The organism is Burkholderia sp. A9, assembly GCF_000801975.1.
Genome location: NZ_JSZN01000038.1, coordinates 1 through 83,964 on the forward strand (window position 1 = coordinate 1; position 83,964 = coordinate 83,964).

At 64.1% G+C, this 83,964-nt stretch carries 86 protein-coding genes, 1 tRNA gene and 2 pseudogenes; 32 read left to right on the plus strand and 57 right to left on the minus strand.

The window, feature by feature from the left end; genetic code table 11:
* Positions 1–438 (plus strand): SPFH domain-containing protein (locus PI86_RS14275; protein WP_039323637.1); only part of this gene is annotated, 438 nt, incomplete at its 5' end.
* Positions 439–525: 87 nt separating this feature from the next.
* Here the strand turns inward: PI86_RS14275 and PI86_RS14280 are convergent.
* Positions 526–1,803: an HAD family hydrolase gene (locus tag PI86_RS14280; protein ID WP_039323653.1), complete on the minus strand. Its 1,278-nt coding sequence runs from the start codon at positions 1,801–1,803 to the stop codon at positions 526–528.
* 428 nt (positions 1,804–2,231) lie between these two features.
* Here PI86_RS14280 and PI86_RS14285 point away from each other — a divergent pair, with 428 nt between their 5' ends.
* The 5 genes from PI86_RS14285 to PI86_RS14305 all read left to right on the plus strand — a co-directional run bounded on the left by PI86_RS14285 (position 2,232) and on the right by PI86_RS14305 (position 6,918).
* A complete protein-coding gene (locus PI86_RS14285) occupies positions 2,232–3,131 on the plus strand; it encodes a M24 family metallopeptidase (RefSeq protein ID WP_039323656.1) in 900 nt (299 codons plus the stop codon).
* A 42-nt stretch (positions 3,132–3,173) separates the two neighbouring features.
* Positions 3,174–4,961 carry an SDR family oxidoreductase gene (locus PI86_RS14290; protein WP_039323658.1) on the plus strand — a complete coding sequence of 596 codons (1,788 nt, stop codon included), beginning with the start codon at positions 3,174–3,176 and terminating at the stop codon, positions 4,959–4,961.
* Between the two features lie 29 nt (positions 4,962–4,990).
* Positions 4,991–5,896 carry a metal-dependent hydrolase gene (locus PI86_RS14295; protein ID WP_039323667.1) on the plus strand — a complete coding sequence of 302 codons (906 nt, stop codon included), beginning with the start codon at positions 4,991–4,993 and terminating at the stop codon, positions 5,894–5,896.
* A gap of 102 nt (positions 5,897–5,998) precedes the next feature.
* A complete protein-coding gene (locus tag PI86_RS14300; protein WP_014898626.1) occupies positions 5,999–6,286 on the plus strand; it encodes a hypothetical protein in 288 nt (95 codons plus the stop codon).
* 257 nt (positions 6,287–6,543) lie between these two features.
* Positions 6,544–6,918 carry a DUF2917 domain-containing protein gene (locus PI86_RS14305; protein ID WP_039323670.1) on the plus strand — a complete coding sequence of 125 codons (375 nt, stop codon included), beginning with the start codon at positions 6,544–6,546 and terminating at the stop codon, positions 6,916–6,918.
* A gap of 172 nt (positions 6,919–7,090) precedes the next feature.
* Here PI86_RS14305 and PI86_RS14310 read toward each other — a convergent pair whose 3' ends face one another.
* On the minus strand, positions 7,091–7,369 hold the full coding sequence (locus PI86_RS14310; RefSeq protein WP_014898624.1) for a hypothetical protein: 279 nt from the start codon (positions 7,367–7,369) through the stop codon (positions 7,091–7,093).
* 775 nt (positions 7,370–8,144) lie between these two features.
* Between PI86_RS14310 and PI86_RS14315 the strand changes: the two genes are divergently transcribed.
* Positions 8,145–9,446: an NCS2 family permease gene (locus PI86_RS14315; RefSeq protein ID WP_039323672.1), complete on the plus strand. Its 1,302-nt coding sequence runs from the start codon at positions 8,145–8,147 to the stop codon at positions 9,444–9,446.
* A gap of 91 nt (positions 9,447–9,537) precedes the next feature.
* On the opposite strand, the gene PI86_RS14320 is transcribed toward PI86_RS14315, so the two are convergent.
* Positions 9,538–10,389, minus strand: coding sequence for a LysR substrate-binding domain-containing protein (locus PI86_RS14320; RefSeq protein WP_039323675.1), 852 nt, complete (start codon positions 10,387–10,389; stop codon positions 9,538–9,540).
* A gap of 201 nt (positions 10,390–10,590) precedes the next feature.
* Between PI86_RS14320 and PI86_RS14325 the strand changes: the two genes are divergently transcribed.
* The 3 genes from PI86_RS14325 to PI86_RS14335 are packed head-to-tail and all read left to right on the plus strand — an operon-like array spanning position 10,591 to position 12,337.
* A complete protein-coding gene (locus PI86_RS14325) occupies positions 10,591–11,130 on the plus strand; it encodes a hypothetical protein (protein ID WP_039323678.1) in 540 nt (179 codons plus the stop codon).
* A gap of 13 nt (positions 11,131–11,143) precedes the next feature.
* Positions 11,144–11,470: a hypothetical protein gene (locus PI86_RS14330; RefSeq protein ID WP_039323681.1), complete on the plus strand. Its 327-nt coding sequence runs from the start codon at positions 11,144–11,146 to the stop codon at positions 11,468–11,470.
* Between the two features lie 3 nt (positions 11,471–11,473).
* Positions 11,474–12,337, plus strand: coding sequence for an MBL fold metallo-hydrolase (locus PI86_RS14335; protein ID WP_039323683.1), 864 nt, complete (start codon positions 11,474–11,476; stop codon positions 12,335–12,337).
* Between the two features lie 152 nt (positions 12,338–12,489).
* Here PI86_RS14335 and PI86_RS14340 read toward each other — a convergent pair whose 3' ends face one another.
* Both PI86_RS14340 and PI86_RS14345 read right to left on the minus strand, forming a co-directional pair.
* Positions 12,490–12,777 carry a DUF1488 domain-containing protein gene (locus PI86_RS14340; protein ID WP_014898618.1) on the minus strand — a complete coding sequence of 96 codons (288 nt, stop codon included), beginning with the start codon at positions 12,775–12,777 and terminating at the stop codon, positions 12,490–12,492.
* 245 nt (positions 12,778–13,022) lie between these two features.
* Positions 13,023–13,214 carry a DUF2964 family protein gene (locus tag PI86_RS14345; RefSeq protein WP_014898617.1) on the minus strand — a complete coding sequence of 64 codons (192 nt, stop codon included), beginning with the start codon at positions 13,212–13,214 and terminating at the stop codon, positions 13,023–13,025.
* A 379-nt stretch (positions 13,215–13,593) separates the two neighbouring features.
* Here PI86_RS14345 and PI86_RS14350 point away from each other — a divergent pair, with 379 nt between their 5' ends.
* The 8 genes from PI86_RS14350 (at position 13,594) to PI86_RS14380 (ending at position 18,898) form a co-directional block, all read left to right on the plus strand.
* A complete protein-coding gene (locus PI86_RS14350; RefSeq protein ID WP_039323684.1) occupies positions 13,594–15,483 on the plus strand; it encodes a sigma-54-dependent Fis family transcriptional regulator in 1,890 nt (629 codons plus the stop codon).
* Between the two features lie 77 nt (positions 15,484–15,560).
* Positions 15,561–15,863 (plus strand): 2Fe-2S iron-sulfur cluster-binding protein, encoded by a 303-nt coding sequence (locus PI86_RS14355; protein WP_039323687.1) that lies wholly within the window; start codon positions 15,561–15,563, stop codon positions 15,861–15,863.
* A gap of 56 nt (positions 15,864–15,919) precedes the next feature.
* Complete coding sequence (locus PI86_RS14360) at positions 15,920–16,414, plus strand: SRPBCC family protein (RefSeq protein ID WP_039323689.1); 495 nt, start codon at positions 15,920–15,922, stop codon at positions 16,412–16,414.
* Between the two features lie 111 nt (positions 16,415–16,525).
* Positions 16,526–16,903, plus strand: a complete 378-nt coding sequence (locus tag PI86_RS14365; RefSeq protein ID WP_039323698.1) for a DUF2946 domain-containing protein — start codon at positions 16,526–16,528, stop codon at positions 16,901–16,903.
* Positions 16,904–17,110: 207 nt separating this feature from the next.
* Positions 17,111–17,476 carry a copper homeostasis periplasmic binding protein CopC gene (copC, locus tag PI86_RS14370; RefSeq protein WP_039323700.1) on the plus strand — a complete coding sequence of 122 codons (366 nt, stop codon included), beginning with the start codon at positions 17,111–17,113 and terminating at the stop codon, positions 17,474–17,476.
* A gap of 52 nt (positions 17,477–17,528) precedes the next feature.
* Positions 17,529–17,975 carry a copper chaperone PCu(A)C gene (locus PI86_RS14375; protein ID WP_014898611.1) on the plus strand — a complete coding sequence of 149 codons (447 nt, stop codon included), beginning with the start codon at positions 17,529–17,531 and terminating at the stop codon, positions 17,973–17,975.
* Positions 17,976–18,007: 32 nt separating this feature from the next.
* Positions 18,008–18,184: a hypothetical protein gene (locus tag PI86_RS17500; RefSeq protein WP_162835541.1), complete on the plus strand. Its 177-nt coding sequence runs from the start codon at positions 18,008–18,010 to the stop codon at positions 18,182–18,184.
* Positions 18,185–18,268: 84 nt separating this feature from the next.
* Entirely contained in the window at positions 18,269–18,898 is a 630-nt protein-coding gene (locus tag PI86_RS14380) for a LysE family translocator (RefSeq protein ID WP_039323702.1), read from the plus strand.
* A gap of 50 nt (positions 18,899–18,948) precedes the next feature.
* On the opposite strand, the gene PI86_RS14385 is transcribed toward PI86_RS14380, so the two are convergent.
* Positions 18,949–20,274 carry a leucine-rich repeat-containing protein kinase family protein gene (locus PI86_RS14385; protein WP_039323705.1) on the minus strand — a complete coding sequence of 442 codons (1,326 nt, stop codon included), beginning with the start codon at positions 20,272–20,274 and terminating at the stop codon, positions 18,949–18,951.
* Between the two features lie 140 nt (positions 20,275–20,414).
* Here PI86_RS14385 and PI86_RS14390 point away from each other — a divergent pair.
* From PI86_RS14390 to PI86_RS14395, 3 genes are all read left to right on the plus strand, one after another.
* Positions 20,415–20,499: transfer RNA gene (locus PI86_RS14390), tRNA-Leu, on the plus strand.
* A 91-nt stretch (positions 20,500–20,590) separates the two neighbouring features.
* On the plus strand, positions 20,591–20,923 hold the full coding sequence (locus PI86_RS17400) for a hypothetical protein (RefSeq protein ID WP_235362791.1): 333 nt from the start codon (positions 20,591–20,593) through the stop codon (positions 20,921–20,923).
* Positions 20,905–22,026 carry a porin gene (locus tag PI86_RS14395; protein WP_200885204.1) on the plus strand — a complete coding sequence of 374 codons (1,122 nt, stop codon included), beginning with the start codon at positions 20,905–20,907 and terminating at the stop codon, positions 22,024–22,026. Before PI86_RS17400 ends, PI86_RS14395 begins: the two co-directional genes overlap by 19 nt.
* A gap of 276 nt (positions 22,027–22,302) precedes the next feature.
* On the opposite strand, the gene PI86_RS17970 is transcribed toward PI86_RS14395, so the two are convergent.
* From PI86_RS17970 to PI86_RS14410, 3 genes are all read right to left on the minus strand, one after another.
* Positions 22,303–22,743 carry an HU family DNA-binding protein gene (locus PI86_RS17970; protein WP_442854577.1) on the minus strand — a complete coding sequence of 147 codons (441 nt, stop codon included), beginning with the start codon at positions 22,741–22,743 and terminating at the stop codon, positions 22,303–22,305.
* 133 nt (positions 22,744–22,876) lie between these two features.
* Positions 22,877–24,037, minus strand: a complete 1,161-nt coding sequence (locus PI86_RS14405; RefSeq protein WP_039323710.1) for an L-talarate/galactarate dehydratase — start codon at positions 24,035–24,037, stop codon at positions 22,877–22,879.
* A 42-nt stretch (positions 24,038–24,079) separates the two neighbouring features.
* A complete protein-coding gene (locus PI86_RS14410; RefSeq protein WP_014898604.1) occupies positions 24,080–25,444 on the minus strand; it encodes an MFS transporter in 1,365 nt (454 codons plus the stop codon).
* A 240-nt stretch (positions 25,445–25,684) separates the two neighbouring features.
* Here PI86_RS14410 and PI86_RS14415 point away from each other — a divergent pair, with 240 nt between their 5' ends.
* Positions 25,685–26,731 carry a LacI family DNA-binding transcriptional regulator gene (locus PI86_RS14415; RefSeq protein ID WP_039323847.1) on the plus strand — a complete coding sequence of 349 codons (1,047 nt, stop codon included), beginning with the start codon at positions 25,685–25,687 and terminating at the stop codon, positions 26,729–26,731.
* 135 nt (positions 26,732–26,866) lie between these two features.
* A complete protein-coding gene (locus PI86_RS14420; protein WP_039323714.1) occupies positions 26,867–27,289 on the plus strand; it encodes a VOC family protein in 423 nt (140 codons plus the stop codon).
* A gap of 54 nt (positions 27,290–27,343) precedes the next feature.
* Here PI86_RS14420 and PI86_RS14425 read toward each other — a convergent pair whose 3' ends face one another.
* Positions 27,344–28,228 (minus strand): LysR family transcriptional regulator, encoded by an 885-nt coding sequence (locus tag PI86_RS14425; protein WP_052319460.1) that lies wholly within the window; start codon positions 28,226–28,228, stop codon positions 27,344–27,346.
* 77 nt (positions 28,229–28,305) lie between these two features.
* Between PI86_RS14425 and PI86_RS14430 the strand changes: the two genes are divergently transcribed.
* Positions 28,306–29,607 (plus strand): aspartate aminotransferase family protein, encoded by a 1,302-nt coding sequence (locus tag PI86_RS14430; RefSeq protein ID WP_039323717.1) that lies wholly within the window; start codon positions 28,306–28,308, stop codon positions 29,605–29,607.
* Between the two features lie 86 nt (positions 29,608–29,693).
* Here PI86_RS14430 and PI86_RS14435 read toward each other — a convergent pair whose 3' ends face one another.
* Positions 29,694–30,776, minus strand: a complete 1,083-nt coding sequence (locus tag PI86_RS14435) for a helix-turn-helix transcriptional regulator (RefSeq protein ID WP_039323720.1) — start codon at positions 30,774–30,776, stop codon at positions 29,694–29,696.
* 327 nt (positions 30,777–31,103) lie between these two features.
* On the opposite strand from PI86_RS14435, the gene PI86_RS14440 reads away from it, so the two are divergent.
* Positions 31,104–31,376, plus strand: coding sequence for a hypothetical protein (locus tag PI86_RS14440; protein WP_014898598.1), 273 nt, complete (start codon positions 31,104–31,106; stop codon positions 31,374–31,376).
* Between the two features lie 97 nt (positions 31,377–31,473).
* Positions 31,474–31,626 (plus strand): annotated as a pseudogene (locus PI86_RS14445) (DUF2000 family protein); the annotation flags it as partial.
* 58 nt (positions 31,627–31,684) lie between these two features.
* On the opposite strand, the pseudogene PI86_RS16635 reads toward PI86_RS14445, so the two are convergent.
* From PI86_RS16635 to PI86_RS14470, 6 genes and pseudogenes are all read right to left on the minus strand, one after another.
* A pseudogene (locus PI86_RS16635) lies at positions 31,685–31,780 on the minus strand (glyoxalase); the annotation flags it as partial.
* Positions 31,781–32,028: 248 nt separating this feature from the next.
* Positions 32,029–32,730 (minus strand): ABC transporter ATP-binding protein, encoded by a 702-nt coding sequence (locus tag PI86_RS14450; protein ID WP_039323724.1) that lies wholly within the window; start codon positions 32,728–32,730, stop codon positions 32,029–32,031.
* Positions 32,730–33,503, minus strand: coding sequence for a high-affinity branched-chain amino acid ABC transporter ATP-binding protein LivG (gene livG, locus PI86_RS14455; protein ID WP_039323731.1), 774 nt, complete (start codon positions 33,501–33,503; stop codon positions 32,730–32,732). The genes PI86_RS14450 and livG overlap by 1 nt, the downstream gene beginning before the upstream one ends.
* Positions 33,500–34,771, minus strand: a complete 1,272-nt coding sequence (locus tag PI86_RS14460; RefSeq protein ID WP_014898593.1) for a high-affinity branched-chain amino acid ABC transporter permease LivM — start codon at positions 34,769–34,771, stop codon at positions 33,500–33,502. The genes livG and PI86_RS14460 overlap by 4 nt, the downstream gene beginning before the upstream one ends.
* A gap of 11 nt (positions 34,772–34,782) precedes the next feature.
* A complete protein-coding gene (livH, locus tag PI86_RS14465) occupies positions 34,783–35,709 on the minus strand; it encodes a high-affinity branched-chain amino acid ABC transporter permease LivH (protein ID WP_039323735.1) in 927 nt (308 codons plus the stop codon).
* A 187-nt stretch (positions 35,710–35,896) separates the two neighbouring features.
* Positions 35,897–37,015, minus strand: a complete 1,119-nt coding sequence (locus tag PI86_RS14470) for a branched-chain amino acid ABC transporter substrate-binding protein (RefSeq protein ID WP_039323738.1) — start codon at positions 37,013–37,015, stop codon at positions 35,897–35,899.
* Between the two features lie 811 nt (positions 37,016–37,826).
* Here PI86_RS14470 and PI86_RS17790 point away from each other — a divergent pair.
* Positions 37,827–38,447 (plus strand): hypothetical protein, encoded by a 621-nt coding sequence (locus PI86_RS17790; RefSeq protein WP_235362793.1) that lies wholly within the window; start codon positions 37,827–37,829, stop codon positions 38,445–38,447.
* A gap of 250 nt (positions 38,448–38,697) precedes the next feature.
* Here the strand turns inward: PI86_RS17790 and PI86_RS14475 are convergent, their stop codons facing one another.
* The gene (locus PI86_RS14475; RefSeq protein ID WP_039323741.1) at positions 38,698–38,919 is read right to left on the minus strand and encodes a type I addiction module toxin, SymE family; all 222 of its coding nucleotides are present in this window, start codon (positions 38,917–38,919) and stop codon (positions 38,698–38,700) included.
* A 415-nt stretch (positions 38,920–39,334) separates the two neighbouring features.
* A complete protein-coding gene (locus tag PI86_RS14480; RefSeq protein WP_326929238.1) occupies positions 39,335–39,772 on the minus strand; it encodes a hypothetical protein in 438 nt (145 codons plus the stop codon).
* Positions 39,773–39,793: 21 nt separating this feature from the next.
* Between PI86_RS14480 and PI86_RS14485 the strand changes: the two genes are divergently transcribed.
* Positions 39,794–39,988, plus strand: a complete 195-nt coding sequence (locus PI86_RS14485) for a helix-turn-helix transcriptional regulator (protein WP_039323753.1) — start codon at positions 39,794–39,796, stop codon at positions 39,986–39,988.
* Between the two features lie 176 nt (positions 39,989–40,164).
* Here the strand turns inward: PI86_RS14485 and PI86_RS16645 are convergent, their stop codons facing one another.
* From PI86_RS16645 to PI86_RS14545, 20 genes are all read right to left on the minus strand, one after another.
* Positions 40,165–40,566, minus strand: coding sequence for a barstar family protein (locus PI86_RS16645; RefSeq protein ID WP_235362795.1), 402 nt, complete (start codon positions 40,564–40,566; stop codon positions 40,165–40,167).
* A gap of 315 nt (positions 40,567–40,881) precedes the next feature.
* The gene (locus tag PI86_RS17205) at positions 40,882–41,247 is read right to left on the minus strand and encodes a hypothetical protein (RefSeq protein ID WP_152608117.1); all 366 of its coding nucleotides are present in this window, start codon (positions 41,245–41,247) and stop codon (positions 40,882–40,884) included.
* Entirely contained in the window at positions 41,232–41,444 is a 213-nt protein-coding gene (locus PI86_RS14490) for a hypothetical protein (protein WP_039323756.1), read from the minus strand. Before PI86_RS14490 ends, PI86_RS17205 begins: the two co-directional genes overlap by 16 nt.
* Positions 41,445–41,842: 398 nt before the next feature.
* Positions 41,843–42,187 carry a hypothetical protein gene (locus PI86_RS14495; protein ID WP_039323759.1) on the minus strand — a complete coding sequence of 115 codons (345 nt, stop codon included), beginning with the start codon at positions 42,185–42,187 and terminating at the stop codon, positions 41,843–41,845.
* A 198-nt stretch (positions 42,188–42,385) separates the two neighbouring features.
* Positions 42,386–42,619, minus strand: a complete 234-nt coding sequence (locus PI86_RS14500) for a hypothetical protein (RefSeq protein ID WP_200885205.1) — start codon at positions 42,617–42,619, stop codon at positions 42,386–42,388.
* Between the two features lie 69 nt (positions 42,620–42,688).
* Positions 42,689–43,282, minus strand: coding sequence for a hypothetical protein (locus tag PI86_RS17210; protein ID WP_152608118.1), 594 nt, complete (start codon positions 43,280–43,282; stop codon positions 42,689–42,691).
* Positions 43,283–43,503: 221 nt separating this feature from the next.
* The gene (locus tag PI86_RS17215) at positions 43,504–43,935 is read right to left on the minus strand and encodes a hypothetical protein (protein WP_039323762.1); all 432 of its coding nucleotides are present in this window, start codon (positions 43,933–43,935) and stop codon (positions 43,504–43,506) included.
* Positions 43,936–44,180: 245 nt separating this feature from the next.
* Positions 44,181–44,834, minus strand: coding sequence for a competence protein ComJ (gene comJ, locus PI86_RS16650; RefSeq protein ID WP_235362797.1), 654 nt, complete (start codon positions 44,832–44,834; stop codon positions 44,181–44,183).
* A 26-nt stretch (positions 44,835–44,860) separates the two neighbouring features.
* Complete coding sequence (locus PI86_RS16655; protein WP_161792371.1) at positions 44,861–45,379, minus strand: pentapeptide repeat-containing protein; 519 nt, start codon at positions 45,377–45,379, stop codon at positions 44,861–44,863.
* 377 nt (positions 45,380–45,756) lie between these two features.
* Positions 45,757–46,134: a hypothetical protein gene (locus tag PI86_RS16660; RefSeq protein WP_082012248.1), complete on the minus strand. Its 378-nt coding sequence runs from the start codon at positions 46,132–46,134 to the stop codon at positions 45,757–45,759.
* Between the two features lie 153 nt (positions 46,135–46,287).
* Positions 46,288–46,743 (minus strand): hypothetical protein, encoded by a 456-nt coding sequence (locus tag PI86_RS17220; protein WP_152608119.1) that lies wholly within the window; start codon positions 46,741–46,743, stop codon positions 46,288–46,290.
* 40 nt (positions 46,744–46,783) lie between these two features.
* On the minus strand, positions 46,784–46,999 hold the full coding sequence (locus PI86_RS16665; RefSeq protein ID WP_200885206.1) for a hypothetical protein: 216 nt from the start codon (positions 46,997–46,999) through the stop codon (positions 46,784–46,786).
* Between the two features lie 97 nt (positions 47,000–47,096).
* Positions 47,097–51,230: an RHS repeat-associated core domain-containing protein gene (locus tag PI86_RS14510; RefSeq protein WP_442854578.1), complete on the minus strand. Its 4,134-nt coding sequence runs from the start codon at positions 51,228–51,230 to the stop codon at positions 47,097–47,099.
* A gap of 128 nt (positions 51,231–51,358) precedes the next feature.
* Complete coding sequence (locus tag PI86_RS14515; protein ID WP_039323783.1) at positions 51,359–51,817, minus strand: DcrB-related protein; 459 nt, start codon at positions 51,815–51,817, stop codon at positions 51,359–51,361.
* A gap of 17 nt (positions 51,818–51,834) precedes the next feature.
* Positions 51,835–53,973, minus strand: coding sequence for a type VI secretion system Vgr family protein (locus PI86_RS14520; protein WP_039323784.1), 2,139 nt, complete (start codon positions 53,971–53,973; stop codon positions 51,835–51,837).
* A gap of 134 nt (positions 53,974–54,107) precedes the next feature.
* Positions 54,108–55,997, minus strand: coding sequence for a type VI secretion system baseplate subunit TssF (tssF, locus tag PI86_RS14525; protein WP_039323785.1), 1,890 nt, complete (start codon positions 55,995–55,997; stop codon positions 54,108–54,110).
* 344 nt (positions 55,998–56,341) lie between these two features.
* Positions 56,342–56,851, minus strand: coding sequence for an OmpA family protein (locus PI86_RS14530; protein WP_039323857.1), 510 nt, complete (start codon positions 56,849–56,851; stop codon positions 56,342–56,344).
* An 85-nt stretch (positions 56,852–56,936) separates the two neighbouring features.
* Positions 56,937–58,205, minus strand: a complete 1,269-nt coding sequence (locus PI86_RS14535) for a diguanylate cyclase domain-containing protein (RefSeq protein WP_039323786.1) — start codon at positions 58,203–58,205, stop codon at positions 56,937–56,939.
* Positions 58,202–58,927: a YfiR family protein gene (locus PI86_RS14540; RefSeq protein ID WP_039323789.1), complete on the minus strand. Its 726-nt coding sequence runs from the start codon at positions 58,925–58,927 to the stop codon at positions 58,202–58,204. The genes PI86_RS14535 and PI86_RS14540 overlap by 4 nt, the downstream gene beginning before the upstream one ends.
* Positions 58,928–59,344: 417 nt before the next feature.
* On the minus strand, positions 59,345–60,430 hold the full coding sequence (locus tag PI86_RS14545; protein ID WP_152608120.1) for a hypothetical protein: 1,086 nt from the start codon (positions 60,428–60,430) through the stop codon (positions 59,345–59,347).
* Between the two features lie 313 nt (positions 60,431–60,743).
* Between PI86_RS14545 and PI86_RS14550 the strand changes: the two genes are divergently transcribed.
* Positions 60,744–61,985, plus strand: a complete 1,242-nt coding sequence (locus tag PI86_RS14550; RefSeq protein ID WP_039323793.1) for an NAD(P)/FAD-dependent oxidoreductase — start codon at positions 60,744–60,746, stop codon at positions 61,983–61,985.
* Between the two features lie 16 nt (positions 61,986–62,001).
* On the opposite strand, the gene PI86_RS14555 is transcribed toward PI86_RS14550, so the two are convergent.
* From PI86_RS14555 to PI86_RS14595, 9 genes are all read right to left on the minus strand, one after another.
* Positions 62,002–62,763, minus strand: coding sequence for a FadR/GntR family transcriptional regulator (locus PI86_RS14555; protein WP_039323795.1), 762 nt, complete (start codon positions 62,761–62,763; stop codon positions 62,002–62,004).
* 71 nt (positions 62,764–62,834) lie between these two features.
* A complete protein-coding gene (locus PI86_RS14560) occupies positions 62,835–63,725 on the minus strand; it encodes an amidohydrolase family protein (RefSeq protein WP_039323802.1) in 891 nt (296 codons plus the stop codon).
* Positions 63,726–63,763: 38 nt separating this feature from the next.
* Positions 63,764–64,705, minus strand: a complete 942-nt coding sequence (locus PI86_RS14565; RefSeq protein WP_039323804.1) for an ABC transporter substrate-binding protein — start codon at positions 64,703–64,705, stop codon at positions 63,764–63,766.
* A gap of 85 nt (positions 64,706–64,790) precedes the next feature.
* A complete protein-coding gene (locus tag PI86_RS14570; RefSeq protein WP_039323806.1) occupies positions 64,791–65,828 on the minus strand; it encodes an ABC transporter permease in 1,038 nt (345 codons plus the stop codon).
* Positions 65,829–65,846: 18 nt separating this feature from the next.
* Positions 65,847–67,385, minus strand: coding sequence for a sugar ABC transporter ATP-binding protein (locus PI86_RS14575; protein ID WP_039323809.1), 1,539 nt, complete (start codon positions 67,383–67,385; stop codon positions 65,847–65,849).
* 12 nt (positions 67,386–67,397) lie between these two features.
* Complete coding sequence (locus tag PI86_RS14580) at positions 67,398–68,174, minus strand: SDR family oxidoreductase (protein WP_039323812.1); 777 nt, start codon at positions 68,172–68,174, stop codon at positions 67,398–67,400.
* Between the two features lie 94 nt (positions 68,175–68,268).
* The gene (locus tag PI86_RS14585) at positions 68,269–69,546 is read right to left on the minus strand and encodes an L-fuconate dehydratase (RefSeq protein WP_039323815.1); all 1,278 of its coding nucleotides are present in this window, start codon (positions 69,544–69,546) and stop codon (positions 68,269–68,271) included.
* A 23-nt stretch (positions 69,547–69,569) separates the two neighbouring features.
* Positions 69,570–70,412: an ureidoglycolate lyase gene (locus tag PI86_RS14590; RefSeq protein WP_039323818.1), complete on the minus strand. Its 843-nt coding sequence runs from the start codon at positions 70,410–70,412 to the stop codon at positions 69,570–69,572.
* 68 nt (positions 70,413–70,480) lie between these two features.
* Positions 70,481–71,245 (minus strand): SDR family oxidoreductase, encoded by a 765-nt coding sequence (locus PI86_RS14595; protein WP_039323821.1) that lies wholly within the window; start codon positions 71,243–71,245, stop codon positions 70,481–70,483.
* A gap of 677 nt (positions 71,246–71,922) precedes the next feature.
* Between PI86_RS14595 and PI86_RS14600 the strand changes: the two genes are divergently transcribed.
* From PI86_RS14600 to PI86_RS14610, 3 genes are all read left to right on the plus strand, one after another.
* Complete coding sequence (locus PI86_RS14600; RefSeq protein WP_014898573.1) at positions 71,923–72,213, plus strand: DUF3331 domain-containing protein; 291 nt, start codon at positions 71,923–71,925, stop codon at positions 72,211–72,213.
* A gap of 169 nt (positions 72,214–72,382) precedes the next feature.
* Complete coding sequence (locus PI86_RS14605) at positions 72,383–73,369, plus strand: oxidoreductase (protein ID WP_039323825.1); 987 nt, start codon at positions 72,383–72,385, stop codon at positions 73,367–73,369.
* A 213-nt stretch (positions 73,370–73,582) separates the two neighbouring features.
* Positions 73,583–73,885, plus strand: coding sequence for a DUF4148 domain-containing protein (locus tag PI86_RS14610; RefSeq protein WP_014898571.1), 303 nt, complete (start codon positions 73,583–73,585; stop codon positions 73,883–73,885).
* 194 nt (positions 73,886–74,079) lie between these two features.
* Here the strand turns inward: PI86_RS14610 and PI86_RS14615 are convergent, their stop codons facing one another.
* From PI86_RS14615 to PI86_RS14655, 9 genes are all read right to left on the minus strand, one after another.
* Positions 74,080–75,276, minus strand: a complete 1,197-nt coding sequence (locus PI86_RS14615; RefSeq protein WP_014898570.1) for a TauD/TfdA family dioxygenase — start codon at positions 75,274–75,276, stop codon at positions 74,080–74,082.
* Between the two features lie 22 nt (positions 75,277–75,298).
* The gene (locus PI86_RS14620; RefSeq protein WP_039323829.1) at positions 75,299–76,252 is read right to left on the minus strand and encodes an alpha/beta hydrolase; all 954 of its coding nucleotides are present in this window, start codon (positions 76,250–76,252) and stop codon (positions 75,299–75,301) included.
* A 36-nt stretch (positions 76,253–76,288) separates the two neighbouring features.
* Positions 76,289–76,777 carry a thioesterase family protein gene (locus PI86_RS14625; RefSeq protein ID WP_014898568.1) on the minus strand — a complete coding sequence of 163 codons (489 nt, stop codon included), beginning with the start codon at positions 76,775–76,777 and terminating at the stop codon, positions 76,289–76,291.
* Positions 76,778–76,779: 2 nt separating this feature from the next.
* Entirely contained in the window at positions 76,780–77,745 is a 966-nt protein-coding gene (locus PI86_RS14630; protein WP_039323834.1) for an L-carnitine dehydrogenase, read from the minus strand.
* An 87-nt stretch (positions 77,746–77,832) separates the two neighbouring features.
* On the minus strand, positions 77,833–78,762 hold the full coding sequence (locus PI86_RS14635; protein ID WP_014898566.1) for a 3-keto-5-aminohexanoate cleavage protein: 930 nt from the start codon (positions 78,760–78,762) through the stop codon (positions 77,833–77,835).
* A 67-nt stretch (positions 78,763–78,829) separates the two neighbouring features.
* Positions 78,830–79,783, minus strand: coding sequence for a choline ABC transporter substrate-binding protein (locus PI86_RS14640; protein WP_039323838.1), 954 nt, complete (start codon positions 79,781–79,783; stop codon positions 78,830–78,832).
* Positions 79,784–80,122: 339 nt separating this feature from the next.
* Positions 80,123–80,623 (minus strand): DUF3331 domain-containing protein, encoded by a 501-nt coding sequence (locus PI86_RS17890; protein ID WP_039323841.1) that lies wholly within the window; start codon positions 80,621–80,623, stop codon positions 80,123–80,125.
* Between the two features lie 365 nt (positions 80,624–80,988).
* A complete protein-coding gene (locus PI86_RS14650; protein WP_014898563.1) occupies positions 80,989–82,554 on the minus strand; it encodes an outer membrane protein assembly factor BamB family protein in 1,566 nt (521 codons plus the stop codon).
* 351 nt (positions 82,555–82,905) lie between these two features.
* Positions 82,906–83,964, minus strand: a 1,059-nt coding sequence (locus PI86_RS14655) for a porin (protein WP_052319462.1), incomplete at its 5' end; no start/stop codon positions are given.

The window sequence follows — 83,964 nt, forward strand, 5'->3', positions numbered from 1 at the left end:
CAGCTCGCGCAGACGACGCTGCGCGCGGTGCTCGGCAAGCACGAACTCGACGCGCTGCTCGCCGAGCGCGAGCAGCTGAACGCGGATATCCAGAAGACGCTAGACGCGCAGACCGACGCGTGGGGGATCAAGGTATCGACGGTCGAGATCAAGCACGTCGACCTGAACGAGACGATGATCCGCGCGATCGCGCGGCAGGCCGAGGCCGAACGCGAGCGGCGCGCGAAGGTGATTCACGCGGAAGGCGAACTGCAGGCGTCGGAGAAGCTGCTGCAGGCCGCGCAGCGGCTTGCGCTGCAACCGCAGGCGATGCAGCTGCGCTATTTGCAGACGCTGACGACGATCGCGGCGGACAAGAACTCGACGATCGTGTTTCCGCTGCCGGTCGATCTGCTGGGGGCGTTGCTGGAGCGGCTGGGCATGCCGCGCGAGCGCTGACACGCGCGTGTTCCGGCCTGCGCGGAGCTGCCGTCGCCCCGCCGGATGCCGGGTCGCAACGGCCCCGCATCCGGCATCCGGCACACGTCACGCAAGCAGCTTGCGCTCGGTCTTGCCGTATTTGATCGACTTCTCGTCCGGGATCATCAGGCCCGTGTGCTCGTCGCGGCCCTGCAGCAGGAAACGAGCGTCCGATTTGCCGATCTGCTCGGCCGCGAGCTTGCTGTCCGCGCCGATCTCGCCCTTCTTCATCCGGTTGACGATCACGCCGGCTGCCGTGTCCTTGAAGTCGCGCAGCATCCACGCGTCGCCGTCGCTGTCGCCGAACACCAGCAGCGGGCCGTAGCCCTTCTTCGATTCGAGCACGTTGCGGATGCCCACCGTCTTGCCGGGCCCCCAGTTGAAATGCCAGCCGGCCGGATAGGTGCTCGTGTACTTGCCGTCCTGCATGTCGAGGCGCAGGCCGATCACGTTCTCCGGCGGCACGCCGTAGCCATAGTTCGGATTGCCGGCAAACACGCGCACGACATCGTCGAGCGACGCGGTGCTCACGTACACGTCGATGCCGTTCGCGCGCAGCGTGTGCATCACCGTGCGGATTTCCTCATGAATGCGAATGCCGTGGAAATGCGTGTCGGCCACCACGCCGGCCTTGCCCGGCAGCGTCTTCGGGCTTTCGTAGCGGACCTTGCGCAGCGCGTCGCCGATCCCGTAGTTGTCCGACGCTACCGCCATCGCCTGCAGCTCGGCCGTCGTCATGTTCTTGTAGAAGTAGATGATCCACTTGTAGCCGACTTCGAGCGGGTGCGTGTCGCAGATCGCGTCGTACATGAAGTACAGCTTCGCGCGAAAATCCTTGAACTGGTCGGTCTCGCGAATCTCGTCGAGGCTCTTCTCGCCGCCGAAACCTTTGTAGTTCGCATAGAGCCAGCGGTAGTCGGATTCGACGTCGGCGGCGAGATCCTCCATCGTCACCGGCTTGCCGTCGACGGTCGTGTAGTCCTTCATGAACGCGCCCTTCGGCACGTCCTTCCACATCACGGCGACGAATTCGTCCGGCGTCAGCTTGTACTGCAGATGATTGATCTGGTACATCAGCAACGCCTCTTCGCAGTCGTTCATGATGCACGTGTTGTCCCAGTCGAACACCGCGTACGGGCGACGCTTTGCGTCGTACCGTGCGCTCGCGACGCCATGCTGGTCGAGCACCGCCTGCAGGCGCGCGGCGTTGAACGGCGACCAGCGGCCCGGGTCCAGCGCGTCCGGCGCGGTCGCGCTCTTTGCGTCGGCGGTGCCGGCCTTGAGCATCAGCGACGTCGCAGCGGTCGCAGCGGCAAGGGTGTTCATGAACTGGCGGCGTTGCATGGTCTCTCTCCGTGGAAATGTCGAATCGGCTTCGGTCACTGCCCCGTGCAGCGCACCGGCGGCTCATCGCCGCAGCGAAGCCGGGGCAGCTTCGAATTGGGGGCGAATGATGTGACGAAATTATTTCGGCAATTTGACAGCGTCACGCCGTGGCGCGACGGTGAGTTGATCCGGCGCGACATGCCGGGCGCCGCAAGATGACCGGACACGGCGATCCGGGCCGGCAACGAGCCCGCTCCCGACATCGTCCGGAAACCTAGAGGCTCCCCTCCATTTCCCCCTTCCATTGGGACAAATCCTCACTTCCCCACGCGCGGAACCGTCTATTATCGTTACATCGATCAATGACACATTAAATGCTGACTGAATAACCCGCGACGGCGACGCCGGCGGGCGCGTTCCGGATCAGCGCCCAACGGAGACGCCCCATGGCCGACCATCACCCGCTGCCGGAAGTCCACCTCGACGAGCTGCCGCAATTCCGCGCGGTCCAGCAGCTTGCCTACCGCTGTGTCGAAACCGTCGGCGCGATGCTCTACCCCGGCATCACCGAGAAGGAAGCCGCGCGCCTCCTGACCGAATGGCTGCAGGACAACGGCGTGCACGACTGGCTGCACAAGCCGTTCGCATGGTTCGGCGACCGCACCGCGTTCGAAGGCTTCTCCGGCCTGAAGCACCTGGGCGGCTTCAACCTCGCGTTCTTCCCGAGCAACCGCCAGCTCGAAACCGACATGCCGGTGATCCTCGACGTCGCACCGGTGCTCGACGGCATCGTCGCCGACGTCGGCTACGCGCACTGCCTCGGCGAGAACCCGATCCTCGAACAGCTGCAGGACGACCTGATGGACCATCGCGACCTGATCGTGCGACTCGTGAAGGCGCGCCGGCCGATGGCAGAGGTCGCGCAGGAAGTCGACGCGCTGTGCCGCCGCCAGGGCGTCGAGCCGCGCCACAAGGCCTATCCGTTCAAGGTGCTCGCGCATCGCGTCGCGAAGATCCACAAGCTGTCGAAGCCGCGCTTCGTCGCGCGCTTCGGGCTGAACGCGACGCGCAACCTGCTGCTCGACCAGGGCCGCGCGGCGAAGCAGCAAGGCTGGTCGCCGCTGTGGTCGATCGATCGCCGCTCCGAGCATGCGCCCGTGCCGGGCCTGTGGGCCGTCGAGCCGCATCTCGGCTTCGCCGGCGTCGGCGCGAAATTCGAGGAGCTGCTCGTGATCACCGAAGACGACGCGTACTGGCTCGACGAAGATCTGCCGCACGTGCGCCGCTGGCAGCGCCGCCAGGCCGAGCGTGCGCAGGCCGTCGCGACCGTGCCGGCCGCCGCCTGACGCGCGCGCCTTCCTTCCGAATCCCTGAACGACGGACTCACGATGCAGCCTCTTTCCGACGAAGCGCCGCTGGCCCTGTTCGAATCGGTTCATAGCGAAACGGCGGTCACCTCCGGCGACCTGACGCTCGCGGTCAAGACCTGGGGCGACCCGGCCCGTTCGCCGGTCGTGCTCGTGCACGGCTATCCCGACGACAGCAGCGTCTGGCAGCAGGTCGCGCCGCTGCTTGCGCGCAAGCACTACGTGATCGCCTACGACGTGCGCGGCGCGGGCCTGTCCGGCGTGCCGAAGCGCACGGCCGACTATCACCTCGCGAAGCTGACCGACGATTTCGTCGCGGTGATCGACGCGCTCTGCCCCGGCCGCGCCGTGCATCTGATCGCGCACGACTGGGGCTCGATCCAGGGCTGGGAATTCGTCACCGACCCGCGCCTCGCGGGCCGCATCGCGTCGTACACGTCGTGCTCGGGGCCGTGCCTCGACCACGTCGGCTTCTGGCTGCGCGAACGCGTGCTGCGCCCGACACCCGCATCGCTCGCCAAGCTCGGCGGCCAGCTCGTGCGGTCGTGGTACGTGTACCTGTTCCACCTGCCGTTCATCCCCGAGCTCGGCTGGCGGCTGTGGCTCGGCCGCGCATGGCCGCGCCTGCTGCGCCGGCTCGAGAAGACACCGGTCACGCCGCGCCCGACACAGGCCGACGACGGCGCGCGCGGCGTGCGCCTCTATCGCGCGAACTTCATCCGCTGCCTGTTCGCGCCGCGCGAGCGCTACGCGCATGCTCCGGTGCAGACGATCGTGCCGCTCGGCGACAAATACGTGAGCCCCGCGCTGTCCGAGAACCTGTCGCGCTGGGTGCCGCAGTACTACCGCCGCGAAGTCGCGGCCGGCCACTGGCTGCCGCTCGCCGATCCCGCGCGCTTCGCGGGCCTCGCCGAACAGTTGATCGACGCGGTCGAATCGGGCGACGAGCCGCCCGCGCTCGCCAACGCACGCCGGCGCGCCACCAGCGGCCGCTTCAGCGGCAAGGTCGCGGTCGTCACCGGCGCGGGCAGCGGCATCGGCCGCTGCGCGGCCCTCGCGTTCGCCCGCGAAGGCGCGACGGTCGTCGCGTGCGACATCGATCTCGCAAGCGCCGAACGCACCGCGCTGCTGCTCGGGCTGACCGGTGCGCAAGCGCACGCGAAACGCGTGGACGTCGGCTCCGCCGACGAGATGGAAGCCCTCGCGACGTGGGTCGGCAGCGAACTCGGCGGCGCGGACGTCGTGATCAACAACGCGGGCATCGGCATGGCCGGCGGCATCCTCGACACGAGCGCGCGGCACTGGGAGCGCATCCTGCACGTGAACCTGTGGGGCGTGATCCACGGCTCGCGGCTGTTCGCGCAGCAGATGGCCGCGCGCGGCACGGGCGGGCACATCGTCAACACGGCCTCGGCTGCCGCGTTCGGACCGTCGCGCGACCTGCCTGCGTATGCAACGACCAAGGCCGCCGTGCTGATGCTCAGCGAATGCATGCGCGCGGAACTGGCGGAGAAAGGCATCGGCGTGACGGCCGTATGCCCGGGTTTCGCGGAGACCGGAATCATGGCGTCGACGCAATACGCGGGCGCCAACGCACAGGACGAAGCGCGGCTGCGCAAGCGCGCGACAAAGCTGTACCAGATGCGCGGCCTGAAGCCCGAAACCGTCGCGCAGGCGATGGTCGACGGCGTGCTGCGCAACCGCCCCGTCGTCGCGGTCGGCGGCGAGGCGCACGCGATGCGCTTCGTCGGCCGCTTCATGCCGTGGCTCGGCCGGATGATCGCCCGCGTCAGCATGGCATCGCATTGACGGCGCATGACGCCGCACAGGGAGACAACATGACCGATACCGCCGATTACCACAAGATCAAGGCCCGCCACGTGAAGTTCGACTTCAGCGACACGCCGATCACATGGGTACCGAACGACCCGGGCAGCACCCACATCATCAACACGCTGAACCTGCTGTTCCCGGAAGGCGAGCTGTGGTTCTGCCGCGTGTACAACAAGGCGCTGCCGCACATCACCGATGCGCGCCTGCGCGACGAAGCCGAAGGCTTCCTGCGCCAGGAAGCCGTGCATTCGCGCTCGCACGGCGGCGTGCTCAAGCATTACTACGACCGGCACGGGATCGACACGAAACCGTTCACGCAGAAGCTGAACTGGCTGTTCACGCGCGTGCTGGGCGAAGCGCCGTTCGGGCTGAAGATCGGCCACACGCGCTTCTGGCTGCGGCAGCAGCTCGCGGTGATCGCGTCGCTCGAGCATTTCTTCGGCTATCTCGGCAACTGGGTGCTCAACGCGCACGGGCTCGACGAAGGCCATGCCGACCCGACGATGGTCGACCTGCTGCGCTGGCACGGCGCGGAGGAAGTCGAGCACCGGACCGTCGCATTCGACATCTACAACCACATGGGCGGCAACTACCCGGAGCGCTGCATGCACATGGCGTTCGTGATCGTGCTGCTGCTCTACTTCATCACGACGGGCGCGAAGTTCATGTACCGGCGCGATCCGGCCGCCGGCCGCTATCCGGGTTTCGTGCGCGCGTGGTGGAAGGGTTCGCGGCGCGGGCACCTGCCGTCGTTCTGGAAAGTGATCGGCGCGGCGCTCCGCTACTTCAAGCCGGGCTATACGCCGCACCATGAAGGCTCGACCGAGCAGGCGCTCGCCTATCTGGAACGCTCGCCGGCCGCGCAGGCGGCCGCACACGGCGGCAACTGGGGCACGACGAAGGGTGCGTGAGCGGGTCCGTTCGCGGGTCCGCGAGCAGGTTCGTGACGGTCTCGGCGAGCGGCGCCCGCCGAAATGCGTACAATCGCGGCTTCATTTCCCGGAGGTGCCGCGATGGCCATGAAGAAAACCGATCTAGAAAAGAACAAGGCGCTCAAGTTGACGCACGCGCTGAAGCAGTCGAGCTCCGCGCGCTTCGGCAAGGGTGCCGAGGACGCAGCGAAGCTCGATCGCCGCGCGCAGCGCAAGCTTGACCAGGAACAGGGCCTCGTGCCGTTCGCCTGCAAGCTCAACGCCGATCTCGTCGAACAGCTGAAGGCGCGCGCCGCCACGCATCCGGACGGCATGACGGGCCTGCTGTCCGAACTGCTCGTCAACGGGCTCGCGCAACGCGATGCGTGATCGCCGTCTCCGTCTGTCTCGAAAATAGTCGTTGACAACGCCGTACGACATCGACAAACTCGTTCGCATGCCTACGTTCAAGCTCATCGCCATCGCGAATCATTGCCCGATGAACATTCGAAAGAATGGATCACGGGAGGCGCTTGTGCGTTAGCATCCGAGCAGTACCGCATGTCACACAAGGCCTCACCGGAAACGGATGAGGCCTTTTTGTTCTGGTGCGCGTCATCCGTCCGGCTCAACGAATGGAGCAGACGATGGACCAGGCAAGCCCGTTGTTCGACCGTCCCGATGCGCGCCGCGCCGGCGCAATCGCGTTACCGACCGTCGTGATCCGTTTCGCGGTCGCGCCGCGCACGACGCTGACCTGGCGTGCGCCGAGCGATGCGGAGATTCGCGCGCACGGCGCGCCGCTGTGGATCACGCGCCCGCCGAGCGTCGACGATTACTGGGTGCAGCCCGGCGACGTGCTGCGCATCGCGCGCGGCGATCGCATCTGGCTCGGCACCGATGACGACCGATCGGCCGAAGCGTCGATCACGACCGCGTACGTACGGCGCGGCGAACGGCTAAGACGCACGCTCGCGCGCATGCAACGTTTGCTCGCCGGACGATGGCGAAGAAGGGAATGACGATGCGCGCTCACCCGCGCAACGGGAAACCGGGACGCGCGGGGTCAGCGCATCCGCAAATGGACGCACCCGCGGCGCATCGCGTCGCAGGTGCGCATCGAATGACGCGGCACGACCGTGCGTGCCGCGCGCGATCGCTCGCCGTGCGCAACCATCCGGTGCATCGAATGCATCAGGTGCTGGCGGCGAGACGCGGGCCCGTGCTGCGTGGAGTGGAATCAAGGTCGGGGCGTTGCGCCGCCTGCGAGGTCACCCACGGGTCGATGCCTTGCTTCTGCACCTCCTCGAGAAATGACACACGTGCGCGCCAGTAATCCGCCTGTAATTTCGCATCGATGACGCGCTGCTCGGCGGAGAACAACTCCATGCGTGCAGTCACGAGCATCGACGCAGCGGTTTTTTCCGGCGTGGGGGCGTGCCGCATTGCCCAACGGCTGATCCAGTTCAACATGCTGACCTCCGTGATTACGGACGAACCCGCATCGGGCAATCGCAATCGGTCGCGCCTGCCCGAATGCGCAACGACCGTCACCGCACTTCACCGCCTGGCCTGCACGGACTGCGACTCCCCCGCGTCGGCAACAACTGGCCGGCGTGTGTGCGCGGTGTATCTATCCTAGAAAGACTTGCCGGTTTACGCGATGACGTCTTGCAATCTTTTACACAGAAACCACAGTCGGGCCCACATCTCAAAATGACAGTTGCGGACGGGACGGCTTCGGCGCAGGATAGCCCGATATCTGAAACCGCCCCGACCGACGCATGGCCGTTGCACGCCGCTGCGCATCCGCGCCGGCGATGCTTGCGCGTTCGCGCGTGCGTTGCGCCCATAGCGACCGTACCGCATACATCCAGCATGCAGGTGCTCCGTTTCAGTCACATGTCATCGTGGCGCGGCCGCGCCCTGCGCGTGCGTCATGCCGTTGCGCCCGCATCGGCCCGCACGGCCGCCCGTGCCCGCATCGTTTTCAGCGTTTCCATCGCTTCCGCCTGCCCGCTCCGTCCGAACCGGTAAAATGCGCGCCTTCCTCGCGCGGCCGGGTTGCCCGACCGTTCGCGCGAGCGCGGCCGATCGTGCCCCGCAACTATATCGTCGGAGCTATCTGCGCTATTACAATCCGCCGATAGCCTGGCAATAGTGGCTGGTTACAGTAGGCCGGCCGCGCTGCCCTTACAACAATTCGGCACAACAAGCAACACGACAACCCGACCGGAGAAACGCCTTCATGGAATCCATCAAGCGGTATTTCGGCTTCGCTGAAGCCGGCACCGACTTCCGCACCGAAATACTCGCGGGCGTCACCACGTTCCTGACGATGGCCTACATCATCTTCGTCAACCCCGCGATCCTCGGCGACGCCGGCATGCCGAAGGAATCGGTATTCGTCGCGACCTGCCTCGTCGCGGCGCTGGCGTCGATCATCATGGGGCTGTATGCAAACTACCCGATCGCCTGCGCGCCCGGCATGGGCCTGAACGCGTATTTCGCGTACACGGTCGTCAAGGGGATGGGCTTCACGTGGCAGGCCGCGCTCGGCGCGGTGTTCATCTCCGGCTGCCTGTTCCTGATCGTCACGCTGTTCCGCGTGCGCGAGGCGATCGTCAACGGCATTCCGAAATCGCTGCGGATCTCGATCACCGCCGGCATCGGCCTGTTCCTCGGCATCATCTCGCTGAAGACCTCGGGCGTGATCGTCGGCAGCCCGGCCACGCTCGTCACGCTCGGCGACCTGCACAAGCCCACGACGATCCTCGCGATCATCGGCTTCTTCACGATCGTCACGCTCGACCACCTCCGCGTGCGCGGCGCGATCCTGATCGGCATCATCGGTGTCACCGTCCTGTCGTTCTTCTTCGGCGGCAACCAGTTCCACGGCGTGTTCTCCGCGCCGCCGTCGATCGACGCGACGCTGTTCAAGCTCGACATCGGCGCCGCGCTGTCGACCGGCATCATCAACGTGATCCTCGTGTTCTTCCTCGTCGAGCTGTTCGATGCGACCGGCACGCTGATGGGCGTCGCGAACCGCGCGGGCCTGCTCGTCGAAGGCAAGATGAACCGCCTCAACAAGGCGCTGCTCGCCGACAGCACCGCGATCGTCGCGGGCTCGGTGCTCGGCACGTCGTCGACCACCGCGTATATCGAAAGCGCGTCGGGCGTGCAGGCAGGCGGCCGCACCGGCGTGACGGCGATCACCGTCGCGGTGCTGTTCCTCGCGTGCCTGTTCATCGCGCCGCTCGCCGGCGTCGTGCCGGGCTACGCAACGGCACCGGCACTGCTGTACGTGTCGTGCCTGATGCTGCGCGAGATGGTCGACGTGCCGTGGGACGACGCGACCGAAGCCGTGCCGGCCGCGCTGACCGCGCTGCTGATGCCGTTCACGTACTCGATCGCGAACGGCGTCGCGTTCGGCTTCATCGCGTACGGCGGCCTGAAGCTGCTGACGGGCCAGGGCCGCACGGTCAAGCCGATCGTGTGGATCATCGCGGCCGTGTTCCTGTTCCGCTTCTTCTATCTAGGCAGCGAGTGACGCACGCGCGTCGGTACGATACACGCTGAAAACACGCCACCTTCGGGTGGCGTTCTTGTCTGGATATGCAGCGCGCGCGGACGACGTCACGTCACGCGGCGGCCTCCGCGAGCACCCAGCGGGCAAACGTCTGCAGCGGCCCGTCGCCGAGCTCCAGCGATTCCGGCAGCACGAGACAGAAGCGCTTGACCACATCCTGACCGTCCGGCCAGGGCGCCGCGAGCAACCCTTGCGCAATCTCGGTGCCGACGTACAGTCGCGGCACCAGCGCGACGCCGAGCCCGGCCTGGGCCGCCGCGATCAGCATCGAGTAAAGGTCGTAGCGCGCGCCGGCGGCCGGATTGTTCACCGGCAACCCCGTCTCCTGCACGTACGCCGACCACGCATCGGGCGTCTGGCGCTTGTGCAGGCGCGGCAGCCTGCCCAGCAACGCGTCCGGATCCCCGCCGGCGAGCAGCGACGGATGGCAGACCGGCACCAGCACCTCCTCGCACAGCCGGTACGTATGCATGCCGGCCCAGGCCGGATGCTCGAAGTGAATCGCCGCATCGAAGCCACTGCCGGCCAGCACGAACGGCTCGGCGCGATCGGCGAAATGCACCGTGATGTTCGGATGCTGCGTCTGGAACCCCTTGAGCCGTGGAATCAGCCAGCGCGTCGCAAACGTCGGCGTCACAGCGATATCGACGCTGCCGCCGTCGCCGGGCTGCCCCATCATGTACTGGCTGTCGCGCTCGAGACGGTCCAGCACTTCGCGAACCTGCGCCGCGTAGCGTGCGCCGTTCGGCGCAACCCGAACGCGGTTGCCGACCCGCTCGAACAGCGCCACACCCAGGAAGGTCTCCAGCCGGCCGATCTGCCTGCTGATCGCGCCTTCCGTCAACGCCAGTTCGTCGGCGGCGCGCGCGAAGCTCCCATGCCGCGCCGCGGCCTCGAATGCCATCAATGCCGAATTACTCGGAATCCTGCGTCGCGTCACGATTGCTCCCAGTCCGACCGTCGTCGGTCACAGCTTGATTAAATGTCAATGAACGGTGACGAATCATCGTTTTTCGCCCGTTCATCAGCTAATTATCATGATAAAAACTCAACCAGTCGAGCGGTGATCCATCCCGAAAGCCGCTTGCTATCCCGTGGAGGTGTGATGATCTATGCCGTTGAATGCAGCTTCGCCGAGCCCGCCGCCGAGGCCGAGTGGAACGACTTCTACAGCCGGGTCAAACTGCCGGCGCTGATCTCCGTATCCGGCTTCCGCACGTCGCAACGCTTTCGCGCCCTCGGCGGCGACGGCCCCGTCTACCTCGCGCTTCATACGATCGACGGCCCCGACGTGCTGACGTCGGCCGAGTATCGCGACAAGGGCGGCGGCAATTTCGCGCGCTGGCAGCCGCACATCGTCGCGTGGCGCCGCAACGTGTACGACGGCGCGGCACCCGCGCCGGCCGTCTCCGGCCATCAGCGGCTGGCCATTTGCGACGACGCTGCGCCGTTCGCGCGGGCGGGCATCGCAGCCACCGCCATGCATGCGATCGCGCTGGACCGCCAGCCAGCCATTCGCTGGCTGGCCGCCCTGGATCACGATCAGGCGCGGCTCGCGTCCGGTGCGTCCGGTGCCGCGCTCAGGCTCTATGCGCCGATGGGCGACCGGCTCGTCAGCACGCCGGCGTCGGCTGCCACACGCTGACGGGCGCCCGGCCATGCCCAGCATCACGATTTTCATCCCAGAGGCGAGCCTGCCGTCGAACGCGGCGCTCGACGCGCTGTCGTCGGCCTGCGAGACGCTCTGCACCGAGGTGTTGAGCGCCGCACCCGACACGATCCACGTCGCGTACGTTCCGATCCGGCACGGCTGCGGACATCCGGTCAGCGCGGAGATTCGCTTTCGTACCACATCAGTTCGCACGACTGAATTGATGGAGCAGTTCATGGCAGAACTGGATCGCGAGATTCTCCGCCACACCGGATTCATCGCGCGGATCCGCTGCTTCGGCTACGACGCCGCACACCTTCACGCCCGACACTGACCCATGAGCGAACCCATTCCCCGTCCTGCGTTTCCGCGCCGTCGAATCGGCGATTTCTCGGTCATCGCGATCAGCGACGGCACGCTGACAGCCGGCCTCGATCTGCTGTCGAACATCGATCTCGACGATGCGACCGGCATCATGCGCCGCGCCGGCATACACGCGCCGTCCGACGTCAACATCAACTGCTATGTGATACGCGGGAACGGCCGCACCGTGCTCGTCGACGCCGGCGCCGGCAGCTTCCGGAACTGGGGCGGCCTTCTGCGTCGGTCGCTGTCGCAAGCCGGCATCGATGCGCGCGACATCGACACGATCCTGCTGACGCACGCGCATCCCGACCACATCGGCGGCCTGCTCGACACGAATGGGCAGCCGGCCTTCCCGCACGCGGAGGTGATCATTCACGAACGGGAGCGTGCGTTCTGGCTGGATGACGACACGTACGCGCACGCGACCGAACGAGCACGCGTCAATTTCCAGATCGCGCGGCGCACGTTCGATGCCTATCACGCGCAGCTACGTACCATCGATGCAGGCGCTGTGCTGCCCGGCATCGTCGCCGTGCCGCTGCCAGGGCACACGCCCGGCCACACGGGTTATCGCGTCGAATCGCGAGGCGAGCGTCTGCTGATCTGGGGTGATCTCGTGCATTTCGCGCCGATTCAGGTCGCTCGCCCCGACGTGTCGATCGTGTTCGATCACGATCCGTCGCAGGCATCCGCGACGCGCGCCGCCACGCTCGCAGAAGTCGCTTCGGATAACCTGTTGATTGCGGGGATGCACCTCGCCGACACGGGCTTCGCACGCATCGCGCGCACGAACGGCGCAACCGACGGCGCGTATGCGCTCATCGGGGCGGATTAAGCGAAACGGGACGCTGGCACGCCCTCGCGCCGCACGATGCCCGAATCGTGCGGCGCATCATCCCGTACCAGCAGGACACCGGATGGGCACGCGCCGATATGACACGGGCGCCGGTATTCGGCGCCCGCTCCGTCGCTGCCCGGTCGACCGGTTCAGCGCCAGTTCGCTTCGTAGAAGCGCACGTAGCCGCTACGCAGCGTCACGCATTGCGCGCGCGTCTCGGACAGCAGCCGCCGTGCGGCCGCCTCGATACGCTCGCGGTGCTGATCGTACGCACCGACCATGTCCTCGAAGCGCGGCGATGCCGCACCGAAATGATCCTCCAGCGCCTCGGCGGTGATCTGACATTGGACGCGCTCGCCATTGACCAGCGCCGTAAATCCAAGCATCAGGTCTCGCCCCGAATATTCGGGCTTCTCATTCGTGAAATGGATCTGCATGGGAGCCGCCTATCGTCCGGTAGAAAGCGAATGACCGCGTCCGTCGTCCGCTACCGGCCGGACGAAAATGTACGCGGGCTCGCCGACAGAGGCACGATCCGCGGGGGGGTGTGGCGCGGACAATGCATGCCGGTTGCATTCCACTTTAGACGGTTTCGCGCAGGAGGCAAAATTTGCGACGTGCGTCGTTCCGACGCGCATTTCATCTGACCAGCGCGACATCCGGCACCGCGTGCCGAACGGCATCAGTGCGGATCGGAGGGCCAGATGTTCAGCGAGATCGCAGCGGTCGTAGCGCCTGCCGCGATCGCGGCCGCCCCGTATTGAACCGCGTCGCTCAGGTCGAACAGCAGACCGTGGATCGCCACGGCGATGCCGCCGAGCATGGTGAAGGTGGCGATGGCCGCCAGCACGACTCTCAGTTCCGTTCGAACCATGATGCGTCTCCCGAACGGATGCATGTCGCGTCGCATGCATGTTGCGATGCGGAACACGGCGCGTGCGTGCTCCATTTCCATCATTGCAGGCGGGCGTTTAAAAGCAAGGGGTTTTTGTTCCCGGTCGCACAACGCGCGCGGCGCTTGTATGATGAAGCGATATCGACGGCGGCGGCCCGGGTGGCGGATGTTGCGGTGCGAAGCGCCAAGGTGGGCCGACCGCGAAGCGTGGGACCAGAGTGAGCGCTAAAGCGCCAACTGGGGCCGACCGCGAAGCATGGGGCCCCAGTAAGCGCTAAAGCGCTAACTGGGGCCGACCGCGAAGCATGGGGCCCCAGTAAGCGCTAAAGCGCTAACTGGGGCCGACAGGAGACAAGACATGCCTCAACCTTTCGTGCTGCCCGCCACCGCGGGCCGCATCGACCTGCTCGCGCAGGCGCATGCCCGTTCGACCGCGGTCGGCCTGCGCGCCAACGAGCGCCCCGATTTCTCGCCGCTGTCGCGACTCGCACTGCGCGAACTGCTCGACACGAACCACGCCCTGTTCGCGCACGCGCGCCCGGTGATGGAAAACCTCCACACGCAGATCGCCGACACGCAAAGCCTCGTGCTGCTCACCGACGCCGACGGCGTGATCCTGCACAGCATCGGAGATGCCGACTTCATCGAGAAAGCAAACCGCGTCGCGCTGTGCACCGGCGTGTCGTGGGCCGAAGGCGCGCGCGGCACCAACGCGATCGGCACCGCGCTCGCGTCGGGCCAGGCGGTCGCCGTGCACGGCGCCGAACATTTCCTGCGCGCAAACCATATCCTCACCTGCTCGTGCGCGCCAATCATCGACCCGTTCGGCCGCTCGCTCGGCGCGCTCGACGTGAGCGGCGACCCGCGCGGCTTCAGCCCCCATACGCTCGCGCTCGTGCGGATGTCCGCGCAGCTGATCGAGAACCACCTGTTCGCGAACCAGTGCGCGGAAGCGCTGCGACTGCGCTTCCACGCGCACGAGGATTGCGTCGACTCGCTGTTCGCCGGGCTCGTCGCGTTCGGCCCCGACGGCGGGCTGATCGCCGCGAACCGCAGCGCGCAATTCCAGCTCGGTGCGACGTTCGATGCATTGCAGCATCAGGGCTGCGATGCGCTGTTCGGGATGCACTTCGGCCAACTCGCCCAGCAAGCGGCCCGCGCACCCGGCGCACCGTTCCGCCTCACGCTGTCGACCGGCGTGCGCGTGCTGGCACGCTGCGAATTCGCGGAAGCGCACAAGACGGCCGTCGCCGTCACGCCGCCCGCCCCCGCCGCGCGCACGCGGGCGCCGGACCCCGACGCCATCACGTTCGCGACGCTCGACACCGGCGATGCGCGGATGGCCGCGGTGCTCGAACGCGTCGCGAAGATTCGCGGCCGCGATCTGCCGTTGCTGATCCTCGGCCAGACCGGCACCGGCAAGGAATGGCTCGCCCGCGCGCTGCACCAGGCATCGCCGCGCTCCGACGGCCCGTTCGTCGCGGTCAACTGCGCGGCACTGCCGGATTCGCTGATCGAGGCCGAACTGTTCGGCTACGAAGACGGCGCCTTCACCGGCGCACGCAAGCGCGGCAGCCCCGGCAAGATCGCGCAGGCGGACGGCGGCACGCTGTTTCTCGACGAGATCGGCGACATGCCGCTCGCGCAGCAGGTCAGGCTGATGCGCGTGCTGCAGGAGCGCGCGGTGATGCCGCTCGGCGGCGCGCGCGCGGTGCCGGTCGACGTGCGCGTGGTCTGCGCGACGCACCGCGACCTGCGCGCGATGATCGCGGAAGGCACGTTCCGCGAAGACCTGTTCTACCGGATCAACGGGCTCGCGGTCACGCTGCCGGCGCTCGCCGCGCGCACCGACCTGCCCGCGCTGGTCGAGCGGATCCTCGCGCGGCTCGCGCGCAGCGAACCGATGCCGACCCGCCTCGCGGCCGACGTGCTCGACGCGTTCATGCGCCACCGCTGGCCCGGCAACCTGCGGCAAATGACCAACGTGCTGCGTACGGCCGGCATGCTCGCCGAAGATGAAGCCGAAATCACGCTCGCGCACCTGCCCGACGATTTCTGGCTCGACTGCGACGACCTGCCCGCGGCGGAGGCCGCACCGGCCGACACGCGCGAAGCGACGACGCTGCAACGCCATCAGGCCGCGGTGATCGATGCGGTGCTGGCGCGGCACGGCGGCAACGTGTCGGCGGCCGCGCGGGAGCTCGGGCTCGCGCGCAATACCGTGTACCGCTACCTGCGCCGGCACTGAGGCCGCGGGCCGGCCGCATGCGGCTTCGGGTATGCTTGGCGCTTGCCTTGCCGCCGATCCGCCGCCCGCCTCGACCCATGACCGATCCAGAACGCCCTCCTCTCGTGCGCATCGAGCCGCTCGGCGCGACGTTCGACGCGCCCGATTCGCTGACGCTGCTCGAGGCCGCCGCGTTCGCGCACGTCTCGTTGCCGCGCTCGTGCCGCAACGGCACGTGCCGTAGCTGCCTGTGCAGGATCGTCAGCGGCAGCGTACGCTATACGATTGAATGGCCGGGGCTGAGCCGCGAGGAAAAGGCCGACGGCTACACGCTGCCGTGCGTGGCCGTCGCGACCTCCGATGTCGTGCTCGACGTGCCCGACGCGGTGCTGATCGACTGAACGCGACGCGCGGCCGCGCGCCGTCCTGCAATGGTGATACCAGCCAGGAGAACGTGATGAACCCGTCAACCGATCCGATCGAGAAACAAGCGCTGCTCGCCGCACCGCTCGCGCGCGTCTGGGAAGCCGTCAGCAATGCCGGGGAATTCGGCATCTGGTTCGGCGTGACGTTCGACGGACCGTTCGTGGCCGGCCAGCCGCTATTCGGCCGCATCACGCCGACCCGCGTCGACGACGACGTCGCCAAGGCGCAGGAGCCGTATGCGGGCGCTGTGTTCGAAATCGTCGTCGACCGCGTCGAGCCGCAGCAACTGTTCTCCTTTCGCTGGCATCCGTTCGCGATCAACCCGAACTTCGATTACACGACCGAGCCGATGACGCTCGTCACCTTCACGCTCGCTGAAAAAGACGGCGGCACACTGCTGACGGTCACCGAAACGGGTTTCGACCAGCTGATCGAAGCGCGTCGCGCGAAGGCGCGCGACATGAACGATCAGGGCTGGGCCGCACAAATGTCGCTGATCACGAAATATCTGGCGAAGCACGCATAAGCGTGCCGCGCAGCCGCGCATCATTCCCGGTATCCGGACGACCGCATGCCAGCGTTGCGGGGTGCGTGGCATAATCCGCTCCATCGCTGTCCACACGCCGCCGCGTATCGCATGCTGAGTCGTCGTCTCCGGAAGATCGGCAGTCTGATCGGGATGCTCGCCATCCTGATGACGGCGCTCGCGCCGACGATCTCGCAGGCGCTGACGACGCAAGGCCGCGTCGACGCGCTGCTGGCCGGTTACTGCACGGCCGGGCCGGCTGCCGGCGATCACGCCGGCGCTTCATCGCAAAAGAGCCTGCAGGCCCATCTGCAGGCTTGCGGCTATTGCAGCCTGCTTGCCCATACGCCCGCGCTACCCGCGCCGGAACTGACATTCGCGGCCAACGTTCACCCCCTCCAGCAGCGCGCAGCAACCCGCTTCGAAAGCCTGCGCCGCGCACTGCCGCTCACGGCCGCGCAACCGCGCGCCCCGCCGTTCGCGTCCTGATCCGTCGTCACAGCGCGTGATGCCGTAGCGCATCGCGCCGTCCGCACGCGTCATGCGCGTGCATGCCGTGCCACGTTTCGAACGACGATCCTGTTTCACCGTATCGCACGCAGCCTCGTGCCGTGCAGGCGCTCGCTCGCGTGCGAACGTGCGGCGTTGCGTCGAACGTGTCGTTCTCCTTGTCATTTCCAACCGGATCACCCAGCCATGAAAGCTATTTCCGTCGCTCGCGGCGCCTTCGTCGCACTCGGCTTCGTCGTCGTACAGGCCGCTCACGCACACGCGCATCCGAAAACCCTGGAACCGGCCGCCGACGCCACGCTGTCGAGCGCGCCGCACGCGGTCACGATCGACTTCAGCGAAACGCTCGAACCCGCATTCAGTACGATCGCCGTCACCGACAGCCACGGCCAGTCGGTCGCCGACGGGAAATCCGCCGTCGATGCCGGCAACCGGAAGCGGATGCATGTCGCACTGGCCAACCTCGCGGCCGGCACGTACACGGTCGCGTGGATCGCGGTGGCGAGCGACGGGCATCGCACGCAGGGCCACTACACGTTCACGCTGAAGTAACGCACCCGATGCCCGCGCGGCAACCTTCGCTACCCGATCAGGACCACACTCAATGAAACGCTCGATTCCGACCAACCTGCTGTTTGCGCTGCTGGCGCTGCAGGCGCCCGCCACGTTCGCCGCACCGACCGTGCAGGCCGAAGCATGCTGGATCCGCACGATGCCGGCGACGGTGCCGTCGTCCGGCTACTTCACGCTGAAGAACGACGGCGACAAGCCCGTCACGCTCACGGGCGTCGATACGCCCGCGTACGGGATGGCGATGATGCACGAGACGCAGACGGCCGGCAGCACCGCGAAGATGGTTCACGTCGAAGCGGTCGACGTGCCCGCGCACGGCACGGTAACGTTCAGGCCGAAGAGCTATCACGTCATGCTGGAGGAACCGCGCAAGCCCGTCGCGCCCGGCGCGAAGATTCCGTTCCGGCTGCATTTCGCCGACGGCTCGGCGATCTCCGTGACCTGCGACGCGAAGGCGCCGTCGTACACCGGCCAGTAATGCTGCATGCGCAACGACCGAGGGAGACGAACATGAGGAAAGAACGCCTGCCGCTGGCCAACCTGATCGTCCGCTACCGGACGCCGCTGAACCTCGCCGTGTTGATCGTCTGCGGGTTATGGGCGGCGTGGATCGCCTGGATGACGCGGCCTGCCGCGATCGATGCGCCGTCGTCGATCGCCGCGTACTGCGTGCGCGACGCGCGCTGACGCCGTGCGTCGGGGTGAGCCGCGCCGTCGTGGCATCATGCACGGATTCACCCCGATCACCGAACCCGCCTCCCGGAGCGCCGCATGTCCATTCAGACCTGGATGCTGTTTGCCGCAGCCTATCTCGCGACGACGCTGTCGCCGGGCCCCAACGTGCTGCTCGTCATCCGCAACACGGTGCGCTACGGTTCGCGCGGCACCGCCGCGACGATCGCGGGCAACCTCGTCGCGCAGGGCGTGGTGGTCATGCTCGTCGCGCTCGGCGTCGGCGCGCTGCTGGCCGCGATGCCGCCGCTGTTCATCGCGATGAAGGTCGTCGGCGCCGCGTATCTGATCTTTCTGGGTATCCGGCAACTGCGCGGCGACCGCAACGGCCCCGCGCCGGACCGCCAGGCGGCGAGCGCCGAGCCCGACCGCGGCAAGCTGTTCCGCGAAGCGCTGTTCGTCTCGGGCAGCAATCCGAAGACGATGATCTTCCTGTCGGCGTTCATGCCGCAGTTCATCACGCACGATCGCCCGCTCGCGATGCAGTTCGTCGCGATGTACGCGACGATCGCATGCACCGTCGTCGTGGTTCACAGCGTCTATTCGTTCGGCGTGCGCCGGCTGCATCGCGGCTTCGGCGTCAGCCCGTGGGTGCGCGCGGTCAAGCGCGCCAGCGGCCTGCTGTTCGTCGGGCTCGGGATCAAGCTGCTGACTGCGCGGCAGGCGTAAACGCAAGCGTCGGCACGGCGACTACCGGCGCGGCGACGCGGCCGGACCCGTCAGTCCCTCGCTGCGGCCAGCGTGGCGGCGATTTCGTCGAAAGACGGGCGCGCGTCGCTCTCCTCGTTCAGACACGCGGCGACCAGCGCGGCGAGTGCGCGCGAACCTTCCCACGCACGCGGCTCGCATCGCTCCAGCAACTCGCCGAGCAGATAGCCGAACGCCCTGACCTCCAACCGTTCGAGCCGTGCGGCGAGCCTGCGGTCGTTCACGTCGTAGACCGACGCCGCGCCGAAATCGCCGAGCAGCGCGCCGCCCGCGCCGTCGTGCAGGATGTTGTGCGCGTACAGGTCGCCATGCATGATGCCGCGCGCGTGCAGATGCGCTGCGACCGACGCGATGCCGTGCGCGATCCGCGCGGCGGCCTGCGGTTCGAATTGCGCATCGGCCGCATACACATCGCGCGTGCAGGACGCGAAGCTCGGCGGCCCGGCGAGGTTCGTCAGCGACGGATCGACCAGTTCCATCACGAGGCCGTGCGTGCCGTCCGGATGACCGCGCACCTTGCCGATCACCGGAATCATGTTCGGGTGGCGACCCGCGTGCAGGCACGCGGCCATCTCGCAGTCGGGCAGGCCGTCGCTCGTCACCGCGCCCTTGAACAGCTTGACCGCGACTGCTCGCGGCGCCTGGCCGTCTGCGCGCCACTGCGCACGGTAGATGACGCCCGATGCGCCTTCGCCGAGCTTCTGCTCGCAGGTGAGCGACGTCCAGTCGATGTCCGTGACGCCCGGCTCGGCCGAAGCCGCGGCCTCCGGCGAGGCGCCGAGCGGATTGCCGGCGGAGGCGAGCCACGCGAGGCGCGGCAGGCGCAACAGCCAGTCCGGCAGCGCGTCGAGCCGGTTCGCCGACAGCCGCACCAGTTCGAGCGCACGGCATGCGGCCATCTCGGGCGGCAGCGCGCGCAGCCGGTTGCCCGCGAGCATCAGCTTCTGCAAGCGCGCACAGTCGCCGATCCCGGCCGGCAGCGCATCGATTTCGTTGTCGGTCAGGATCAGCCAGCGAAGCGCGCGCGGTAGCGAACGGTGCGGCACGGTGCGGATCCGGTTCGCCTTGAAGCCGATCATGTCGAGCTGCGCACACGTGCCGAGCACGTCGGGGAATTCGGTGAAGCGATTGCCGGACGCGAACAGGATGCGCAGACGGTGCAGCCGGGGCAGATCGTCAGGCAGCGCGGACAGCGCATTGCCGGACAGGTCGAGCACTTCGAGCGTGTCCGCCAGATCGAAGATCTCGCGCGGAAATTCGGTCAGCCCGCACGCGAGCTTGAGTTGCCGGGCGCCCGACAGCTGGCCGGCCTGCAGTTGTTCGAGGGTGGTCGTCACGGGGAGAAAACGGGTTGCGGTTGCGAGGGTCGACGGATCGATCCGACGAATTTTACCGGGATCGCTTTCGCCTCCCCCGAAACCGTGTCACATCCCCTTCACAAACGCGCAATGTGACGTTAGAATTGCGCCCCTGCAGTGCCGACGTGGTGAAATTGGTAGACACGCTATCTTGAGGGGGTAGTGGCGAAAGCTGTGCGAGTTCGAGTCTCGCCGTCGGCACCAGACGCGGTTTTTACCGTGTTCGGGCATGTGCAAAAAACCGCGACAGCGCAACGCTTCGCGGTTTTTTTGTTTCCACTCACACTTGTGGGGCGTGAAGCGCACCGCGCTCGACGCCACCACGAGCGCCGCGAAGTGGCACGTCCAGACCGTGCATCACGACTTCTGGGACTACCACGTGCCGATGCAGCCGACGCTGATCGACTTCCCGACGGAAGACGGCAAGCGCGTGCCGGCGCTGATCGTCGACACCAGGATTGGCCAGTTGTTCGAGGCGACTACGTGGTTGCTTACGCATTGCCCGACAACAAGTAAGCGCAGAATTCGACTGGATTGCGCGCGGCGTGGCACGGCGAGGGTTGCTGCTCCACACCGCATTCGACGCGGCGCCCCCCCTGCTGAGGCTGCATGCCACCGTTACCCATGAGTCAGTCCGTTCCCGCTTCCAGCGCCCCACGCCACGACGCCGCGTCAGGGCACGGCCGATCGCGCCTGCCGGCGGCCGGCAGGCGTTTCGCACTTCGCATCGGTGTCGCCGCAACGGCCGTTGCCGCGCACGCGTCTGCGGTCCACGCGCAAAGCAGCGTGACGCTGTACGGTGCGCTCGACACGAGCATCGAGATCACGAATCCCGGCTCGGGTTACGTCGCCCGGATGGATTCCGGTGCGTATCGCGGCTCGCGCATCGGCGTGCACGGCGTCGAGGATATCGGCAACGGCGTGAAGATCCTGTTCGATCTCGAAAACGGTTTCGGCTCGGCGGACGGCACCCTGGCCGTCGCAAACACGTTGTTCAACCGTCAGGCATGGATCGGCGTGAGTTCACGCTACGGCACGGTGCGGGTCGGCCGCCAGTATTCGCCGATCTACATCCCGTTCAAGGGGCAGCTCGATGCGTTCGGTGCCGGCACGATCGCGTCGGGCCTGGACAACCTGTCGAAAATCACGCCGTACGAAAGCAACGCGATCACGTACCTTTCGCCGGAGGTACACGGCTTTTCGACCACGATCATGGCGTCGTTGCGCGATGCAAGCGACGGCGACGGCAACGGACTGGCCGGCCACATCGAAACGTTCTCATGGCATGACGGCCCGCTACGCGTTTCGTACGCTCACCAGCAAACCCACGGCAGCGGCGCACTGCGCGCCAACCTCGGCGGCGTGTCCTATGCATTCGGTCCGGTGACCGGCTTCCTGTCGTATTTCAATGGCGATGGCGGGACGCCCCGATACCACAACGATGGCGTGTCGGCTTCCGCGCGCTATGCCGTAAGCGCGCGTTTCCGCGCGTCGCTGGGTTACACCTGGCTGCGTGACCGATCGGGCGGCGACAACAACGCCGATCAGTTCAGCGCCGCGTGTGAATACGATGTGTCGAAGCGGGTTCTGCTCTATGCGAGTGCCGGCTGGCTTCGTAACCGTAGCCATGCGGCTTTCACGCTGAAAGGCGTGAACGTAACCGGCCTCCCGCCTTCGTGGCCGGGTGCGGCCGTGAGAGGGTTCCAGCTGGGGATGATCGATCGTTTCTAGAAAACGGCGCTCAGGGAGCAAACGGTCCAGTGAAGGCCCGCTTCCCCCTGCTCCGTCGGGTTGGGTTGTCACGATCTATCGCACCGTTCTGCATGTGCGATCGGAAACAACACCGGCCCCGTATCAAAGTCGGCCAAGCTCGCCCGAGTAGCCTCCGTTGCCGCGATGCGCGACACCGTGCGCCGAGCGAATGGCCGACCGGCCAGTCGATTTTGCAGACGTCCGCAAATTATTGCGCAACGCTCACAAAGGCCGCCTGGCCGGCGCCGCCGTTCGTCACGACGCGTTGACTGCGTCCTTGAACGCCTTGCCGGCGCTGAACTTCACCGTTTTCGCCGCCGCGATCGCAATCTCCTCGCCAGTTGCCGGGTTTCTGCCGGTCCGCGCGGCGCGTTCCCCTTGCGAGAACGAGCCAAAACCGACGAGCTGCACGCTATCGCCCGTACTGACCGCTTGCGCGATGACGTCCAGCACGGCCTGGATGGCTTCGCCAGTCGCGGTCTTGCTAAGACCGGTATCGGCAGCGACAGCGTCGATGAGTTCCTGTTTGTTCATGAGTCGACCTCTTTCAGTGATTCGAGCCCACACCCTACAGCATTGAGGGACACCCGGGCAAATCCTGGCCTCACTTGCGATGCACCGCCGCGACGCTCCATTCGCCGTCGGTCGACGCCGACCCGATTCATGCACCTCCATCGCGCGTCCGTACGCCGTCATGAAAACGTTGCCACGCCCGCGTCATTTCACCCGGTTCCGGACTGCCGGCCCAGGCCCGGCACCGCTTTCCGAATCGATTCCGGCGCGGTGGCGGGCCCGAGTACGGCCGCCATTGATCCGGCCCTTCGCGCTGTCAGGCGCGGGCGCCGACTTCCGCTTCTTCAGCCGTCCAGCCCGCGACACGCTCGCTGAGCGTCAATCCGAGCCCCGGACGCGTCGGCACGATCATCCTGCCGTCGCGGGTCTCGAGCCGTTCATTGAACAGCGGTTCGAGCCATTCGAAATGCTCGACCCACGGCTCGCGCGCATAGCACGCGGCAAGATGCACGTGCAGCTCCATCGCGAAGTGCGGGGCCAGCATCAGTCCCGCGTGATCGGCGAGCGTCGCGACTTTCAGGAATGGCGTGATGCCGCCGACGCGCGGCGCGTCCGGCATCAGGTAGTCGGCCGCACGCAGGCGAATGAATTCCCAATGCTCGGACACGCTGGTCAGCATCTCGCCGGTCGCGATCGGCGTATCGAATTGCGCGGCGAGCGCCGCATGGCCTTCGGCGTCGTAGCAGTCGAGCGGCTCCTCGATCCAGACCAGGTTGAACTGCTCGAACGTGCGGCACATGCGCTGCGCAGTGGGCCGGTCCCACTGTTGATTCGCGTCGACCATCAGCGGGAACGCGTCGCCCAGATGCTTGCGCACGGTTTGCACGCGATGGATGTCCAGCGCGCAATCCGGCTGGCCGACCTTGAGCTTGATGCCGCCGATGCCCTTCTCGCGCGACGCGTCGGTATTGGTCAGTAACTGATCGAGCGGCGTATGCAGGAAACCGCCGGACGTGTTGTAGCAACGCACCGAATCGCGGTGTGCGCCGAGCAGTTTGGCCAGCGACAGGTTCGCACGCTTCGCTTTCAGGTCCCACAGCGCGACGTCGAAAGCACCGATCGCCTGGGCCGCCATGCCGCTGCGGCCGACCGACGCGCCGGCCCACGCAAGCTTGTCCCACAGGCGCGCGATGTCGCTCGGGTCCTCGCCGAGCAGCGTCGGCGCGATCTCCTTCGCGTGGGCGAACTGGCCGGGGCCGCCCGCCCGCTTCGAGTAGCTGAAGCCGAGGCCGCGATGACCGTCGGCCGTTTCGATCTCGACGAACAGGATCGCGATTTCCGTCATCGGCTTCTGCCGTCCGGTCAGCACTTTTGCATCGCTGATGGGATTGGCCAGCGGAAGAAACGTCGACGCGACGCGCACCCATTTGATCCGGTCGTTCGACGCGCCGGAGACGAGGGAAGACGAGGTATTCATGAAGAGGACCTTTGGCGAGAGAAATTCGATACGTGGGTTCGTTCAGCTGCTGCGCGTCGGCTTCAGCGAGACTGACGCGGCGCCGCCTGCGGTGGCCGCATCGGACGCAGGGTCCTCGATCCGCTCGAGCTTGCCGACGATGAAGAGATACGCGAACGCGCCCAGCAGGGAGAGCGCCGCGACATACGTGAGCGCGACTTCGAACGTGCCGGTGCGCTTGATCATCCAGCCGATCGCAAGCGGCGTGACGATGCTCGCGAGGTTGCCGCAGAAGTTGAAGATGCCGCCGCTGATGCCCATCGCTTGCTTCGGCGACACATCGCCGACGATGCACCACCCCAGATTGCCGACGCCTTTCGCGAAGAACGCGATGGACATCACCAGAATGACGATCGTGGTCGAGTGAACGTAGTTCGCGGCCACGATCGTGCTGGACAACACGAGGCCACTGATGATCGGCGTCTTGCGCGCGGCGGTGAGGCTGAAGCCGCGCTTGAGCATCCAGTCCGACCACAATCCGCCGATCAGGCCGCCGATGCACCCCGCGATGGCAGGCACCGACGCGACGAGCCCGACCTTGAGGATCGACATCCCCTTCGCTTCGATCAGGTAGGTCGGAAACCAGGTGAGGAAGAACCACGTGATCGACGTGAGGCAGAACTGGCCGATATAGATGCCGATCATCATGCGGTTGGCCGCAATCGCGCCGGCCTCGCGCCATTTGAACGGCCGCGGGCTGTCGCCCATCGTCGGCAGCCCGCCGCCGGATGCAATGTACTCGAGTTCCGCCGCATTCACGCGATGGTCGCGCTGCGGCTCCCGTACCGACTTCAGCCACCAGAGCCCGATCAGCACGCCGACAGCACCCGTCGTGAAGAACACGTAGTGCCAGCCCCAGCGGCTGACCGTATAGGTCATCACCGGCGTGAACACGGCGAGTGCGAAGTACTGCGCCAGCTGGAAGATCGACGTGGCGAGCCCCCGCTCCGCATTCGGAAACCACATCACCGTGAGCCGGCTGTTGCACGGAAACGCCGGCGACTCGGCAACCCCCATCAGGAAACGCAGCGCAAACAATGCGGCGAATGCGGACGCGAACAGATGCACGTAGCCCTGCACGAACGTGAGCGCCGACCAGACGATCAGGCTCACGCCAAGCACGAGTCGTGCGCCGAACCGGTCGAGGATCAGCCCGCCCGGAATCTGCAGTGCGGTGTACGCCCAGCCGAACGCCGAGAACGCGATCCCCATCGTGAGCGCGTCGAAACCCAGCTCGTGACGCATGCTGGGCGCCGCAATGGACAAGGTCGCCCGGTCGACGTAGTTGAACACCGTGACGATGAAGATCATCGCGAGGATGAACCATCGGACATTCGTTCGCCTGCCGGCGCGCTGGTCGGTTGCCACTGTCGTCTCCTTGATGTTCGTTGCATCTCGTGTCGGTGAACAGGATCATACAATGATTGCGCAATCATTCAAGATCGATATGATTGCGCAATCATCATCGTTTACACTGACGCTGCGGATCACGAGTTCCGGCCCCGTCGCCCGGCGACGACCGGCTTCATGCTCTAATGCCGATCTGGTGCCGGGCCCGCCCCGCCGCACCGGACGACATGGGAACAGACCAACGCAGGACGCATGGAGATGGCAAGAAAGAACGAAAGCCGGTCGGCCGCCGCCGCGGACCTGGGCGGCAGCGTGACGCTGATCGACGTGGCGCGAGTGGCGGGCGTCGCGCCGATGACCGTCTCGCGTGCGCTCAATCGTCCGGAACTGGTTCGCAGCGACACGCAGAAGAAGGTACTCGACGCCGTTCGCGCGACCGGTTACGTGCCGAACCTGCTCGCCGGCGGCCTCGCCAGCAATCGCAGCCGGCTCGTGGCCATCCTGCTGCCGACCATCGCGAACTCGATCTTCGCCGACACGGTCCAGGCCATCATGGACGGCCTCGCCACCTCGGGATACCAGACGTTGCTCGGCCTGACGGCCTATTCCAGCGCACGCGAAGAGGCGCTGGTCGAAGCGATTCTCGGACGCCGGCCGGACGGCATCGTGCTGGCCGGCACGAGCCACACGAAGGCGACGATCAAGCGGCTGTCGAAAGCGCACATTCCGGTCGTCGAAATCTGGGACCTGACCAATAAGCCGATCGACATGATGATCGGGTTCTCGCACGAACAGGTCGGCAGCGACGTGGCGCGCCATCTGGTCGGCAAGGGATACAAGCGCTTCGGCATCGTGTCGGTCGACGATCCACGCGGCTTGCGCCGGTGCGAAAGCCTGAAGCTCGAGCTGGCCCGGCAAGGCATCGCGCCGCCTGCGTGCGAAATCCTGCCGGCGCCGGCAACCTTGCAGGCCGGCCGCGAGGGCCTCCGCCGGATGCTGGCGGCGGCAGCGCCGGAGGTGGTCGTCTGCAGTTCGGATACGCTCGCGCAAGGCGTGCTGGCGGAAGCGGCCAGCCGACGGCTCGACGTGCCGCGCGACATGGCCGTGATGGGTTTCGGCGATCTGTCGACCGCCGCGCACGTCTATCCGTCGTTGTCGACGGTTCGCATCGACGGCACGACGATCGGCATGAAGACGGCCGAGGCGTTGCTGGCGCGCTTTGCCGAGGATTCGAAACCTGATGCGCCGAAGAGCAAGGTGAGCATCGATACGGGATTTACGATCATCGATCGGGACAGCGCCTGATACGTTCGGATTCCTGCGCGTTGTGCGGCCATTGCCGCTGCAACCGATGGAGGACATGCACCCGATTCGCCGCGCGGTATTTGAGCCGCGCATGCCAGCTGCCACAGCGTCGCACCACTCTGTCGAGGTTATGCAATGAAAGCCGGAATCAGCGTGCTGACCCTCGGCGTCGACGATCTCGACGCCGCCGTAACGTTCTATCGCGACGGGCTGGGTTTGCCGACGCAAGGCATCGTCGGCACCGAGTTCGAGCACGGCGCGGTCGCCTTTTTCGACCTCCAGAACGGACTCAAGCTCGCGGTGTTCGAGCGCGGCAATCTCGCGCATGACGCCGGACTGCCGATGACGGCGCGCAGCGCGACCGAGTTCTCGATCGGGCACAACGTCGCGAGCGAGCGCGAAGTCGATGACGTGATGCGGCAAGCGCTTGCTGCCGGCGCCCGAATGGTGAAACCGGCCGGAAAGACCTTCTGGGGTGGCTACTCAGGATACTTCCAGGACCCGGACGGGCATCTCTGGGAGATTGTCTTCAATCCCGAGTTGATGCCGGGAGATTGAGGGCGGCTGCCGTCGGTGGACGAACGTAGCGTGGTCCGGCACGACGACGTCTCCTCAAAGCACCGGCAACACCGCACGAATATGGTCCGCAAACGCCGCCGTCAAATGCGACGGCCGCTTCCGGTCGAACCTCAGCGTAATGCCCACCGCCGGCAACGGCGGCAGCCCGCGATCGGCGGCGAGGATCGCCAGATCGGCAGGCACCGCCGTTTGCGTCATCACCGCGAATGCCTGTCCTGAACGCACCAGCGCGGTCAGCCCCGCGAGGCTGCTGCTCGCATACGCGACGCGATAATCGCGCCCGGCGCGCTGCAACGCATCGCAGGCCGCGATGTGATCGAGCGTATCGGGATCGGAAAGCGCGAGCGGCAACGGATTGAACTGCGCGGCATCCTGCCCCGGATAACCGATCCATACCAGCTGCTCGCGGCGGATGAAATCGTCGTTCGAACCATCGTCCGGCAACGAGATCATCGCCAGATCGACGGCCCGCTTGTCGAGCTGTTCGAGCAACCGCGGCGTCGGCCCGCACACGACCTCGACGATCGCCTGCGGATGCTGGCTCGAGAACCGCCGCAGCAGCGACGGCAGGAACACGGCCGCGTAATCGTCCGGGCAGCCGAACCGGATGGTGCCCGACAGGCCCGTGCCGCACAGGTCGGCCAGCGCCTCGTCGTGCTGCCGCAGGATGCGCTGCGCATGCGCCAGAAGGCGCTCGCCGGGATGCGTCAGCACCACGCCGCGGCCGGTGCGCTGGAACAGCGGCTGATCGACGCTTTCCTCGAGCCGCCGCATCTGCTGGCTGAGCGCGGACTGCGTGCGGCCGACCCGCGCCGCCGCGCGACTGAGCGAGCGCACCTCGGCGATGACGACGAACGAGCGCAGCAGGTCGATTTCGAGCGAACGTCCCAAGGTATTAGCTCCTTTTCTACCTTGCATAAGAATTATTCGTTTCCATAAAACCAGACCGGCGCCTAGACTGCAAGCGATCCTTGGCCCTTGTCCGGAGAAGCCCGATGTCCCTGAACGACGACGCCACCTTCTGGCACAACGCCAGGCAGCACCTGATCCGCTACGGCGGCACGTTCGAGCCGATGATCATCGAGCGCGCGCAAGGCAGCTTCGTCTACGACGCCGACGGCCGCGCGATCCTCGATTTCACGTCGGGACAGATGAGCGCGGTGCTCGGGCACAGCCATCCGGAGATCGTCGCCGTCATCAGCGAATACGCGGGCAAGCTCGATCACCTGTTCAGCGGGATGCTGTCGCGTCCGGTCGTCGATCTCGCCACGCGCCTCGCCGACATCACGCCGCCGGGGCTCGATCGCGCGTTGCTGCTGAGCACCGGCGCCGAATCGAATGAAGCCGCGATCCGGATGGCGAAGCTCGTCACCGGCAAGTACGAGATCGTCGGCTTCGCGCAGTCGTGGCACGGGATGACAGGCGCGGCGGCCTCTGCCACGTACAGCGCCGGCCGCAAGGGCGTCGGCCCGGCCGCCGTCGGCTCGTTCGCGATTCCGGCGCCGTTCACGTACCGGCCGCGCTTCGAACGCAACGGCACCTACGACACGCTCGCCGAACTCGACTACGCGTTCGACCTGATCGATCGCCAGTCGAGCGGCAACCTCGCCGCGTTCATCGCGGAGCCGATCCTCAGTTCGGGCGGCATCATCGAACTGCCGGAAGGCTACATGGCGGCACTCAAGCGCAAGTGCGAGGAACGCGGGATGCTGCTGATCCTCGACGAAGCGCAAACCGGCGTCGGGCGCACCGGCACGATGTTCGCGTGCCAGCACGACGGCGTGACGCCCGACATCCTCACGCTGTCGAAGACGCTCGGCGCCGGGCTGCCGCTCGCGGCCGTCGTCACGTCCGCGCAGATCGAGGAACGCGCGCACGAGCTCGGCTACCTGTTCTATACGACACACGTATCGGACCCGCTGCCGGCCGCGGTCGGCCTGCGCGTGCTCGACGTGGTGCAGCGCGAAGGGCTCGTCGCACGCGCGACCGTGATGGGCGACCGCCTCCGGCGCGGCCTGCTCGACCTGATGGAACGCTACGACTGCATCGGCGACGTGCGCGGACGCGGGTTGCTGCTCGGCGTCGAGATCGTCAAGGATCGGCGCACGAAAGAACCGGCGGACGGCCTCGGCGCGAAGATCACGCGCGAGTGTATGAATCTCGGGCTCAGCATGAACATCGTGCAGTTGCCCGGCATGGGCGGCGTGTTCCGGATCGCGCCGCCGCTGACCGTCACCGAAGCGGAAATCGATCTCGGGCTGTCGTTGCTCGAGCAGGCGATCCGGCGCGCGCTGTAACGGAACGCCAGGCGCAACGGCGCCCGCAAACAGCGCGCGGCAAGATTCGGGCACGAGCAAGCGTGCCGCACCGCGCGCGTCGGAACCTAGTCACGCCGCCCGGCCCGGAACACGCTGCACAATTCGTCATGATTGTGTACGTTGAGCCGGCGATAGATCTTGCGAACATGATCGACGACCGTGCTGTCGCGCAGCGCGAAGTCACGCGCAATTTCGCTGTGCGAACGGCCCAGCACGAGCTGCACACAGAGTTCGCGTTGTCGCTCGGTCAGGCCGAACGCAAAACCGAGTCGCTCGACCGTCAGCCTGAGTGGCGGAAAGTGTTCGATATGGATCACGATCGCGGCATCGCGTTGCAACGCGGCCGCGTCGGTACATCGATAGGCCTTGAAGCGGAAACGCCCCGCGTGGTTGCGACGCTCGAGCGTCGCAGGTGGCGCCGGGTAGCCGAGCCAGATCCGGTTGATGTTCGACCGCAACGGTGCGAGCCAGTCCGGCAAGCGTTCGTGACGGTAGAACGCGAGCGGCTCGCCGGTCGCGAGCGACAGCATCCGGATGCTGTCTGCGTTGTACAGCAGCAGCCGGCCATCGTCGTCGACCACCATGATCGCGGACTCGCTGAATTCCGATTCGTGCAGTGTTGGCTGCACGGGCCGCGACAGCGCATGGGCAAGATGCCGTGCCACGGGTTCGATGTCGCGATGGTCCTGTTCCGAGAACGGACGACAGCCTGATGCGCGCGACAGCAGCAGGCTGCCCCAGCCGCGCGTGCCGTCCGTCGCGGTCAGCTCGAGACAGTGGCGCATCGACACCGGCCGCCACAGGTCCGCGTACATCTCGCTCGACAGCAGTGCATCGTCGTAGTGCGCGCTGTTGTCGAAACCGCGTCCGCGGCGCATCGCATCGGAAAACGTGACGCCCAGCACCTCCTGCCGCTCAGTGTTATGGATGTTCGCGAAATACGTCGGCAACAACGAGTAGACCACATCGTTTTCGCTGCACACGTCCGACACGGCATAGTGCTCGTCCGCATAGAAGAACATGCCCCAATCGGCACCGACGATGCGCCGGGTCGCCTCAATCACATGAGGAATGACGAGGTGCGGCTCGACAGCGAGCGAACAGAGCCGACGAATATGACTCGCAAGCGCGACGTGTTTGTCAGACATGAATCCGCTCCTCGAACATGCACCGGCTTCGCTCGCGGGGCGGGGCGAGACGCTCGACATCACACGTTCCGCGATCTCAGTCCAGTGTAGACATTCCACATGACAACGACCGCAATTACCCCCTTTCAAGAGGGCGTCAAAGCGGCATGCGGGTTCTATCATGTCGCCATTCCGGCTGCATTTGCATGACGAACCCGCCGCTGCGTTCGGCATGCGGGATGTGTGCGGCGCGATGCAATTGCGGCGGAATGCCCCGCGATTTGCGATGCGGAATCCGCGTCGGTCGCAGCGTTGTTGTTGCATCGCTAGTTCATGTGAGGTGCCACGATGAAGAGCATGTACAAGGCGGCACTGGCCGTCATCTGTGTGTTGGGTGCGTCGGGTCTCGCCCGGGCGCAGGACGAAGGCGCCGCGGCGACGGCGAGCAAGCCGTCCGACGCGGCGATCAGCGCGACGTCGATGGGCAGCATGCCCAGCGCCGGTTCGCAAGCGGGGGCACCGGCCGGACTCACGCGCGCACAGGTCAAGGAGGAGTACCTGCGTATGCAGAAGTCGGGAGAACTCCGGCGTCTCAACGACTTGTATGGCGGCGGCCAGTAGCACCGAGTGTCCGGCCCGGCCTGGTCGCTCGTGTATCGGGTGGGGAGTAGCGACGGCGCGACCATGCATGGCCGACGAATGGACAGCGAGGAAAGGCGCGCCCGAAGCGCTCGGCGAGCCTGACGAGGATGCGGCCGGGAATCGCTACGGTCGCATGTTCGACCAGCCGATGCTGGTGTTCGCGACCGACCTGGACGGTCTGCAGACCGCGCACCGGCACGCGCTGTCGCGCGAGGTCAGGATCGTGCCGCGCTGCATTTGCGCGACGTGCTGAAGAGCACGTTCAGGATCAGCCAGGGGAAAGAAACCATCAGCAGGTCAAGGCCGAATATCTGCTGATCGAGGCGTTTCGCGTCGTCGATCGACTGCGTGTCGACGTTCGCGACGATTCGTTTGTCCTTCATCGGATTCCGCTGGAGGACGAATGCGATTTGACGAGAAGGAGGTATCCGGAATTCCGTGTGTGAGGCAGGTTAAAACTCAGATTCCGATACTAAAGCGCTCTGGGTAAAGCAGCGCGAACTGGGTCATCGCGCTCTTCCAATCGAGTCGGGAGCCGGTCCACTTGGCAACGACGTTGCGCAGCGCCAGCCAGATCAGTTACAAAATTCCCGTAGACCGCCGGCCCGTTGCAGGCCGGCGGCCTTCTCGATCAACCGCCGAGATACGCCTGCTTGATCCGGTCGTTCGCGAGCAGGTTCACGCCGGTATCAGCGAGCACTACGCGCCCTGTTTCGAGCACGTAGCCGCGATCGGCCACACCCAGCGCCTTGTTCGCGTTCTGCTCGACCAGGAACACCGTGACGCCTTCGTCACGAATCGCCCGGATGATGTCGAAGATCTGCGCGATCACGAGCGGCGCGAGGCCCAGCGTCGGTTCATCGAGCAGCAGCAGGCGCGGCTTGCTCATCAGCGCACGGCCGATCGCCAACATCTGCTGCTCGCCGCCCGACATCGTGCCGGCCCGCTGCGCCGCGCGCTCCTTCAGGCGCGGAAACAGCTTGAACACGTGCTCGATGCCGTCGTCGATTTCATGACGGCTCGCGAAGAACCCGCCCATCTTCAGGTTCTCGAGCACCGTCAGGCTCGGGAACACGCGCCGCCCTTCCGGCGAGATCGCCATCCCCTGCCGCATGATCTGGTGCGTCGACATCGCGGTGATGTCCTTGCCCTCGAACAGCACGCGGCCCGACGACGCGCGCGGCGTGCCGCACACGGTCATCATCAGCGTCGTCTTGCCGGCACCGTTGCTGCCGATCAGCGTGACGATCTCACCCTTGTTCACCTCGATCGACACGCCCGCGAGCGCCTCGACCGCGCCGTAGTGCGTATGGACCTGTTCCAGCTTCAGCATCACTCTTCCCCCAGATACGCCTTGATCACGCGCGGGTCGTTGCGGACCGCTTCCGGCGTGCCGATCACGATCGGCCGGCCGTGCTCCATCACGAGGATGCGGTCGGACACGCCCATCACGAGGCTCATGTCGTGTTCGATCAGCAGCACCGATACGCCGAACTCGTGACGCAGCTTGTCGATCAGGTGCTGCAGCTCGATCTTCTCCTGCGGGTTGAGACCGGCCGCCGGCTCGTCGAGCATCAACAGGCGCGGCTCGGTGATCATGCAGCGCGCGATCTCCAGACGCCGCTGGTGCCCGTACGACAGCGTGCCGGCCTGGCGGTTGGCGACCGACCTCAGCCCCATCCGGTCGAGCCACACCGACGCGCGCTCGAGCGCTTCCTTCTCGGCGCGGCGATACGCGGGCGTCGCGAACAGGCCCGGCAACAGCCCTGCCTTCACCTTGCGATGCTGCGCGACGAGAAGGTTCTCGACGACGGTCAGCGACTTGAACAGGCGGATGTTCTGGAACGTGCGCACCAGGCCCTTCAACGCGATCTGGTGGCTCGGCAGCCCCGCGATCGCGTGGCCGTCGAGCACGACATCGCCGCCGGTCGGCTTGTAGAAGCCGCCGACGCAGTTGAACACCGTGGTCTTGCCCGCGCCGTTCGGCCCGATGATCGCGAACACCTCGTTGCGGCGCACGTCGAAATCGATGCCGTCCACCGCGAGCAACCCGCCGAAGCGCATCTGCAGCCCGGCGACCTTCAACAGTTCTGCATTCGCGCTCATTGCGGCAGCTCCACGTGGGGACGGCTCGCGGGCAGCAGGCCCTGCGGACGCCACATCATCATCAACACCATCACCAGACCGAAGATCAGCATCCGGTATTCGGCGAAGCCGCGCGCGACTTCCGGCAGCACGGTCAGCAGGATCGCCGCGAGAATCACGCCGAGCTGCGAACCCATCCCGCCGAGCACGACGATCGCGAGGATCAGCGCCGATTCGATGAAGGTGAACGATTCCGGATTCACGAGGCCCTGCCGCGCCGCGAAGAACGCGCCGCCGATACCGGCGAACGCCGCGCCGAGCGTGAACGCCGACAGCTTGATGCGGGTCGGGTTCAGGCCCAGCGAACGGCACGCGATCTCGTCGTCGCGCAGCGCTTCCCACGCGCGGCCCATCGGCATGCGGATCAGGCGACTCGTCACGAACAGCGTGAAGCCGACCAGCACCAGCGCAATCAGGTACAGGAAGATCACCATGTGCTCGCCGCTGTATTCCAGCCCGATCAGTTCATGGAAGGTCTTCGCGCCTTCGACGCTCGCCGAGCGCGCCATCTCGAAGCCGAACACCGTCGGCTTCGGAATGCTCGAGATGCCGTCCGGGCCGCCGGTGAGGCTCGTCAGGTTGTTCGCGAGCAGGCGGATGATTTCGCCGAAGCCGAGCGTGACGATCGCGAGATAGTCGCCGCGCAGGCGCAACACCGGGAAGCCGAGCAGGAAGCCGAACGTCGCCGCCGCGATCGCCGCGATCGGCAGGCACTCCCAGAACGACAGCCCGAAGTACTGGTTCAGCATCGCGTACGTATAGCCGCCGACCGCATAGAACCCGACATAGCCGAGATCCAGCAGCCCCGCGAAACCGACCACGATGTTCAGCCCGAGGCCGAGGATCACGTAGATCAGCGCGAGCGTCGCGATGTCCACGGCGCCGCGCGAACCGAAGAACGGCCACACGAACCCGACCGCGAGCATCACCCAGATGACCGCGCGCTGCTGCTGCGCGCCCATCGCAGGCATCGCCGGCAGCTTCACCGCGGATTTCGCGCGCACCAGCCACGGCTTGAACAGCTGGAACAGGAACACGGCCGCGACCGCGATCCACACCGGACGCCAGTGCGGCGTGAGCACGACCTGGTAGCCGTCGAGCTTCAGCTGCAGGCCGAGCACCGGAATCGTGAGGATCGCCGTCAGCAGCGCGGCGGCCGCGGCATTCTTCAGCGCCTGGCCGACCGACGCGTCGGCGGCCGGGCGGCGAACGGAAATGACTTGACTCATCTGCGTCTCCCTCAGACCTTTTCGATGTCCGACTTGCCGAGCAGGCCGGTCGGGCGGAAGAGCAGGATCAGCACGAGCAGGCCGAACGCGACGACGTCCTTGTACTCGGCCGGCATGTAGCCTGCGGCGAAGGTTTCGGCGAGGCCGAGCAGCACGCCGCCGAGCATCGCGCCCGGAATGCTGCCGATCCCGCCGAGCACCGCGGCGGTGAACGCCTTGATGCCCGCGACGAAGCCGATATACGGATTCAGCTTGCCGATCGTCAGCCCGATCAGCACGCCGCCGACGGCCGCCAGCATCGCACCGAGCACGAACGTGAACGAGATCACGCGGTTCGTGTCGATGCCGAGCAGGTTCGCCATCTTCATGTCCTCGGCACACGCGCGGCACGCGCGGCCCATCCGCGAATGCGAGATGAACAGCGTGAGCGCGATCATCAGCACGAGCGTCACGCAGACGATCAACAGACGCGCATACGGAATCGTCACGTCGAAGTCTCCGCCGAGGTGGATGTCGAATGCGCCGGAGATCAGCACCGGCACGGACACGTCGCGCGCGCCCTGGCCGATCTGCACGTAGTTCTGCAGGAAGATCGACATGCCGATCGCGGAGATCAGCGGCACGAGGCGCGGGCCGCCGCGCAGCGGCCGATACGCGACACGTTCGACCGCGAAGCCGTACAGGCCGGTGACGAGCACCGACACGATCAGTGCGGCGCCGAGCACGAGCGGCAGCGGATAGCCGGCGGAGATGCCGATGGCGGTGAGGGTCACGAGGCCCACGTACGCGCCGATCATGTAGATCTCGCCGTGGGCGAAGTTGATCATGCCGATGATGCCGTAGACCATCGAATAGCCGATGGCGATCAACGCATAGATCGCACCCAGCGTCAGGCCGTTGACCAGTTGCTGGGCGAATTGCGGAAAGAAGTCAGTCATGTGCGGGAAGCTCCCGTTGGCGCTGTGTCGCAGGCCGTCGCCGGATCACGGCGTTCGGCCGCGCGCAACGCACGGTGTCGTCTCGGACCGCCCCCTTTGGCCGCGCAAGGGGCAAAAGCGCGGCCAAATGCGCACGCGCCCCGTCCGGGTCTCGGACAGGGCGGGTGCGCGGGCGGGTACTTCGTTGTTACTTGGCGGCGGTCTTCGTCGCGTCCTTGTGCCACGTGTAGACGACGAACTTGAACGCCTTCAGGTCGCCCTGTGCGTCATACGCGACCTTGCCGATCGGCGTGTCGAACGTCGTCTTGTGCATGTACGCGGCGACCTTCGTCGGGTCGGTCGTCTTCGCGCCGGCGATCGCGTCGGCGATGATCTTCACCGCTGCGTACGACGGCATCTGGAACGCGCCGTTCGGGTCGCGCTTCTTGTCCGCGAATGCCTTCACGAGGCCTGCGTTGGCCGGATCGGCCGAGAAGTCCGCCGGCAGCGTGACGAGCATGCCTTCCGAAGCCGGGCCGGCGATCGCCGTCACGTCCTTGTTGCCCACGCCTTCAGGCCCCATGAACGCTGCCTTCACGCCCTGCTCGCGCGCCTGGCGCATCAGCAGGCCCATTTCCGGGTGGTAGCCGCCGAAGTAGACGAAGTCGACGCCTTGCGACTTCAGCTTCGTGATGATCGCCGAGTAGTCCGAATCGCCGGCGTTGATGCCTTCGAACAGCACGACCGGGATCTTCGCGGCTTCGAGGTCCTTCTTCACAGACGACGCGATGCCCTGGCCGTACGACTGCTTGTCGTGCAGGATCGCGACCTTCTTCGGCTTCACGTTGTTGATGATGTAGTGCGCGGCGGCCGGGCCTTGCTGGTCGTCACGGCCGATCGTGCGGAAGATGAAGTGGCGCTTCTTGCCTTCCGTCAGCTGCGGCGCGGTGGCCGACGGCGTGACCATCACGATGCCTTCGTTCTCGTAGATGTCGGAGGCGGGAATCGTCGACCCCGAGCACACGTGGCCGATCACGTACTTGATCTTCTGGCTGACGATCTTGTTGGCGACGGCGACGGCCTGCTTCGGTTCGCATGCGTCGTCCATCTGCACGACTTCGAACTTGTTGCCGCCCGCGCCGCCTGCCGCGTTGATCTGTTCGATCGCGGTCAGCGCGCCGGCCTTCACCATGTCGCCGTATTGGGCGACCGAGCCGCTCATCGGACCAGCGATGGCGATCTTCACGGTTTCCGCTTGCGCGGCGGCGGCGCCGGCGGCGAACAGCACGGCGGCGACGGAAATGGACGTAAGACGGGACAGCGTCATCTGGGAGCTCCTCGATGTTGTTTAGTCATACGGGCAAAGGCGGCATGACTTGCGCAATCGAACAGCACCCGGGGCGAGGACATGGGACACGCCCGAGACACATGAAGACGGACCTGCGGATGAATGTTGCGTAGCGGGGCCCGGCTCTTGCAGTCCCCCAAGGGGGACGTCTGGTTCGGAAAGACATCGTGATGCGTCTTGCATTGCGCAAGCGTTTCGCCTGCCCCGCTTGCCAACTGCTTGTTCGGAGGGATGGTCCGACAGCCGTTGGCAAGGCAGTCGAAATTATATGGGGGTTTTTAAATGGTCTGTCAAAAATGCCGGCGTTATGAGGGAAAACACGGAGAAACTTACCGGGGTGGCGGTGGCGATTTGGGAGCAACTGGCGGGAGGGCTAACGTTTGCCGTGGGTGCTATTGGGTTGCGATTTGTGGTGGGTTGGTGGGGCAGTTCCTTGCACGGTAAGGCTTGTGGCGATTTGTGGTCGTGTGTCGGATGATTTTTTACTTTAAAGGGTCCGATCTATTTAAATCAATCGACTGATGATTGTGCTGGCGTGCACCGATGCGGGGCGTTGGGCCGGGGCCCGAAATCCTTCTGTCTGCTGACGTTTATGGCCATGATGAAAGCTATTTGTTGTTTTTATGAAATAATGCGAACTCGCCTCTGCAACCCAGCCAGCCTTCCTGCGAGTCGCGTCCACCGCACTTCGTAGTCGCTTCAGGGCCGCTTCGACGCCCATCCGTCGCCCAGCCGCCAGCCAGTGATCTGCCGTTTTTTCTCATTGCATATCACCTGCTTCGGATCGCCGATGAATCATCCTCTCCGTTTGTCCTCCGCCGCCGCGATTGCGTGTGTGCTTTCTGTTTCCACTGCGAACGCTTCGAGCCGCGATTCGCTGGTCGATCGCTCGGGTGGGGCCAATGTGTTTCGCTCGGAACACCGGGCTGTGGCTCGGGACGATGGACGTGCGGCAAGGACGACGCGGCGCGTGCAGTATGCGGCGCCGGTTGAACGTAGTCCGTTCGATACGCCCGATACGCGGCCGTTGCGGGTTTCGGGCGATACGCTTAAGTCACAGCCTTCGGCTGAACACGAATCTGCGGATTCCGTATGGCCTTCGAACCGAGTCGCGCTCGGCGCGGGTGGTAGCGATAGCTTCGGTCGCGCGTTGCCGAGGCACGAACAGCGCGAACAGAACTGGAACGAATACGTGCGGGCCAATGGGTCACCCGCTCCGGGCGGCGGGAACGCGTATGCGCCGACGGGGCCTTCCGATGCCGCACGCGGTCCGCATAGCACGCCGAATCCGTACGATCCGTCGGTGCCGCAACCGGAGACGCGGACGTTCTATGACGACGGCGCGGGTTCGCATTGCACAGCTACGGGCGGTGCGGGGACGTCGCGGTCGTCTTGCAATATCGCTTGGTGATGTTTGGCGGTGGCCGGTGGCGGCTACCCTACCCGGCTTGATGTGCGCCTTTGCGCGGCACGGTCGCATGCTGTGTTGGAACTCGCATTTACGCGAGTTGAATTTCGACTAGGCCGCGCGTCTGCGCGGCCTTTCCTATCGCCGGTTCAACGGCGAGCACGGGCTGGATGTAGTTGTTCGCGCCACACTAGCCGATCGGCTAATTCGCCTCCAGACGAATCGAGCCGATGTGCAGCGCGGCTGCCGCATCTCACATCGCCGTGATAATCAGCCTTCCCGGCTCGACCGCTATCCGCACCTTTTTGCTCGGCTCAAAACCCACATCATTGATGAGCCACATTCCGCCTATCTTCATATACGGATAGAACGTTTTGGGCCTGACGCTGTAGTTCTTCGGAACACCCCAGATTTCCTGGACCGTCACGAAGCGTTCCGTAATCGGGAGACGTGCTTTATCATTCGCCTTAGCCATGGGCAACTCCTAGATAGTTGGCTGTGGTTAGCGGGTCGTAAGTGTTGGTAGCACTTGCGGCCCGCGCTCGTTTACTTCCGCATTTTTATGTTTCGGATTCCTCCTTTGTTATCGCCTCGACGAAACGGAGCTTCGACGCGGCTTACCAGCTGTCTGGCGTCCATTCGCACGCGATGCACGCGCGATCATCATTGGACACTCCTATTGGACCATCTCTAACGTCAAATATTTGCGTCCCGCGCGAACGTTAGCCATTCGGCATAAGCACGTAATTTCGTCTGCGTCCGCTGGGCTATTGCATGCGCTGACGCGAACTGAGAAAGTGAACCGAGGTGGATGTCGATCAGCCTCATAACGCACCGATTCGAAACAGTTTGAATAAATTTGACTCATTGCAAGAGTGACCTGCGGCGGGTCACGTCAGCTTGCCCTGCGTTCGCAGAATCTCGCGATGCAGGTCATCCCGTTCGATATCGGCCACCGTAGCACCGTCGAAACTGATCTGGTGCACGTGCCCCGAACCGTAATGCAGCCAATCGATCGTGCGCTCGCCGGAAATCGTCGTGCTGACGCGATTGCCAAGCTCGTCGTAAGTGTGCGCGAGCCAGCCAGTCGGCGTGTACTCCTCGACGACCTCACCGCGCGCGTCGTATTTCAGGCTGACCCGGTTCTTCAGCGACGGCCCGCGCGCGGCAAGCGCGTACAACTCGGCCGATGTGATTCGGCCTGCCTTGTCATACAGGTATTCACAACGCGCGTGCGGAGCTTGCTTCGCCGTCAGCTGCCCGATCGCATCGCGCTCGTATCGCGTCTCGATCTGTCCATCGCGGACAATCGTGCCCCGGCCGCACACGTAGTACTCGTAGGTACGCTTGTGACCATCGAGCCCGATTCGTCGGCCGAAGCCGATCTCGCGGTGCTGCTGTGCTGCGACAGACGCTCGTCGCAGGAATGCGCTGAGCTGCGCGGCGTGTCGATCGGCACGATCCGCTCGCAGATCAAGTCGATCTATGCGAAGACGGAAGTAACGCGGGCGGCGCAGTTGACGTCGCTGGTCATGCAGACGTAACCTGGCGGGACCCGAATTGATGAAGCGGCTGATGTTTGGACCGTGAATTCGGCGAACTCTGCGCGAAGGCCATTTGGCTTGGAGTGAAAGAGGTTCATGTCGCTACTAAGACTCTACGAGCAACGTGGCCGCGGTAACCCTGATACTTCTGTATAAACCGATGACCTTACCCACACTCAATGTGGAGTTTGAAAAACCAATAACGTCTTCGTTCTGGACGCCGTGACGCTCGGGTCAGCCAACGAAATACACAAATCGACGAATATATCTGTCGCGATAGCGAAAGACTCGGGCTCTGCTATTTTCATCTGGTCGGAATTGGGCCAAAATATAGCGACTTCCTCCTCCTCAACCTCATCCAAACCTGACCACAGAGAATCGGACAACGCATCCCAGCTCCGATTGCTGTGTAACGGCGGATCTAGCGGGCATGTGCTACGAATCGCATCAAAAAACTGATTCTTGGATGCAACTCTGTCAGGCAAACACATGACTAGCCAGCCGCTGTGCCTGCACTCTTCGGCAACGCGTTCCGCTTCGCCCGAATCGACCACATAAAATCCTGGCTTACGCAGCATCATAAATCACCCGATCTGAACAACAGCAGGATTTCCTGTATCGCCATAACGCGTCCATGTGTAATACACCTCTCCCGTTTGGTTGTTCACCACAATGCGATTCGTGCCCGCGCCTGTAGTGCCGGGGAATGGCGCGACCCGGTACGCCTGATAGGAGACGTAGGACCTTTGTCTCCGGGCAAGTCGCCAGCACAGTTCTTAAATTGCGTGCCTCACTTCATTGACAAAGCGTCGTCCCAATGTCAAGCCAATCCTTCTGGCACGATCGACGCCAACTTGTGCCAATCGTCTTATTAAAAACCCAGACTTTCTGGATCAGGAAGATCTGAGATTGAATAACCACTCGTGATATTTCCTCTTATCCCGATCAGACACTCTCCCACCAACAAGATCTCGTGCGAATTCCCTCTGAAAGTTCATTTCATTTTCAACCGGGTTAGCGACATTTCCGCCTATTAGATCAAAACCCTCCAAATAGTCAATCCGATTTACCAAAATCTCAGCACACGCCACCACTCGTTCTACTTTGTGCTCGGCACACCACTTATCCAAGAAAGAAAGCCCTGCCAGCAAATCAGTCGCACCTTGGGCTGCTGCTTCGTCATCCATTTCGACTGCATCAGGATCCCAGTTGACTTGCTCTAAATCGCTTAGTGGATTGGAGTTTAGGTTCCATTCCACACATGTTCCAGGTAGTCATCAACTCGCTGCCTGATCTGTACGCTCGTAATCCCCGCATGGGTACCAAGGAACTCAAATATTGAGTCATCGTGCGCAAGCCCAATGCAGCACCAAACACCGAAACGAGCAAGGGTATCCAACTTCCCCGAAGCGAGGATCGATTTGAGATATTTTTTGTGTGCCTCGATATCGAACATGCGCATCTCCTAATCAAAAACCCCACCAGCTTGATCCACGTGAGGCTAGCATGACGGACACGATGCATTTCATTGCCCCCCAAGAGATATCCCCGACGACTATTTCACCGTAAGAGTCTTCGACCCCGCAGGTACATTCATGTTGCCGCGAGATTCCGAACATGGCGGCAGCGATAAAATTCGACCATTACACAACTGGATCGTATGTAATGAGCCAGCGAATCGTATGCACAAGCCTCATCGCTCCAGTAAAGTCACTGAAACCAACTTACCGAGGCCGCCTGATCAGCTCTGCATTTGAATCGACCTCCGCTCGCGACTGATCAATGCGAGCGAATGCCATACAGCTGCTCGAATTGAATAATAAAGCAGCATCGCAAATTTCTTGACATTAAAAATCAAGCTCTAAATTCATCGTTTTCACGATAATAATTTACCTCATCGATAAACCACTTTAGATCATAATTTTCACCGACCTTGCTTTTTAAAATATAGCTCAGCTGATTCACCAACATCCAACATCTCAAGTTATACTTCTCGACCGACTTCGGCATCTCCATGTCCTCGTCGTCCAGATAAATTTCATCATCACCCAGATCTTGAATGTAATCCCACGGGATGTAGAAAAACCTCGCCCCCTCTGGATCACTCCGCCACGAATCAAGATTTGCGTAAATCCAGTCTTTTTCTGACAACGACCAGATATTTTCAATCAACTCCAACAGAGAATTATAAATTTGCATGAGCGCACCCAATCATCACCCCCTTTCACCCACAAGCTTATATTGAATTCATTTTATTCAGCCACAAATCATAAATCTCGCCACAAATCCTTTCAACGAGATCGAGAAAAGATCGCATGCTCGAAAAGAGTCACTCTCAAACACCGCTCCGTTTATTGGACGAATCGCCCTCCTCGCGCCCCGCTCTCCCGACACAAATCACAATTGCATCGGTTTATACGAAAGCATTTTCTCCACAATTTCCTCCAGCGACATATCCTCGCACTTTTTCTGAAATATATAATCCATTGCACTCGGATCAATCACGTTCTTATTCAAAATTTCAATGTCATTTTCAGCCTCCTCATCGGAGGTATAATTTGACTCCCTCATTCTTCCGACCAGTACGATCAATTCATCCCTATTCATCATCCGACCTCTCACAAGCGGCATCCAAGATCACCTAACCACCTATCGCGTTAAGGTTCCGGATAAACGGGAATCTTTCTTTCGCCACGAATTTCAAAAATCCTCACATCCCCCCCCGCTCCCCGCCACCGACAACACTCGATCAGGAAAACGCCCCTCCGGCCATTTAACTACTATCCCAACAATACTCCCGCTAGCATCATACGAATAATTCGTCTCTGTATACTCAAGGCTTCGTTTTTCAAGCTGAAATACACCAGAGACCTTTCCACTTACATAGCTCAATCGCACAACTCGAGTCACTTGAGAATCAGGATTCTCTTTAAATGTATTTCCATATACATACCGAGTTGCAGCACTTTCCGAATATTTGTAAAAATCATCGGAACGCATCCAATCCCGACTTCCGGGTGGACCGCCCAATTTACCATACGCAACCATATGTATTACTCGCCCTTGTTCATCGCACGAATAACAATATCGTTGTGGTCCCGACTCCGATTTGCCTTTCAACATACGCCCGGGCTTCACTCCGAGCATCTCAATGCGATAGGGTTCGAGAGAAAATGGGGAACCGGCACCAGTTCCCCACCCTTCTGATTTAGCGTTCTCTTTCGCCAACCTCAAAAACTTCGAATAAGCTCCATCGCTTTCATGCAGCAACTCAACAAGATCGTCCTTCTTCATTTATCACCCATCTTTTCCTTTGTGGAATGCCTTCCCATTCTCAAGATCGGTTCTGATTTTTTTCAACCCAGCCCCAAAATCGCGGAGCCGCATTTTCTTTATCCCAATTATCGAAAACGCATTGTTTGCATGAGTTACTATGAACGCTTTCCTCAGCATGGGCGGTCGACAGATCGCCGGCTAGACGCGAACCAGTGTCTTTAGAAAGACAAGCACCATTCTCAAATGCCGAAAAACCACTCAATGAATTCATTGAAATCGGCCCACCGAGCCTTGAGATCGCCCTTCGTCAATCGTTCAAGATCATCTCCCAGTCCAATATCAAACACCTCACCAGTCTCCATGTTATAGAAATACCCCCGCCCTCCCGAAAATGCATCCAGCGGAATATATGGCTCCGGCACCTTGAGAACATCACGAGCCACCTTCAATCTACCAATATAATCAGAATTATTCAAAAACCAGCAAATTTGATATTTCTCTCCATTCTCCGACGTGAACGTCGGACCATCATCGACGTGCAAATAAAATTGCGAAAAATCTGATGATATATCGCCCCACGCCTTCAAAATGGCAGCACTATACGTCGGCTCAACGTCATCAAACCACCAGTCTTTACTCCGACAAAACGAAATAATTTTTCTCGACAGCATATCGCCCCCACAACGCCCAACAGTTTTTCCCTCGCTCTACTTTCGTAGCAGCACGTTGTTTCGAATATGCCTCGCGATCCGCATTAAATTCGCCCTATCGACGGAATTTACAGGGCATGCATTCGGAAAACATGGGTGAAGCGCATTACTACCCGGTAACGCGCCCTATTGCGTCCGTTTCGCGTCTCACAAAAAAAAATCAAAAGGACTTCACACGCAGATAATTTTATTGCGTCCCAACATAACTATCTTCTCCGCACGCCCCCGCGTTTGTGAGTGAGATAGTCTTGTCGCGCGATGGATTCATTCAATAAACACTTCGGATAGGCGGAGAACTGGAGAAACCAGCCCACCGCCCTCGTTAGCAACGATTCAAGCCCAGCCCTTCCGATTTTTAGAGAGGCAAATATTTTACCTATCAAATCTTCCACTCGACAGCAGCTTTCCTTTCTTTCCACCCCATGGGTCATCGCGCAAATACATTGCTTGTCGATGCATGGCATCCGAGGTAAATGTAAACTTGTAGAATACTTCCTCTCCCTCACAGACCTCGTAATACACATCGTAAGAAGCAAGCGGTAACGGCAGCGCAAACTTGAATTTTTCAGTTGCCGAGGCAACTTCCAACGCGCCGGGATCAGTGATACGAAACGGAGCAACAATGCATCGCGCCGCCTGCTCGCCATCTCAAATTTATCCGCTACTCGCAAATACACCTTTGCGCCAAACGCGTCGTCCGGAAGTGGATCAAAAATGACGTAGTCGTCGTGAAGTACCGCACCTTGATCACGGTTGCCCGTTCCCCATTGGATCAAACCTTCGTCATACGGTCTAGACCTAACTAGAATCTGGCTATGGGAAATCAATAGATCGACTGTTTGGCCGAGATTGCCACTCATTTCATTCAAAGCCGACGATTACCATGCTAAATCATTGTGTTACCCAATTGAGTATCACTCGGGCGATTCCCTATAAATTTGCAACCTACCAAAGACCCATTGTGAAACTCTGCACCCTCGAACGTACACTCATTGAACGTACAGCCAAGGAGGACAGCCTTTTTCATATTTGCCCGGTCAAATGAACACTTTTCGAAGGTAGCCCCCCGAGCCATCGCATCAATCAATTTCGCGCCAAAAAAACTGCAATTTAAAAAAGACGCCGATCCAAGCGCAGTGCTTTTCAGTGATGACTTTTCAAAATCACAGTCCTCAAACAAAGCCCCAAAAAATCTTCCATCGAAGTTGGCGCCGAAAAATTTACTCCGCCTGACATTGCAATTATTCAATGATCCCGCCAGGAGACATATAGAATAAGAAAAATCAACGTCATTTATCGCCACCCTGGAAAGCTGAACCTTTAGGGGGAAACCACGAAAGTCCGCAAGCCCATCTTCCGTCTTATGGAAAGGTGACGCTGGAAGAGCGCCCATCCGTTTCACCATGAGGCTTATCTCTTGGTTTGTCGATTTGGATAGACTCTCATCCCACCGCAGTTGATTCGTTTTTGCGTCACTCATATCAGTAAAATATATTATCCCGGACAGACATCGGCAGCGTACTTATCGATCTTCGTCCTTGCCCGGGAGTTGTTATATCGAACGCACCAAGCTTCCCCCCGGCAAGTAAATCTGGTAGTCGGGCCTGAGCAGATTGCCAGCAGAGTACCTCAGACCCATCAAATTGGTCCTTCGTCACGATCTGCACGGAAATCAGGTCACAACTATCGCACTAAAAGCAGTCTCTGCATCAACAAATAACGTCTCTATGCTCAAATTCCGAGTAACCAATACAAAACCCCGCCAACACTCACCGTTTAAAATCAATCCGAATCAGGATATATCTCTCGCAAACTTTCATCTCGACTAACTTGCGACCACACTGCGCGACTCCACGCAACCCCACCATTTCTAAAGATGGATTTTATTTTACCCTCAAATTCTTCATTGAAATTCTCATCCGACTCGATAAAAACATCCGCAATATTATTTTCATCAGACAAAAAATCACCAAGGCGATCGACTCTATCAACGACCTCGATGGAAAAATCATCGCCATCCCAATCTGCGATATAGCGCCCCTTTTCATCCTTCACCGAAAGGCGCACACCAAATGCACTTTCGATTTTCCCAACCAAACCAAGAAAATCAACATCCTCCAGAAGAACAACGCTCAAGCAACGACTGCGCTTAGAAATCATTTAAAACACCCTCCGATTTTCACCTGCCCATCCCCTTGCCTTGCGAGAGCATCCAATTCATGGCCCTTGGAAATCCATCGACATCGAAATCATTTATATTTATTGGTCTATAAATAGACGGGGCATGATCCTTACTAATCCCACTTGCAGCACTTACAGCGGATCAATCTTCGTGGTGACTTTCATATCCTTCTTTGAACCAACAAGATATCCAGCCAGTCCCAGATTTCTTATTTCTTCTAGATTTGCAGCACGCCACTCCCAGTCCTCATCCCAGGCAAACCATTTGGCGCGATCGGTTCTTTCCGCAACACATGCATCAGCAATATCCGCAGTACAAGTGTCGAATTCTGATGAATAACCTATCACACGACCATCGCCAATCTTAATAAGATGAATTTCATCACCGTGACCAAACCCAGCATCGCTGACCGAAACAACATAATATTTAATTTCCAAAAAATCCTCACTTCGGAAACGATGTAACGACGTAACGGCTCGATTTTTACCGGGACTTGTCGCTATCCTCACGGCATTCCGCATCTGATTACTCGCAACACTCCCAAGAATGGGCGTGGCAGCCGACATGTGATCCCAAGCCAGGGTCATCTGCCGCTGTGCCCACACGATGCATCCTTCTTAATTCACATTAATCAAGTATAGTTACCTCTGCGACTTTCTTGGGGCCCTCATAAATATCAAATACTTTATGATTCAACATCCTCTCCTTAGGAGCATTACTTACAAGAAAATCAACCTCTCCCAAGCTCACCATTTCCCCATTTGATTCAAAAGGATCACGCAAATCAAAAACAACACTCCATGCATTATTTTGCCAATTAACATCCTCAGGAAACCGGGACACGGAATAATATCTTCCTGCCGCGGGAGGCCTTTTCCTCCCCCCCTTCGCCGCAGAAATCCAAACCACTCTAACGGAATGCACTTGACACCTCCAATCCTCACCTACAGCCCGAATAATTAACCTCTTTACTCCAAGCGATCCTCGATCTCGGATTATTAAGATCTTCTAATTCAGCATATCGAGCAGGCCCGATACCATCGAGATGTGGATCCTTATGCATTTTTCCTGCTATATCATCCGGCACGTCTACTTGCACCACTCTGAACGCACCTTCCCCATGCCCCATTGTATTACCCCACTTGACGGCATCCTGATAAGACTCAGCAAACCATTTCCCTTCCATATTGCCATTAATAGTCCACTTACCGGATTCCGCAAGCCCACTATACTCATCCAAACTCATGGACCGATACAGAACCATTAACCCGAGGGGATCAATCCATGCCAGCGGATTAGGTGCGTACTGATATAGATTTACGCCACCATTCAGACCAATGGGGTCTTGTGTAATAAATCGACCAATATCCGGATCGTAGAACCGGAACGTGTTGTAGTGCAACCCAGTTTCACGATCCAGATACTGACCTTGAGCGCGCAAGTTTTGGGGCCGCGGCACGCTTGCAGGTGCATGTGGAGTTAACTGAATCTCACCCCATTCCGGCACCGACCGCTCCGGCACCCGCGCAATCCACTCCTCCTGCACCGCATTGCCCCACACCTTGTAGCGAGCCTGCCAAACCAGCTCGCCATCCGCGTCAGTCAGTTCCTCCGGCAGCCCCGAAACGTCGTTGTGGAAGTAGTAGACGGCATCCCGTGCATCCGCATCATTAGCCGCCGCCTTGCCTTGATCAATCCGAGCCAGCGGCACATAGCTATTGGACTCGTACAAATAAGTCAGCGCTTCCTCACCGCGACGATCGTGATACGTCTCCTGCACCAACCGCATGCCGTCCCACAGGAAATCCGTACTCGCGTAACTGCCGTTGAGCTTCCGGATCCGCCGCCCGAACGCGTCGTATTCGAAGTGCGTCGTCCCGATGCCCAGCCGGTCCTTCGTCACGACCGACTTCAACTGGTTCCAATCGTCGTATTCAAGAATCAGCTCTTTGGCCGGCCCGTGCCCGCTCAGCTTGCGAACCAGCCGCCCATACGAGTCGTACTCGAAGCGCTTGTCCTCGAACATCTTGAGCCGGTTGTGCTCGACATAGCCGCCCGGATGATCGCTCGACACCAGGTTGGCCGCCGCATCCCAGCGAAACACTTCCGACGGTAATCCAGGCCCCACGGCCTGCTCGATACGCCCCGTCGGGTCATACCGATAGCTCGTGGTGCCGTAGCGCTGATCGCGCTTCTGAATCACGTCGCCCGCTGCATCGTATTGCCACTGCTTCGCAAGCAACTCGCCACCCACCGTACCTCGCTGCACAGTTTGTCGCGCACGGCGTCCCACCGCGTCATACCCGAAGTGGCTCGTAAGCTTGCCCTGCGTCCGAAGCACCTCGCGATGCAGATCGTCCCGTTCGATGTCCGCCACCGCAGCACCATCAAAACGAATCTGGTGCACATGCCCTGAACCGTAATGCAGCCAATCGATCGTGCACTCGCCGGAAATCGTCGTGCTGACGCGATTGCTAAGCTCGTCGTAAGTGTGCGCGAGCCAGCCAGTCGGCGTGTATTCCTCGACGACTTCACCGCGCGCGTCGTATTTCAAGCTGACCCGGTTCTTCAGCGACGGCCCGCGCGCAGCAAGCGCGTACAACTCCGCCGATGTGATTCGGCCTGCCTTGTCATACAGGTATTCGCAACGCTCGTGCGGAGCTTGCTTCGCCGTCAGTTGCCCGATCGCGTCGCGCTCGTATCGCGTCTCGATCTGTCCATCGCGGACAATCGTGCCCTGGCCGCACACGTCGTACTCATAGGTACGCTTGTGACCATCGAGCCCGATCTGCGCGGAAACCAGATCGCGGCGGTCATACTGAAAACGGTATGTCTCGCGATTTTCGTTCGTGAGGCTCGCAAGCCTGAAAGCATCGTCGTAACCGAACCGCACCACACGATCCGCCGCATCCGTGCGAGACAACAGCAGCCCACGCGGATCGAGTTCATACCGCGTCCGACGCTGATTCGCATCAACGACCTCGACGAGCCGCCCGGCCGCATCGTATCGAAACGTCTGACGCGCACCGTCAGCCGTCCCGATCCCGGTAACGCGCCCCATCGCATCCGTTTCATACACGGTGGCCTGCCCGGCCGCATCCGTCATCCGCGCGAGCGCACCGCGTGCGTCATACGCGAACCGCGTGACCTTGCCGGAGCAATCGGTATACGACGTCAACTGCGCCCGACCATTCCATTCGAGGAACTTGTACCCGCCACGCGCATCGCGAATCGTATGAACGAGCCCGCGATCGTCCCGGTAATACTCGGTCGTGAAACCCGCCGGGTCGCGCGTCATCGTCAGGTTGCCGCGATCGTCGTAGCGATAGATCCAGCGCGCATTGGCCGGATCGGTTTCAGCGACGGGCAAATCGTAGTGCCCGTTCCACTCGGTCCGCTCGACCTGCCCGAGCGCATCGATACGCTGCGTCTGCCGCCCGCGCTCGTCATATTCGAAGCGCGTCGTATTCCCGGCCGGATCGGTCGTACTGACCAATTGCCGCATCGCGTTCCACTCGAGCCGCCACACATGGCCTTCGGCGTCGGTATGGCTCGTCGGCTGCCGATCCTCGTTCCACGTCCATTGCGTGACGCGCCCGATCTGATCGGTGATCGTCACTGAACGCTGAACGAGATCCGCATCGAACGTGTACGCTTCGCCGTCGTCGGTCCAGTGGCGCACGACACGCGCGTCGCGGCCGACGCCCTGCCACGCATAAAAGCACGTCAAGCCGCCGCGCAACGTGTGCTGCACCATCAGTCCGCGCTCGTACGCGAACCGTCGCCCGACGTGGCCGCTGCGATCGGTCACGGCCACCAGCTCGTCGGCATCGTTGTACGTGTAACACACCAGCGTATCGGGATGTTCGCCGTCCACACCACGCGTCAGCTCGACCGCTGCGATGCGTCGGGGGTGCGACGAATCGTAGACAAGCGTCAACACACGACCGGCGCTATCACGCAGCAGCCCGGGCCGCACGACGTCATCGGCCGCTTCCTGCTCGACCTCGATCCAGTTGCCGTTGCGATCCTCGAGACGCCACAGCTTGAGCGTCTCGCTGTCCGCATCGCTGCGCGCACGGCCGAAATCGCGATACAGACCGTCGACCGTTTCGACCACATAGTGACCGCCGGCGGTACAGATCAGGTAGATGCCTTCAGGCACGCTGAAATGACTCTCGCCGGGCGGCACGGCCGGAAATTCGATATCGCGCCCCTGCTCATCCCAATACGTGATCGACGTGACCTCGCCGTGCTCGCGCGCAATCCGCAGCTCGACGCTGATCGGCACGCTCCAGCCGGTGCCGAACAGGCTGTCCGCACGATCGTCATGGCTGCTGTAAAAACGCCGCCACACGATCGGCAGCGGCCCGGGCAACGCGAAGTCGGTGTCGTCTGTGCCGTCGAGTACCTTGCCGCCGGTGATGACGTTGACCGGGTGGCCGGCCGACGGTCTCGCCAGACTGCCGAGCCACGTCCCGAACGCACTCGCCGCGAAATTCATCGCGATACACGGCACCTTGCTCTTCAGGAATTGCCCCCAGCTCATCTTGCCGCGGCCGCAAACCGCCAGCGCAATCCCCAGCGCGGCGCCGAGCCAGCCGAGCCGCGTCGCGGACTTGACGTCCCGCACGCGCTGCGTGCCGCCGCCGATGAAAACGTTATCGGAGCCTTCGGCGATCGTCCCGTCGCAAGTCGTCTTGTCGCCGACGCGCGCCGCCGGCTGATCGTTGATATAAACGCTCCCCGACCCATCGGCAATCATCTGCGGCCCGGGATGATCCGTGCACGCGACGGTGTCGAGATCCCCCGGCTGCGCGGCCCGCGCCGCCGGCTTGTCGTTGACGTAAACGTTGCCGGAGCCGCTCGCGATCTTGCCCTTGATCTCGGGCGGCGCGATCGAATCGGCCAGCGCCTTCGCGCCGTCGTCGATGGCTTCGTTCATGCCGCTCGCTTCCATCAGCGCGCCGGATCCCACCGCAACGCCCACGCCGATCGCAATCACGAGCGGCGTCGCCAACCCTGCGGTGCCGATTTCGAGCGCGGCGAGGCCGACGAACACCAGCCCCTCCATCGCCTCGGCCACCAACGCGCCGACGACGGCACCGCCGATCACCGACCCGACCGTGCCGGCAAGTTCGCCCCAGAACGACGTGTGCTGGATCGGGTCTTCGAAGCGGGCGGCGGCGAAGTGTTCCGCACTCACGACGCGTCACCCGGCCCGAGCAGGGTCGGCCGAGCCGCGCGCGGCTGGAAACTGGCGAGCATGCGGTCGGCGATCGCCTGCTGTTCGTCGGTCAGCGGCGCCGCGCTGGTCAGCGTCATCACGAGCACGCGGCCGGCGTCGTCCGACGGGAACATGGTCTGCATCTGATGCCAGAGCCGGCCGTCCCGTTCGTGCGTGGAATCGATCTGAATGCCCGCGCGCCCGCCGACCACGATCGGCCGGCGCGCCTTCTCGGTAAGCATCCTGGCATCGCGCGACGCCACTTCCCATTCGCGCGCAACGAACGCGTCGAGATTCTCTCCGTCGCGAAACCGCCCGCGGGCGATCACGAGGTTGAGGCCGCCGGGGCCGACGTTCATCATCAGGATGTTGACGGTGCGGTCGAGCGCCGCGTCAGGCAGTTCGAAGGTGCCTTCGTGGATTGCGTAGTGCATGGCTGGTGTTGTTCGAGTTATTTGTTGAGATCGATGCGCGTGCCGTTGACCATCACGCCGTCGTCGGTCATCAGGATCACGGAGCCCTTGTGCTCCAGGCGAATGCCTTCCGGCGCGAGCGAGATCGAGCTGTCCTGCACCTTCAGCAGGATGCCGCGCTCAGCCACGTGAACCTGCGTACCGCCGCCCCCGTCCTTCGCCGGCGTCGTCACCTCGACGGTGGTCGCCATGGTGCTGCGCTTCTCGGCGATCGTCTCGGTCAGGTTGCCCTGCGGAATCTGCTTTTCTTCGCTGCCGGTCGCCACCAGCACGGTACGCATCGGCCCCAGCACCTTGTGCGTCTCGTTGTTCTCGACGACGGTGTTCATGTCCTTCTGCGCATGCATGAAGAATTCCTGCATGCCGTTCGTGTCGGTCATGCGGATTTCGTTCGAGCCCTGCCCCTTGTGCGTCTGGCTCTTGATCCCCATCGTCTGGCCAGCCGCACCGTGATACGGGTTGCCTTGCTCGCCGTTGAACACGCGGCCGACGATCACCGGGTTATCCGGATCGCCCTGATTGAACGCCACCAGCACTTCCTGCTTGATCCGCGGAATCGCGGCCGCGCCCCAGCCGTCGCCCGCCCACGGCTGCGAAACGCGCACCCACATCGAGTCGGATCCATCCTTCTTGCCGCGCCGGTCCCACGGAAAGTGAACCTTCACCGCGCTTCCGTTGGTATAGATCTCCTCGCCCTTCGGACCAACGACGATCGCCGACTGCGTGCCATGAATCACCGGTTTCGGCGTGGCGCGCACCGCACGGTACGGAATCTTTTTCGGCAACAACGCGAAGCTGTTGCGATACGGCAGCTTCGCGCTGTGCTGCGTGTAATCGTTTACCGCCTCGTGACGCACGTGCAGGATCACGTATTCCTGGTTGTTCTCGAGGACGGGGTGATTCGCCACGGTCACGGCACCTGCCGTCGTCATGCGCCATGCGTAGCCGCCGCCGGTATAGCGATGCGCCTGCGCCTCTTCGGCCTCCATCGCAAAGCGCGCATAGCGGTTGCCGTCGTCGCCGTGGTCATACAGCGACTGGTGCTCGAACCGCTCGGTCGCGTCGAGCCGCGCATGCTTGAGGTTCTGCGGCTCGGCCTCCACCAGCATCAGCGGCGACGATGGATTCTGGTGATTGAAGTCGCGAAACGTGACCTTGCCGACACCAAAGCGACGGCCTTCGTGCAACTGATCGATACCGCCGTCTTCACTCGCCTCGGTCGCGGCGAACGGCACGGTTGCCAGCCTGTCGATCGGACGGAACAGCAGGTTCGTGTCACCGATCACGAGGAAGTGCTTGTCCTTCTCGTAGCGGTGCGTCCAGACCAGTCCCTCCTGCTCCATCAGCCGCGCGCAGAAGTTGTAGTAAGTCTCCTGGTACATCACGACATACTCGAGCGGCTTCTGGCTCGTCCGGATATCGAACACGAAATCGGAAAACCCGTGCTCCTGGAAAATTTCGGTGAGGATGTCCTGCGCGGTCTTGTTCTGGAAGATCCGGCAGTCGGTCGAGCGCGTCAGGAACCAGAACCACGGCACCGCGGTCAGGTGATACTGCGTGACGTTTCCGGGGTTACCGGCCCGGTCGAACGATGCAACGTAGCCGTCGAAGTAACGGTCGTTGTCGCCGGTACCCGTTGCAACGACGCGTTCGAGCGTCGACAAGCGCGCCTGCTGGTCGAACCGGATCTTGACCTGCTGGCCGATCAGGTCGTCGGGGCGCAGGTCGTGGCGATGCGACAGCAGATCGAGATGGATTTCCGGTAACCGGTTCACGTACTCGTCGACGACGGCCGCGCTGACCAGCAACACGTCCGGGCCGAGCGGCGTATCGAGCGTCACGTAGCGATTGAGCTGGGTCAGGCGCGCGGGGTTGGCGGCGCCGTTGATCGCTTCGGCAATCGCGCCGGGCGTCTTGTCCATCAGCGAGAAACCGGTTTGCGCGAGCTGCATCGCACGCTGGACGGTATCGACGTGTCCGGCCAGGCCGGCGAGCGGCCCGAGGCTTCCGGCAACGCTCGACGCGATCGGACCAGCGAGGCCGCCGAGCGCGCTCATGGAGCCGAGCGCACCGCCACCCAAACCGTTGGGAATACCCCCGTTCGGAGCGAAACTCATTCTTGTTCCTTGCTTATGTTCTCAGGTTCTATCGGCCGGTTCCCCGGTCCGAGGCCTCGATAATGTAGGTCAAAACCCGACCGCGTGAAAGACGCGCAGCAAACGTTTTCGTTCACGCCCCGATAATCGAAGAACTAGATCAAAGGCTGGATGCCGGGACAAGATTGCCCGCGCCGAAGCACTGCCCCGGTATGCGCGGAAAACAGCACGACCTGCACGAAACTGGTGACTGGCACGTACGGCGCGAAAAACCGATCCATCACGTGCGCGAACCCGCTCAAACTGAACCCGGCGAAGCGCTGCTCGTCCACGACCAGCCGGACTTCCAGCCCCTGTACGAAGGCCGACGCAGGCTTGCCAGGCAGCCAGCACCGCACGCGCGAGGTCGACAACGAGACGAGCGCATCGAAGCGCCGCCCGGCGTCGACGGAACCTTCCGCCCAGCGCGCGCAAAGCCGCGTGAGCTGGGTCAGGCCGCCTTTGTCCAACCGGATCGCCTGCGGCACGAGGAGCGACAGCAGATCCCACAGCTCCCCGTAGCGGAAAGCCGGCGCCCGGCTCCGGGTCGGCCGGTTCAGCAACATGACCGTTCCCACCGGGTCGCGTTCCGCCAGCGCCAGCTCGCGCGCCTGCATCCCGGACAGGTCGCCCTGCGTACACGAAAGCCGGATCGCCAGTTCGCGCTTGCCCGGATCGGCAGGTCGGCCGTCGCGGTCGGTCAGCCGGAGTTCAACGCCGCGGAGCGGTTCTGGCGTCTCGTCCGGAGCAGGGGCCGGTGTCGGCGCCTTGTCCGACTGCTTGGTGTCGGGATCGACAGGCTTCTGCTTCGGTGCCCGCCGGGCCTCGTCGCGCAATACCGTCCAGAACAACCCCGGACGGCTGTCCATGCCGTGCCGTAGCAAATGGAATGGCGCCAGGGTCGATGTCCCCGCGTCGGAAATCTGACGAACGGCGTCGATCGACCAGATGTCCGTCTGCGACGAACCGGCCTGTGCATGCGCCTTCACCGGGTAATACGCGCAACCGGCTCGCGTCTCGATCGGCGCGGCGGTGTCCGGGAACAGGTTGATCACCGGCGTACAAAACAAGCGCACGTGATCAGCCGTCGCGGCGGCCAGACGCTGAGCGCGATGCGAGTCCGGATGCACGCCGGCGATCGCGATATGCAACGCGACGCGACGACTGTCGCCGGCGGCCCGCTTGAGCGGTCGCATGTCGACGTCGACAAAGTCGAAACGCTCCGGAACGGCGCAGTACTCCATCAGCAGGTGAAACGGCCCGAGGGTGTCGTCGGGCGGCATGTCGAGCAGGGTGTCGGTCGGCTCGAGGCCGACGGCCGTGAATGCCACGCCCGGGAGACGCTTCCAGCGACCGGAATCACCTGCCTCGGCGAAACTTCGTACGGCAAGTAGCAGGGCGGCGTCCATGAGTGCCGCGACAACCTCACGCGCGCCGGTAAAGTGCAGACGCAACCTGTCCGGCACGATCGCAAACGTGGCTTCCGACGCTGTCAGCTCGAACGTGACGGTCAGCAGACCCGTCGTTTCGGCCGGCAGCGCCGCGTCTCGCGGCGCGATCGCCGACGTCGTGTAACGCACCGCCGCAACGGTCAGCGGCACAATCGTGACGTCATCTGCCATACGAAATACTTCCCGGCCAGCCGGTGCGATCAATCGATCACCGCGGGGGATGACGCGAGGGGTGGTCTGCTTCTCGGCCCGGTCGCCATGAAATTGCGCGATCGCGCAGGCGGGAAACGGACGCAGGAACGTGCCGTGCAGCGACTCGAGAAGGCCGCGCGTAACCGCGGGCACATCATCTTCGAGACGGATGTCGAGGGACGACGCCATCAACGCGAACGACTGCAACAGACGCTCGACATGCGGGTCATCCGAACGCCCGCCGTTTATCGCAAGGCGGGCGGCGATTTTGGGGAAACGCTGCGCGAACGTCTGCATCGACTGGCGCAGCAGCGCGATCTCGCGTTCGAAGTGCGGAAGCAGATCGTTGGGTTCGGGGGCCATGCACGTTCCGGTCGTCGCTGCGCTGGACGAATGACCATGCAGCGTTCAAAAAACTGGCGGAACGATTCTATTCAGGCAATTGAGAACCTCCGGTCGAATTTGCTGCGCAGCTTCCGATCACACGCGACGGTTTCACTGCGCCGATGCGCCCCGAACGCCGTAAACATCAAGGTCCGCTGTTCGTGAACAGACGCTCGGGTGTGTGCTTGCCAACGGTGGCAAACAGTCACAACAGACCGCCCCGAGACATTCCGGTATTCGTGTATTCACAAGCGGACCGAGCGGATTGCTCGAAGACGACTAACCACCGTAATCGCTGCATCCCAGTGCGTGACGCGCTCCCCTCACCGCGGCGAAACCACAATCGCCGCCCGCCGATTCTGCGCCCTCCCGGCCTCCGTCCGGTTATCCCCCACCGGATCGCTCTTCCCCTTCCCGACAACCGCAATCTTCTTCCCATCCAACCCCACATCCACAAGCTCAATCTCCACCACCTCCGCCCGCCGCCTGGACAACTCGAGATCATAGGAAGCCTCCCCCTCCTCATCCGAGTACCCATAAACCCGCACCCCATTGATTCCCGCCGACCTCAGCGTCTTTCCGATCCGCGTCACGATCCGCCTGATATCCGGCCTGAGGTTATACCGATCGAAGTCGAACAAAATCGGCCCGGTCGACCCGAACTCGAACCCCTGCTCGGTCTCATGAAACCCGGCTGACTTGAGCGCCGTCACTTGCGTCTGCGTGAGCCCCCGATGAAGCGGCGGCGTCTTGCACCCGCCAAGCAGCAGGCACAGCAGCACCGCGCTTGCGACGCACATCCGCCCAATGCTCACAGGAAACGAGTTTTTCATCATCGACCCCTTGTTATGCGCCCGCGTCGCGTGCGCCTTCTCAACCCGCAGCTGCGACCTCGCCCGCAGTGCGCAACGATAGACCTCAGACCGGCCTGGCAACGCCTTCGGCCAATTGCCACGATCCTGGCCGCGCGCGCTTGGCGCGGTACATCGCGGCATCCGCCGCCCGCAGCAAGCCGCTCGCGTCCGACGCGTGGTCGGGATAGAGCGCAACGCCGGCACTCAGCATGGTGGCCACCATGCGTCCGTCTGACAACTCGATCGACGGCACCATGCCGGACAAAATCTCGTCGGCGATCCGGCACACGCTGTCCGCTTCGCGCACCGGCGCCAGCATCACCGCAAATTCGTCGCCGCCCAGGCGAGCGACCAGATCGGACTCACGCACCTGCGTGCGCAGCCGCGCCGCGATGCCGACCAGCACCGCATCGCCGGCGTCGTGGCCGAGACAATCGTTGATTTCCTTGAAGCGGTCGCAGTCGAGATACAAGACCGCGACCCGCTGCCCCGTCACCACGGCGTCGCAGAGGGCAACCGAGAGGCGCGACTCGAACTGCACGCGGTTGGGCAGCCCCGTGAGCGCGTCGTGCGTCGCCTTGTGTTCGAGCGACGCGTTTTCGTCGCGCAGCGTGTTCTGCCATTCTTCGAATTCGTCGAGCAACGCATTGAAGTCGTCGCCGAGCTGGTTCAGTTCGGCGATCGCCGCCGGCTCGACCCGCCGCGCGAACGCTCGCTCGCGCCGCACGGCGTGCGCCACGCCGGCGAGCGCGCGCAGCGGCGCAACGATGTTGCGCAGCAGACGCTTCGAGCTGACATACGCGCCAAGCACGCTGACGGCCAGGCAGCCGAGAATGCCGCAGATGCCGCCCAGCAGGAACCCGAAGAACTGGTGTCCGCGGCCACGCACGATGACTTGACCGATGACGACACCGTCATGCATCACCGGGACGCTCACGGGCCCGGGCAGCGCGAGATTGGCGACGCCGCGCTCGAGCCCGGCGATGCGGCCGCTGGCGGGCAGCCTCCAGGTCGCGAACAACTGGCCCTTGCTGTCGGTGACCACCACCTGCGCGACGTCCTCGTCGTTGGCGATCAACCCGATCGCTTCGTTCGCCGCGACGCGGTCGCCGAACACGAGCGCCGCCTCGACCGTATAACCGAGCGAGCGGGCCAGCAGGTTCAGGTTGTTGCCGGCATACGCACGCAACGCGATCACGGCGACGACGATCAACGACACGGCGGCCATCGTCACCGCGACGAACGCCAGGCGCAGGTGCGCGCGGCGCAACACGCTCTGCAGCGTCGGGCGCGGCACACGCGAAGCGGAAATGGGGGGCACGGAACGTGTCATGGCGTCACCGGCCGCCGCGCAAGATTGAGCACATTGGGATGAACGCGCACGCCGCTGCGCGCAACGGCGTCGAGATTGATCTCGAACGTCACGCGTTCGCTTTCGACCGTGAGACAGAACATGCTGCCCGCGGTGCAGGACGGATCGTGTTCGGCGATGGTCAGCACCGGATGGCCGGCCAGCGCGGCTCTCACCCGCGTTCGCTCGCCGTTGGCGAGGGTGCCGAGATAGACGACGTCGCACGCGATGCCGAGCGCGAGATCGTCGAAGCGCACGCGCTGCACGTCGAGCACCGTCGAGCCGGCCTGCAATGTATCGGTCAGGCCGGCCGCGTAGTCGGGTCTGCCCGTCACGCACAGATGCAGGTGAACGGGCGTCGTCGGCCAGCGCGTGAAGCTGATGATGCCGAGCACGACCTGACGCACGGCGGAGTCGTGTGACGAAATGGCGGGATTATGGGGATCTGGGGGATTAGCGGGACTGGCGGGCGTTGCGGCGGCGGCGATTCGCACCGCGTCGACCGGCTCATCCGTATCTGCCGTAGACCCGGCGAGAACGGCAGGTGCAACGCTCAGAACGCAAACGATTGCGACGAGTGCGTGGCGCAGCGAGGCGACTCGGCCGGACCGGCCGGACGCCTTCCGCGCGGCGATTGCCGCCGCGCACACTGGCGTCGGTGCGGCCGCATGACTCGCAGCCGCCGCGCACACACTCGCATCCATGATGGAAACATCAGTTGCAGTTGTTCCCGGCGATACCTCCTACCCGCCATGCGCGTGCCGGCACCGAGTCACACGCACGATTGCTTCCATCTTAGGTAAAAATTCGCATCCCAAACCAGTGGGATACACCCGCTAATAACATCGGAAAATATGCTGAATCGTCGTCGCGCACGACGACGACGCGGGTGAAGAAGGTACCTGACGCCGCTCCAGTCGCGACGTCGGCGGATTGATCAGCGGATAGGACGACCGTGCGCGTCAAACGTCATACGTTCCTCAGCGGCGCACCGGACCGGCTTGCCCCACACACCGATGCGCGGCCAGTAAAAGTTGCTGCGCGATTCCGTCGCCAGACGGAACCGGCTCGTCACACGATGCTCGACACAGCGAACGCGCATCCGTCCAGGAAAGCGGCGCTTACTTCGACTTGCACGCTACGGTTCGGAACACGTATCCGTCACCGTCCTTCACGGCCTCCGACACACGGTCGTCGCCAATGCGCGCGAACAATCCAGTGCGGCTGTCTCCGCGACACGCGCCGGTTGCCGAATACGTCGTCCGCACCAGCACGTTCGAAAGCAGCGTCCGGGTTTCGAGACTGCCGACGAGATAGGTGGGCCCCATCAGCAACGGCACGGCCCAGAACACCAGACCAATCGGCGCGAGCATGGCAATCATCTGGCGGAGCCGCTCCCGGTCATCCACCTCCCACTTTTTCAGCCCGAGCCTGAGTCGTCTCCAGGTCACGGTCATTCGCTCGACACCCGCCCTGCTGAAGACCCGGACGTGATTCGCAGACAGCTGGATGAGCAGGCCAACCATCAGGAACACGAACTGAAATGCAAGGAACACAAGAAGCACGATCCCCGCCGCCTGAACCAGGCGCAGCGCGAAGAATGCAGAAGCTGACAGACCGGTGAAGCTGGAAAAATGATCGGCGGTTTCATGCGTCAACGTCAGAACCAGCTTCTCCGCGTCCGAGCGCGCGAGCCAAAGCGCGACCGACGCAACCGCCAGATAGGCGCCCTTGCCTAACGCCTTGCTCCACGACCAGCGCGCGATCAGTCGCAACACATGGTAAGTGTGCCGTGCCGCTGCGTAGGCAAGCAGAACAAAGACGGGTATCGCCAGGCGCCCGATCCACGTCACATTCAGCACGATCCACAGGATGCCGGAGAGCAACAACATCATCGCGACCAAACCGTAGGTCATGGTGACGTCAGGAGGAAGTTTCGCGATCGGGCGCAGCTTCCGCATGACTCTGACGGTGCGACGAATCAGCCATGTTCGAAACGGCCGCAACACGGTGATCCATTCACGGAAGATCGCGTACAGCATCGTTGCTGAAATCGCACCGGCAAGCAGTCTGCTCACGAGCTGATACTTGAGTAGCGGCAGCATGACGAACAGCCCGACCAAAAGCACTGCGCTGCGAACGATCGGCGATCGATGCCACGGAACTGCGGCGGGTTGTCGGCCCTTGGGAATATTGTTGTCGGACATTGCGCTCTCAGATGATCAGTCCAGTTGGCAAACGCGGCGGAATCGCCCCTTCCAGGTTCGTCAATCATTCCGGAAGAGAACAGCGCAATTCGCGCGACTGCTTCGTATCCGGCTTCGTATGGCCGGGGGCCTAGCGTACAACCTGAGCACCCGTCACGACAACCTCGCCCCTCGCGCAAGCGGGCCCGATTCGCGCATCGCCTCGTTCGCGAGTATCCTTGCTGATCATTCGCTTGCAATTCCGAGCACCGGCCCGAAGCGCTCGTCGCCGACGCCGAGTGGCGATCTTCAACCGTTCATTTCGTCTTCCCTCATGGACTTCGACGTCATCGTTCTGGGCGCAGGCATCGTCGGTGTTTCCGTGGCGCTGCACCTGCAGGATCGCGGCCGCAAGGTCGCCCTCGTCGATCGCGGTGCGCCCGGCGAAGGCACGAGCTTCGGCAACGCGGGGCTCATCGAGCGCTCGTCGGTCGAACCGTATCCGTTCCCGCGCAGTCCGTTCACGCTGATGCGTTATGCGCTGAACCGCTCGACCGATCTCTACTGGCACAGCACGTCACTGCCCGCGTTCGCGCCGTGGCTCGCGCGTTTCTGGTGGGAATCGGCACCGCTGCGTCACGCGGCAGCCTCGCGCGACATGCTGCCGCTGATCGAGCGCTGCATCGTCGAGCACGACGCGCTGATCGCGCGGGCCGGCGCAACCGAACTGATCCGCGCGAGCGGCTGGATGGAAGCGTTCCGCACGCCGGCCGCGTTCGACCGTGCGGTGGCCGACGCCGGGCTCACCGCGCGCCGCCACGGGCTCGGCATCACGCCGCTCGATGCCGCCACCCTGCGTGCGCAGGAACCGAGCCTCGCGGCAGGCTTCTGCGGCGCGCTGCACTGGCTCGACCCGAAAAGCGTCGTCGATCCGTCCGCGCTCGTCAAAACCTACGCGCAACTGTTCGTGCAAGGCGGCGGCACGCTGCTCAACGGCGATGCTGCGAGCCTCGACGCGCTATCGCCCGGCTGGCAGGTCACGACGGAGCACGGCAAGATCGCCGCGCCGGCCGTCGTCGTCGCGCTCGGCCCGTGGTCCGACACGGTGTTCGGCAAGTTCGGCTACAAGATTCCGCTGCGCGAGAAACGCGGCTATCACATGCACTACGCGCCGTCCGAACGCGGCGCGCCGTCGGCGCCGATCGTCGATCGCGAATACGGCTACGTGATCGCGCCGATGCGGCGCGGGCTGCGGCTCACCACCGGCGTCGAGATCGCACGGCGCGGCCTGCCGCCAACGGGCGTGCAGCTCGAACGCGCGGAACGCGTCGCGCGCCCGGTGTTCGGCTTCGGCGAGCGGCTCGACCCGCAGCCGTGGCTCGGCTTCCGGCCGTGCACGCCCGACATGCGGCCGGTGATCGGCCCCGCGCCCGCGCATCGCGGGCTGTGGTTCGCGTTCGGGCACAACCATCACGGGCTGACGCTCGGCCCCGTCTCGGGTCGCCTGCTGGCCGAGATGATGACGGGCGAAACGCCGTTCACCGATCCCGCACCCTACCGCGCCGACCGCTTCTGATTCTGAACGCCCGCGCTCAGTCGAGCGCGCGGCCGAAGATCCTGATCACTTCGTCGAGATGCTCGGCCATCGCACGGCGCGCGGCCTCCGGGTCGCGCGCGCGGATCGCGTCGAGGATCGCGCGGTGCTCCTGCTCCGACCGGTGCGGCATGTCGTCGGGCATGTACAGCGACTGCAGCCGCTGGAACATCAGGTCGTATTTGTGCGCGAGCAACTGCTTGATCATCAGCGCATACGCGGGGTTGTCGCTGGCCTCCGCGATACGGATATGGAACAGCCGGTCGCCCGGATGCGTGAGCGAGCCGCTACGGTTGTCTTCCTGGTTGCGCAGGAACGCGTCGTGGATCCCTTCGATCTGCGCGTCCGAGCCGTGTTTCGCGGCGAGCGACGCGGCTTCCGGCTCGATCAGCCGGCGCGCCTGCAACAAGGCGAACGGCGGGATTTCGGTATCGAGGTCGAGCGCGATGCCGAGCTCCGGATCGATCTCGACGACCGAGAACGGCGCGACCTTCGTGTCGATCTGCGGCGCCGGTACGGCAGCCGCTTCGGGCTGACGCACCTTCACGCCGTCGCCGACGCGCACGCTGACGCGCCCGCGCACTTCAAGCGCGATCAGCGCCTCGCGCACCGACGTGCGCGACACGCCGAACTGCTCGGCCAGTTCGCGCTCGGGCGGCAGATAGCTGCCCGGCGGAAAATCGCCGGACTCGATCATCGCACTGAGCTTGTCGGCGATCTGCTGGTAGAGGCGGCGGTTCTGAATCGGCTGGATGGACATACGGTGATACAGGTAAGCGGTTGCGTTGCGGACGGCCTGACGAATGAACCGACAGGCCGTACGCGCCTATTTTATATGCCGGGCTTCGGGTCGCCCGGCACCGCGTAGCAACGCGCGGCCGTGCCGCCCCACAATGCGTCGCGCTCGGCCGCCGACAACCGCGCTTCGGCCCAGCGCTCGACCAGCGATGCCACTTCGTCATACGACGCGGCGAGCAGGCACACGGGCCAGTCCGACCCGAACATCAGCCGCTGCGGCCCGAACGCGTCGAGCGCCGCATCGAGGCATTGCTCGATGTGCCGGATGTCCGGCGCGCGCAGGCCGCGCCGCCAGTCCGTCTCGGTCACGAGCCCCGACAGCTTGCACACGACATGCGGCAGCGCGCCCAGCTCGCGCAACCCGGCGCGCCAGCGCGCGAACGCCGTCGCGTCGCGGTCGAACTCGGCGAGCGCGGGCTTGCCGGCATGGTCGAGCACGAGCCAGTGCGCGTCGTGCCGCGCGCAGAACGTGCGCACGTCCCGCAACTGACGTTCGAACACGAGCACGTCGTACACGTAACCGTTCGCCTGCAGCCACGCGACGCCGCGATTGAAAGCGGGGTCGGCGACGAACGCGCCGGCGTCGGCTTCGTCCTGCACCTGGTGACGAAAGCCGCGCAGCTTCGGGCTGCGCCATTCGGCAATGCGATCCGCGAGTTCCGGCGCACCGAGATCCTCCCAGCCGACGACGGCCGCGATGTGCGCGTCGTCACGGGCGAGATCGAGCAGGAATGCCGTCTCGTCGCGCCCGCCGCGCGCCTGCACCGCGATCGACGCGCGCAGCGCCTGCGCATGCATCTGCGGCCACAGCGCATCGGGCAGGTAGTCGCGGGCGAGCACGCCCATGCCGGGGCCGATCCACGGATAGTCGGCCGCGCGATACCGCCAGAAGTGCTGATGAGAATCGATACGTACTGCGCCCATGGTGTCCTCGCGTGTCGCCGTCGCCCGCTGCGGCACGCTCAGTCGTACAGCGCCGCCGCGACCTTCGGATCGTCGATATTGGTCTTGTCGTACCAATAGAAACCGGTATCGATGACCTTCGGCAGCTTCTCGCCCTTGATCGCCTTCACGGCCGCCTCGACGGTCTTGTAGCCGATCCCGACCGGGTTCTGCGTGATCGCGCCGGCCATCAGCCCGCTGCGGATCGCGTCCTTCTGCTGCTTGCCCGAATCGTAGCCGACGATCACGACTTTGCGCTTCATTTCTCGCACGCCGTTGACCACGCCGATCGCCGAGCCTTCGTTGGTGCCGAACAAGCCCTTGAGTTTCGGATACGCCTGCAGGATCGACTTCGTCACCTCGGTCGACTTCAACTGGTCGCCTTCGCCGTACTGTACGGTCACGACCTGCACCTTCGGATGCGCCGATTTCATCCGTTCGAGAAAGCCGTCGCGGCGATCGATGCCGGTGCGGCTCGTCTGGTCGTGTGCGACCACGGCCACCTCGCCTTCGTCGCCGATCAGCGCGGCGAGCTTGTCGGCGGCGAGCGACGCGGCTGCCTTGTTGTTGGTCGCAGCGGTCGTCACCGGGATGTCGCCGTCGACGCCCGAGTCGAACGCGATCACCGGGATCTTCTCGGCCTGCGCCTTCTTCAGGAGCGGCAGCGCGGCCTTGCTGTCGAGCGCCGCGAAGCCGAGCGCGGCCGGCTTCTTCGCGATCGCGGCCGACAGCATGTCGATCTGCTTGTCGACCATCGCCTCGGTTTCGGGGCCTTCGAACGTCACCTTCACCTTGTAGTCCCTGGCGGCCTGCAGCGCGCCCGCTTTCACGGCCTGCCAGAACTGATGCTGGAAGCCCTTCGAGATCAGCGGGATGTAGGCTTCCTGCGCTTGCGCGCCGGCCGTGACGCCGACGGAGAACGTCAGCCCGACGATCGCGTTCAACACCTTGCTCCTGATCACTTCACGTCTCCTTGGTTGGTATCGACTGACATGCCGGCCCGGCCGGCGGTGAAGCGGACAAGCGGATGCATGGCACGTGCGTGCGTCAGCGGCGACGCCGGCGCAGGATGTCCACGTAGACGGCGAGGATGATGATCACGCCCGTCACGACCGTCTGCCATTCCTGCGCGACCGACATGATGCGCAGGCCGTTGGTCAGCACGCTCATGATGAACGCGCCGATGATGGTGCCGACGATGCTGCCCGCGCCGCCCGACAGCGACGTGCCGCCGATCACGACGGCGGCGATCGCATCGAGCTCGTAGCCCTGCCCGAGCGCCGGCTGCGCGGAATTCAGCCGCGATGCGATCAGGAGCCCGGCGATCCCGCACACTGCGCCGCTGAACGTGTAGACCGCGATCTTCCACGCGTCGACGTTCACGCCGGACAGCCGCAGCGCTTCCTCGTTGCTGCCGAGCGCGAACGTGTAGCGGCCGAAGATGGTCCGGTTCAGCACGATCGACGCGCCGAGCGCGACGACGAACAGGATCAGCACCGCGTTCGGGATCGGCAGCGCGGGAATCAGGTTGCCGATCAGCGAATCCTGCGCGATCGACGTGAAGCCCGGCGTGTCGTTGAAGTAGATCGGCCGCGTGCCCGAGATCACGAGCGACAGCCCCTTGAGCAGCATCATCATCCCGAGCGTCGCGATGAACGGCGGCACCTTCATCTTCGCGATCACGAAGCCCGACACGCTGCCCGACAGCGCGCCGAAGCACAACGCTGCGAGGATCCCGAGCGGCAGCGGCATGCCCCAGTTCGTCAGCACGACGCCCGCCATCACCGCGCAGAACGTCATCAGCGTGCCGACCGACAGGTCGATGCCGGACGTGATGATCACGTACGTGCAGGCGACGGCCAGCACACCGTTCACGGCGGTGGCCTGCAGGATCGTCACGAGGTTGTCGACGTCGAGGAAGTTCGGCGACGCGATGCTGAAGAACACGATCAGCAGCACGAGGCTCGCGAACGCGAGCAGCTTCTGCCGCGCGGCCGGGTTGAAGAAGCGTGACTTCAGGCTCGATGCGGCGGCCGGCGTGTCGCCGGAAGCGATGGGCGGGACGGGATGCGTATCGTTGGACATGATCGGTAGGCGCCAGAATCAGGACAATACGGTCGACTCGCGCTGCGTCGCGAGCTGCATGATCTTTTCCTGCGTGGCGTCGGCCGCGCGCAATTCGCCGGTCACGCGCCCTTCGCACATCACGAGGATCCGGTGGCTCATGCGCAGCACCTCGGGCAGTTCCGACGAGATCATCACGATCGCCTTGCCGTCGGCGGCGAGCGCGTCGAGCAGCTTGTAGATCTCGCTTTTCGCACCGACGTCGATGCCGCGGGTTGGTTCGTCGAAGAACAGGATGTCGCAGTCGCGCAGCAGCCACTTCGCGATGACGATCTTCTGCTGGTTGCCGCCCGACAGGAGCCGCGCGGGCTGCGCGACCGACGGCGTGCGGATCGCGAGCTGCCGCACGTACGACTGCGCGGTGGCGCGCATGTCGCGCGCATCGAGAAACACGCCGCGGCGCACGAAGCGGCCCATGCTCGACAACGCGATGTTGTTCTGCACGTCCATGCCGACCGCGAGCCCGAAGTGCTTGCGATCCTCGGAGAGATAGCCGATCCCGTGCGCGACCGCATCGGCCGGCGTGCGGATCGTCACGGTCTTGCCGTGCACGCGGATCTCGCCCGCGTCGACCGGATCCGCGCCGAACACCGCGCGCGCGACCTCGGTGCGGCCCGCGCCCATCAGCCCCGCGAAGCCGAGGATCTCGCCGCGCCGCAGCGTGAAACCGACGTCGCGGATCGCGCGGCCGCGCGACAGCCCGCGCACTTCGAGCGCGATATCGTTGCCCGACGTATCGGGCGGCGTGCGGAACGTCGTATCAAGCTGACGGCCGACCATCATCGCGATGATCGCGTCCATCGACGTGTCCGCCATCGGCACGGTCGCGACGTACTTGCCGTCGCGCATCACCGTCACGCGATCGGCAATCTGGCGCAGCTCGTCCATCTTGTGCGAGATGTAGACGACGCCGACGCCGTGCGCGCGCAGGTCGCCGATGATGCGGAACAGCTCGGCGATCTCCGCGTTGTTGAGCGCTGCGGTCGGCTCGTCCATGATCAGCACGCGCGAATCGAACGACAGCGCCTTCGCGATCTCGACCATCTGCTGCTTCGCGACCGTCAGCCGGCCGACCGGCGTACGCGGATCGAGATCGAGCCGCAGCCGCGCGAAGATCGCGGCCGCGTCGCGGTTGAGCTTGTCTTCGTCGACGAACACGCCGAAGCGGCCGCGCGGCTCGCGGCCGATGAAGATGTTCTGCGCGACGCTCAGGTGGTTCATCAGGTTCAGTTCCTGATGAATGATGCCGATCCCGAGCGCCTGCGCGGCGCGCGGATCGGCGATCTCCACCACGCGGCCGTCCATCCGGACCTCGCCGCCATCCTTCTGGTAGACGCCGGCGAAGATCTTCATCAACGTCGACTTGCCGGCGCCGTTCTCGCCCATCAGCGCATGCACTTCGCCGGCGCGCAGGTCGAACCGGCAATCGTCGAGCGCCTGCACGCCCGGAAAGCGCTTGCTGACGCCGCTCAACGCAATCAGCGGCGGCGCGGGGCTCAGGTTCGGGTCGGGTAGCATGGAGCGCTGCCCTCAGCCGATCGCGCGATCGAGATGCGTATAGCCGCCATCGACGAACAGCCACTGCCCCGTCGTGTGCGACGCGCGTTCCGACAGCAGGAATACCGCCGTATCGGCAATCTCGTCGGTGGTCGTGAAACGCTTGCCGAGCGGCACCCTGGCGGCGATGTCGGCGAGCTTCGCTTCGGGTTCGTCGAAACCGGCGAGCCAGTTCTGGTAGAGCGGCGTCATCACCTCGGCCGGAATCACCGCGTTCACGCGCACGCCGTCGTTTCGCAATGCGACGGCCCATTCGCGCGTCAGCGCGAGTTGCGCGCCCTTCGATGCGCAATAGCCGCTCGTGTTGCCCTGCCCGGTGACGGCCGTCTTCGACGACAGGTTGACGATCGCGCCGCGCGTCGCCTTCAGGTGCGGCACGCAGTAATGCGCCATCACGTAGTAATGGATCAGGTTGCGCTCGAGCGACGCGACGAACGCATCGCGCCCGGCGGCAAGCCCGATGCTGTCGTTGATGCCCGCGTTGTTGACGAGGCCGTCGATGCGGCCGAAACGTGCGATGGTCTGCGCGACCGCGTCGCGGCACTGCGCGTCGTCCTGCAGCTCGACGGACACGCACGCGGCGCGCGGCTGTTGCCGCGTGAGTTCGCGCCAGAATGCGTCGTCGGGCGCGTGGCGCGCGAACACCACCGGAATCGCGCCTTCGCCGGCGAGCCGCATCGAGATCGCGGCACCGATCCCCGACGCGCCGCCGGTCACGATCACGACCTTGTCTTGCAGATTCAAATCCACTTCGCGTCTCCGTCGTTGATGGTGTCGCCGTGCAGGCCGCGCGCGGCGCATCGTGCGTCGTCGTACGCCGTCGTACTCCGTCGGGCTGCGTGCTTCAACCCCGGAATCGATACTGCTCGAGCGATTCGGGCTTGATCTCGATCGAGAAGCCGGGCGCCGTCGGCGGCATGTACGCCGCGCCGCGCACGACGCACGGTTCGACGAAATGCTCGTGCAGGTGATCGACGTATTCGGTCACGCGCCCTTCCTTCGTGCCGGAAATACACACGTAGTCGATCATCGACAGATGCTGCACGTATTCGCACAACCCGACGCCGCCCGCATGCGGACACACCGGCAGCCCGTATTTCGCGGCCAGCAGCAGCACCGCGAGAATCTCGTTCACGCCGCCCAGCCGGCACGCGTCGATCTGCACGACGTCGATCGCGCCGCGCGCGATGAACTGCTTGAACAGCACGCGGTTCTGGCACATCTCGCCGGTCGCGACCTGCACGGGCGCGATCGCGTCGCGGATCTTGCGATGCCCTTCGACGTCGTCGGGGCTCGTCGGCTCCTCGATGAACCACGGTTTCGCGAACGCCAGCTCGCGCACCCAGTCGATCGCCTCGTCGACCTCCCACACCTGGTTCGCGTCGATCATCAGCTTGCGCTCGGGGCCGATCACCTCGCGCGCGATCGTCACGCGGCGGATGTCGTCCTCCAGGTTCGCGCCGACCTTCAGCTTCACGTAGTCGAAACCGGCGTCCACCGCCTCGCGGCACAGCCGGCGCAGCTTGTCGTCGCTGTAGCCGAGCCAGCCCGCCGACGTCGTGTAGCACGGGTAGCCGTCGCGCTCGAGCGCCGCGATCCGCGCCGCCTTGCCGGGCGCCTGCCGGCGCAGCAGGTCGAGCGCTTCGTCCTGCGTCAGGCAGTCGGTCAGGTAGCGGAAATCGATCGCGCGCACGATTTCCTCGGGGCTCAGGTCGGCCACGAGCCGCCACAGCGGCTTGCCCACCGCCTTCGCCCACAGGTCCCACACCGCGTTGACCACCGCCCCCGTCGCCAGGTGGATCGCGCCCTTGTCGGGGCCGATCCAGCGCAACTGGCTGTCCGACGTGACGTGCCGCCAGAAGCGGCCCATGTCCTCGCGAATCCAGTCGAGATCGAGGCCGACGACGAGGTGACGCATCGCGTCGATCGCCGCGCAGCAGATTTCATTGCCGCGCCCGATGGTGAACGTGAGCCCGTGGCCTTCGAGCCCGTCGCGGTCGGTTTCGAGCACGACGTACGCGGCCGAATAGTCGGGATCCGGATTCATCGCATCGGAGCCGTCGAGCTGGCGCGAGGTCGGGAAGCGCACGTCGAGGACGCGCATCGATCGAATGATAGCCATGGCAAACCGTCCGTTAAAGGGTGTCACGCCTGCACGGTGCGCTGACGCTGCTCGCCGAGCCCGTCGATGCCGAGCGTGATCACCTGCCCGGCGCGCAGATAAACGGGCGGCTTCTGCCCGAGGCCGACGCCGGGCGGCGTGCCGGTCGAGATCACGTCGCCCGGCTGCAGGCTCATGAAGCAGCTCAGGTAGCTGATCAGGTGCGGCACGCGGAACACCATCGTCGCGGTCGTGCCGTTCTGGTAGCGGTGGTCGTCGACGTCCAGCCACAGCCGCAGCGCGTGCGGATCGGGCACTTCGTCGGCCGTCACGAGCCACGGGCCGAGCGGCCCGAACGTGTCGTTGCCCTTGCCCTTGTCCCACGTGCCGCCGCGTTCGAGCTGGTATTCGCGCTCCGACACGTCGTTGACGACGCAGTAGCCGGCGACGTGCGACAGCGCGTCGGCTTCGTCGATATAGCGGCCGCCCCGGCCGATCACCACGCCGAGCTCGACTTCCCAGTCGGTTTTCTCCGAACCGCGCGGAATCTCGACGTCGTCGTTCGGCCCCGAGATCGCGCTCGTCCATTTGCCGAACACCACTGGCTCCTTCGGGACTTCCATGCCCGACTCGGCCGCGTGGTCGGAATAGTTGAGCCCGATGCAGATGAACTTGCCGACCTGGCCGACGCACGCGCCGAGGCGCGGCGTGCCGTCGACGAGCGGCAGCGACGACGGCTCGATGTCGCGCAGCCGCGCGAGCGATGCGGGCGTCAGCGCAGCGCCGGCGACGTCGTCGATCACGCCCGACAGGTCGCGGATCTTTCCCTGCGCATCGAGCAGGCCGGGTTTTTCATGGTGTTTTTCGCCAAATCTCAGCAGTTTCATGTCGTCCCAGCGGAAACGGAAAGTGAATGGGAAGGCGCGGTCGGCCAGACGCGGTCGGCCAGACGCGGTCAGTTCGACCAGCCGCCATCGATCAGGTGAATCGCGCCGGTGGTGAACGACGCTTCGTCCGACGCGAGGTACAGCGCGAGCGCAGCCACTTCGTCCGCCGTGCCGATGCGCCCCATCGGCTGGCGCGCGACGAACGCCTGGCGCACGGTGTCGGTCGACACCTGGCGCGTGCGCGCCTGCTCGGCGATCCGCTGCTCCAGCGACGGCGATTCGATCGTGCCCGGGCAGATCGCGTTGCAGCGGATGCGCTGCTCGACGAAATCGGCGGCGACCGCCTTGGTCAGGCCGATCACGGCCGCCTTCGTCGTGCCGTAGACGAAGCGGTTCGGCACACCCTTCACGCTCGACGCGGCCGACGCCATATTGATGATCGACGCGCCGCCCGCGTCCAGCATCGCCGGCAGCAGCGCGCGGATTAGCCGGTACATCGACGTGACGTTGAGGTTCAGCGAGAACGCCCACGCGTCGTCGTCGCACTCGAGGATCGAGCCGTGGTGCACGTAGCCGGCGCAGTTGAACAGCACATCGAATGCGCGCTCCTGCGCCGCGAGTGCCGCGACGTCGTGCGCATCGGTCACGTCGAGCCGGCGCGTGGCCAGCCGCCCGCCCGCGCGTTCGGCATCGGCCGCGAGCCGACCGAGCGCGGCTTCGTTGATGTCGGTCGCCAGCACGTCGGCGCCCTCGCTCGCGAACCGCAGCGCGGTCGCGCGGCCGATACCCTGCCCGGCCGCCGTCACCAGCGCGCGCTTGCCCTGCAATCTCATGAGCACCACTCCTGTCGAAGTCGGCCGAGCCGGCCGATTGGCACAAAGGACTAAAGGTCCAACCAATCATAGGAACAGAATCCGGATTTGTCACGATCGCGCGATTCAGTATTTTCCCGAGCGGGAGAATCGGGCGGAAAGGCGGTGCCGCGGGCTTCGATGACTGTCTATTTCAGGTTCCACCGATCGGCTGCCTGTCGCGCAAAGCCAATATCGGCGGGCGTTTGCGCCGGCCCCTGGCGCCTGAGCCCACGTGCCGGCGCGGCGAAACTGACAAAAAAGTCATGTTCACGTCAGGGTCTCAACGGGGGGCGCGCGCGATCATGACATTGCCGGACCGCGCTTTCCGGCACACCGCCCCGCCCGTCGCCGATCCCTGACGGGCCCCTCCGTCCCCCGCGGTGTGTCACGTGACTGAGCGAGCAGACACGGTGGCGCGGGCCGATTTTTCGCCCCGGACGTTCGCGTCCGGGGCACTTTTGTCGTTGGTTTCTTAAGGAAATGCGCGGCGATTGTTTCTAAATCGGCAAAAGGTAATTTGAGCCAGACAGGATGTTTTTTCCGGTCACAGACGCTTACATTTAGCGCACCACTCATGGAAACCGCTACGGATTCGTCCTTGGGTAGTGACATCCACTGCCATGGCCGAAACCGCACGAGCTTTAGGAAACGGCAAAATGAAGGCCTCCAAATCCCTGCCTGCGCTCGATCCCGCCGACGTCCACGTCGAAATTCTCGAACGTTCCGATACGCTGCTCGTCGTCCGCTGGGTCGAACCCGGCCGCTGTCATTACGGCGAGCAGCGCTGGCGGCGCCGCTTCGCGCAGCGCACCGGCACCTGCGCGCTGTCGCGCCAGGTCATCCAGCGCGGCGACGAAGTGTTCCGCCCGGCCGAACGCCCGGCGCCCGCGAATGCGGCCGCGATGATCTCCGCCGCCGAAGTGCTCGGCCTGGCCGGCGGCCGATAACGCCCGCCCGCCGCGTGCCGGGGCCGGCTGCGTGAGGTTGCGCGCGCCCGCCCTAGAACCGTCGGTCTAATTCCCCTGCTTGTCTGTCCCGCCTGCGCGGACTATCGTTACACCACTCAATGTAACGATTACGCGTCGTGGCGCACCGGCCACACCGCTGGAGGCAGACATGCATGCATGGAGCGCGCGCCACGTCCCGGCGCAAGGCGGCAAGGTCGCGGTCGTGACCGGCGCCAACAGCGGCCTCGGCTGGCAGATCGCGGAAACGCTGGCCGCCAAGGGCGCGACCGTCGTGATGGGTTGCCGCGATGCCGCGCGCGGTGCGCAGGCGGCCGCTGCGATCCGCCGGTTCCATCCCGCCGCACGGGTCGAAGTCGATCCGCTCGACCTCGCCGATCTCGCCTCGATCCAGCGCTTCGCCGCCGACGTCTCCGAGCGCCACGGCCGCGTCGACATCCTCTGCAACAACGCCGGCGTGATGTTCCTGCCGCTGCGCCATACGCGCGACGGCTTCGAGATGCAATTCGGCACCAACCACCTCGGCCATTTCGCGCTGACCGGCCAGCTGCTGCCCGCACTGCGCGCCGCGCGGCGGGCGCGGGTCGTGACGATGTCGAGCGGCTTCAACCGAGGCGGCCGGATCCGCGTCGACGACCTGCGCGCGGAGCACCGCTACAACCGTTATCTCGCCTACTGCGACAGCAAGCTCGCGAACCTCGTGTTCGCGCTCGAACTGCAGCGCCGCTTCCAGCGCGCGGCGTTCGCGGGAATCAGCGTCGCCGCGCATCCGGGCTACGCGGCGACCAACCTGCAGTTCGCGGGCCCCGCGATGGACAGCTCGCCCACGCGCGCCATGATGATGCGAGCCGCGAACCGTTATCTCGCGCAACCGGCCGACCAGGGCGCGCTACCGGCGATCCATGCGGCGACTTCGCCCGACCTCGCCGGCGGTTCGTACATCGGGCCGTCCGGCTGGTTCGAGTCGCGCGGGCTGCCGGCCCCCGCGAGCGTGCCGCGCTCGGCGCGCGACGTGGCCGTGGCGACGCTGCTGTGGGAGGCCTCCGAAGCGGCGACGGGCGTGCATTTCCTCAGCACCGGCGTGCCCGCCGGCCGGCTGCCGGCCAACCCGTTCGACACGGCGGCCGAGCTGCGCTGAACAGCGCGCCACCGCCCCGCCATTCATCATACTTATTACACTTGCGGAAACGAAAGGGCACTGAAAGCCTGATTCGACGCACCACTGTTACCGCGCAGGAAACAATCTATCGTCAAATTCAGCGTTTACCCTGAACCGTCCGGTGACTAAGATTTAGTCAATCGCTTAAGACAAGGTGTCGAGAGCGAACTCAATAAAACACCGGAGGTCATCATGAAATCGCTCGTTTCCGCAGTTGTTGCCGCTGTCGCCCTGTCCGCTTCGTTCGGCGCTTTCGCACAAAGCACCGTCACCCGCGCACAAGTCCGCAACGAACTGGTCCAGCTCGAACAAGCCGGCTACAAGCCGGGCGTGTCGAGCCCGTACTACCCGAACGACATCCAGTCGGCGGAAGCGCGTGTTCATGGTGCCGACGCCAGCGGTTACGGCGCGCAACCGGCTCCGGTCGTCCACGCTGGCGCCCCGGCTGCCGCAGCGTCGTCGAACGCTCGCGACTCGATCTTCTTCGGCCAGTAAGCCGACGCGCCCCCGGCGGGCGCACCGCGCATCGCGCGACCAAGCTGTATCCGGACGAGCCCGTCATGCGGGCTCGTCTTTTTTTGTGAAACGCATACCTCCGCTACCCGGTAACGGGTGGCTTCGCCCGGGCGCAGTGCGTCCGGGCGCTTTTTCCCCTGGTGAGGTATGCGTGACGCAGCCGTGTGCGCCGATCAGCGCCCCGCGACTGCGGCAGGCACCGAACGCGACAGCACGCGCCACCGCGACAGCAGTTCGTCGCGATCGACGTAGCAGCCCTGCAGATGCCGGCGACCCGTCGACGGATCGAACTCGGTGCGCGCATGCAGCACGCGCCGGTTGTCGAACGCCCACATATCGCCCGCCCGCAGCCGGCGCAGCACGCGGAAACGCGGCTCGCGCGCGAGCGCGAGAAACCGCCGGTATGCGCGATAGACGGCCGCGACCGAGCCGGCCGGCGCATCGAGCGGCCCGCGCAGGAAGTTCGCGACGCGCACCTCGGTGACGTTGCCGCGCGCATCGAGCCCGATCACGGGCGCCGAACAGCGGTAGTCGCTGTTCGCACTCTTGTTCCAGAACTCGAACGGCGTCGACGCAAGTTGCGCGAAATCGGCCGGATACTCGCGCCGCAGCGCATCCGCGAGCGCGAAGCCGTCGAGGAAGATGCTGTCTCCGCCCGTTGCATCGTTCGCGAGGCAATGCAGGAACTGCACGCCCGGCTGCAATTCGCGCGTCGGCAGATCGGTGTGCGGCGGCAGGTTGAGCGACGTATAGGCATTGCTGTCCGGACGCGGCTTCGATTCGACGTCGAACAGCATGCCGAAATTGCTTTCGCGGATCAGGCCGATGCGGCGCGCGATCTCGTCGACCCGGCCGCGCTCGGCCGGCACCCCCTCGACCAGCGTCAGCCCCGTGCGCTGCAACGCGGCGAGCCATGCGAGCAACGCACCGTCGTCCTCCATCACGTCGCGCCACGCGAACACGCCGATCGCCGTCGCATCGGCGCCGACCCATACGTGCCGCCCGTGCGCGGCCTGGCGCTCCGCGCGCGACGCATCGTCGTATGCATGCGCGCGCAACCACCCCGGCGACCAGGTGCTGCGATGCCCGTCGTTCCACTCGATATGCAGCGCGCCGTCGGTTTCGACCTGCACGGTGAGCGCCGACAGATCCTCGCGCGCATCGGCAATCTCGAACACCTGCTCGCGCGTGACCGCATGCACGCACGCGGAACACGCGCAGTTGTCGCGCAGCCAGTCGAAGTGAAACGGCGATCGTCGCGTGTCGCTCCACTCGACGTCCACCGCTCCGTCGCCGATCGTCGCCGCCGCAATGGCCGCGTCGGCGGAGAAGGTCCGCCAGTCCTCGATACGGTGTTGCGCTGCCTGCATCGTTGCCTCCTGGAAACGCCCGCTACGCGTGTGGTGCGAGCAGAAACCCGCCGATCATCCGGTGCATCCGCGCCGCCTGCGGGCTCGTTCCGAGCGCGCGCCAGCAGCCGTGCACCAGCCCCTCTCCCCTCCAGTAACGCGCGGCGCCGCCGGCCGCGAGAATCCGTTCGACATAGACGCGCGCGTCGTCGCGCAGCGGATCGTGCTCCGCGCCGATCGCGAGCACCGGCGGCAGCCCGTCGAAACGCGATGCGGCAAGCGGCACCGATGCGCGCAGCAACGGATCGTCGTTCAACGCGGCTTCATCCTCGACATTCCAGTAGAGCGCGCGATAGCGATGAACGTCGTCGAGCGTCAGCATCGGCGCGTGCGCTTCCGTTTCGCGCGCAGGCGATTGCGGTTCGAACCCGAGCATTGGATAGACGAGCGCGATGCCGTCGAGGCCGCCTTCGCCTGCATCGCGCAGCGCAGTCGCGACGGCCGCCGCGAGATTGCCGCCCGCGCTGTCGCCCGCGAGCGTCAGCGACCGTGCGCATGAGCCGAACGGCCAGCGTCCATCGCGCGCGGCCCGCGTGACGGCCAGGCAATCCTCGAGTGCGGCCGGTGCGCGATGCTCGGGCGCGAGCCGGTAGTCGACCGCGATCACGGCGAGCCCCGTGTCGGCCGCCAGTTGCGCGGTGATCAGCATGTGACTGTCGAGCGAGCCGACGACGAAGCCGCCCCCATGAAAGAACAGCACGGTGCCGCGCGGCGCACCGTGTGCCGGTGCGTAGCGCCGCAGCGCGATCGCGTGTCCGTCCGGTGCGTGCCACACCGCATCGTGCTGCACGATGCCGGCCGGCAGTTCGGCGGGCGTCCATGCGGCAGCGAAGCGATCGTAGAGACGGCGCTGTTCGGCGGGCGAGCACGCCGCCGAGTCGGCCGGATACGCTGCGTCGACAGCCGCGACGAATGCCGCGATTTCCGGCTCGAGCATCGTGTGTGCTCCGCGGTCCAAGGTTGAACGTCGACGCTAGCGGCGCGGCGGCAGGCCGATCACGCGCCCCGCATACGCGGGCGCCGCGCAGTCGCGCTGCAACACGTGCAACTCGGCCACGCGCGCGGCGACGTCGTCGTCGAACGGCGCCGATTTCGCGCCGTCGCGCGTGTCGACGTGCAGCAGCATCTGCTCGCTCGCCGACACGGCACCGTCGTGCCCGTCCGCGAACAGTTCGAGATACAGGTGCAGCCGCTTCGCGTCGTGCGCGAACACCCGCGCATCGACGCGCACGCGCGTGCCTTCCTTGATCTCCTGCAGATAGTTCACGTGCGCTTCGAGCGTGTAGACCGAGCGGCCCCGCTCGCGACGCGCGGCGTCGTCGAGACCGATGCGGTCCAGCAGCGCATCGGTCGCGAAGCTGAAGATCAGCAGATAGAACGCGTCGCGCAAATGGCCGTTGTAGTCGACCCACTCGGGCCGCACGACGTCGCGGTATATCGTCAGCGGGGTATCGCCCGTCATGTTCAGTCCTCGAATCGCATCCCGTGCCGCGCCTTCACCGCGGCGATTGCCTTCAGCACCTCGGTAATGCACTCGTCGCGATAGCGTTCGAGTTCCTTGATGCTGCGCGTGCCCTGCTGCTCGCTCGTGCCTTCGACGACGCTGTCGATCAGTTCGTCGGTCAACTTCGGTGCGACCAGCTTCGTCCATGGCAGTTCGAGCGCGGGGCCGAACTGCTGCATGAAGTGTCGCATGCCCGCGTCGCCACCGGCCAGCGTATAGGTCAGGAACGTGCCCATGAACGACCAGCGGATGCCCGCGCCGAAGCGGATCGCGTCATCGATCTCGCCGGTCGTCGCGACGCCTTCGTTGACGAGATGCAGCGCCTCGCGCCACAGCGCTTCGAGCAGCCGGTCCGCGATGAAGCCCGGCACTTCCTTGCGCACGTGCAGCGGCCGCATGCCGAGCTTGCGATAGATCTCCATCGCCGCCTCGACCGCTTCCGGCGACGTGCGCGCGCCGCCGAGCACTTCGACGAGCGGCAGCAGGTAGACCGGGTTGAACGGGTGGCCGACCACGCAGCGCTCCGGATGCATCGCACGCGCGTAGAAGTCGGTCGGCAGCAGCCCCGACGTCGACGACGCGATGATCGCGTCGGGCTTCGCCGCGCGGCTGATCTGCTCGTGCAGTTCGAGCTTCAGCGCCTCGCGCTCGGGCGCGCTTTCCTGGACGAAGTCCGCGTCGGCGACGCAGGCCTCGATCGTCGATTCGAAGCGCAGTCGCGCGGGATCGGCGCCCGGCGCGAGGCCGACGCGTTCGAGCGCGGGCCATGCATTCGCGACGTTCGCGCGCAGCCGCTCTTCCGCGCCCGGCGCGGGGTCCCACACGACCACGTCGAGACCGTGCGCGAGCGCACGGCAAATCCACCCGCTGCCGATCACGCCGGTGCCGATCGCGGCGAACGTCTTGATGTCGGTCTTCACAGCCATGTCAACGCATCCTTCAAATCGAGGAAAATCGGACGGCGGCCGCGCTCGTGCGCGCCACCGCAATGAATCGGAATCAGCCGCAAAGACTCACGCGAATTCGGTCGCCGCGCGGCGTTCGAGCAGACGTTCGCCGCGTGCCGGCAGGCCTAGCTTGCGACGCCCTTCGGCCGGCGTCAGCACGCGGCCGCCGAGGCGTTCGATGATTTCCCGCGCGCGCTCGACGAGCGTGCCGTTGGTGGCGTGCACGCCGCGATCGAGCCAGATGTTGTCTTCGAGGCCGACGCGCACATGGCCGCCGAGCAGCATCGCCTGCGCGACCATCGGCATCTGCATCCGGCCGATCCCGAAGCCGGCCCAGTGCGCGCCCGGCGGCAGGTTGTCGACCATCGCCTTCATCGTGCCCGTGTCGGCCGGCGCACCCCACGGAATGCCGAGGCACAGCTGGAACAGCGGCGGATCGTCAAGCAGTCCTTCCTTCAGCAGCTGCTTCGCGAACCACAGATGCCCCGTGTCGAAAATCTCCAGCTCCGGCTTCACGCCGAGCTCCTGGATGCGCTTGGCGCCGGCGCGCAGTTGCGCGGGCGTCGACACGTAGATGTAGTCGCCATCACCGAAATTCAGCGTGCCGCAGTCGAGGGTGCAGATTTCCGGCAGCAGCTCCTCGACGTGCGCGAGGCGCGTGAGGCCGCCGACGAGATCGGTGCCCTTGCCGAAGCGCATCGGGTCCTCGCCGGGGCCGATTTCCAGATCGCCGCCCATGCCGGCCGTCAGGTTGATGATCACGTCGACGTCGGCCGAGCGGATCCGGTCGACCACTTCGCGGTACAGGTTCGGGTCGCGGCTGCCGCGCCCCGTCTGCGGATCGCGGACATGGCAGTGTGCAACGGTCGCGCCGGCCTTCGCGGCTTCGATCGCGGCGGCCGCGATTTCCTTCGGCGTGACCGGAATCGCCGGATGCTTGCCGACCGTATCGCCCGCGCCGGTGACCGCGCAGGTGATGATGACGTCATGGTTCATGCTGTGTGCCTCGCTTGACTCGGTTTGTGTCGTAATGCGGGTAAATCAACGCGCTGCGCGCGGGCCGTTACAGGCCGAGATACGCCTTCACGGCGGGCAGGCCGTCCTTGCCGTCGAACGTCTTGACGCCGGCCAGCCACGCGTCCAGCACCTGCGGATTCTTCTTCAGGTACGCCTTCGCGGCGTCGGCCGGCTTCGTCTTGTTCATCACCGACTGCATCAGCTGGTTCTCGAGCTGCGTCGTGAAGCGCAGGTTCTCGACGAGCTTGCCCGCGTTCGGGCAGCGCGCGATGAAATCGGGCGCCGTCAGCGTGTACACGCGCGCTTCGCCGTAGTTCGGGCCGAAGGACGCATCGCCGCCGGACAGGTAGTTCATGCTGATCTGGATGTTCATCGGATGCGGTTCCCACCCAAGGAACACGACCCACTTCTTGTCGCGAATCGCGCGCTCGACCGTGACGAGCATCCCCGCCTCGCTCGATTCGACCAGCTTGAAGCCGCCGAGCCCGTACTGGTTCGTGTCGATCATCTTCTGGATCGTCGCGTTCGCGCTGCTGCCCGGCTCGATCCCGTAGATCTTGCCGTCGAGCTCCGCACGGTGTTTCGCGATGTCCTCGAAGGTCTTCAGGCCGGCCTGGTATTCGTAGCTCGGCACCGCGAGCGTCGCCTTCGCGCCCGCCAGGTTCGGCGGTTCGACGACGTTGATCGACTTGCTGTCGAGGAACGGCTGGAGCTGCTTTTGCTGCACCGGCCACCAGTAGCCGAGGGAGACGTCGAGCTGCTTGCTCTTCAGGCCGGCGAACGAGATCGGCACCGACGCGATCGTCGTCGTCGGCTTGTAGCCGAGCCCTTCGAATACCGTCGAGGCGAGCGCCGTGGTGGACGTAATGTCGGTCCAGCCGATATCCGCGAAGCGTACGTTGCGGCAGGTCGCGGCATCCGTTTCGGCCTGCGCCGCGGTCGCGAACGAGCCGGTCGCCAGCACGGCCGCGACGAACGCGGCGATCTTTGTCGACTTCATGGTTTCTCTCCCGGTTGGACCGATGTCCGACGGGTTCGCGGAGTGCGTCCCGGCCTGCATCGTGGGAGTAAAAGTAACGAGCCATATTCACCGCAAGACGACCGCCGGCGACCTGTTCTTGATTATTTGCGACTATGGGTGGAAACCACTAGATGCGGGCTGTGGCTTGTACGGCGGGGGTTTGGGGCGGATTTTGACGAGGCGGGGGTTGTCCGGATGCGGCGTGTCCAGGCTACTGGTCACGCCCTCGGCACCAGACTCATGCGCAAGCGAATACTCGCGCCGTCATGCATTTGCTCCGGGGCGCGCGCGGATGCCGGCAACAGGGTCAGTGCGTGCTCAGCCTGGCTGCATGGAAAGCTTCCCCAGCACCGCAGCCAAAATCATGGCCCGCGCATTTGACGGCGCCGGACGTCCGCTTGGTCTGAAGACCGCGTAACCCGGAACGATCTCCGCCCCGGAGAGCGCACACATTCCCGGCCGTGATGCGCGTGCCAGCCGCCAGGTCTGCTCGCCGTAGTGAGCGCGTCCCGGCTCCACCCATCGCACCAGCAGCATGTCTGCCGAATGTTCCAGGATCTCTATTTTCGGACGTGTCGTCGCACGATAGGCCGAGTCAAGGGCGGACACCAGAATCATTCTCGCTTGCGCCGATTGGCCTTTCGGACTGAACACCGGATCGCCGCACACGACCTTTGCTCCGGAAAACGAACATTGTCCGGAGCGCAGCGCGCGCCCCGGTATCCAGCGTTGCTCCTCTTCATCCGCATGCCCGGTCTTGCGCCAGCGCACGAGCAACACGTCATCCGCGTACTTCAGTATCTGCACCAATCCGTTCATTTGCCATTATCCGCTCCGCAGTGACGCGGTATCGCCTGCGTCGCAACACGCATCGATCCCGATGATCCTTCGATTACCTGCCATCCATGCTTCGATTCGACGCGGACGCGGCCCGCGTGGCGTCCGCCCGCCGGCAGGATCGCGTCGCCGCCGCGGACGGGCGCGGCCTCGACCGCGTTTCACCGGCATTGCATGGGTCGCTGCTGCATCCGGTACGCATTGACGCTCACGCATCGCCATACGTTCGGCACGACGCACGTCCACAGCGTCGCTCCAATCGCGGAGCGTGACGACGATCTCGTGTTGAAGGTGGGAGCCCGGCGATCGAACGCAACCGGCCACGTGCGTGGCCGGTTACCTTGCGCTTATTGTTTGGCGGCAAGACCAAACGCGTAGAGTTTGTGACTCGTGCCGTCGTACGGCAGACCGAGCACCTTGGTGTGGTAACCCGCCCCCCAGTACACAGTGCCGTCAACGATGGCAGCGCCCGACACCACCGCGCCGTTATTCTCGTAACTCCACTTGATCGCGCCCGTCGCCGCATCGAGCGCATACATGCTCGCGCCCGTGCCGGCCAACGAGCCGGCGTAGACGACACCGTTTGCAGCCGACATCGCCACCGTGTCCATCTTGCCCTGCGGGTCGGCCGTGCGCCACAGCACCTTGCCCGTGGCTGCGTCGACTGCCGCCCAGATGCCGCCCTTGGTCGTCTTCTCGCCGTTCGGACCGTTGTCGACGTCGATCGACTTCCCGTCCAGGTTGCCGATCGAAACGTAGATCCGCTTGCCGTCAGCAGCCGTCCCCCAGAGCATGCCGCCCAGCAGGCTGCCCGGGCCGACCTGCGTATGCCAGATCACCTTGCCGGTCTTGGGATCGAGCGCCCAATACACGCCGCTCTTCGCGCCCGCTCCTACCAGCGTCTTCTGCTTGCCGTTGATGGTCGCCTTGAACAGGTTTGGCCCCGAGCCGAAATCGTAGTCCGGGCCATCGTCGTGGTCGTAGTTGGTCGACATGTCAGCCGCCAACGTGCGGCTATGCCAGACGACCTTGCCGGTTTTGAGATCGAGCGCGACAAAGCTGTCGATCATGTTGGTCGGCGTATCGGGTTGGCAGTTCTTCTGGGTCGGAAAACGACAGTGCCCCGGCGGGACCGAGAAGTTGTTGCCCGTGGTCACGTAGAGCAGGCCGGTGTCATGATCGACCGCCGCCGTGTTGCCCCACACCGAACCGCCGGTGTATCCCTTCGGCACCATGTAGGTCTTCCACAGCATCTTGCCGGTCTTGCCGTCGAGGGCGACCACCGCGCCGCGATAGGTCGGCTTGTCCTTGAGCGCCTCGGCACGCGACGACAGGCCGACATAGACCACCCCGCGATCGACAATCGGCGATTGGGTGATGATCGCGGTCGGATCCGAATCCACCTTGGTCCGCCACACTGGCGCGCCATCCTCGGCCTTCGCCGCCATGATGAACGCGCCGGTCGGGTTGTTCGCAATCTGGGTGCCCTGACCGAAGATCAGCATGCCTTCCCAATATGCCGGGCTGGTGCGCGACGCATCGTTGTCGACACCACTGTATTCGGTGATCTTCTTTTTCCACTTCACCTTGCCGCTGGCAGCATCGACCGCCCATAGCGAGCCGCCGAAGTCCGGCACGTACACGGTGCCGTTGGCGACGGTCGGCGTGGCCGCCACGTTGCCGTCGGTATCCAGCGTCCAGCGCGGCGCGAGCTGCGAGACGTTATCGACACCGATGACGTGTTCGTCCGGCGCGGTGCGCGTGTTGTCGACACCCTGGCCGGCAAAGACCCAATCTGCCGCCGCACTCGGGCCGCTCGCGATCATGCCGAACAGGGCAAGCGTTCCGATCATGGCAGGCGTACGCCGGCGCCATGAGGCAAGTTCGACGATCTGCTTGTTGGATGTTTTCATGACATCACCTTACCGAGAGAAGTGTGACTTGAGACCGGCCGAACGGGAACGGCCGCGATGAAAAAACCCCTGGCGAACCGAGGCGACAGGAAGCGCCCGAGACGCCTGGCGATACGAAACCTGCACGTGCTTTCAAAAGCGGGGAGAAGATCGACATGGGCGGGATGGACCATCTGATGCAGCGTGAGTATCAATACCAAAAGTTCAGTTGCGAAGCGTGAATCGTCGGACCACTGCATGACACCACCGCGCCCGGCATCACGCATCTGCACCGACGACACATGCGTGCCCATGGCAACAACGCATGACGACGAGCGAACCCTGACGCCGATGCACCGGCAGTTCCGTCGCTCAGAACGTATGCATCATCCCCATATACGCGCCCGTCTGCGACTCGCCCGTCATCGGGCTCGTGCCCGACGTCGCGTCGCGCGGCGACGCGAGCAGCGAGAAGTTCGAGTTGCCGCCGTTGCGCACATACGCGACCGTCCCGTACAGGAACGTGCGCTTCGACAGGTTGTACGTGGTGCCGAGCACGTACATCATCGCGTGGCCCGACGGATCGTGCGACGCATCGCCGCCGCCGTCGCCGACCTTCACGTAATAGCCGCCGCCCGTCACGGCCCACTCCGGATTGGCCGCGTAAGTCACGCCGAGCCAGTAGTGATCGGCGCGATCGGCGACGCCGGCCGGGCTGTCCGGCGCCTGGTAGTGCGTATAGGCACCCTGGATCTTGAACTTCGACACCTTCACGTTCGCGCCGACGAAATATTCGCGCGACGCGGTGAAGATGTTGCTGAACTTGCCGTTGTTGTCGCGCAGCTCGTCGTAGAGGCCGCGCACGTCGAACAGCGCCGAGTGGTACGACAGCATGATCCCGTCCGAGCGGCCGAAGTCGTCGGCCGCACCGTAGTTGAAGCCGCGCGACTGGTTGCCAAACGCATATTGCGCCTGCACGTCGAAGCCGGCGATCACCGGGCTGTGATATTCGATGTTGTTGCTGCTCTGCTGCCAGTTGCGGCCGCGCACGAGCGATGCGGACGAAAACGCCTGCTGGACGAACGGATCGAATTCCCACACGCCGTCGCTGTCGATGAACAGGTTGCGGCCGCCCTGCAACTGGCCCCACGTGTTGCTCTTCAGCCCGACATACGCGCGGCGCGACCACAAGCGTCCGCCGCCCGTCGTGCCGTTCATCACCTGGAACGCGGTTTCCAGGTTGAAGACCGTCGACATCCCGCCGCCGAGATCCTCGAAGCCCTTCAGGCCGAACATGCTGGTGCCCCAGTCGCCGCCTTCCGCGCTCCAGCGCGTCGAACTGCCGTTCGGCGTCGCGATGTGGTTCAGGTATTCGACGCCGCCGTCGATCCGGCCGTACAGCGACACGCTCGTCTGTGCGAACGCGGCCGC

Coding starts and splice junctions, on each gene's coding strand:
- PI86_RS14510 (WP_442854578.1), bottom strand. CDS start 51,230: ATGGAGGGGCTGGTGTTCGTCGGCCTCGCCGCGCTCGAAATCGGCACC.
- PI86_RS14475 (WP_039323741.1), bottom strand. CDS start 38,919: ATGGCTAAGGCGAATGATAAAGCACGTCTCCCGATTACGGAACGCTTC.
- PI86_RS14430 (WP_039323717.1), top strand. CDS start 28,306: ATGTCCCTGAACGACGACGCCACCTTCTGGCACAACGCCAGGCAGCAC.
- PI86_RS14280 (WP_039323653.1), bottom strand. CDS start 1,803: ATGCAACGCCGCCAGTTCATGAACACCCTTGCCGCTGCGACCGCTGCG.
- PI86_RS14395 (WP_200885204.1), top strand. CDS start 20,905: ATGCCACCGTTACCCATGAGTCAGTCCGTTCCCGCTTCCAGCGCCCCA.
- PI86_RS14640 (WP_039323838.1), bottom strand. CDS start 79,783: ATGAAGTCGACAAAGATCGCCGCGTTCGTCGCGGCCGTGCTGGCGACC.
- PI86_RS14360 (WP_039323689.1), top strand. CDS start 15,920: ATGAACCCGTCAACCGATCCGATCGAGAAACAAGCGCTGCTCGCCGCA.
- PI86_RS14310 (WP_014898624.1), bottom strand. CDS start 7,369: ATGTTGAACTGGATCAGCCGTTGGGCAATGCGGCACGCCCCCACGCCG.
- PI86_RS14335 (WP_039323683.1), top strand. CDS start 11,474: ATGAGCGAACCCATTCCCCGTCCTGCGTTTCCGCGCCGTCGAATCGGC.
- PI86_RS14625 (WP_014898568.1), bottom strand. CDS start 76,777: ATGACGGGCGATACCCCGCTGACGATATACCGCGACGTCGTGCGGCCC.
- PI86_RS14545 (WP_152608120.1), bottom strand. CDS start 60,430: ATGTCCGACAACAATATTCCCAAGGGCCGACAACCCGCCGCAGTTCCG.
- PI86_RS14315 (WP_039323672.1), top strand. CDS start 8,145: ATGGAATCCATCAAGCGGTATTTCGGCTTCGCTGAAGCCGGCACCGAC.
- PI86_RS17210 (WP_152608118.1), bottom strand. CDS start 43,282: ATGAAGAAGGACGATCTTGTTGAGTTGCTGCATGAAAGCGATGGAGCT.
- PI86_RS14535 (WP_039323786.1), bottom strand. CDS start 58,205: ATGACACGTTCCGTGCCCCCCATTTCCGCTTCGCGTGTGCCGCGCCCG.
- PI86_RS14300 (WP_014898626.1), top strand. CDS start 5,999: ATGGCCATGAAGAAAACCGATCTAGAAAAGAACAAGGCGCTCAAGTTG.
- PI86_RS14290 (WP_039323658.1), top strand. CDS start 3,174: ATGCAGCCTCTTTCCGACGAAGCGCCGCTGGCCCTGTTCGAATCGGTT.
- copC (WP_039323700.1), top strand. CDS start 17,111: ATGAAAGCTATTTCCGTCGCTCGCGGCGCCTTCGTCGCACTCGGCTTC.
- PI86_RS17215 (WP_039323762.1), bottom strand. CDS start 43,935: ATGCTGTCGAGAAAAATTATTTCGTTTTGTCGGAGTAAAGACTGGTGG.
- PI86_RS14555 (WP_039323795.1), bottom strand. CDS start 62,763: ATGTCCATCCAGCCGATTCAGAACCGCCGCCTCTACCAGCAGATCGCC.
- PI86_RS14650 (WP_014898563.1), bottom strand. CDS start 82,554: ATGAAAACATCCAACAAGCAGATCGTCGAACTTGCCTCATGGCGCCGG.
- PI86_RS14405 (WP_039323710.1), bottom strand. CDS start 24,037: ATGAATACCTCGTCTTCCCTCGTCTCCGGCGCGTCGAACGACCGGATC.
- PI86_RS14450 (WP_039323724.1), bottom strand. CDS start 32,730: ATGCTGAAGCTGGAACAGGTCCATACGCACTACGGCGCGGTCGAGGCG.
- PI86_RS14585 (WP_039323815.1), bottom strand. CDS start 69,546: ATGGCTATCATTCGATCGATGCGCGTCCTCGACGTGCGCTTCCCGACC.
- PI86_RS14605 (WP_039323825.1), top strand. CDS start 72,383: ATGCATGCATGGAGCGCGCGCCACGTCCCGGCGCAAGGCGGCAAGGTC.
- PI86_RS14435 (WP_039323720.1), bottom strand. CDS start 30,776: ATGTCTGACAAACACGTCGCGCTTGCGAGTCATATTCGTCGGCTCTGT.
- PI86_RS14305 (WP_039323670.1), top strand. CDS start 6,544: ATGGACCAGGCAAGCCCGTTGTTCGACCGTCCCGATGCGCGCCGCGCC.
- PI86_RS14330 (WP_039323681.1), top strand. CDS start 11,144: ATGCCCAGCATCACGATTTTCATCCCAGAGGCGAGCCTGCCGTCGAAC.
- PI86_RS16655 (WP_161792371.1), bottom strand. CDS start 45,379: ATGGTGAAACGGATGGGCGCTCTTCCAGCGTCACCTTTCCATAAGACG.
- PI86_RS14440 (WP_014898598.1), top strand. CDS start 31,104: ATGAAGAGCATGTACAAGGCGGCACTGGCCGTCATCTGTGTGTTGGGT.
- PI86_RS17970 (WP_442854577.1), bottom strand. CDS start 22,743: ATGACGGCGTACGGACGCGCGATGGAGGTGCATGAATCGGGTCGGCGT.
- livG (WP_039323731.1), bottom strand. CDS start 33,503: ATGAGCGCGAATGCAGAACTGTTGAAGGTCGCCGGGCTGCAGATGCGC.
- PI86_RS14500 (WP_200885205.1), bottom strand. CDS start 42,619: ATGCCGCTTGTGAGAGGTCGGATGATGAATAGGGATGAATTGATCGTA.
- PI86_RS14380 (WP_039323702.1), top strand. CDS start 18,269: ATGTCCATTCAGACCTGGATGCTGTTTGCCGCAGCCTATCTCGCGACG.
- livH (WP_039323735.1), bottom strand. CDS start 35,709: ATGACTGACTTCTTTCCGCAATTCGCCCAGCAACTGGTCAACGGCCTG.
- PI86_RS14325 (WP_039323678.1), top strand. CDS start 10,591: ATGATCTATGCCGTTGAATGCAGCTTCGCCGAGCCCGCCGCCGAGGCC.
- PI86_RS14420 (WP_039323714.1), top strand. CDS start 26,867: ATGAAAGCCGGAATCAGCGTGCTGACCCTCGGCGTCGACGATCTCGAC.
- PI86_RS14340 (WP_014898618.1), bottom strand. CDS start 12,777: ATGCAGATCCATTTCACGAATGAGAAGCCCGAATATTCGGGGCGAGAC.
- tssF (WP_039323785.1), bottom strand. CDS start 55,997: ATGGCCCCCGAACCCAACGATCTGCTTCCGCACTTCGAACGCGAGATC.
- PI86_RS14530 (WP_039323857.1), bottom strand. CDS start 56,851: ATGAAAAACTCGTTTCCTGTGAGCATTGGGCGGATGTGCGTCGCAAGC.
- PI86_RS14350 (WP_039323684.1), top strand. CDS start 13,594: ATGCCTCAACCTTTCGTGCTGCCCGCCACCGCGGGCCGCATCGACCTG.
- PI86_RS14630 (WP_039323834.1), bottom strand. CDS start 77,745: ATGGCTGTGAAGACCGACATCAAGACGTTCGCCGCGATCGGCACCGGC.
- PI86_RS14610 (WP_014898571.1), top strand. CDS start 73,583: ATGAAATCGCTCGTTTCCGCAGTTGTTGCCGCTGTCGCCCTGTCCGCT.
- PI86_RS14365 (WP_039323698.1), top strand. CDS start 16,526: ATGCTGAGTCGTCGTCTCCGGAAGATCGGCAGTCTGATCGGGATGCTC.
- PI86_RS14470 (WP_039323738.1), bottom strand. CDS start 37,015: ATGACGCTGTCCCGTCTTACGTCCATTTCCGTCGCCGCCGTGCTGTTC.
- PI86_RS14355 (WP_039323687.1), top strand. CDS start 15,561: ATGACCGATCCAGAACGCCCTCCTCTCGTGCGCATCGAGCCGCTCGGC.
- PI86_RS14595 (WP_039323821.1), bottom strand. CDS start 71,245: ATGAGATTGCAGGGCAAGCGCGCGCTGGTGACGGCGGCCGGGCAGGGT.
- PI86_RS14285 (WP_039323656.1), top strand. CDS start 2,232: ATGGCCGACCATCACCCGCTGCCGGAAGTCCACCTCGACGAGCTGCCG.
- PI86_RS14320 (WP_039323675.1), bottom strand. CDS start 10,389: ATGGCATTCGAGGCCGCGGCGCGGCATGGGAGCTTCGCGCGCGCCGCC.
- PI86_RS16645 (WP_235362795.1), bottom strand. CDS start 40,566: ATGCTGCGTAAGCCAGGATTTTATGTGGTCGATTCGGGCGAAGCGGAA.
- PI86_RS14295 (WP_039323667.1), top strand. CDS start 4,991: ATGACCGATACCGCCGATTACCACAAGATCAAGGCCCGCCACGTGAAG.
- PI86_RS14375 (WP_014898611.1), top strand. CDS start 17,529: ATGAAACGCTCGATTCCGACCAACCTGCTGTTTGCGCTGCTGGCGCTG.
- PI86_RS14550 (WP_039323793.1), top strand. CDS start 60,744: ATGGACTTCGACGTCATCGTTCTGGGCGCAGGCATCGTCGGTGTTTCC.
- PI86_RS14490 (WP_039323756.1), bottom strand. CDS start 41,444: ATGTTCGATATCGAGGCACACAAAAAATATCTCAAATCGATCCTCGCT.
- PI86_RS14515 (WP_039323783.1), bottom strand. CDS start 51,817: ATGCACTACGCAATCCACGAAGGCACCTTCGAACTGCCTGACGCGGCG.
- PI86_RS14540 (WP_039323789.1), bottom strand. CDS start 58,927: ATGGATGCGAGTGTGTGCGCGGCGGCTGCGAGTCATGCGGCCGCACCG.
- PI86_RS14415 (WP_039323847.1), top strand. CDS start 25,685: ATGGCAAGAAAGAACGAAAGCCGGTCGGCCGCCGCCGCGGACCTGGGC.
- comJ (WP_235362797.1), bottom strand. CDS start 44,834: ATGAGTGGCAATCTCGGCCAAACAGTCGATCTATTGATTTCCCATAGC.
- PI86_RS17220 (WP_152608119.1), bottom strand. CDS start 46,743: ATGACCCTGGCTTGGGATCACATGTCGGCTGCCACGCCCATTCTTGGG.
- PI86_RS14620 (WP_039323829.1), bottom strand. CDS start 76,252: ATGCTCGAGCCGGAAATCGCGGCATTCGTCGCGGCTGTCGACGCAGCG.
- PI86_RS14590 (WP_039323818.1), bottom strand. CDS start 70,412: ATGAAACTGCTGAGATTTGGCGAAAAACACCATGAAAAACCCGGCCTG.
- PI86_RS14570 (WP_039323806.1), bottom strand. CDS start 65,828: ATGTCCAACGATACGCATCCCGTCCCGCCCATCGCTTCCGGCGACACG.
- PI86_RS14615 (WP_014898570.1), bottom strand. CDS start 75,276: ATGCAGGCAGCGCAACACCGTATCGAGGACTGGCGGACCTTCTCCGCC.
- PI86_RS14345 (WP_014898617.1), bottom strand. CDS start 13,214: ATGGTTCGAACGGAACTGAGAGTCGTGCTGGCGGCCATCGCCACCTTC.
- PI86_RS14520 (WP_039323784.1), bottom strand. CDS start 53,973: ATGAGTTTCGCTCCGAACGGGGGTATTCCCAACGGTTTGGGTGGCGGT.
- PI86_RS17890 (WP_039323841.1), bottom strand. CDS start 80,623: ATGAACGGATTGGTGCAGATACTGAAGTACGCGGATGACGTGTTGCTC.
- PI86_RS14600 (WP_014898573.1), top strand. CDS start 71,923: ATGAAGGCCTCCAAATCCCTGCCTGCGCTCGATCCCGCCGACGTCCAC.
- PI86_RS14495 (WP_039323759.1), bottom strand. CDS start 42,187: ATGCAAATTTATAATTCTCTGTTGGAGTTGATTGAAAATATCTGGTCG.
- PI86_RS14635 (WP_014898566.1), bottom strand. CDS start 78,762: ATGAACCATGACGTCATCATCACCTGCGCGGTCACCGGCGCGGGCGAT.
- PI86_RS14560 (WP_039323802.1), bottom strand. CDS start 63,725: ATGGGCGCAGTACGTATCGATTCTCATCAGCACTTCTGGCGGTATCGC.
- PI86_RS14575 (WP_039323809.1), bottom strand. CDS start 67,385: ATGCTACCCGACCCGAACCTGAGCCCCGCGCCGCCGCTGATTGCGTTG.
- PI86_RS14460 (WP_014898593.1), bottom strand. CDS start 34,771: ATGAGTCAAGTCATTTCCGTTCGCCGCCCGGCCGCCGACGCGTCGGTC.
- PI86_RS16660 (WP_082012248.1), bottom strand. CDS start 46,134: ATGATTTCTAAGCGCAGTCGTTGCTTGAGCGTTGTTCTTCTGGAGGAT.
- PI86_RS17500 (WP_162835541.1), top strand. CDS start 18,008: ATGAGGAAAGAACGCCTGCCGCTGGCCAACCTGATCGTCCGCTACCGG.
- PI86_RS17790 (WP_235362793.1), top strand. CDS start 37,827: ATGAATCATCCTCTCCGTTTGTCCTCCGCCGCCGCGATTGCGTGTGTG.
- PI86_RS14425 (WP_052319460.1), bottom strand. CDS start 28,228: ATGCAAGGTAGAAAAGGAGCTAATACCTTGGGACGTTCGCTCGAAATC.